The 115343-nt window shown below is 66.4% G+C and carries 95 protein-coding genes and 2 pseudogenes (1 of these 97 cut by a window edge); 41 read left to right on the forward strand and 56 right to left on the reverse strand.

All coding sequences use genetic code 11. The annotated features are described in order from the left end of the window. The 4 genes from pstB to CHRYSEO8AT_RS01670 form a co-directional block, all read right to left on the reverse strand. Positions 1-898 carry the 5' portion of a phosphate ABC transporter ATP-binding protein PstB gene (gene pstB, locus CHRYSEO8AT_RS01655; protein ID WP_159845325.1) on the reverse strand. The gene continues 53 nt to the left of window position 1, outside the view, so the window shows 898 of its 951 coding nt (coding positions 1-898); its start codon is at positions 896-898; the stop codon falls past the left edge of the window. A 4-nt stretch (positions 899-902) separates the two neighbouring features. After that, positions 903-2207, reverse strand: coding sequence for a phosphate ABC transporter permease PstA (gene pstA / locus CHRYSEO8AT_RS01660; protein WP_159845328.1), 1305 nt, complete (start codon positions 2205-2207; stop codon positions 903-905). Continuing rightward, complete coding sequence (gene pstC, locus CHRYSEO8AT_RS01665) at positions 2200-3630, reverse strand: phosphate ABC transporter permease subunit PstC (RefSeq protein WP_159845331.1); 1431 nt, start codon at positions 3628-3630, stop codon at positions 2200-2202. The genes pstA and pstC overlap by 8 nt, the downstream gene beginning before the upstream one ends. A gap of 140 nt (positions 3631-3770) precedes the next feature. Continuing rightward, positions 3771-5168 (reverse strand): ATP-binding protein, encoded by a 1398-nt coding sequence (locus CHRYSEO8AT_RS01670; protein WP_159845334.1) that lies wholly within the window; start codon positions 5166-5168, stop codon positions 3771-3773. A gap of 146 nt (positions 5169-5314) precedes the next feature. Here CHRYSEO8AT_RS01670 and CHRYSEO8AT_RS01675 point away from each other — a divergent pair, with 146 nt between their 5' ends. The 4 genes from CHRYSEO8AT_RS01675 (at position 5315) to CHRYSEO8AT_RS01690 (ending at position 9547) form a co-directional block, all read left to right on the forward strand. After that, positions 5315-7603 carry an ATP-binding protein gene (locus CHRYSEO8AT_RS01675; RefSeq protein WP_159845337.1) on the forward strand — a complete coding sequence of 763 codons (2289 nt, stop codon included), beginning with the start codon at positions 5315-5317 and terminating at the stop codon, positions 7601-7603. A 134-nt stretch (positions 7604-7737) separates the two neighbouring features. Further along, the gene (locus CHRYSEO8AT_RS01680; RefSeq protein ID WP_159845339.1) at positions 7738-8379 is read left to right on the forward strand and encodes a 50S ribosomal protein L25/general stress protein Ctc; all 642 of its coding nucleotides are present in this window, start codon (positions 7738-7740) and stop codon (positions 8377-8379) included. A gap of 87 nt (positions 8380-8466) precedes the next feature. Next, positions 8467-9087, forward strand: coding sequence for an aminoacyl-tRNA hydrolase (pth, locus tag CHRYSEO8AT_RS01685; RefSeq protein ID WP_159845342.1), 621 nt, complete (start codon positions 8467-8469; stop codon positions 9085-9087). Between the two features lie 49 nt (positions 9088-9136). Next, positions 9137-9547, forward strand: coding sequence for a hypothetical protein (locus tag CHRYSEO8AT_RS01690; protein ID WP_236547381.1), 411 nt, complete (start codon positions 9137-9139; stop codon positions 9545-9547). Between the two features lie 187 nt (positions 9548-9734). Here CHRYSEO8AT_RS01690 and CHRYSEO8AT_RS01695 read toward each other — a convergent pair whose 3' ends face one another. Then, positions 9735-10160, reverse strand: coding sequence for a CBS domain-containing protein (locus CHRYSEO8AT_RS01695; protein ID WP_159845345.1), 426 nt, complete (start codon positions 10158-10160; stop codon positions 9735-9737). Positions 10161-10266: 106 nt separating this feature from the next. Next, positions 10267-10941 (reverse strand): rhomboid family intramembrane serine protease, encoded by a 675-nt coding sequence (locus CHRYSEO8AT_RS01700; protein WP_159845348.1) that lies wholly within the window; start codon positions 10939-10941, stop codon positions 10267-10269. 119 nt (positions 10942-11060) lie between these two features. Here CHRYSEO8AT_RS01700 and hfaA point away from each other — a divergent pair, with 119 nt between their 5' ends. Genes hfaA through hfaD form a run of 3 tightly spaced genes read left to right on the forward strand, consistent with a single transcriptional unit; the run spans position 11061 to position 13703 of the window. Beyond that, on the forward strand, positions 11061-11501 hold the full coding sequence (gene hfaA / locus CHRYSEO8AT_RS01705; protein ID WP_159845350.1) for a holdfast anchoring protein HfaA: 441 nt from the start codon (positions 11061-11063) through the stop codon (positions 11499-11501). Beyond that, the gene (gene hfaB, locus CHRYSEO8AT_RS01710; RefSeq protein ID WP_159845353.1) at positions 11498-12514 is read left to right on the forward strand and encodes a holdfast anchoring protein HfaB; all 1017 of its coding nucleotides are present in this window, start codon (positions 11498-11500) and stop codon (positions 12512-12514) included. The genes hfaA and hfaB overlap by 4 nt, the downstream gene beginning before the upstream one ends. After that, entirely contained in the window at positions 12441-13703 is a 1263-nt protein-coding gene (gene hfaD / locus CHRYSEO8AT_RS01715; RefSeq protein WP_236547382.1) for a holdfast anchor protein HfaD, read from the forward strand. Before hfaB ends, hfaD begins: the two co-directional genes overlap by 74 nt. 21 nt (positions 13704-13724) lie before the next feature. On the opposite strand, the gene CHRYSEO8AT_RS01720 is transcribed toward hfaD, so the two are convergent. Beyond that, entirely contained in the window at positions 13725-14585 is an 861-nt protein-coding gene (locus CHRYSEO8AT_RS01720; RefSeq protein WP_159845357.1) for a retropepsin-like aspartic protease, read from the reverse strand. Between the two features lie 54 nt (positions 14586-14639). On the opposite strand from CHRYSEO8AT_RS01720, the gene CHRYSEO8AT_RS01725 reads away from it, so the two are divergent. Beyond that, positions 14640-15173 (forward strand): PadR family transcriptional regulator, encoded by a 534-nt coding sequence (locus CHRYSEO8AT_RS01725; protein ID WP_159845360.1) that lies wholly within the window; start codon positions 14640-14642, stop codon positions 15171-15173. A 99-nt stretch (positions 15174-15272) separates the two neighbouring features. Then, on the forward strand, positions 15273-18158 hold the full coding sequence (locus tag CHRYSEO8AT_RS01730; protein ID WP_159845362.1) for a pitrilysin family protein: 2886 nt from the start codon (positions 15273-15275) through the stop codon (positions 18156-18158). Positions 18159-18287: 129 nt separating this feature from the next. Here the strand turns inward: CHRYSEO8AT_RS01730 and CHRYSEO8AT_RS01735 are convergent, their stop codons facing one another. Beyond that, positions 18288-19184 (reverse strand): hypothetical protein, encoded by an 897-nt coding sequence (locus tag CHRYSEO8AT_RS01735; RefSeq protein ID WP_236547383.1) that lies wholly within the window; start codon positions 19182-19184, stop codon positions 18288-18290. Positions 19185-19503: 319 nt separating this feature from the next. Between CHRYSEO8AT_RS01735 and ileS the strand changes: the two genes are divergently transcribed. The 5 genes from ileS (at position 19504) to CHRYSEO8AT_RS01760 (ending at position 26066) form a co-directional block, all read left to right on the forward strand. Next, entirely contained in the window at positions 19504-22413 is a 2910-nt protein-coding gene (gene ileS, locus CHRYSEO8AT_RS01740) for an isoleucine--tRNA ligase (RefSeq protein ID WP_159845365.1), read from the forward strand. 731 nt (positions 22414-23144) lie between these two features. Further along, positions 23145-24398 carry a cation:proton antiporter gene (locus CHRYSEO8AT_RS01745; protein ID WP_159845368.1) on the forward strand — a complete coding sequence of 418 codons (1254 nt, stop codon included), beginning with the start codon at positions 23145-23147 and terminating at the stop codon, positions 24396-24398. A gap of 40 nt (positions 24399-24438) precedes the next feature. Next, positions 24439-24639: a DUF2093 domain-containing protein gene (locus CHRYSEO8AT_RS01750; RefSeq protein ID WP_159845371.1), complete on the forward strand. Its 201-nt coding sequence runs from the start codon at positions 24439-24441 to the stop codon at positions 24637-24639. Then, positions 24636-25493 carry a M23 family metallopeptidase gene (locus tag CHRYSEO8AT_RS01755; RefSeq protein ID WP_159845373.1) on the forward strand — a complete coding sequence of 286 codons (858 nt, stop codon included), beginning with the start codon at positions 24636-24638 and terminating at the stop codon, positions 25491-25493. Before CHRYSEO8AT_RS01750 ends, CHRYSEO8AT_RS01755 begins: the two co-directional genes overlap by 4 nt. A gap of 66 nt (positions 25494-25559) precedes the next feature. Beyond that, on the forward strand, positions 25560-26066 hold the full coding sequence (locus CHRYSEO8AT_RS01760) for a response regulator (RefSeq protein ID WP_159845376.1): 507 nt from the start codon (positions 25560-25562) through the stop codon (positions 26064-26066). Here the strand turns inward: CHRYSEO8AT_RS01760 and CHRYSEO8AT_RS01765 are convergent. Further along, positions 26012-26938: a lysophospholipid acyltransferase family protein gene (locus CHRYSEO8AT_RS01765; RefSeq protein WP_159845379.1), complete on the reverse strand. Its 927-nt coding sequence runs from the start codon at positions 26936-26938 to the stop codon at positions 26012-26014. The two genes, CHRYSEO8AT_RS01760 and CHRYSEO8AT_RS01765, sit on opposite strands and share 55 nt — an antisense overlap. Positions 26939-26981: 43 nt before the next feature. Then, positions 26982-27752 (reverse strand): SDR family NAD(P)-dependent oxidoreductase, encoded by a 771-nt coding sequence (locus tag CHRYSEO8AT_RS01770; RefSeq protein WP_135193322.1) that lies wholly within the window; start codon positions 27750-27752, stop codon positions 26982-26984. Positions 27753-27861: 109 nt separating this feature from the next. On the opposite strand from CHRYSEO8AT_RS01770, the gene CHRYSEO8AT_RS01775 reads away from it, so the two are divergent. From CHRYSEO8AT_RS01775 to CHRYSEO8AT_RS01790, 4 genes are all read left to right on the forward strand, one after another. Beyond that, positions 27862-29133, forward strand: a complete 1272-nt coding sequence (locus CHRYSEO8AT_RS01775; protein WP_159845384.1) for an EAL domain-containing protein — start codon at positions 27862-27864, stop codon at positions 29131-29133. Between the two features lie 193 nt (positions 29134-29326). Continuing rightward, positions 29327-30196, forward strand: a complete 870-nt coding sequence (locus tag CHRYSEO8AT_RS01780; RefSeq protein WP_159845386.1) for a TIGR01459 family HAD-type hydrolase — start codon at positions 29327-29329, stop codon at positions 30194-30196. 39 nt (positions 30197-30235) lie between these two features. Further along, the gene (locus tag CHRYSEO8AT_RS01785; protein WP_159845388.1) at positions 30236-30697 is read left to right on the forward strand and encodes a MaoC family dehydratase; all 462 of its coding nucleotides are present in this window, start codon (positions 30236-30238) and stop codon (positions 30695-30697) included. Then, the gene (locus tag CHRYSEO8AT_RS01790) at positions 30697-31629 is read left to right on the forward strand and encodes a bifunctional riboflavin kinase/FAD synthetase (protein ID WP_159845390.1); all 933 of its coding nucleotides are present in this window, start codon (positions 30697-30699) and stop codon (positions 31627-31629) included. Before CHRYSEO8AT_RS01785 ends, CHRYSEO8AT_RS01790 begins: the two co-directional genes overlap by 1 nt. Here CHRYSEO8AT_RS01790 and CHRYSEO8AT_RS01795 read toward each other — a convergent pair. Next, complete coding sequence (locus CHRYSEO8AT_RS01795; RefSeq protein WP_159845391.1) at positions 31624-32151, reverse strand: gamma carbonic anhydrase family protein; 528 nt, start codon at positions 32149-32151, stop codon at positions 31624-31626. The two genes, CHRYSEO8AT_RS01790 and CHRYSEO8AT_RS01795, sit on opposite strands and share 6 nt — an antisense overlap. Before the next feature lie 308 nt (positions 32152-32459). Here CHRYSEO8AT_RS01795 and CHRYSEO8AT_RS01800 point away from each other — a divergent pair, with 308 nt between their 5' ends. The 5 genes from CHRYSEO8AT_RS01800 to CHRYSEO8AT_RS01820 all read left to right on the forward strand — a co-directional run bounded on the left by CHRYSEO8AT_RS01800 (position 32460) and on the right by CHRYSEO8AT_RS01820 (position 39261). Beyond that, on the forward strand, positions 32460-33251 hold the full coding sequence (locus CHRYSEO8AT_RS01800) for a PhoH family protein (RefSeq protein WP_159851569.1): 792 nt from the start codon (positions 32460-32462) through the stop codon (positions 33249-33251). Positions 33252-33378: 127 nt separating this feature from the next. After that, positions 33379-34701: a UDP-glucose/GDP-mannose dehydrogenase family protein gene (locus CHRYSEO8AT_RS01805; RefSeq protein ID WP_159845403.1), complete on the forward strand. Its 1323-nt coding sequence runs from the start codon at positions 33379-33381 to the stop codon at positions 34699-34701. Continuing rightward, a complete protein-coding gene (locus CHRYSEO8AT_RS01810) occupies positions 34701-35675 on the forward strand; it encodes an SDR family NAD(P)-dependent oxidoreductase (protein WP_370514215.1) in 975 nt (324 codons plus the stop codon). Before CHRYSEO8AT_RS01805 ends, CHRYSEO8AT_RS01810 begins: the two co-directional genes overlap by 1 nt. 18 nt (positions 35676-35693) lie before the next feature. Then, positions 35694-36977: an outer membrane beta-barrel protein gene (locus tag CHRYSEO8AT_RS01815; RefSeq protein ID WP_159845406.1), complete on the forward strand. Its 1284-nt coding sequence runs from the start codon at positions 35694-35696 to the stop codon at positions 36975-36977. An 82-nt stretch (positions 36978-37059) separates the two neighbouring features. Further along, complete coding sequence (locus tag CHRYSEO8AT_RS01820; protein ID WP_159845409.1) at positions 37060-39261, forward strand: polysaccharide biosynthesis tyrosine autokinase; 2202 nt, start codon at positions 37060-37062, stop codon at positions 39259-39261. A gap of 141 nt (positions 39262-39402) precedes the next feature. On the opposite strand, the gene CHRYSEO8AT_RS01825 is transcribed toward CHRYSEO8AT_RS01820, so the two are convergent. After that, positions 39403-39606 (reverse strand): hypothetical protein, encoded by a 204-nt coding sequence (locus CHRYSEO8AT_RS01825; protein WP_159845412.1) that lies wholly within the window; start codon positions 39604-39606, stop codon positions 39403-39405. Positions 39607-39788: 182 nt separating this feature from the next. On the opposite strand from CHRYSEO8AT_RS01825, the gene CHRYSEO8AT_RS16075 reads away from it, so the two are divergent. Next, the gene (locus CHRYSEO8AT_RS16075; RefSeq protein WP_236547384.1) at positions 39789-40061 is read left to right on the forward strand and encodes a DDE-type integrase/transposase/recombinase; all 273 of its coding nucleotides are present in this window, start codon (positions 39789-39791) and stop codon (positions 40059-40061) included. 183 nt (positions 40062-40244) lie between these two features. Here CHRYSEO8AT_RS16075 and CHRYSEO8AT_RS01835 read toward each other — a convergent pair whose 3' ends face one another. From CHRYSEO8AT_RS01835 to CHRYSEO8AT_RS01940, 23 genes and pseudogenes are all read right to left on the reverse strand, one after another. After that, positions 40245-40733, reverse strand: coding sequence for a hypothetical protein (locus CHRYSEO8AT_RS01835; protein WP_159845415.1), 489 nt, complete (start codon positions 40731-40733; stop codon positions 40245-40247). Then, positions 40733-40993, reverse strand: a complete 261-nt coding sequence (locus CHRYSEO8AT_RS01840) for a hypothetical protein (protein WP_159845418.1) — start codon at positions 40991-40993, stop codon at positions 40733-40735. The genes CHRYSEO8AT_RS01835 and CHRYSEO8AT_RS01840 overlap by 1 nt, the downstream gene beginning before the upstream one ends. A 36-nt stretch (positions 40994-41029) precedes the next feature. After that, positions 41030-41632, reverse strand: a complete 603-nt coding sequence (locus tag CHRYSEO8AT_RS01845; RefSeq protein WP_159845420.1) for an OmpH family outer membrane protein — start codon at positions 41630-41632, stop codon at positions 41030-41032. A gap of 2 nt (positions 41633-41634) precedes the next feature. Then, positions 41635-42459: a SapC family protein gene (locus CHRYSEO8AT_RS01850; protein WP_159845423.1), complete on the reverse strand. Its 825-nt coding sequence runs from the start codon at positions 42457-42459 to the stop codon at positions 41635-41637. 63 nt (positions 42460-42522) lie between these two features. Beyond that, positions 42523-55809 (reverse strand): filamentous haemagglutinin family protein, encoded by a 13287-nt coding sequence (locus tag CHRYSEO8AT_RS01855; RefSeq protein ID WP_159845426.1) that lies wholly within the window; start codon positions 55807-55809, stop codon positions 42523-42525. A gap of 112 nt (positions 55810-55921) precedes the next feature. Continuing rightward, a complete protein-coding gene (locus tag CHRYSEO8AT_RS01860) occupies positions 55922-56245 on the reverse strand; it encodes a hypothetical protein (RefSeq protein ID WP_159845428.1) in 324 nt (107 codons plus the stop codon). A gap of 238 nt (positions 56246-56483) precedes the next feature. Then, positions 56484-58172: a putative porin gene (locus CHRYSEO8AT_RS01865; RefSeq protein ID WP_201304325.1), complete on the reverse strand. Its 1689-nt coding sequence runs from the start codon at positions 58170-58172 to the stop codon at positions 56484-56486. Positions 58173-58219: 47 nt separating this feature from the next. Continuing rightward, positions 58220-58912 carry a TonB C-terminal domain-containing protein gene (locus CHRYSEO8AT_RS01870; protein WP_159845434.1) on the reverse strand — a complete coding sequence of 231 codons (693 nt, stop codon included), beginning with the start codon at positions 58910-58912 and terminating at the stop codon, positions 58220-58222. Between the two features lie 3 nt (positions 58913-58915). After that, positions 58916-59323, reverse strand: coding sequence for a biopolymer transporter ExbD (locus tag CHRYSEO8AT_RS01875; RefSeq protein WP_159845436.1), 408 nt, complete (start codon positions 59321-59323; stop codon positions 58916-58918). 14 nt (positions 59324-59337) lie between these two features. Next, the gene (locus CHRYSEO8AT_RS01880) at positions 59338-61071 is read right to left on the reverse strand and encodes a DUF2341 domain-containing protein (RefSeq protein WP_159845439.1); all 1734 of its coding nucleotides are present in this window, start codon (positions 61069-61071) and stop codon (positions 59338-59340) included. Further along, positions 61071-62594 (reverse strand): ShlB/FhaC/HecB family hemolysin secretion/activation protein, encoded by a 1524-nt coding sequence (locus tag CHRYSEO8AT_RS01885; protein ID WP_236547385.1) that lies wholly within the window; start codon positions 62592-62594, stop codon positions 61071-61073. The genes CHRYSEO8AT_RS01880 and CHRYSEO8AT_RS01885 overlap by 1 nt, the downstream gene beginning before the upstream one ends. A 181-nt stretch (positions 62595-62775) precedes the next feature. Continuing rightward, the gene (locus tag CHRYSEO8AT_RS01890) at positions 62776-63720 is read right to left on the reverse strand and encodes a FecR domain-containing protein (RefSeq protein ID WP_159845451.1); all 945 of its coding nucleotides are present in this window, start codon (positions 63718-63720) and stop codon (positions 62776-62778) included. A 44-nt stretch (positions 63721-63764) separates the two neighbouring features. Further along, positions 63765-64310, reverse strand: a complete 546-nt coding sequence (locus tag CHRYSEO8AT_RS01895) for an RNA polymerase sigma factor (RefSeq protein ID WP_159845454.1) — start codon at positions 64308-64310, stop codon at positions 63765-63767. A gap of 8 nt (positions 64311-64318) precedes the next feature. Then, positions 64319-64936: an energy transducer TonB gene (locus tag CHRYSEO8AT_RS01900; protein ID WP_159845457.1), complete on the reverse strand. Its 618-nt coding sequence runs from the start codon at positions 64934-64936 to the stop codon at positions 64319-64321. Between the two features lie 81 nt (positions 64937-65017). After that, positions 65018-65647: a secretin and TonB N-terminal domain-containing protein gene (locus CHRYSEO8AT_RS01905; protein WP_159845460.1), complete on the reverse strand. Its 630-nt coding sequence runs from the start codon at positions 65645-65647 to the stop codon at positions 65018-65020. 366 nt (positions 65648-66013) lie between these two features. After that, positions 66014-66342, reverse strand: a pseudogene (locus CHRYSEO8AT_RS16270) (IS3 family transposase); the annotation flags it as partial. Next, a complete protein-coding gene (locus CHRYSEO8AT_RS16275; RefSeq protein WP_370514216.1) occupies positions 66306-66635 on the reverse strand; it encodes a transposase in 330 nt (109 codons plus the stop codon). The pseudogene CHRYSEO8AT_RS16270 and the gene CHRYSEO8AT_RS16275, both read right to left, overlap by 37 nt. 194 nt (positions 66636-66829) lie before the next feature. Then, positions 66830-70900 carry an autotransporter outer membrane beta-barrel domain-containing protein gene (locus tag CHRYSEO8AT_RS01915; protein WP_159845462.1) on the reverse strand — a complete coding sequence of 1357 codons (4071 nt, stop codon included), beginning with the start codon at positions 70898-70900 and terminating at the stop codon, positions 66830-66832. 1090 nt (positions 70901-71990) lie between these two features. Then, entirely contained in the window at positions 71991-72566 is a 576-nt protein-coding gene (locus CHRYSEO8AT_RS01920) for a LuxR C-terminal-related transcriptional regulator (protein WP_159845464.1), read from the reverse strand. Positions 72567-72854: 288 nt separating this feature from the next. Continuing rightward, a complete protein-coding gene (locus CHRYSEO8AT_RS01925; RefSeq protein ID WP_159845467.1) occupies positions 72855-73829 on the reverse strand; it encodes a hypothetical protein in 975 nt (324 codons plus the stop codon). Beyond that, the gene (locus tag CHRYSEO8AT_RS01930) at positions 73792-76401 is read right to left on the reverse strand and encodes a fimbria/pilus outer membrane usher protein (protein ID WP_159845476.1); all 2610 of its coding nucleotides are present in this window, start codon (positions 76399-76401) and stop codon (positions 73792-73794) included. Before CHRYSEO8AT_RS01930 ends, CHRYSEO8AT_RS01925 begins: the two co-directional genes overlap by 38 nt. A gap of 9 nt (positions 76402-76410) precedes the next feature. Further along, positions 76411-77160, reverse strand: coding sequence for a fimbria/pilus periplasmic chaperone (locus CHRYSEO8AT_RS01935; protein ID WP_159845479.1), 750 nt, complete (start codon positions 77158-77160; stop codon positions 76411-76413). Positions 77161-77189: 29 nt separating this feature from the next. Continuing rightward, complete coding sequence (locus CHRYSEO8AT_RS01940) at positions 77190-77831, reverse strand: hypothetical protein (RefSeq protein ID WP_159845482.1); 642 nt, start codon at positions 77829-77831, stop codon at positions 77190-77192. Positions 77832-78228: 397 nt separating this feature from the next. Between CHRYSEO8AT_RS01940 and CHRYSEO8AT_RS01945 the strand changes: the two genes are divergently transcribed. Together CHRYSEO8AT_RS01945 and CHRYSEO8AT_RS01950 are read left to right on the forward strand one after the other, a co-directional pair. Continuing rightward, a complete protein-coding gene (locus CHRYSEO8AT_RS01945) occupies positions 78229-78885 on the forward strand; it encodes a response regulator transcription factor (protein ID WP_159845484.1) in 657 nt (218 codons plus the stop codon). 857 nt (positions 78886-79742) lie between these two features. Then, on the forward strand, positions 79743-80435 hold the full coding sequence (locus CHRYSEO8AT_RS01950) for an IS6 family transposase (protein WP_159845489.1): 693 nt from the start codon (positions 79743-79745) through the stop codon (positions 80433-80435). A 78-nt stretch (positions 80436-80513) separates the two neighbouring features. Here the strand turns inward: CHRYSEO8AT_RS01950 and CHRYSEO8AT_RS01955 are convergent, their stop codons facing one another. Further along, positions 80514-81011, reverse strand: a complete 498-nt coding sequence (locus CHRYSEO8AT_RS01955; protein WP_201304326.1) for a VOC family protein — start codon at positions 81009-81011, stop codon at positions 80514-80516. Between the two features lie 147 nt (positions 81012-81158). Here CHRYSEO8AT_RS01955 and CHRYSEO8AT_RS16280 point away from each other — a divergent pair, with 147 nt between their 5' ends. Further along, a complete protein-coding gene (locus CHRYSEO8AT_RS16280) occupies positions 81159-81449 on the forward strand; it encodes a hypothetical protein (protein ID WP_370514217.1) in 291 nt (96 codons plus the stop codon). Positions 81450-81882: 433 nt separating this feature from the next. Here CHRYSEO8AT_RS16280 and CHRYSEO8AT_RS01970 read toward each other — a convergent pair whose 3' ends face one another. The 3 genes from CHRYSEO8AT_RS01970 to CHRYSEO8AT_RS01980 all read right to left on the reverse strand — a co-directional run bounded on the left by CHRYSEO8AT_RS01970 (position 81883) and on the right by CHRYSEO8AT_RS01980 (position 83958). Next, a complete protein-coding gene (locus CHRYSEO8AT_RS01970; protein WP_159845492.1) occupies positions 81883-82836 on the reverse strand; it encodes a toprim domain-containing protein in 954 nt (317 codons plus the stop codon). Between the two features lie 7 nt (positions 82837-82843). After that, positions 82844-83536 carry a DNA repair protein RadC gene (radC, locus tag CHRYSEO8AT_RS01975; RefSeq protein ID WP_159845495.1) on the reverse strand — a complete coding sequence of 231 codons (693 nt, stop codon included), beginning with the start codon at positions 83534-83536 and terminating at the stop codon, positions 82844-82846. Positions 83537-83694: 158 nt separating this feature from the next. Further along, positions 83695-83958 (reverse strand): DksA/TraR family C4-type zinc finger protein, encoded by a 264-nt coding sequence (locus CHRYSEO8AT_RS01980; protein WP_159845498.1) that lies wholly within the window; start codon positions 83956-83958, stop codon positions 83695-83697. A gap of 516 nt (positions 83959-84474) precedes the next feature. Here CHRYSEO8AT_RS01980 and CHRYSEO8AT_RS01985 point away from each other — a divergent pair. The 4 genes from CHRYSEO8AT_RS01985 to CHRYSEO8AT_RS02000 all read left to right on the forward strand — a co-directional run bounded on the left by CHRYSEO8AT_RS01985 (position 84475) and on the right by CHRYSEO8AT_RS02000 (position 89114). Continuing rightward, positions 84475-84921, forward strand: coding sequence for a hypothetical protein (locus CHRYSEO8AT_RS01985; protein ID WP_159845501.1), 447 nt, complete (start codon positions 84475-84477; stop codon positions 84919-84921). Between the two features lie 473 nt (positions 84922-85394). After that, on the forward strand, positions 85395-86384 hold the full coding sequence (locus CHRYSEO8AT_RS01990) for an SDR family oxidoreductase (RefSeq protein WP_159845504.1): 990 nt from the start codon (positions 85395-85397) through the stop codon (positions 86382-86384). Beyond that, positions 86381-88228 (forward strand): glycoside hydrolase family 15 protein, encoded by a 1848-nt coding sequence (locus CHRYSEO8AT_RS01995; RefSeq protein ID WP_159845507.1) that lies wholly within the window; start codon positions 86381-86383, stop codon positions 88226-88228. The genes CHRYSEO8AT_RS01990 and CHRYSEO8AT_RS01995 overlap by 4 nt, the downstream gene beginning before the upstream one ends. Next, positions 88221-89114 (forward strand): SDR family oxidoreductase, encoded by an 894-nt coding sequence (locus tag CHRYSEO8AT_RS02000; RefSeq protein WP_159845510.1) that lies wholly within the window; start codon positions 88221-88223, stop codon positions 89112-89114. Before CHRYSEO8AT_RS01995 ends, CHRYSEO8AT_RS02000 begins: the two co-directional genes overlap by 8 nt. Positions 89115-89169: 55 nt before the next feature. Here CHRYSEO8AT_RS02000 and CHRYSEO8AT_RS02005 read toward each other — a convergent pair whose 3' ends face one another. Both CHRYSEO8AT_RS02005 and CHRYSEO8AT_RS02010 read right to left on the reverse strand, forming a co-directional pair. After that, positions 89170-89973 (reverse strand): SDR family NAD(P)-dependent oxidoreductase, encoded by an 804-nt coding sequence (locus tag CHRYSEO8AT_RS02005; RefSeq protein WP_159845513.1) that lies wholly within the window; start codon positions 89971-89973, stop codon positions 89170-89172. A gap of 200 nt (positions 89974-90173) precedes the next feature. Beyond that, the gene (locus tag CHRYSEO8AT_RS02010) at positions 90174-91250 is read right to left on the reverse strand and encodes an NADH oxidase (RefSeq protein ID WP_236547386.1); all 1077 of its coding nucleotides are present in this window, start codon (positions 91248-91250) and stop codon (positions 90174-90176) included. Between the two features lie 374 nt (positions 91251-91624). On the opposite strand from CHRYSEO8AT_RS02010, the gene CHRYSEO8AT_RS02015 reads away from it, so the two are divergent. The 4 genes from CHRYSEO8AT_RS02015 (at position 91625) to CHRYSEO8AT_RS02030 (ending at position 96026) form a co-directional block, all read left to right on the forward strand. Further along, positions 91625-91888, forward strand: coding sequence for a DUF2171 domain-containing protein (locus CHRYSEO8AT_RS02015; RefSeq protein WP_159845519.1), 264 nt, complete (start codon positions 91625-91627; stop codon positions 91886-91888). Positions 91889-91894: 6 nt separating this feature from the next. Further along, a complete protein-coding gene (locus CHRYSEO8AT_RS02020) occupies positions 91895-92104 on the forward strand; it encodes a hypothetical protein (protein ID WP_159845522.1) in 210 nt (69 codons plus the stop codon). Then, positions 92101-92292 (forward strand): helix-hairpin-helix domain-containing protein, encoded by a 192-nt coding sequence (locus CHRYSEO8AT_RS02025; RefSeq protein ID WP_159845525.1) that lies wholly within the window; start codon positions 92101-92103, stop codon positions 92290-92292. Before CHRYSEO8AT_RS02020 ends, CHRYSEO8AT_RS02025 begins: the two co-directional genes overlap by 4 nt. Before the next feature lie 416 nt (positions 92293-92708). Then, positions 92709-96026, forward strand: a complete 3318-nt coding sequence (locus CHRYSEO8AT_RS02030; protein ID WP_159845528.1) for a DEAD/DEAH box helicase — start codon at positions 92709-92711, stop codon at positions 96024-96026. A gap of 54 nt (positions 96027-96080) precedes the next feature. On the opposite strand, the gene CHRYSEO8AT_RS02035 is transcribed toward CHRYSEO8AT_RS02030, so the two are convergent. The 7 genes from CHRYSEO8AT_RS02035 to CHRYSEO8AT_RS02065 are packed head-to-tail and all read right to left on the reverse strand — an operon-like array spanning position 96081 to position 102378. Then, on the reverse strand, positions 96081-96929 hold the full coding sequence (locus CHRYSEO8AT_RS02035) for a glycosyltransferase family 2 protein (RefSeq protein ID WP_159845531.1): 849 nt from the start codon (positions 96927-96929) through the stop codon (positions 96081-96083). Beyond that, positions 96926-97507, reverse strand: coding sequence for a class I SAM-dependent methyltransferase (locus tag CHRYSEO8AT_RS02040; protein ID WP_159845534.1), 582 nt, complete (start codon positions 97505-97507; stop codon positions 96926-96928). Before CHRYSEO8AT_RS02040 ends, CHRYSEO8AT_RS02035 begins: the two co-directional genes overlap by 4 nt. Beyond that, a complete protein-coding gene (locus CHRYSEO8AT_RS02045; protein WP_201304327.1) occupies positions 97500-98207 on the reverse strand; it encodes a PIG-L deacetylase family protein in 708 nt (235 codons plus the stop codon). The genes CHRYSEO8AT_RS02040 and CHRYSEO8AT_RS02045 overlap by 8 nt, the downstream gene beginning before the upstream one ends. Continuing rightward, entirely contained in the window at positions 98204-99304 is a 1101-nt protein-coding gene (locus CHRYSEO8AT_RS02050) for an acyl-CoA dehydrogenase family protein (RefSeq protein ID WP_201304328.1), read from the reverse strand. The genes CHRYSEO8AT_RS02045 and CHRYSEO8AT_RS02050 overlap by 4 nt, the downstream gene beginning before the upstream one ends. Continuing rightward, the gene (locus tag CHRYSEO8AT_RS02055; protein ID WP_159845540.1) at positions 99297-100340 is read right to left on the reverse strand and encodes a glycosyltransferase; all 1044 of its coding nucleotides are present in this window, start codon (positions 100338-100340) and stop codon (positions 99297-99299) included. The genes CHRYSEO8AT_RS02050 and CHRYSEO8AT_RS02055 overlap by 8 nt, the downstream gene beginning before the upstream one ends. Then, positions 100337-101284, reverse strand: a complete 948-nt coding sequence (locus tag CHRYSEO8AT_RS02060) for a glycosyltransferase family 2 protein (protein WP_201304329.1) — start codon at positions 101282-101284, stop codon at positions 100337-100339. The genes CHRYSEO8AT_RS02055 and CHRYSEO8AT_RS02060 overlap by 4 nt, the downstream gene beginning before the upstream one ends. Beyond that, positions 101281-102378, reverse strand: coding sequence for a glycosyltransferase family 4 protein (locus CHRYSEO8AT_RS02065; RefSeq protein WP_159845543.1), 1098 nt, complete (start codon positions 102376-102378; stop codon positions 101281-101283). The genes CHRYSEO8AT_RS02060 and CHRYSEO8AT_RS02065 overlap by 4 nt, the downstream gene beginning before the upstream one ends. 279 nt (positions 102379-102657) lie before the next feature. On the opposite strand from CHRYSEO8AT_RS02065, the gene CHRYSEO8AT_RS02070 reads away from it, so the two are divergent. The 4 genes from CHRYSEO8AT_RS02070 to CHRYSEO8AT_RS02085 all read left to right on the forward strand — a co-directional run bounded on the left by CHRYSEO8AT_RS02070 (position 102658) and on the right by CHRYSEO8AT_RS02085 (position 105299). Continuing rightward, a complete protein-coding gene (locus tag CHRYSEO8AT_RS02070) occupies positions 102658-102954 on the forward strand; it encodes a hypothetical protein (protein ID WP_159845546.1) in 297 nt (98 codons plus the stop codon). A 159-nt stretch (positions 102955-103113) separates the two neighbouring features. After that, on the forward strand, positions 103114-103680 hold the full coding sequence (locus CHRYSEO8AT_RS02075) for an SRPBCC family protein (protein WP_159845549.1): 567 nt from the start codon (positions 103114-103116) through the stop codon (positions 103678-103680). A gap of 17 nt (positions 103681-103697) precedes the next feature. Continuing rightward, positions 103698-104873: a zinc-dependent alcohol dehydrogenase gene (locus CHRYSEO8AT_RS02080; RefSeq protein ID WP_159845552.1), complete on the forward strand. Its 1176-nt coding sequence runs from the start codon at positions 103698-103700 to the stop codon at positions 104871-104873. 168 nt (positions 104874-105041) lie between these two features. After that, positions 105042-105299 (forward strand): hypothetical protein, encoded by a 258-nt coding sequence (locus CHRYSEO8AT_RS02085; protein WP_159845555.1) that lies wholly within the window; start codon positions 105042-105044, stop codon positions 105297-105299. 28 nt (positions 105300-105327) lie between these two features. Here the strand turns inward: CHRYSEO8AT_RS02085 and CHRYSEO8AT_RS02090 are convergent, their stop codons facing one another. The 6 genes and pseudogenes from CHRYSEO8AT_RS02090 to CHRYSEO8AT_RS02115 all read right to left on the reverse strand — a co-directional run bounded on the left by CHRYSEO8AT_RS02090 (position 105328) and on the right by CHRYSEO8AT_RS02115 (position 109934). After that, positions 105328-105612, reverse strand: coding sequence for a hypothetical protein (locus CHRYSEO8AT_RS02090; RefSeq protein WP_159845558.1), 285 nt, complete (start codon positions 105610-105612; stop codon positions 105328-105330). Positions 105613-105678: 66 nt separating this feature from the next. Continuing rightward, positions 105679-107763, reverse strand: a complete 2085-nt coding sequence (locus tag CHRYSEO8AT_RS02095) for a glycoside hydrolase family 65 protein (RefSeq protein ID WP_159845561.1) — start codon at positions 107761-107763, stop codon at positions 105679-105681. Beyond that, positions 107750-108349, reverse strand: a complete 600-nt coding sequence (locus tag CHRYSEO8AT_RS02100) for a cysteine hydrolase family protein (protein ID WP_236547387.1) — start codon at positions 108347-108349, stop codon at positions 107750-107752. Before CHRYSEO8AT_RS02100 ends, CHRYSEO8AT_RS02095 begins: the two co-directional genes overlap by 14 nt. A gap of 371 nt (positions 108350-108720) precedes the next feature. After that, a pseudogene (locus tag CHRYSEO8AT_RS02105) lies at positions 108721-108990 on the reverse strand (SemiSWEET family sugar transporter); the annotation flags it as partial. Positions 108991-109158: 168 nt separating this feature from the next. After that, a complete protein-coding gene (locus CHRYSEO8AT_RS02110; RefSeq protein WP_159845564.1) occupies positions 109159-109599 on the reverse strand; it encodes a DUF1810 domain-containing protein in 441 nt (146 codons plus the stop codon). Then, on the reverse strand, positions 109596-109934 hold the full coding sequence (locus CHRYSEO8AT_RS02115; protein ID WP_159845567.1) for a hypothetical protein: 339 nt from the start codon (positions 109932-109934) through the stop codon (positions 109596-109598). Before CHRYSEO8AT_RS02115 ends, CHRYSEO8AT_RS02110 begins: the two co-directional genes overlap by 4 nt. A 137-nt stretch (positions 109935-110071) precedes the next feature. Here CHRYSEO8AT_RS02115 and CHRYSEO8AT_RS02120 point away from each other — a divergent pair, with 137 nt between their 5' ends. Beyond that, the gene (locus tag CHRYSEO8AT_RS02120) at positions 110072-110827 is read left to right on the forward strand and encodes an ImuA family protein (RefSeq protein WP_159845570.1); all 756 of its coding nucleotides are present in this window, start codon (positions 110072-110074) and stop codon (positions 110825-110827) included. After that, a complete protein-coding gene (locus CHRYSEO8AT_RS02125; protein ID WP_159845573.1) occupies positions 110742-112259 on the forward strand; it encodes a DNA polymerase Y family protein in 1518 nt (505 codons plus the stop codon). Before CHRYSEO8AT_RS02120 ends, CHRYSEO8AT_RS02125 begins: the two co-directional genes overlap by 86 nt. 13 nt (positions 112260-112272) lie before the next feature. Here the strand turns inward: CHRYSEO8AT_RS02125 and CHRYSEO8AT_RS02130 are convergent, their stop codons facing one another. Both CHRYSEO8AT_RS02130 and CHRYSEO8AT_RS02135 read right to left on the reverse strand, forming a co-directional pair. After that, entirely contained in the window at positions 112273-113205 is a 933-nt protein-coding gene (locus tag CHRYSEO8AT_RS02130; protein ID WP_159845576.1) for a HEPN domain-containing protein, read from the reverse strand. Between the two features lie 344 nt (positions 113206-113549). Continuing rightward, the gene (locus CHRYSEO8AT_RS02135) at positions 113550-115211 is read right to left on the reverse strand and encodes a response regulator (RefSeq protein WP_201304330.1); all 1662 of its coding nucleotides are present in this window, start codon (positions 115209-115211) and stop codon (positions 113550-113552) included. Positions 115212-115343: the final 132 nt, after the last annotated feature.

Raw genomic sequence — 115343 nt, forward strand, 5'->3', positions numbered from 1 at the left:
GGAAGATGTCTTCCGTGTCCCCGGTCTCGACCAGGCGGCCCATGTGGAAGAAGGCGGTGCGTTGCGACACCCGCGCGGCCTGGGCCATCGAGTGGGTGACGATGACGATGCAGAACCGCTCGCGCAGTTCGTCGATCAGTTCCTCGATCCGCGCCGTGGCGATGGGGTCCAGGGCCGAGCAGGGCTCGTCCATCAGGATCACTTCGGGGTTCACGGCGATGGCGCGGGCGATGACCAGACGCTGCTGCTGACCGCCAGACAGGCCCATGGCCGACGATTGCAGGCGGTCGGCGACCTCTTCCCACAGACCGGCGCGCTTCAGGGCGCGTTCGACCACATCGTCCATCTCGGCCTTGGACGAGACCAGGCCGTGGATCTTGGGTCCATAGGCGACGTTTTCGTAGATCGACTTGGGGAAGGGGTTCGGACGCTGGAACACCATACCGACGCGGGCGCGCAGCAGCACCGGGTCGATGGAGCGGTCGTTGATGTCCTCGTCGTCCATCGCGATCCGGCCGGTGACCTTGGCCCCGGCGATGGTGTCGTTCATGCGGTTCATCGTCCGCAGGAAGGTCGACTTGCCGCAACCCGATGGGCCGATCAGGGCCGTGACGGTCTTGTCCGGGATGTCCAGCGAGACGTCGTAAAGCGCCTGCTTGCCTTCATAGAAGACGGACACGTCACGCGCGGCGATCTTGATCGGGCCGACAGGCGGGCTGTCGACGACGGTGGCGTTCGACGCAGGCGTTGCGTCTTCCAGGCGCGGCTTGGCGGCGGCGCCGGCTTTGGACGGCGTCACTTCAGGCAGAATCTGGCCGCCCATGCGCGGGGTCTCGGTCGGATCGACCGGACCAGCGCCCGTCTGGTCTTCGGCGGAGCGGAAAATACGGAATTTCATTCTCTTACCACCGACGCTCGAAGCGCCGCCTCAAGATGATGGCCGCTGCGTTCATGATGATCATGAAGACCAGCAGGACGATGATCGCCGCGGCGGTGCGTTCGTGGAACGCCCGCTCCGAGGCGTTCTCCCAGATGTAGATCAGCGAAGGCAGCGCCCCGACCGGCTGGTCGATGGCCGCCGGCACGCCGGGCACGAAGCTGACCATGCCGATCAGCAGCAGAGGCGCGGTCTCGCCCAAGGCGTGGGCCATGGAGATGATGGCGCCGGTCATGACGCCGGGCATGGCCAACGGCAGGACATGGCTGAACACGGTCTGCGTCTTGGACGCGCCCATGGCCAAGGCGGCTTCGCGGATCGACGGGGGCACGGCCTTCAGGGCCGAGCGCGTGGCGATGACCAGGGTCGGAAGCGCCATCAGGGCCAGGACCAGCCCGCCCACGATCGGACTGGCGCGCGGCAGGTGCATCCAGTTGATAAACAGGGCCAGGCCCAGCAGGCCGTAGACGATCGACGGCACGGCCGCGAGGTTGTTGATGTTGACCTCGATGATGTCCGTCAGCCTGTTCTTGGGCGCAAACTCTTCCAGCCAGATGGCGGCGCCGACGCCCAGCGGAATGGCGATCAGGGCCGTGACCATCAGCATCAGCGCCGAGCCGACCACGGCGCCCAGCACGCCCGCCAGTTCCGGCTGCGTCGAGTCGCCGTTGGTGAACAGGGCGGTGTTGAAGTGCGAGCCGATCACGCCCTCGGTCTGCATCCGGTCCAGCCAGGCGATCTGCTGGTCGGTCAGGCGGCGTTGATCCTCGGGCGTATCCCTGGAGATTTCACCCTTGAGATACAGGTCAGCGTCGTCGGACAGGGGGACGGCCAGAGGCACGGTCTCGCCGATGACTTCGCTGCGCTTGGCGACCAGGTCGGCGGCGACGAACTTCAGTTCCGACGAGAACAGCCGCTTCATCTGCGCGGCCTTGGTTCCGGCCGCGTCGTCCTGAACGCCCATGCGGGCCAGTTGCTGCTCGGCCGCCAGTTGCTCGAAGTTGGAGCCCTGCGGATAGGCGCGATCGACGCGCGCCGGGTCCATATAGACCGGCACCGTCACCGTGTGGGTGTAGAAGGCGGTGTGGCCCTGTTCGACGATGCGGACCAAGAGGACCGCAAGAAACAGCATGGCGGCGGCGATGGCCAGGCGGCCATACCACTTGAAGCGGGCTTCCTTGGCGTGCCGACGCTTCAGGCCCGCGCGCAGACGATCCAGCCGCCCCTTGGCGGCCACGCCGTCGGTCCGATCGGGGGTCGCGTCAGTCATATTGTTCCCGATAGGTCTGGACGATCCGGTGGGCGATGATGTTCAGCACCAGGGTCACCAGGAACAGGGTGAGGCCCAGGCCGAAGGCCGACAGGGTCTTGGCGCTGTTGAACTCCTGGTCGCCGGTCAGCAGGGTCACGATCTGCACGGTGACGGTCGTCACTGTGTCCAGCGGATTGAAGGTCAGGTTGGCCGCTAGGCCCGCAGCCATGGTCACGATCATGGTCTCGCCGATGGCCCGCGACACGGCCAGCAACAGCGCGCCGGCGACGCCCGGAAGCGCGGCGGGCATCAGGACCCGTTTCACCGTTTCGGACTTGGTGGCGCCCATGGCGAACGAGCCGTCACGCAGCGACTGCGGCACGGCGTTGAGGATGTCGTCGGACAGGGACGAAACGAACGGGATCAGCATGATGCCCATCACCGCGCCGGCCGTCAGGGCCATCTGGTTCTGAACCAGCGACAGATACTGGCCTAGTCCGTCCAGAGGTCCGCCGATCAGGAACAGGCCGATCTCGTTGAAGAAGACCCGCAACAGCGGCCCCACCGTCAGGGCGGCGAAGAAGCCGTAGACGACGGTTGGCACGCCAGCCAGAATCTCCAGCAGCGGCTTGATCACAGCGCGGGTCGTGCGTCCGGCGTATTCCGAAAGATAGATGGCCGACAGCAGGCCGATGGGCGCGGCCACGCACATGGCGATGACCATGATCAACAGGGTGCCGGCGAACAGGGGCACGGCCCCGAAGGCGCCCGACGACCCGACCTGATCGGCGCGGATGGCGATCTGGGGGCTCCATTGCGTGCCGAACAGGAAGTCGAGGATCGGCACCTTCTGGAAGAAGCGGAAGCTGTCGAAGGCCAGAGAGGCGATGATGCCCAAGGTCGTCAGGACGGCGATGGCCGAGCAGACGAACAGGGCGCCGTAGATCCAGCCCTCGACCCGGTTGCGGGCGCGCGTGTTGGGCTTGATCTGGGTCAGGGCGAACAGGCCGCCGAGGATGGCGGCCAGGATGGCGGCGATTCCGCCGCCCCAGGACAGGGTGCGCTCGATGCGGACCATGCGGCGCGCCTCGACCGGCAGATTCTCGGCCAGGGGGCGTTCCCAGATTTGCAGAGCGGGCTCGCCACGACCGACGCGGTGGGCGTCGGCGAAGAAGGCGTCGCGGCGGAAGTGGTCCAGGGAGGCGACAGCGTCAGGCGTGCCGACAGCCGTCAACTGACGCTGAAGCGGCGCGGCGAAGACCGAGGCCAGGATCAGCACCAGCAGGGCGGGCGCAGCAACCCAGATCAGCGCATAGGCACCGTGCTGACCGGGCCGGGAATGGGGTTTGGCGCCGACCGCGCGACGACGCGCGAGCTCGCGTCCGCCGACGAAGGCGGCCGCGCTCAGCGCGATAAGGATCAGCAGGTAAATCCAGATCATTCAGAAGTCCGAAGCGCCGTGCGCGAATCGGCGACGGTCCTGAACATCGGGACCAACGCGGCGCGACTACTGCCTGTGAATGGTCAGCGGATTACGACGAGTCGATGACAGTTGGGTGACAGCGACGGTCCGTCGCGGCTCTAGCGCCGTTCGGCCGGCTGGGGAAACCAGGCGGTGAAGGCCGCGCCCATGCCGGGTGCGCTTTCGACGACCAGGCCGCCCTGATGCCGATTGATGATGTGCTTGACGATGGCGAGCCCCAGGCCAGTCCCCTGCCGCTCGCCGCTCTTCTGGCCCTCGACCCGATAGAAGCGCTCGGTCAGCCGTGGCAGGTGTTCGCGCGCCATGCCGGGTCCATGATCCCGCACCGTCACCGCAGCGTAGGAGATGCCGGACGCGCGGTCAGGGGTGACCAGCGGCAACCGGGTCGCGCCGGGCACGCGAGACGCCCAGGCTTCGTCGAACGACAGGTCCGACCGGACCGAAATCTCGACCGTCCCGCTCCGTGACGAATATTTGACGGCGTTGTCGAGCAGGTTCTGCACGACCTGCAGGATCTCGTCGCGATCCCCACTGATCGACGCCCTCGCCTCCCCCTGATCCAAGGCGATGACGATCTCTTTTTCACGCGTCAGCACGCTGATGGCGTCCACCACATCGGAGGCGGCGCGGTCCAGATCGACGCGGCCCGAGGGCGGAATATGCTCGTTCAGTTCGATGCGGCTGAGCGACAGCAGGTCCGCCACCAGACGCCCCATCCGGTCCGCCTGGGCCGACATGATGTCGAGGAATCGGTCGCGCGCAGCGACGTCGTCGCGGGCGTGACCTTTCAGCGTCTCGATGAAGCCGCTCAGCGAGGCCAGCGGCGTGCGTAACTCGTGGCTGGCGTTGGCCAGGAAGTCGACACGCATCATTTCGGTGCGCCGGGCGTCGGTCTCGTCGCGCAGGATCAGCAGGGCCAGTTCCGCCCCGGGCAGCGTTCCAGCCTCAACGGACAAAGGCCGCGTCCAGGCCCGCCAGCGCCGATCCCTCTGCCCGCCCGTCGCATAGTCCGTGGTGCGGGCCGTGCCCCCGAACAGGGCCTCGTCCACCGCCTCCAGCACGCCGGGTTCGCGAATGACCTGAACCAGCAAGGCGCCCTGACGCTGTATCCGCAGAAGGTCGCGCGCGGCGCCATTGGCCATGACGATGCGTCGGCCGGCGATGTCGTCCGGCTCGCCCCCGCTGACGACCAGCACCGGATCGTCCAGCGCCTCGAACACCCGATCCAGTAGGTCCCCTGTCACGATATCCGTCGAAGACTCCGCCTGCCCGCCGTCACTTGCGGCGGGAGCGGTCTCCGCCGTTTCCGACATATTCAGAAGCCAGGCCGAAGCCGCCACGACCAAGGCCCCGCCGACCAGCCAGTTCGCCAGCTCGGGATGCAGAATCGCCAGGATCAGAAGGATCACGATGGCGATGCCGATGCTGGCGCCCACCGTCCATAGTCGCGAGGTGGAAACCGGCGCGACGGGCGATGGCGAGACTTCGTAAGGCATGGAGGGAGAGCGACCTCGTTGTGGAACGCGTTTTGCGATCCTTGCACGGATTCTGTGACGGCGCTCCGACAGCCTTTAGATTGATGAAGCTTCGCCGCACGGTTTATTTAGGATTTTCTGCGACTGTGTCTGCAAGGGGAGGCCTCGTGGACCGCATCATCTTTTGCATCACGCGCGATCACGACTGGCGGATCACTGTGTTTGCGGCCCTGATCTGCCTGGTCGGTCTAGGCGTTTCGACCCGCTTTATGCAGCGGATGAGCGTCCGCGACCCTCTGCGTCGCAGACGTGCGGTCTTCATGGCGACCGTGATCGGCGCCCTGTCGATCTGGGCGACCCATTTCGTAGCCATGCAGGGTTTCATCGCCGGGGTGCCGGTGCGCTACGATCTGTTTCTGACACTGGCTTCGCTCGGCGTGGCCCTTGCGATGATCGGCCTGACGATCGGCTCCACCATGATGGGCAAGGGCAGAATCTGGCGCGTCCTGGCCGCTGTTATCGCTGTCGCAGGCGTCGGCGCCATGCATTATCTCGGCATGGCCGCCATAAAGGGCCCGGCGCATATCAGCTGGGATCCCGGCATGGTGGCGGCCTCTATCATCGGGGCCATGACCATCGGATGCACGACCGCCTTCTTCTATCATCGCGGCGGGGCCTTACGCCTGCTGGTCACGGCCACTGGCCTGTCGATGACCGTGATCGTGCTTCATTTCGTGGGCATGGCGGCGATCAGCATCACGCCCGACCCCACCGTTTCAACCGATCTGGGCATTTCGACCGAAGCCATGCGCGTGCTGCTGGGCGCCATCCTGCTGCTGATCTGCGGTGTCGCCGGCGCTCTTGGCGTCATGGCCTATATGTCGCGCACGATCGCGCTGCGCCGCATCCGCGAGGCGGTCGACGCCATGCCCGACGGGCTGGGTTTTTATGATTCGAAGGACCGGCTGGTGCTGTGGAACGCTCGCTATACCGAGGTGAACCCCGAGCTTGAACCCCACCTCATCGTCGGTCTGTCCTTCCGCGAAGCCTTGCGGATCGGCATCGACGAAGGCCGCTATGCCGAGGCGCTGGGGCGCGAGGAGGAATGGCTGAACGAGCGGATGGAGGCACGGCGTCATCTGTCGTCCAACAGCGAGCAGCAGGTCGCCGGAGGGCGCTGGCTGCGCATCCAGGATCGTCGCACCTCGGAAGGCGGCACGGTCACGGTCTGCAACGACATCACCGACCTGAAGCGCGACGCCCAGGCCCTGGCCGAGGCCCGCGACGCTGCCGAGGCCGCCAATGTCGCCAAGAGCCAATTCCTGGCCAATATGAGCCACGAAATCCGCACGCCCCTGAATGGCGTGATCGGTCTATCTCAGGCCCTGTCCAAGACCGAACTGACGCCAGACCAGCGCGAGATGCTGGATCTGATGCAGGCTTCGGGAAAGACTCTGCAGACCCTGCTCAGCGACATCCTGGATCTGGCGCGCGTCGAATCGGGCAAGCTGGAGCTGACCGAGGACGCTTTCGAACTGGCGACCGTCGTGCGCGAGGCGGCTCAGTTGTATGCCGAGAACGCCCGCGAGAAGCACCTGGACTTCCACGTCGACATCGATCTTGAGGACGATGTGTGGGTGCTGGGCGACGCCGTGCGCCTGAAACAGGTGCTGACCAATCTGATTTCCAATGCGGTGAAGTTCACCAGCCAGGGCTTCGTCGGGCTAATCGTTCAGCGCGGCCAGGATCAGGACCGGCGACCGGTGCTGCGTTTCACCGTCGAGGACAGCGGCATCGGCTTCGACGCCGCGACCCGCAGCCGGCTGTTCAGCCGATTTGAACAGGCCGACGGCGGCATCACACGCAAGTTCGGCGGCTCGGGCCTGGGTCTGTCCATCTGCCGTCAGTTGGCGGAAATGATGGGCGGCGACCTGGGATGCGAAAGCGAGCCGGGCGGCGGAGCCGCCTTCATCCTGACCTTGCCGCTGAGGCAATGCAAAGCCCCTAAGAGCCAGGAGCCTCTGGCTGTAGAGACCTATGCCGACGACGATCAGCGCGCGGTGCGGGTGCTGGTGGCGGACGACCATCCGACCAACCGCCGCGTCATAGAACTGATTCTCGCCCAGACCTCGGCCCAAATCGTGATCGCGGAGAACGGCGCCCAGGCGCTGGAAGCCTTCCGCGCCGATGCGTTCGACCTGGTGTTGATGGACATGCAGATGCCGATCATGGACGGGCTGACGGCGACGCAGGAGATTCGCCTGCACGAGACGACGATGGGGCTAGGCCGCACGCCCATCGTCATGCTGACCGCCAACGCGATGCCGGAGCACGTCGCCGCCGGACGCGCGGCGGGGGCCGACCACCATCTGGCCAAGCCGTTCAACGCCGCCGAACTGCTGGGCATCGTCGCAGCGCCCGCTTCGCTGCTGAAGGACCGGGCGCAAGCGGCTTAAGCGGAACCTTTGACGGTTGCGCCCTGGGCTTGATGCGTGTAATAGCCCGCGCTCTTGAATTCGAGGGTTCATCACCCCCGCCGCGAGAGCCTACGAGTTGGCGCGGCGTTTCCGTTGTTGTTGAGGCGAGCCACATGGCCGAGATCATTCTGAACGTGGACGTCCGCGATGGCGTCGGCACCGGCGGCGCTCGCGCTGCGCGTCGCGCTGGTTTCGTGCCGGGCGTCCTGTACGGCGGCGAGCAAGCCCCCGTCGCCATTTCGGTGAACGAGAAGGACTTCCGCAAGTCCCTCTACACCGGCAAGCTGCTGGGCCACCTGGTGACCCTGAAGTATGGCGACGAGACCCAGCCGGTCATCGCCAAGGACGTGCAGTTCGACCCCGTGTCGGACCGTCCCCTGCACTTCGACCTGATGCGCGTCGACGCCAAGGCCCCGGTCAAGATCGAAGTGGCGGTCCACTTCGCGAACGCCGACGAAGCCCCGTTCTCGCGTCAGGGCGGTTCGCTGGAAGTCGTGCGTCACGCCGTCGAGATCCTGGTCCGCGCCGACCAGATCCCGGAAGAACTGGTTGTCGACCTGGCCAAGGCCGAGATCGGCGACACCATCCGCATGTCGGACATCAACCTGCCCAAGGGTGCGGAAGCCACCATCACCGACCGCGACTTCGTGATCGCCACGATCAAGGTCTCGTCGGCCGCCCTGTCGGCTGCCGCCGATGAAGCCGCTGACGCCGCCGAAGCCGAAGTCGCTCCGGTCGAGAAGACCGAAGACTGATCCTTCGTCTCTCCGAGAAGATTGCGCCCCGCCCGGTTCGCCGCGGCGGGGCTTTTCTTTGCCTGACGCACACGGCATGAGGACGCCATGATCATCATCGCCGGGCTCGGCAATCCGGGCGCCAAATACGAGAAGAACCGCCACAACATCGGCTTCATGGCCGCCGACGAGATTTCGCGTCGTTGGCGGTTCGGCCCCGAACGGGCCAAGTTCCAGTCAATCGTCAGCGAGGGCCAGGTCGAGACGGCGGACGGCCCGGTCAAGGTGCTGTTGATGAAGCCCCAGACCTATATGAACGAGAGCGGCCGGGCCGTCGGCGAGGCGGCGCGCTTCTACAAGATCAAACCCAGTGAGATCATCGTCTTCCACGACGAGATCGATCTGGCCCCCGGCCGGTTCCGCATGAAGACCGGCGGCGGGGCGGCCGGCCAGAACGGCGTCCGTTCGCTGATCAGCCACCTGGGCCCCGACTTCCGCCGCGCGCGCATGGGTGTCGGCCATCCGGGCGAAAAGGAACTGGTCATGCCCCACGTCCTGGGCGACTTCCACAAGGCCGAACAGCCGTGGCTGGATGCGATGCTCCAGGCCTGCGCTGACGCCCTGCCCTTCGCCGCCGGCGGCGACGACGAACGCTATCAGGGCGAAGTCATGCGCCTGGCTCCCGCGCCCAAGTTCAGCCCGCGCCAGGCCGCGCGCGGCGAACTCTAGGACAAACCGCCGCCTATCCCGCCGCCGCGAAACGCCGTAGAGGCGAGACGTGACCCGCTCCCAGGCCGATAATTGGTCGACCTCGAAATCGCTCGCCTTCCTGGCGGCGGTGTTCGCGCTGATGCTTGGGACCCTGCTGCCCTTTGCGGCGCTGGCGGCGGTTCAGCCCGGTCATCCGCTGATCATCTGTTCGGCCGAAGGGCCGCAGACGATCCAGTCTGGCGGGATGGACGGCCCGGTCAACAAGCATGTCGGGGCCAAGTGCGCCGCATGCGTCATGCCCCTGGCCGCCGCCCTGCCCTGCCCGCCCGCGCCACAGCCGACGCCGGGCGTTCGCACCGTCGAACGCGTCGTCTATGCCCCCGCCCCGCAAGAAACCACCGGAGGAAAGCGAGGCTTACCTCTTAAAACCCGTCGGCGATTCGATTGGAGCGCGGAACCTAGTGAAACCAACCGATGAAAGCAAGAAGTTTTTCAACTCCTCCTTCCGTGGGACCTTGGAGATTTGAACCCCCGCGGCCCCGTCGGCCAGCCCGTTTCCGAGCGAGGCGGCTCTATACGTAGACCGCGTTTTGTCCGCAACCAGATTCTGACATCCAGGGGGAAGTTTCTCAAAGAGCACGAGTCAACGAGAAGCCAGCGCCTCGTCAGCCCGCGATGTAAGTGCGCAAACTCGCCGCCTCCTCGGCATGCTCGGCGATCTGGCATTTCACCACGTCGCCTATGGAAATGACGCCGACCAGTCGTTTGGCCTGCATCACCGGCAGATGTCGGATGCGCCGATCGGTCATGCGGGTCATCAGGGCCGACATCTCCTCGCCCGGTTCGGCGAAGATCACCTTGGCCGTCATATAGTCGGAGACCGGGCGATCCAGCGCCCCGGCGCCATCGGCGGCCAGGGCCTTGACCACGTCCCGTTCGGAGAAGACCCCGACGACATGGTCGCCGTCACAGACAACCAGCGCCCCGACCCGTTTCTGCTCCAGTTCTGCGCACGCCTGCGTCACCGTCAGGTCGGGCGCGATGGAGAAGACGGCGTTTCCCTTGGTCTTGAGGATTTCGGCGACGAACATCGCGGCTCCTTCTCTCTATAAGAGACGACCGCAGGGCCGGGATGGCGACAGGGCCGCTCGGGAACCGATGATCGCTCAGCCGGCGTCAGGAAGCAAACGCCCCTGATCATTCGCCGACAACGACGCCCTTGCCGAACAGACGCGCCAGCGGCCCGATGGCCAGCAGCCCGACCACGAAGCCGACGGCATGCGCTTCCCAGGCGATGCGCGCGCCCTCGGCGCCAGGCGCATAACCGATCAGGCCAGTCACCGCATTGACGGCCATCCAGGCGATGGCCGCGCCGATCACGTGACGGTCGGTCAGGGCCAGCACCCTGCCCTGCCCCCCCATCAACCGCGTCGCCGCCCCGATCAGCCCGAACACGGCGCCCGACGCCCCGACCATCGGCTCTGTGGAACCCCAATGGATCAGCCCATAGGCCAGTGCCGCCAGCACCCCGCACGCCACATAGAAGAGCAGGAAGACCGTCGGCCCCATCCTGCCGCCGAACAGCCGCGCGACCGGCGAGCCGAAAGCGACCGCCGCGACGGCGTTCATGATGGCGTGGGTCCAGCCGCCGTGCAGCAGCATGGCCGTCAGCAGTCCGCCCCAGCGTCCCTGCTCCAGATCGGCAGGCGCAAAGGCCATGCTCATCCCCATGTCGGGCAACTGCCGCTGGAAGTAGAACAGCACCGGCATCGACAGCGCGATCAGCAGCACGACCAGCGGGACGTTGAACGCCTTCTCTCTGGGCGGCTTGCCGTTGGAAGGCCCGTCGAATCGACCGTGTGCGTCTGACATGGCGCACAAATGCGCAAGGCCTCCTGCGACATCAAGCGCTTCTTAATAACCTTAATGCAGGTTGGGCTGCGGATCGCGTTCGGGGTCCGGCGTTCGTTTGCGCGCAAGGAACCATCGTAATGCCCGCCAAGAGGCTGTTTCTATCCACCGCCGTCGTGGCCGTCGTGGCCGCAGCGAGCCTGCCGGCCGCCGCGCAATCGACGGGTTCGGGCGGCGCATCGCGCTTCCAGCAGGGTTACGGCGGCGCGCGCACGGCCGCCAACACCGCGACCACCGGCTATACCCGAGACGCCAACGGCAACCGCCTGATCGTCAACGGCATCATCCAGTCCGGCGCCTCATCCTATTCCAGCCAGTCGGGCGGCGTCGCCTCGGCCTATGCGGGCGCAGGCTCGTCCAGCAACGGCGGCACGACCATCGGCGGCTCCACCGCCATCGGCAACCAGTTGAACGTGGTGGTCCAGGGCAACCGCAACACCGTCATCGTCAACTCGACCCAGACCAACACCGGCGCGATCAACGCCGGCACGGCCCTGAACGGGAACATCAACCTGCCATGAGCCGCCGCCATCTCATCAAAGGGGGAGCCGCTGTCTCGGCCGTCGCCCTTCTGCTCGCCGGCTGCGTCAGCCCGGTCGCGGGTCCGTCGGGTCAATATGCGACCCCGATCGGCAATGCGCCGGTGACCGCCAACCCGACCCCCTATTCCGCCGCGCTCTATTGCCTGGCCGACTACGCCCGTCGCTACAACCTGCCCTCGCCGCGCATGGCCGTGGGCCGGATCAGCGACTACACCGGCACGGTCTCTTCGGATGGCGGACGCCAGATCACCGGCGGCGCCTCCCTGATGGCCAACTCGGCCCTGGCCAAGGCCGGCGCGCGGATCGTCGAACGCTACGACACCTCGGTGTCCGAGCTGGAACTGCGCTACGCCAACAACAAGCTGATCGGCGACCAGGCCCCCGACGCCCAGGGCCCCGAGGACACCCAGTACCGCCGCATCCTGGCCGGCCAGGTGCCCGGCTCCGACTTCTATGTCGTCGGCGGCATCACCGAGGTGAACTACAATATCCGCTCGGGCGGTTTCGACATCGGCCAGGGCGAGATCAACTCCGCTCGCCCCGGTTCGACCATGCTGAACCACCGCGTTTATGTGATGAACATCGCCATGGACCTGCGCCTGGTCCAGACGACCACGCTCGAGGTCGTCGATGTCGTCTCCTATCAGAAGCAGATCATCGGCCGCGAAATCTCGGCCGGCGTGTTCGACTTCCTGAACGGCAATGTGTTCGACATCTCGGCCGGCACGGGCGGGATGGAGCCGACGCAGTTGGCCGTCCGCGCCCTGGTCGAAAGGGCCACAGTCGAGTTCATGGCCAATCTCTATGGGGCTCCCGGCCCCGAAATCTGCCTCAACGCCGCAAACGATCCGCTCGGCGATTCCACCGTCGGTCCGACCGGCGGTTATTATCCGGCCTATCCCACTCAGGACACGAACAATGGCCAGACCCGCGCCGATCCGTCTCGCTGGAATGATAGCCGCGACGGCGACGTTCGCCGTTCTCGCTACTGAAGCGAGCGCGCAAGCGACACCGGCCTGCGATCCGCAAGCCGGCGAAGCCTGTTCCAGCACCCAGATTCAGACCGGCGACGTCACCGGTCTGGTGGACATCGACATGTCCGTCGATCAGGTGACTGTCAGCACCAGCGCCCAGGGCAATGCGCTCGCGGGCGGGGTGACGGCTGCGTCCGCCGGCCTTGTCTCGCGCCAGACCATGACCGGGGCGACCGTGGCCCGCAGCAACGTCGTCGTGAACGGCGAGGCCGACGGCCAGCTCAGCGTCCAGACCACCGCGCGCGGCAACTATCTGGGCGTAACCACCAACGGCGCGACCTTCGCCGTCGATGCGACCCAGTCCGCGACCGGCGACCGCGTCCAGGCCGGAACCTATGTCCAGGCGCCGGGCGGCCGAGTGCTCCAGGGCGGCTTTGCGACCAGCGCCGCCGTCGCCAACACCGTCGCCATGGGCGGCCCTTCCTCCTCGCTGACCGGCGTGATCGACCAGACGGCCCAGACCACCGTCTTCGCCGAGACCGTCGCCGACGTTCAGTACATCCCCGCCCCCGCCACCTTCTCGTCCCAGGCCGTCGCCAACTCGGTCCAGACCAATACGACCGGCGCCTCGCATCAGGACCTGGCCATCCGTCAGTCCAACGCCGCCTCGACGACCGAGGCCCGCACCGACGTCTACGTCGATAATGCCTGGGATCTGACGGTTGGCGCCAACGCCGGCGCCAACCAGGCGATCACGGCCAACGCCGGCGGCTCGATGCTGATCGAGACGGACCAGACCAACGCCGGCCGCGTCCGCGCCGACGCCCGCGTCCAGACCAATCTCCAGGGCCAGACAGTGCTGGCCGCCCGCAGCGTCGCCAACGAGACCGTCGCCGGCAATAACGACATCTATCTGAAGCTGGACAACACCCAGCTGAACTCCGGCGGGGTCGAGGCCAACGCCACCTATGTCGGCGTCAACGGCTATGACGCCTATGTCGGCGCCGACGCGGTCGGCAATGCGGTGACCGGCTACGCCTGTACCCAGTGCGGCGGCGGCGACGTCAACATCACCAACAACCAGACCAACAGCGGCAATGTCACCGCGACCACCAGCGCCACGGTCGGCTCCGGCCGCACCGCCGTCGTCGGCGCCAACGCCGTCGGCAACACCGCCACCTTCTACGTCAGCCGCCCCGGCGGCTGACGCCTTGGAAGTCTGCCGCAACTAGTTGGCGGCAGGACTACCGACGATCCAGGTCTTTCGCTGGACCGGATCGAACATCAGCTTCAACTGCCGCAACACCGGCATGCCGATGTTGGGACGGCCACCCTCGATAAATCGGACCTTCGGTCGATGGATGACCAAACCGCCGACCGTGATGTCTTCCGTCAGTCGCGCCTCATACACATCCTGAACCCCGGCGGCCGAGGTGGCGTGACCGATGACGACCAGTTCCCCCTCTAGCGGCAGATCCTTCGCCAGGCTGAGCGGCAGCAAGAAATCGCTGTTGTTTCCCGTGTCGAGTATGGCCGCGATCGAACGCCCTTCCAGCTCGATGTTGAGCGAAGGCAGGGCCGCGCCGCCCTCTCCAAGATAGGCAGTCCCCTCCCCCGCCTCAGGCTCCCGTTCGGGTTCATAGATGACCAGCCGGCTCCGCCCGAGATCCATCAGGACGTACTGCCCCGGAAAGCTGTTGGGGCCGATGATGGCGACTTCATTCGGGTGATCGAACGCCATGGCGGTGGCGCGGGCGTCCTGAATCGGGGCGCCGCCCAGGCTGGCGTTCGCGATGAAGGTCTCGAACCCCGGCACAGGCTTGCCGGTGCTCCCATCGATGGATCGTGAGCCACCCTTGTTTTCCAGGCCGAACCGCTCGGCGACGCCGATGTCGATCACATTGCCATTTGTCCCCGTGTCGAAGACCGCCGGGATCGGCGGGTTGTCGCCAATCGTCAGCATGACCAAAACCCGGTCGTTGGATTGGAAAAGATTGATGATGGTCGGCGGCTCCGCCTGCGCCCAGACGCATAACGGGCTAAACAAGATGCCGGCGACGAGAGCCGAGCCTGAAAGCAGATGACGCATGAACACCTTCCAAATAATTGGTACGATTAGGACCAATTACCGGCGAAGCGTCAAATGAAAACGCCTTCATCTTCTCTGACCGAGTTGGAAGGGGCGGTGCTGTCCGAAATCCACCATCGCGGACACGACACGGCGTTTCAGGTGCGTCGCGCCTTCCAGACATCGCCCTCGGTCGAATGGAGCGGCAGCGCCGGTGCGGTCTATCCCGCCATCCGGCGCTTGGCCGACGCCGCATTGATCGAGACCAAGCCGATCACTACGGGTCGCAAGGGCACGCGCCTGTCGCTATCGCCGCAAGGCATCGCGGCGTTGGAAGCTTGGATTTGCGACCCGGTGCGGGCGACGAGTGTCGGCGTCGATCCGTTCAGACTGCGCTCCGGCCTGTGGGCCACCCTCGATCCGACGGTCCGCGCCGAAGCTTTACGACGCCTTCAGCACGCGGTGGACGAGGAGCTGGAACGGTTGATCACCTCTCTTGATACACTCGATGAGGTGGAACGCGCTCGCACCGAATGGTCGATCGATCTTCAGAAGATGCGGAGCCGGTGGCTTATGCAACAGCCGCCCCACCGGCTGAGCCAAACATGACAAGTCGGTAAGGTTCGTCGGCCCAGCTTGCCGGGAAGGCAAGCTCACTTTACACATCCGGGATCGCGCCATCGGGGGTTGCGGTTTCGGAGTGATACAATGCGTTCTGCGCGTCATCTGCTGCTCGTCGCCGTCTCGGGACTGGCCCTGACTACAGGGGCGTTCGCCGCTCCTGCTCTCGCCCAGACTGCCCCAGCCCCCGCCGCCTCGGCCGGCCAGGTCGCGCCGTCCGCCCCCTGGGCCCAGGCCGCCAGCGACATTCCCGCCGACCCCGCCGTCCGTTACGGCCTGCTGCCCAACGGCATGCGATACGCCCTGCTGCACAATGCGACGCCTCCGGGCCAGGCGTCCTTCCGCCTGCGCATCGACGCCGGCTCGCTGATGGAGCGCGACGACCAAAAGGGTCTGGCCCACTTCATGGAGCACATGGCCTTCAACGGCACCAAGGACGTGCCGGAAAACGAGATGCTGCGCATCCTGGAGCGCCTGGGCCTGGCCTTCGGCGCTGACACCAACGCCTTCACCAGCTTCGATCAGACCGCCTATATGCTGGAGTTGCCGAACACCAAGGACGAGACGGTCGACCCCAGCCTGCACATCCTGCGTGAGATGATGTCGGCGGCCCTGATGGAGACGACCGCCATCGATTCCGAGCGCGGCGTCATCGTCGGCGAGGAACGCACCCGTGACACGCCGCAACTGCGCGTGCTGAAGACCCAGCTGGGTCTGCTGGCGCCCGGCCAGCGCCTGTCCGAACGCCTGCCGATCGGCGACCTCGACATCATCCGCACCGCGCCGCGCCAACGGTTCGTCGATTTCTATGACGCCTATTATCGTCCCTCGCGCGCCACCTTCATCGCCGTGGGCGACTTCGACGTGGACGCGATGGAGGCCAAGGTCCGCAACGCCTTCGTCGATTGGAAGCCCACCGCCGCCGACGGTCCGGAACCCGATCTGGGAACCGTCGCCCCCCGTGAGCCTCAGACCAGCATTCTGGTCGAGCCGGGCATCCAGTCCTCGATCCAGCTGAACTGGATCAAGAACCCTGACCTGGAACCCGACACGGTGGCCGAACGCGCCGCCGACGTCCGTCGCGGCCTGGGTTTGGCCGTTCTGAACCGTCGCCTGGGCGAGATCGCCCGCGCCGACAACCCGCCCTTCATCGGCGCCGGCGCCGGCTATCAGTCGCTGTTCGACAGCCTGGACGCGGGGACCCTGTCAGTCGCCTTCAACCCCGGCGGCTGGCAGCGCGCGCTGGACAGCGTGGAACAGGAAAGCCGTCGTCTGGCCGAATACGGCGTGACCGACGCCGAGCTTCAGCGCGAGATCGTCAACACCCGCACCGCGCTTCAGAACGCCGTGGCCTCGGCTGCGACCCGTTCGACCCCCGCCCTGGCCACCGGCCTGCTGGGCGCCGTCAATGACGATCAGGTCTTCAGCGCGCCCCAGACCAATCTTGATCTGTTCAACGCCGCCGTTCAGGGCCTGACCGCCAATCAGGTCAATCAGGCGACCAAAGCCGTGTTCGAGGGTCAGGGTCCGCTGCTCCTCTTCAGCTCGCCCGTTCCTGTCGAGGGCGGCGAGGCCGCCGTCACCGCCGCCCTGGAGGCGTCGCGCAACATTCCGGTTCAGGCTCGCGCCGCCGAAGCCGAACTGAAATGGCCTTATGACAGCTTCGGCGCCGCCGCCGTCCCGGCCGCCCGCACCGAGGTCGCCGACCTGGGCGCCACCCTGGTCCGCTTCCCCAACGGCACGCTGCTGAACATCAAGAAGACCGACTTCCGCGCCGAACAGATCCTGGTCAGCGCCCGCACCGGCATCGGCGAACTGGGAATGCCGGCCGACGCCGTGTCGCCCCTGTCGATGGCCAGCACGGTTCTGGCGCCCGGCGGGCTCGGCAAGCTGAGCCTGGACGAGATCAACCGCGTCCTCAGCGGCCGGACCTACAGCGCTGCGGTCAATCAGGCGCCCGACGCCTACATCTTCGCCGGCGCGACCAAGCCCGCTGATCTCCAACTGGAGCTTCAGGTCCTGGCCGCCTATTTGACCGACCCCGGTCTGCGCGGCGCCACATTCGAACAGACCAAGGCCATGTTCCCGCAGATCCTGGCCCAACTGGGCGCGACGCCGCGCGGGGTGTTCCAACGTGACGCCTCGGGCCTGCTGGCCGGCGGCGATGCGCGTGAGATGACCCCGACCGCCGAACAGATCGCGGCCATCCAGATCGACGACATCCGCACCGACGTCCGCTCGGCCCTGGCCCAGGGGCCGGTCGAGATCACCGTCGTCGGCGACGTGGACATCGACGCCGTCATCGACGCCGTCGGCTCGACCTTCGGCGCCCTGCCTGCGCGCGGCGCCAAGCCGACCCCGCCCGCCGGTTCGGCCGAACGCAAGTTCCCCGCCCCGGTGGCGACTCCCGTTCAACTGCACCACACCGGCTCGGCCGAACAGGCGCTGGGCTTCGTCGCCTGGCCGACGACCGATCAGATCGCGGACCGCAAGACCGCGCGTCAGCTGTCGATCCTGTCTGACGTGCTGCAACTGCGCCTGAACGACGAGATCCGCGAGAAACAGGGCCTGGCCTATTCGCCCAGCGCCGGTTCCAGCGCCTCGGACGTCTTCCCCGGCTACGGCTTCATCTCGGTGACGGCGGAGACGCCGCCTTCGGCCCTGCCGAAACTGTTCGAGACGGTGGACGCCATCGCGGCCGACCTGCGTGACAACCCGGTCAGCGACGACGAGCTGAACCGCGCCCGTCGCCCGGCGGTCGAGCGTATCCGCCGCAGTATGGCCGACAACGGCTATTGGCTGACCCAGTTGTCCCAGGCCCAGACTGACCCGGCGACCCTGGATCAGACCCGCAGCCAGGTCGCCACCCTGGAAGCCGTCACCGCCGCCGACCTTCAGGCCCTGGCCCGCCAGTATCTGAAGTCCGACGCCGCCTGGCGCGCCACCGTCACGGCACAAGCCGCGGCTCAATAAGCGCCCAAGAAAAAGGCCCCGGTTCTTGCGAACCGGGGCCAGTCATCAGGATCGTCGACGGAGAGCCGACGGTCTTGCTATCTCACTTCCCGCCTGATCGGCGGCTGAACGGACGTGTTTGGCTCCCGTTCAGAACACCCGGCCGCCGACGCCGCCGTCCAGGGTGATGACCCCGGTCAGCACGGTCGCGCTCTCGACCTGTTCCTCGCGGTATTCGGTGTATTCCTCTTCGCGATACATCGTCAGGATCTTCACCCCGGCGCCGTAGCGACGCAGCAGCGACCGCTCGTTGCAATCGCGCTCGGGCTTTTCGGGACGGCATTCCAGCCTGCCCTCCGGCCCGTACCACAGCGCCTCGTGCTTGCGGCAGGTCAGGGTCGTGCCGTGATCGAAGCTGATGTCGCCGTTATAGTCCGCTATGGTCGCCTGCAGCCATGTGCCCGACAGGCAGCGATAAAGCTCGCCGTCGAACCCATCCGCGATCTCGCGATCCGGCCGCACCTGCGAGGCGGGGTGCGGCACCTGGCGGTCGTCAATGCAGACGGCCTGGATGACGACGCGCTTCATCATGCTGCGGAAGGCGCTGTAGGGCGTGCGGATGGTCTGGGCGACCATGCCCTCGACGGCCAGGCCCTGGATCGTGGTCGGATAGGGCTGATCGACGCTGACATAAGCCGCGCCGCCTCCCCCGCCATAGCTGCCCGAGAACCCGCCCGCCCGTGCGTTCAGATACGACCGCGCGCCCGAGTTGGCGTTCGCGCCCGCGTTTGCATTGGCGTTCGCGCCAAGGTTCACGTTCACATTGACGTTGGTGTTGATGTTGCCGTTCCAGTTTCCGCCGCCACCGGGACCGCAGTTTTCACCGCCGTTGCAGGGTGGCTGAGGCGGAGGCGGCGGCGGCTCGCACGAGGTGCAGGGCGGCGGCTCGCAGCCTCCATTGCACTGCGCCAAAGCCGCCCCGGCGCCCGCCGAGACGACGAGGCCGGCCGCCAGGCCCAGCATCCATTTCGTGATCCGCAGCCGCATCGGCGGGAACTCCCAAACGTAGATTTCGTGTCGACTGGGCAAGACGCCAGCCGATCCTGCATTCACCAAAACGACAAAAGCCTTTCGTTTCCGTTGATGCGCCGCATCCTTCGGGATGGCGCAATGCCGCATCCGTCTGCTAGACCGCCCGCATAATGACCGTCCGCGTCTCCATTCGCCTGATTTCGATTAGCCGCCCGGCGTAGCGCCTCTGGGCCTCATGGCCCCGTGCACGCCGGGATCGACAGCCCTCAAGCAGCGCGAAGCGCGATAGGGCGAAGAACAGCGAACGTAACTCTAAAAGACTCCGAGACGACCCATGGCCGACGCCCCTGAATCCACCGCCCGCGACTATCGCGACACCGTCTTCCTGCCCGAGACGCCCTTCCCCATGCGCGGCGGCCTGCCCCAGAAGGAGCCGGTCATCCTGGAACAGTGGGGCGACCTCTACGGAACGCTGCGCGCCCAGCGGCAGAAGCAGAACGCACCCCTCTACGTCCTGCACGACGGCCCGCCCTACGCCAACGGCGACATCCACATCGGCCATGCGCTGAACAAGACGCTGAAGGACTTCGTGGTCCGCAGCCGTTTCCTGCTGGGCTATGACGTCGACTACGTCCCCGGCTGGGACTGCCACGGCCTGCCGATCGAGTGGAAGATCGAGGAACAGTTCCGCGCCAAGGGCCGCCGCAAGGACGAGGTCTCCAAGGACGAGTTCCGCGCCGCCTGCCGTGAATACGCCGGCAAATACATCGACCTTCAGCGCGACCAGTTCAAACGCCTGGGCATCACCGGCGACTTCGCCAACCGCTACGCCACCATGGACTTCACGTCCGAGGCGGCCATCGTCGCGGAGTTCCACAAGTTCAAGAACTCGGGCCAGCTCTATCGCGGCTCCAAGCCCGTCATGTGGTCGCCGGTCGAGCGCACCGCGCTTGCCGACGCCGAGATCGAATACCACGACCATGTGTCGCCCACGATCTGGGTCAAGTTTCCGGTCACGGCCATGTCCGACGACCATCCCGACGACCTGCTGGCCTTCCGCTCCAGCACCCCGTCCATCGTCATCTGGACCACAACGCCCTGGACCATCCCAGCCAACCGCGCCATCAGCTACGGCCCCGAGATCGCCTATGGCCTGTACGAGGTCACGGCCATGGAAGAGGGGCTTGAGTTCGCCCCCTGGGCCAAGCCGGGCGACCGCCTGATCCTGGCCGACAAACTGGCCGAGGACGTGTTCAAGGCCGCCAAGATCGCCGCCTGGACCCGCGTCTACGACATCAATCCCTCGGGCCTGGAAACCGCCCACCCGCTGGCGGCGCTCGACAGCGGCTATGGCTTCTCCGTGCCCCTGCTGGCCGGCGACCACGTCACCGACGACGCGGGCACGGGCTTCGTCCACACCGCGCCGGGCCACGGCGCCGACGACTTCGAGGTCTGGAAGGCCCATGGTCATCATGAGGTGCCGGACACGGTCGATCCCGACGGCGCCTATTATCCTGGCGTTCCCTTGTTCGCGGGCCTCAAGGTGCTGGAGACCGAAGGCAAGAAGACCGGCAAATTCGGCCCCGCCAACGGCGCGGTGATGGAAAAGCTGATCGAGGCCGGAAACCTTCTGGCGCGCGGCCGGATGGAACACTCCTATCCGCACTCGTGGCGCTCCAAGGCCCCGATCATCTTCCGCAACACGCCCCAGTGGTTCATCCGCATGGACGAGCCTTTGAAGTCGGGCGACACCCTGCGCGAGACAGGGTTGAAGGCCATCGACGACACGGCCTTCCACCCCGCCGCCGGCAAGAACCGCATCCGCTCGATGGTCGAGGGCCGTCCCGACTGGCTGGTCAGCCGCCAGCGCGCCTGGGGCACGCCGCTCGCCATGTTCATCGACAAACAGACCGGCCACCCCCTGCATGACCCCGAGGTCGACGCCCGGATCGTCACGGCCGTCGCCGAACACGGCGCCGACATCTGGTTCACCGCACCCGACGCCGATTTCCTGGGCGCCCACGACCCGGCCCGCTACGAAAAGGTCGAGGACATCCTCGACGTCTGGTTCGACTCCGGCTCGACCCACGCCTTCACCCTGGACCCGCGCCTGCCGGAAAACGGTTATACCGGCGACCGCCCGGCCCACTGGCCGGCCGACCTCTACCTGGAAGGCTCCGACCAGCACCGCGGCTGGTTCCAGTCGTCGCTGCTGGAAGGTTGCGGCACCCGTGGCCGCGCCCCCTTCAAGGCGGTCCTGACCCACGGCTTCACCCTCGACGAGAAGGGGGAGAAGATGTCCAAGTCCAAGGGCAACACCACCGATCCTCTGACCATCATCAAGGAGAGCGGCGCCGACATCCTGCGTCTGTGGGTGGCTCTGGTCGACTATTCCGAGGACCAGCGGATCGGCAAACAGATCCTCCAGACCACGGTCGACGCCTATCGCAAGCTTCGCAACACCGTCCGCTATCTGCTGGGCGCCCTGGCCGATTTCGACCAAGCCGAACGCCTGCCGCTGGACCAGATGCCGCCGCTGGAGCGGTTCATCCTGCACCGCCTGCACGAACTCGACGCCCAGGTCCGCACCGCCTACACTGAATACCGCTTCCAGGACGTCGTCCGTCCGGTGCTGGAGTTCTGCTCCAACGACCTGTCGGCCCTCTATTTCGACATCCGCAAGGACGCCCTCTACTGCGACCGCCCCGACAGCCTGCGCCGTCGCGCCGCCCGCACCGTGATGGACGAGGTCTTCCTGCGCCTCACCGCCTGGCTGGCCCCGCTGACGCCCTTCACGATGGAAGAAGCTTGGACGACGCGCTTCCCGGATGCGGGGACGAACTGCGCCCGGGTGATCCCGGAGACACCAGCGGAATGGAACAACCCGGCCGAGGCCGCGCGTTGGGCCGCGATCAACACGGTCCTGGAAGTCGTCAATGAATCGCTGGAAGCCGCCCGTCGTGAGAAGCTGATCGGCGGCGCCCTCGACGCCTGGCCCACGGTCACCGCCCCGGCCTCGGCCTTCGCCCCGTTCGACGGCCTCGACGCCGCCGAGATTTTCCGCACCTCGGGCGCCGACCTGGTCGAAGGCGAGACCATCTCCGTCACGGTCGCCACCGCCGACCACCCCAAATGCGCCCGCTCCTGGCGCCGCGTCCCCGACGTCGGCTCCGACCCCGCCTATCCCGACCTATCGGCCCGCGACGCCGATGCGGTTCGGTATTGGGACCAGACGCACGGCTGACCACAACAACGTCTCCTCCCCACTTGTGGGGAGGAGGACCGCGAAGCGGTGGAGGGGCTCTCGAAGTCCCACAGGCGGCTGCGATGCGGTGAAGAACCCCTCCGTCACGGCGCTGAAGAAGCGCCGCGCCACCTCCCCACAAAAGGGGGAGGAGACGATGCTCAGCCATCACAATGACGCTGGTCCATTCGCAGCGAATCCAATCGCTTGCCGAATTATGTCCCCCTTCTCCTGCCCACGGTGTCAAACCGCCGCATAATACACCCGTCCCGTCGCATGGAGGGCTCGCTTGGCCTGCGACCTTGCGGCGGCGGGAGCGGATGGAACGGGAGCGGGTCTGAAACGGCTCGCGCTGACATCGACTCATGGAGCGGTGTCGAAGGGTCGAGGGGGATACTCGATCGCACTCGGGACGGGGTTTCGCAGACCCCGCCGACCCGTCGCAGGCTTATGGGGTTAGGCGATAAGACCGCCACCGCTCGACGCCCCGAGCTTGCAGGCCAACCAACCGCGCGGAGCGTCATACCCTTCGTCGAAACGGTACTTACAAACTCACACTCCGGGCGAAGGCCCGGCGCTCCGCCCAGCCCTCCATAAACTTCGCAGCGAAAGCGCGAAGACGAAGCCGTTTTCCGTCCCGCGCGACACTGCGTCATCTTGTCAAACGCACCCCAGCGCCCCAACTGCAAAGCCTAGCCAAAATCACACCTTCGCTCGCGACAGGAGCCCTGATGCCGCATGCCGACAGCCTGATCCTCACCCTGGTCGGGGGCTTCGTCCTCGCCTTCGTGTTCGGCATGCTGGCGCATCGGCTGAAACTGTCGCCCCTGGTCGGCTATCTGGTCGCCGGGGTCGTCGTCGGCCCCTATACGGGCGGCTTCGTCGCCGACACCGAACTGGCGCCGCAGTTGGCCGAGATTGGCGTCATCCTGCTGATGTTCGGCGTCGGCCTGCACTTCTCGCCCAAGGATCTGATGCAGGTCCGCAAGGTCGCCATCCCCGGCGCCCTGGTTCAGATCGCCGTCGCCACCGTGCTGGGCTGGGGTCTGGGCCGGTTCGTGCTGGGCCAGGGCGATGTCGAGGCCCTGCTGATGGGCTTCGCCCTGTCCGTCGCCTCCACCGTCGTCCTGCTGCGGGCGCTGGAGGAGCGCAAACAGGTCAAGGGCGAGATCGGCCGCATCGCCGTCGGCTGGCTGATCGTCGAGGATCTGGTCATCGTCATCGCCCTGGTCATGCTGCCCATGATCCTGGTCCCGCCCGGAACCCAGACGGACTTCGCAGCCCTGGGGACCGACGTCGGTCTGACCCTGCTCAAGGTCGTGCTGTTCGTGGTCGGCATGCTGGTCGTCGGCGGCAAGGTCATTCCCTGGCTGCTGATCCGCATCGCCCACACCAAGTCGCGCGAGCTCTTCACCCTGGGCGTTCTGGCCATCGCCCTGGGCATCGCCTGGCTGGCCTATTTCCTGTTCCACTCGTTCGCCCTCGGCGCCTTCCTGGCCGGCCTGGTGATGAACGCCTCGCCCCTGGGTCACAATGCGGCCGAGCGGTCCCTGCCGCTGCGCGACGCCTTCGCCGTGCTGTTCTTCGTCTCGGTCGGCATGCTGTTCGACCCGATGATCGTGGTGCGCCAGCCCTGGGCCGTCCTGGGCGTGCTGGGCATCGTCATCGTCGGCAAGTCGGTCGCCGCCCTGGTCATCACCAAGACCTTCAAACTGGACCGCCCCACCGGCTTCACCGTCGCGGCGTCCCTGGCCCAGATCGGCGAGTTCTCCTTCATTCTGGCCGCGCTCGGCGTGTCCCTGGGCGCCATGAGCCGCGAGACCCACGACCTGATCCTGGCCGCCGCCCTGCTGTCGATCTCGTTGAACCCGTTCGTCTTCCTGTTCACCGACCGGATGGGCGGAAAGCCCAAGCCGCCCCCGGCCAGCGCGACCCGCCCGCCTGCCGCCGACGGTCCGATCACGGATGCGGTAGCCACGACCTGAACCCCTTTTCGCACCGCGCGACGCCCGCTATCGTCCGATCATGGACATGACCGCAGCAGACCAGGCCGTTCTTCACTATGGCGACGGCGAGTTCGCGGTGCTGAAGCCCGGCCGCTTCGTGCGCTGCGCCGTGACGGACAAGCCGATCCCGCTGGAGATCCTCCGCTACTGGAGCCCGACGCGCCAGCAGCCCTATTTCGGACCCGCCGAATTCATCGCGGCCCAGAAAGCCGCGACATGACCCCGTCGCGCCGCGCCCTGCTGACCGGCGCGGGCGCCAGCCTGATCGCCGCACCGCTGGCGGCCCAAGATCGAAACGCTCTTCCGCTGGCCCTGAACGGGGCTTGGCGCCAGGGCGGCTACGCCCTGGGTCGCACCACGCCGCGCGCCCTGATCTTCGTCGATGGCGAGGCGCTGACCACCGCCTCGGCCGCCGGCCTGTTCGTCATCGGCTTCGACCGCGACGCCGCCTCCAGCGTCCAGATCGAGGCCCGCGCCGACGATCGCTCGGCTCGCCGTACCCTCGACATCGCCCCCTACGCCTTCCCCTCGACCAGCGTGAACGGCCTGCCGCCCTCGACCGTCGAGCCCAGCGACCCCGCCCTGCTGGCCCGCATCCAGCGCGAGATCGCCCTCAAGACCGAGGGCTTCGCCAGCCGCATCGACGCCGACGACTTCAAGTCCGGCTTCATCTGGCCGCTGGAGAGCTACCGCGTCTCCAGCGCCTGGGGCGCCCAGCGCATCCTGAACGGCACGCCCGCCCGCCCTCACTACGGCATCGATCTCGCCGCCCCCCAGGGCAGCGTGATCCGCGCCCCCGCCGACGGCCGCATCGCCTTCGTGCGACCGAACATGCATTTCGAAGGCGGCCTGACCCTGATCGACCACGGCCAGGGCCTGATCACCTGCTATCTGCACCAGTCCCGCCTGGACGTGGAACAGGGCCAGCGCGTGCGACGCGGCGATCCGCTGGGCCGCGTCGGCATGACCGGCCGCGCCACCGGCCCGCACCTGTGCTGGCGCATGAAGTGGCGCGACCGCAATCTGGACCCGTCGCTGATGGTCGGCGCCTTCGCGCCGCAAACGCTGGCTTGATCAATGGCTACGCTTGCGGGACTAGGTATAGCCCCTTAGCGTCCGGTCGCCATTCGTCGGGGACCGATGTCTTCTCTCAGATCGCTGAACGTCCTGCTCGTGGACGACAATCAGAACATGCGCGCCATCGCCGCCGCCGTGCTGCACTCGGCCGATATCCGCAACGTCCATGAGGCGGCCGAGGGCGCGACCGCCTTCGACCTGCTGCGACGCTGCCCCATCGACCTGGCCATCGTCGATTTCAACATGTTCCCGCTGGACGGGGTCGAGTTCACCCGCCTGGTCCGCACCAGCCCCGACAGCCCCAATATCTTCCTGCCGATCATCATGATGACCGGCCATTCCGAGCGCAGCCGCGTCTATGAGGCCCGCGACGCCGGGGTGACCGAGTTCATCGTCAAACCCCTCACCGCCAAGGCCGTGCTGGACCGGATCAACGCCGTCATCATGCGGCCCCGCGCCTTCATCAAGACCGACGACTACGTGGGCCCCTGTCGCCGGCGCCGCGAGACGCCGGACTATTCCGGCCCGTTCCGCCGCGCGTCGGACGCCTCGCGCTCCAACGCCGCATAGACCTTGTCGGGCCAGCGCTTGTGGACCCAGAACCAGTCCACGGGATGCTCCCTCACGCGGTCCTCGACGAAACGGTTGGCGGCTTGAATCCCTGCCAGGGTATCGGCCGCCTTGTCCTGGCTCTGGCTGACCACGATCGGTTCGTGCGCCGTCACCCGGAACCGCACGCCCGGCAGCCGCACCACCGACAGCGGCAGCATGACCGTATCGAACTTCAGCGCCAGCCGCGCCGCCCCCGGCGAGGCGTTCACCGGCTGACCGAAGAACTCGACCTCCGGCCCCTGATTGTATTTCTGATCGACAAGCAGGGCGATGGAATCGCCGCGCTTCATCCCCGCCATCAGCTCGCGAGTTCCGTCGCCCTTGGGCGCAAACAGGCGGATGCCGTACCGCTCGCGGCTCTGGCGGATCAGAGCGTCCACATAAGGATTGTTGGCGGCGCGATAGGTCACCTGGCACGGCACGCCCGAGGCCATGATCACCGCCGCCATCACCTCGAAGTTGGCCAGATGGCCGGAGATCAGCACCGCCGGCCGGCCGCTGTCGCGCAAGGCGTGCAGCCGCTCCATCCCGACCACCTCGACACGTCCGCCCTCGGGCGTCAGCCGATCCATCACGGCCAGCTCGGCGAACGTCCGCCCCGTCTGATCCCACTGGGCCAGCGCCAGCGCCTCGCGCTCAGTGGCGCCCATGTCGGGAAACGCGATCCGCAGATTGCGCATCACCGTCTTCTGCGTGCCGGTCAGCGGCCCCAGCGAGCGCAGCAGCCAGCCACCCAGCCCTGACGCCCGTTCGACGCCCAGCAGGCGCAGGAAGCCGAACAACGCCTGGAAGCCCAAGGCCTCCAGACGCCAGATCAAATCTTGCCGCACATCTTTTGCGCTACCGCCCTTCGGGCGGCTTGAGCGCGTGTCTTCACCAGGCAATCGTCAACCCACCGTCCACCACAAGCGTCTGCCCGGTCACATAGGCCGACGCAGGGCTGCACAGATAGACCGCCGTGCCCGCGATTTCATCGGGCTGGCCGATCCTTTTCAGCGGCGCGGGCTCGGTGACCGTCTTCAGCAGCTCGGGATTCTCCCACAGATATTTGGCGAAGTCGGTCTGGACCAGGCCCGGCGCGATGCAGTTGACCCGCACGTTCGACGGTCCCCATTCCACCGCCAGGTTCCGCACCAGCTGCATGTCCGCCGCCTTGGAGATATTGTAGGCGCCGATCAGGGCGTTGCCGCGCAAGCCCCCGATGGACGAGATCACCAGGATCGCCCCGTCCTTGCGCTCCACCATCTGCGGCGCGACCATCTGGATCAGCCAATGGTTCGAGATGACGTTATTCTGAAGGATCTTCTCGAACTGATCGTCGGCGATTCCCGCCATCGGCCCGGCATAGGGATTGGTCGCGGCATTGCAGACCAGGATGTCGATCTGACCGAAGGCGGCGTTGGTCTCGTCCACCAGCCGCTGCAAATCCTCTTTGGAGGCGATGTTGGCCGGAACCGCGATGGCGCGTCCCTCGCCATACTTGCCGTTGATCTCGGCGGCGACCTCGTCGCACGGCCCGGCCTTGCGCGACGAGATGACGACCTTTGCGCCGTGTTCGGCCAGCCGTTCGGCGATCGCCTTGCCGATTCCGCGCGACGATCCGGTGATGATTGCGACCTTGCCGGTCAGATCGAACAGTTCCATTGCGTTTCCCGTGGTTCTGGCGGGGATATTTATCGTCCCGCTCTAGCCGAATGACATTGATAGCCTGATACTCGGGCGATTCCATCCGGGAGTGGCCGACCGCCAGCCGATGCGCAACGTAACAACGGGCTTTCTCTACTTCGCCTACCTGTTCCTCGGCATGACCGTGGGCGCCTTTCTATGGCGCGCCGGTCTGGGGATCGGCGCAGGCGTGGCCGGAACGCTCGGCGCGCTGGGTCTGCTGGGCGCCTTTCACGGCATCGTCACCGGCATCGCCGAGCGTCGCGTCCTGAAGAAGGAAATCGGCCAGGTCCGCGAGGCCCACCGCCTGCTGGCCGACGCGATGGAGTCGACGCAAGGCGCCCTGACCGAACTGGCCCACGCCATCGAGAGCGGCGTCCTGTCGGACACCGACGCCCTGACCGGCGAAGTCCGCATGCTGGAAACTCTGGTCCAGCAGATGAGCGAGAGCATCGACGAACGCCTGTCGGCCGCGCCCCACATCGGCGTCGAGACCTTCGAGGGCCGCCGCATGGCCCAGTCCAACGTCTTGCTGCGCACCATCCACGAGGCGCTCAGTGAGGGCCGCGTCGATCTGTATCTCCAGCCGGTCGTCTCCCTGCCCCAGCGCCGGACGATCTTCTACGAGAGCTTCACCCGCCTGCGGGACTCGACCGACCGCGTCATGATGCCGGCGGAATACCTGTCCATGGCCGAGGGCGAGGGCCTGGTGCCGGCCATCGACAATCTGCTGCTGTTCCGCTGCGCCCAGATCGTGCGCCGCCTGGCGCGCCAGGACCGCAAGGTCGGCGTCTTCTGCAACGTGGCCCTGACCTCGCTAGGCGACGACACCTTCTTCCCGCAGTTTCTGGATTTCCTGTCCGAGAACCGCGACCTGAACCAGGCCCTGATCTTCGAACTTGGTCAGGCCACCTTCGACGCTCGCGGCGCCATCGAGGCCCGCAACATGGCCAAGCTGGCCGACCTCGGCTTCCGCTTCTCGCTGGACAAGGTCCAGACGCTGGATCTCGATTTCGCGGACCTCCAGCGTTCGGACGTCAAGTTCATCAAGGTCTCTGCCGACCTGATGATCGAACAACTGCTGGACCTGGACGGCGGCGCGCCCTTGCGCTCCATGCCCGACATCCAGGCCGCCGACTTCGCCGCCCTGACCCGTCGCTACGGCGTCGAGGTCATCGCCGAAAAGGTCGAGAACGAACGCCAGGTCGTCGATATCCTGGAGCTTGATGTCGCAATGGGCCAGGGTCACCTGTTCGGCGAACCCCGCGCCATCAAGGAACAGGTCCTGGCCGAAACCGACCCCCCGGCCGAGTTCCTCCGCTCGACGCTGCGCAGCGCCGAACAGCGCCGGCGGTCCTAAGCCTTCGCACTGTCTCCTCCCTGCTTCGCGGGGAGGTGGCGCGGCGCGGCTTCGCGCCGTGACGGGGGGGGGTCTGCGACGCATCACCGACGCCGTCGCAGCTTCAAGAACCCCTCCACCGCTTCGCGGTCCCCCTCCCCATTTCATTGGGAGGAGACTTTCGCCGCTGCGTCCTAGCGGCTACCAACACCCCATGACCCTCCCCCACGCCCTGCCTCACCTCGGCGCCGTCGCCGGCGACTACGACATCCTGCTCTGCGACGTGTGGGGCGTGATCCATAACGGCCGCGAAAGCTGGGCCGCGCCGTGCGAGGCTCTGACGCGGTTCAACCGCGAGGGAGGGCATGTCGTGCTGATCTCCAATTCGCCCCGCCCCGCGTCCGACGTGATCGCCCAGCTCGACGGCCTGGGCGTGCCGCGCGAGGCGTGGAAAGCCTTCGTCACCTCCGGCGACGCCACCCGCGCCGAACTGGCCAAGCGCGCGCCCGGCCCGGCCTGGATCGTCGGCCCCGAACGCGACGCCCCCCTATACGCCGGCCTGGACCTGACCCGTGCCGACAGCGCCAAGGACGCCGCCTTCATCTCCGTTACGGGCCCGGTGGACGACACGGTCGAGACGCCTGAAGACTATCGCGAGCGGTTCGCCTTCGGCGCCGAACGTGACCTGGAACTGATCTGCGCTAATCCTGACCGTATCGTTCAGCGTGGCGACCAGATCATCTATTGTGGCGGCGCCCTGGCAGACCTCTACGAATCCATGGGCGGCCGCGTCGTCATGGCGGGCAAGCCTTTCGCCCCGATCTACGACCTGGCGATCCACGAGGCGGAAGGCCTGCTGGGCCGCCCCGTCGATCGCTCGCGCGTCCTGTGCATCGGCGACGGCGTCGTCACCGACGTGATGGGCGCAAACGCACAGGCGCTGGACTGCCTGTTCATCGCGCAAGGCATCCACGGCGACCAGGCCAAGGGCGAGGACGGAACCCTGGATTCCGCACGCGCCGGCGCCCTGCTGAAGGCGGAAACGACCTATGCGCGATACGCCGCGCTCGAACTCGCCTGGTAAGGCTCGCCATTTTGTCGCACCGCCGCTAAAGCCTCATCCATGGTCGAATTGGTTCAACAGCATCCGTCCGGTGGTTACATCCTGGACGAACTTCACGTCGGCATGGCCGCCGAGAAAATCGTGGTCGCGACGGAGGACCGCATCCGGCTGTTCGCCGAGGCGTCCGACGACTTCAATCCCGTCCACCTGGACGAGGCCTTTGCGTCCAAGACCGCCTATCGCGGCCGGATCGCCCACGGCCTGCTCAGCGCCTCGTTCGGATCGGCCGTGGTCGGCACCATGCTGCCGGGCGCGGGGTCGATCTACATCTCCCAGACCCTGGCCTTCCATCAGCCGGTGCGCATCGACGACGTCGTACGCATCGTGATCACCGTGATCGAGGTCGAGCCCGAGAGCGCGCGGGTCAAGCTAAGCTGCGAAGGCTTCGTCGGCGAGACCATGATCATGGACGGCGTCGCGGTCGTCCGCGTTCCCCGCCGGCGCAAACCCTCCCAGCGTTGATGCAGATCGTCCGCGACTGGCGCGGTCTGTCCGAGGCCTTTAAGGGCGCGGCGGTCGCCGTCGGCGCCTTCGACGGCGTGCACCGCGGCCACCAGGCCGTCATCGCCGGCGCACGTGACGCCGCCGAACGGCTGGGCGCGCCGCTCGGCGTCGTCAGCTTCGATCCCCATCCGCGCCGCTGGTTCCAGCCCGAGGCCGCCCCCTTCCGCCTGATGACCGCCGACCAGATGGCCGACGCCCTGGCGCCGCTGGGCGTGGACATCCTGTATCTGCTGCCCTTCGACGCCGAGATGGCCAGCATGACCGACGCCGATTTCGCCCAGCAGGTGCTGTCGGAAGGCCTAGGCATCCGCCACGCCGCCGTTGGTTTCGACTTCACCTTCGGCAAGGGCCGGTCGGGCTCGCCCGAGGGTTTGCGCGCCTATGGCGAGCGGCTGGGCTTCACCGTTTCGGTCACCGAACGCCTGGACGACGCCGACGGCTTGAAACTGTCCTCCAGCGCCGTGCGCGAGGCCTTGAAGGCCGGCGACATGGCCCGCGCCGCCGCCATCCTGGGCCGCCCCTTCGCCATACGAGGCGAAGTGATCCACGGCGACAAGCGCGGCCGCACCATCGGCGTGCCGACGGCCAACGTCGCTCTCGGCGACTATATGCGCCCGGCCTACGGCGTCTATGCGACCCGCAGCCGACTGGCGGACGGGCGCATCGTCGACGGCGTCGCCAGCCTGGGCGTGCGCCCCATGTATGCTCTGGAGACCCCGCTCTTGGAGGTCTGGCTGTTCGACTTCGACGGCGACCTCTACGGCCAGACGCTGGACACCCAACTGGTCGCCTGGCTGCGCGGCGAGGAAACCTTCGACGGCCTCTACGCGCTAAAGGCCCAGATCGACGCCGACGCAGCGGCGGCGCGGGCGGTTCTCAGCGGATCATAGGGGCCGAAGCTCCGCCGCAAACCGCTTCCAGTTCTGCACATAGTGCTCGGCCGACATCCGCAACACGGCGATATGTGACGGATCACGTTCGCGCACCACCTTGCCGGGTTGGCCCACGACCAGGCTGTTGTCGGGAATAATCTTACCCTCGGTGATCAGGGCGTTGGCCCCGATGATGCAGTTCTTGCCAATTTTCACCCCATTCAGCACTACCGCCCCGATGCCGATCAGGCTGTAGTCGCCGACCTCGCAGCCGTGCAGCATGGCCTTGTGCCCCACCGTGACCCCGCGGCCCAGCGTCAGAGGCGATCCCATGTCGGTATGCAGCACGCTGCCGTCCTGAATGTTGCTGTCGGGACCCACTGTGATGGGATCGTTGTCCCCGCGCAGCACCGCGCCGAACCAGACGCTGGCGTTGGCGTGCAGAATCACATTCCCTATCACCGACGCACTTGGAGCCACCCAGTATTCGCCCTCAGGCGGAAGCTGAGGTTTGCTGTCGCCCAATGCGTAAATGGTCATCAGTACACCACCTAATCTTTGAAAAATGAGGGCTTTAACGGATCGCTAACCACGATAGCATCATTGTGTTGATGCGATTCGTGGGTCGCCATTTCGGCCCCGGATCCGAAACCGGATCAAGCCCGATCCGGTCATTGTCGGGGCTTTCGCGTGGCGCGTTGGGATCCTGGTTCGGTCGTTCGTCGGCGGGTTCATCCCGTTGCTGACGGCCCTGCTGTCGATCCGGGCCGTTGCTCTGCAGGCCTCGACCCTTTCCTCCCCAAGACCATCCAAGGCGGCGCCCGTTCGGGTCCGCCTTTTTTCATGCCCTGGAGGCGTCCATGACCAAGCGTGCTGCAACCAAGCGTCAAACGCGTGAACACGGAATCCTGGATTCGCGCGACTTCATGGAGGAGTCGAAAGTTCGCCGGCTCCATGCCCCGCACAATGAACGGTCGGGCTGGTCGCCCAGCCCGTCCAACGATGATCGGGAACAGGGCTACCTCAAGACCCTGAAGCCGAAGTCGGAGGGCCAGATCGAAATGATGGAGGCCATCGACCACCACAACCTCGTCATGGCGCTCGGCCCCGCAGGCACCGGCAAGACCTATCTCGCCGTCGCCAAGGCCGTCGAGGCGCTGGAGGCTGGCAAGGTCGGCCGCATCGTCCTCAGCCGCCCGGCGGTCGAGGCCGGCGAATCGATCGGCTTCCTGCCCGGCGACATGGAGGACAAGCTGGCCCCCTATCTACGCCCGCTCTACGACGCCCTGTCGGATCGGCTGTCGATGAAGCGGGTCAAGGCCCTGATGGCCGAGGGCCTGATCGAGATCGCTCCCATCGGCTATATGCGCGGCCGCACGCTGAACAACGCCTTCATCGTCGTGGATGAGGCGCAGAACTGCACCTACGTCCAGCTGAAGATGCTGCTGACCCGCCTGGGCTGGCACTCGACGATGGTGGTCACGGGCGATCCGCAACAGTCCGACCTGCTGCCCGGCATTTCGGGTCTGTCCGACGTGTCCGCCCGACTGGAACCCGTTCCAGACATCGCCGTGGTCCGCCTGGCCGAACGCGACATCGTTCGTCACCCGCTGGTCGCCTCGATGATCGGCGTCCTCTGAGTTCCTCTGCCTGCAGCTGGCGCACGAGGCGTCGGCTGCAGGCTTCGTTGCAGCCGGAAACCAAAAGCCATTGTCCCCAAGTGCACCGCCCCGCTAAAGGTCGCGTCGCCGCTGATGAGGGATTTCGATGCGCGTAGCGATGATTGGGACGGGTTATGTGGGCCTGGTGTCCGGCGCCTGTTTCGCCGACTTCGGGCACGTCGTCACGTGCATCGACAAGGACCCGTCAAAGATCGAACGGCTGGAGCGGGGCGAGATCCCGATCTTCGAGCCGGGGCTGGACGATCTGGTCGCCGCCAATGTGCGCGAAGGCCGGCTGTTCTTCACCCTGGACGGCGCCGAGGCCATCCGTAACGCCGACGCCGTCTTCATCGCCGTGGGCACGCCGACGCGTCGCGGCGACGGCCACGCCGACCTCTCCTACGTCCACGCCGCCGCCGAGGAGATCGCCGGCCTGATCGAGGGCTTCACGGTCATCGTCACCAAGTCCACCGTCCCGGTCGGCACGGGCGACGAGGTCGAGGCCATCATCAGGAAGACCAATCCGAGCGCCGACTTCGCCGTCGTCTCCAACCCCGAGTTCCTGCGTGAGGGCGCCGCCATCGGCGACTTCAAACGACCCGACCGCGTCGTCATCGGCATCGACGATATCGCCGGCGACATCGGCCTGCGCGCCCAGAAGGTGATGAGCGAACTCTATCGTCCGCTTAATCTGAACGAGAGCCCGCTGCTGTTCGTCGGCCGCCGCACGTCCGAGCTGATCAAATACGCCGCCAACGCCTTCCTGGCGATGAAGATCACCTTCATCAACGAGATGGCCGACCTGTGCGAGGCCGTCGGCGCCGACGTGCAGCAGGTCGCACGCGGCATCGGCCTGGACAAGCGGATCGGCTCGAAATTCCTGCACGCCGGCCCCGGCTACGGCGGCTCGTGCTTCCCCAAGGACACCATCGCCCTGGTCCGCACCGCCCAGCAGTATGGCGCCCCGACCCGGCTGATCGAAGCCACGGTCGAGGTCAACGAAGCGCGCAAGAAGGCCATGGCCGACCGTGTCGCCACGACTTTGGGAACCAGCGTCCAAGGCAAGACCGTCGCCCTCTTGGGCCTGACGTTCAAGCCCAACACCGACGACATGCGCGACGCGCCCAGCCTGGACATCGCCCCCGCCCTGATCGCCGCCGGCGCCAAGGTTCAGGCCTTTGACCCCGAAGGCATGCACGAGGCCGCCAAACTGCTGCCCGACATCGAGATGAAGGACAGCGCCTATGACGCCGTCGTCGGCGCCGACGCTGTGGTGCTCGTCACCGAATGGGACCAGTTCCGCGCCCTGGATCTGGACCGTATCAAGCTTCTGATGAAGCAGCCGGTCCTGGTCGATCTGCGCAACATCTATCGGCCCGAGGACATGAAGAGCCGCGGCTTCCGTTATATGGGCATCGGGCGCGGCTGATGGGGTCGCCGATCCTCGTCACCGGTGCGGCCGGCTTCATCGGCATGCACGTCGCCGAACGCCTGCTGGACCGGGGCGAACAGGTGATCGGCGTCGATGTCTTCAACGACTATTATGATCCGCGCCTGAAGGCGGCCCGCGCCGCCCGGCTGGAAGGCCGCAACGGCTTTCGCATGGTGCGCGCCGACATCGCCGACCACGAGCAGATGCGCGCCCTGGTCGCGGACGCAGGCGTCAAGCGGATCGTCCATCTCGCGGCCCAGGCGGGGGTTCGGTATTCGCTGGAGAACCCCTTCGCCTACGAGCGCTCGAACCTGGCCGGCCATCTGTCGATGCTGGAGACCGCGCGCCACAACGGCGTGACCCATCTGGTCTATGCCTCGTCCAGCTCCGTCTATGGCGACCGGCCGCTGGAAGGCTCGGGCTTCCGCGAAGACGACCCGACGGTCAATCCCGTCTCGCTATACGCCGCGACCAAACGCTCGTGCGAACTGATGAGCCAGAGCTACGCCATGCTCTATGGTTTCCCGCAATCGGGCCTGCGCTTCTTCACCGTCTATGGCCCGTGGGGCCGGCCGGACATGGCCTATTTCAGCTTCACCCAGAAGATCGTGCGCGGCGACGCCATCGAGGTCTATGGCGAAGGGCGGATGGCGCGCGACTTCACCTATATCGATGACATCGTCGATGGCGTGGTCGCCGTGCTGGACCATCCCCCGGCCCAGGGCGTGCATGAGGTGTACAACATCGGCGACAGCCAGCCGGTCGGTCTGATGGACATGATCTCGACGCTGGAAACCGCCTTGGGCGTCGAGGCAAAGAAGGTCATGCGGCCGATGCAGCCGGGCGACGTGACCGCCACCTATGCCGACATTTCCAAGCTGAACGCCCTTTGCGGCTATCAGCCGAAGGTGCCGCTCAAGGCTGGGCTGAAGACGTTCGTCGCCTGGTGGCGGCAGTACGAGAACGGCTGAAGCGAAAGGCTGGGGCCGATGCGACGCGACATCCTTCCAGCCGCCGCCGCACTGGCTCTGTTCGGCGGATCAGAAGCCTCGGCCCAGTCCTTGCGCATGGCCCAGGACCGCACAACCGACCTGTTCGCCCGTGACCGCGCCGTCGCCGTGCGCGACCGTCCGCAACCCGCCTATGACGCCCTAGGCATCCGCACAGGCGGCTTCACGGTGTTTCCCAAACTTCAGTTCGACATCGTCCACGACGACAATGTCTTCGCCAACGACGACGCGCCCGAGGCCGCAACCACGCTCCGCCTGAGGCCCGAGATCGTCGCCACGTCCAACTGGTCCCGCCACGCGCTTCAGGCCCACGCCCGCGTCGCCATCGACCGCAATCTCGACTTCGACAGCGAGAACACCACCGACTGGAGTCTGGGCGCCGCCGGCCGCCTGGACGTGGTTCGTGGCGCGAACTTCGTTGCCGGGGCCGACTACGCCAAGGCGCACGAAGCACGCACCGCCGCCGGCGCCGATCCGATCACCCAGCGGCCTGTCGCCTTCGACCTGACCTCCGCCTCTCTCGGCGCCGAACGGGCCAGGGGGCGTCTGCGCGTCTCGGCCCGGGCCGCCGTTCACCACTACGACTATCGCGACGGCTTCAGCGAAACGGGTGCGGTGATCGAACAGGACGACCGCGACCGCACGGTCCTCACCCTGACCGGCCGCGCCGACTATGCCCTCTCCCCCGCCACGGCGATCTTCCTGCAGGTCATTGGCGACGAACGCGACTACGAGCACGTGGCCGGACGCCCCCTGCGGACTTCATCGGGCTATCAGACCCTGACGGGCGTGGATTTCGAACTGGGCGCCTTGGTCCGGGGCGAGATCGCCGCCGGCTATATCCGTCAGGACTTCGAGGATGCCGCCTTCGGAGACCTGGACGGTTTCGGCGGCCGGGCGAAACTGTCGTGGTTCCCGACCCAACTGACCACCGTCACGGCGGCGGCGTCGCGAACCGTCGAGGATACGGGCGTCATCGGCTCGGCCGGCGCCTTGCGCACTGACTGGTCGCTGAGCATTGACCACGAGTTGCTGCGCAAACTTATTCTGACGGCCCAGACATCCTACACGGACGACGACTACAACGGTCTGACGCGAACCGACACGCGCGTCGCCGCCGGGTTCAGCGCCGCCTACCGCGTCAATCGACGATACGCTCTCACGGCTGGCCTGACCTGGCTCGACCAGTCTTCTTCGGGCGCCGCCAAAGGCCCCAGCTACGACACCACCCGCCTCTCCATCGGGGTCGTCTCCCAATTCTGAGCCAAACGGCCGAGACGCGAAGATTGACAACCTGAAAGCGACGCCGCACCACTGACGCTGACGACCACCGTTCGACGGCGCAATGACACAGACGAACGATAACGCCTTCGCGAGCGCCCGCCAGACGCCGCCCGACGACGACATCGACATCCCTTGTTACGTCGCCGCCTTCCGCCGTCGCGCCGGCCTGTTCATGGCGGTCGCGACGGTCGTCTGCCTGATCGTTCTCGCCCTGATGCTGGGCCAGACGCCGGTCTATACCGCCACCGCCAACCTCCAGATCAACACCCGCAAGGAGCAGGTCGTCGCCGGCCCCGCCGTCCTGTCCGCCCTCAACGCCGAGGCCGCCATCGCTGACACCGAGGTCGAGGTGCTGAAGTCGCCTCAACTCGCCGCCGGGGTCGTGGACGCGCTGAACCTGATCCAGGATCCCGAGTTCAACGCCCGACTGCGCAGGTCCCCCTTCGCCGCCCTCACGGACCGGGTCGGCCGCGCCCCGATCCCCGACCGCGAAATCCAGCGCCAACAGGTCATCGACGCCGTCAGCCGCCGCCTGACCGTGGGACGCGTCGGCCTGACCTATTCGATGGCGGTCGGCTTCACCTCCGACAGCCCGTCCAAGGCGGCCCGCATCGCCAACGCCTTCGCCGAACGCTACCTTCAGTCCCAGCTGACGGCCAAGTTCGACGCCAACAGCCAGGCCAACGCCTTCCTCGGCGCCCGGCTGGAGGACTTGCGCCGCCAGGTCGAGACCGCCGACGCCGCCGTCTCCACCTACCGGATCGACAACGGCCTGCTCAGCGCCCAGGGCGCGACCCTAACCGAGCAGGAAATCTCGGTCTATAATCAGCAACTGGCGTCCGCCCGCGCCCAACAGGCCGAGCATGACGCCCGTCTGCGCACCGCCCGGTCCCAGATGGCGGCCGGGTCCAACGGCGACGATGTCGGCGAGGCCCTGACCTCGCCCGTGGTCCAGAACCTGCGCGCCCAACGCGCGGCGATCAGCACCCGCGTCGCCGACCTGTCCGTCCGCTACGGCCCGCTGCACCCCGACATGATCCGCGCCCGCCAGGAACTGGTCGACATCGACGCCCAGATCCAGGCCGAGATCCGCCGCGTCGTCTCCAACCTGGACGCCCAGGCCCAGGTCGCCCGACAGCGGACGGCTTCGGTCGAGACAAGCCTAAGTGCAGCTCGGGGGACACTGGCCGACAACAACGCCGCCTCGGTGCGGCTGCGCGAACTGGAGGGCGAGGCCGAGGCCGCCCGCGCCATCTACCGCGCCTTCCTGGATCGCTATCGCGAGACCAGCGCCCAGACGGGCGTCGAACAGGCCGACGCCCGCATCGTCTCGCGCGCCACGCCTCCGACCTCGCAGAGTGCGCCGAACCTGATGCTCAGCCTCGCGCTGGGTCTGGCGCTGGGCGTCGGCGCAGGCGTGTTCGCCGTCATCGTCGCCAACACCATGCAGACCGGCCTAGGTGGGCCCGAAGACATCGAACGCAAGCTGGGCCTGGCGCCCATCGGCGCGATCCCGCTGGCCTCGTCGGTCGCCGCCTTGGAAGACCGCGACCTGCATCCCATCGACCTGGTGCTGCAACGGCCGCTGTCGGTCTTCACCGAGGCGTTTCGCGCCCTGCGCACCTCGATCACTCCCATCGTCAGCGTCGTGGGCGTGCCAGCCGGCCGCATCGTCGCCGTCACCTCCGCCCTGCCCGGCGAGGGCAAGACCACCGCCGCCGTCTGCCTGGCCCGCGTCGCGGCTCGGTCGGGCGGCCGCGTCCTGCTGATCGACGGCGACCCGCGCCGGCGCGGCGTCACGCGGATGCTGGGCCTTGATCCCGACGCGGGCCTGGCCGAGGTGCTGCACGGCGCGGCGTCCTGGCGAAACCTCCTGGTTCTGGACCCTGCATCCGGCGCGCAGATTCTACCCTTGTCAGGCTCTGGGCTGTCGGCAGACGACCTCTTCAGCGCCCCGCCCATGGACGCCCTGTTGGCGGAGCTGCGCCAAGCATTCGACCTGATCGTCATCGACACCGCGCCCGTGCTGGTCCTGGCCGACGCCCGCGTCCTGGCGGCCAAAGCTGACAGCGTCCTTCTGCTGGCCCGCTGGCGCAGAACCCCCGCCCGCGCCGTGGCCGCCGCGATCCGCATACTGAACCAATCCGACGCCCACACCTTGGGCGTTACCCTAACCCAGGTAGATGTGAGAGCCCAGACGAAACAGGACTATGACCACGCCGGATACAATTATCGAGCTTATCGCAAATACTACGCTGCCTAAGGCCCATCACCAACAAACCTAGTCAGATCAATCTGATCTGCGCTGATTCGTCCCTTCTAAGCTGCAGTTCCCCTCCCCTGTAAGTCACCAAGCCAATTTATCAGCGCCCTGTGTCACCGCCTGCAGACAATCCAAAGGGGCTCAGGGTCTTGTTCTGATCGCAAAGGATCGAACCGCGGCGTTGAACCGCGCGAGATTATCCTCCCCGTCATAGACGCCGTGCGGCCCAGCGAAATGGGCGGCGGTCAGTTGGTCCGCCGGCACGCCCACCTGATCCAGAATATAGCGACCCGCATAGGCTGGCGTGGTCAGGTCATAATAGCCTGCCATCCAGAACAACCGCATGTTCGGCGGTGCTGTCAGTCTAACGCTAGTTTGTCTCCATTTCAGGGACGCCTGGACGATCAAGTTTAGGCCTCAGATCGCACGACGGCTGAAGAAGCTTCGTCCCCTCTCCCTCTCCCTCTCCCTCTCCCTCTCCCCGCTGGTATCTTGACGAAGTCGTTTGCTCAATCGGTGGGAAGCGCATGTTTCTGTGGCGCGCGGTGGACGATGAAGGCGAGGTGCTAGATGTTGTCGTTCAGCGAGGAAGGGATACCGACACCGCCTTGAAGCTGCTCTGGGGTCTGCTGAGAAACCAGCCGATCGAAGCTGAGAAGATCGTGACGGATGGGCTCGCGTCATACCAGGCGGCTTTGAGCCCGCTTGGCCTGCGGCACTTACATTCTCTAGGCCGGCTTCGAGAAAACAATCGGGCGGAAAACTCTCACCTGCCGATACGCCGACGAGAGCAACAGTAGCAGCTTTTCAAATCCCAGGCGTCAGCCCAACGCGTTCTCACCACCCACGCCGCGATCTAAAACACCTTCTACGCCCAGAGGCATCTCGTCAGCCGACCCGGCCTCCGTCCGCCGGGGCTGAGGCGGCTGGGATGGCGGCTGCCTGAGATTTCGTCTGGCTGGGCAAGGATCGGCCGATGCCGTTTAATCTGACAGCACCCACAGCGACGCTTCAGCCTCATTCTCAGTTTCAGCCGTGATCTCAATGGCGATCCTCAATGGTAGCAGCATCTCAGGCGGAGGCGCGGCTATACGACGGCCCACAACGACGGCGCGCAGGTCGGCGTTGGCCTCTTCGTGGGCAAAGGGCGTGAACTCCAGGCGTTCGACGACGCCTTGTCGGTCGATCCACACCTTGAGGAGCAACGGCGGCGTGGGCTGGTCTTCGGCGGGGCGGGTGGCTTGCAGATAGGCCCGCAATCGTGTCGCCGCTTCGCCATCCTCGCCCAGCCAGTCAGACAGCGTCGTGGTGACGGCTTCAGCGTAGGCCACCCAGGCGGCCGGCGCCTCGGATGCCGTCATGCTTTGGGGCGTCGCCTCCCGGGCAGCGCCGACACCCGGTATCAGGGCGACCATAGCCGCCAGGATCCCGGGCAAACGGGTCGTCACGCCTTTCGAACCCAGCCAGCGCATCAGTACCTCCAATCGAAATCGACCGAGCTGGATCGAGGCCAGGACGGCGAAAGGGCTGGGCGTTGCGGCAACGCGCCGTAATCTGTGGCGGACGGGGGCTGAGGCGATGGCGCCGCCTTTGGTAAGGGCGATATCCGATCGTTCACGTCGGTCTCCTCTTCGTCCTTCATCACCATGAAGTACAGGCCGACGCCCAGCACCACGGTGACGGCGACGCCGCCGACGAAACCGGTCATCAGAATGAGCAAGGCGCTGAGCATGGCTGTCTCTCGAGTCTTAGGATGTTGGCGCGATCGTCACTGGGACAGGCGTTCGCGCTCGAAGGCGATTGTCTGGATGCGAGCATCCAGGCCGGCGACGACCTCCGCGGTCAGGTCGTTGGCGAAGTTGCCGCCCATGGCGGTGTTGCGATCGAACAACAGGCCGCAGATCTTGGAGGCATAGACCTGGGCGATCACAGGTTGGGTTTCGGTCGCGATCCTTTGCATGGCGGCGGCGCGCGTGGCCTCGATCTCGCGGCCGACCTGGGCGGCCTGGGTCTGAAGCGCCTGCCAGCGTGTGGCCAGTTGTTCGCGCCGCTGACGGTTCTCGGCGCTGTCGATCTGACCTTCCAGCGATCGAGCGTCTGCTTCCAGCGGTGTGCGCTGAGCGTCGATCTCGGCCTGGGCGGCCTGGGTCAGTTCGGCCAGACGTGCGCTGGCCGCCTTGCCCACGGCGGCGTTGGCGAAGACGGCCTCGCGCGACAGCAGGCAAACACCGGGAACGACAGGGCCGCCCAAGGTCTGAGCTTGAGGTTGGGATGCTGGTTGGGCCGAAGGTGTCCCGCCGATGGTCTGGGCCGACGCGGCGGCGGGGATGGCGACGATGATTGCAGCGGACAGGAGAAGGCGGGAAATCATGATCAGGCTTTCGCGGACTTGGTTTTCGGAGAAGGCGAGTGAGACTGAGCTGGCGCTGCGGCCGTATCGTTCGATGGTGCGGCAGCGACATTTGCCGAAGGCGCGCTCATGCGATCCAGCAGGTTCCGGAACCGGTCCAGCGATGCGAGATGAAAATGCACCATCGCCAGCCAGCCCTTGCGATGCCAGTCCACCACCACATCGTCAGGCAGGGCGTTGAATCGCTCGACATCGACGATCTGGAATCCATCCAGGCCCAGCTTGCGACCGTCCTTCAACGTGGCGTCCGCGCGGCGGTCGATCAGCAAGTCTTGAGCTTTCAGCGCTTGTCCAAAGGCCAAGGTCGCAGACGCCTCGCCTTGGAAGGCGTCGCAGAATGACAGCGCCTGGCGCGTCAGTTCGCTAGGCTTTCCATCCTCAAACAGGGGCGCGCCTTCTTCGCCTGCTCGCACGATACGGTAGGATCCCGCATCGATGGCCAAGGCGAAGCCCTCAGGGTTGACCGTGGCGATGAAGCCGAACGGATAACGGCGCACATAGGCCGGAACATAGGCCGAGACATCCCAACGCCCATCGACCACGAACAGGTTGGCCTGCTCCAGGCCCAAGACCACGATGGGCTGGGCCGTTTCGCCGGAGAAGAGCACGGGATAGGCGGCGCTTGCGGCCGCCAGTTCACCGACGACGATGGGCGCGTATGCGGTATCGGCGGCAAAGCCGACGTCGCCGTCGCGTAAGCGCCACTCGGAATGAGCGGCGGACGAGAGAGGCTGGGGATCGCGGTAGAAGAGCGGAAGCGCGGAGGCGTCCGAGGTCGGGTCTGTCATTTCACTACTTCTGAAAAATCGAGAACAGCGCGCGTCCCAACGCGCGCTGTTCGTCAGTGTCGATCAGCCCTCGCCGAAACCGAGGAAACGGCTGGTGATGATCGCGGGCAGGTCTCGGACGATCGGACGAGCGCGTTCAGCCAGGCGGCTAGCCTCGGCTGCGACCGAACTGGTGGCGCTTGAGGCCGCCGTCAGCGCGCTGGTGTTGACCGCAGCGACCACGGGAATGCCGACTGCGCTGCCCTTGACCTCGATATTGGCCGCATTGAGCACCTGCAACGCCGCAAGATTGACGTCGCCCGATACCCGGATGCCGGCCTCGCCCGCATCGATCGTGCCCAAGGGTGCGATGAGGTCGATGTCGCCCGCCGGAATCTCCGGGATGGGCGCGAGGGTGGCTATGCCGGCCCCGGTGTTCTGTGTCGGGGGCGACAGGGTGACGTTGCCGTAGTTGTCATAGATGCGGCGGGGCGGCTGATAGACGGCGGTCGATGTCGAACCGCGCCCGGCGTTGATATCTCCCGTCGCGGACCACATGAACAGGTCGCCGCCGAATGTCGTGAAGACCCGGCTCTGTCCCAGCAACACCGATCCCTGAGCATAGACGTCGATATCGCCCGAACCCATGGACAGCACGCCCGCCGTGGACGGCGGCGCCAACCCGCCGACGCCGACGATGGCCTGACCGCCTGCCACCAGCACTTCGATATTGCCGCCGAACAGGGTGCGAATGGCCGAGCCGCCCACCATGGTCAGGTCGCCGGCGTAGGAAATGTCTCGCCCCTGTTCGTCCTTCTCGGGGAACAGGACCGAGATGGCTTTGCGGCCGCGCAGGTAGGAGGCGAAGCGGCTGCTGTCGGGATTGTTGTATTCACGGCCGCCCGCCTTCAGCTCGTCGAAATAGACCAGCCGGGCGAAGACGGCGCGCTGGTTGTCGTCCAGCTTGCCGAAATAGGTCAGTGCGTCCTTGGTGTCGGCGGCCTTGTAGCCAAAGCGGTCCGACAACCATTTCGTCAGTTCAGCCTCGTAGGTCTTGACGACCTTGCCCGGCTGATCAGCCAAGGGACGCCCGACCTCGGCGAGATTGGCCGGGTTCAGGTACAGATCGACGAAGGCGTCGTAGTTTGGACCGCCCGCCCCCACGCCAGTCATGACGCTGATGCCTGCACCGCCGTTGCGGGTGGATGGCGACAGGTCGAACAGAGGCCCGACCGAGGTGAACCGTCCCTTGTCCGACTGATAGATGTTGCGTCCTGCTTCGACGACCAGATTGCCTGGACCGGCGACGGTCATGTTGCCGTAGATGATGTCGCGGCCGGCCGAGACCAGGGTGATGTCGGACGGGTCGTTGTGCACCACGACACCGCCCGCGCCGTAAGCACCGGGGATCGAGATGATGGATCGACAGTCGGCAGGGCCTCCGATCGCACAGCCGACGGCTGGAGCCGTCCCCAGATTGACGATGTCGCGTGAGGCGCGGATCTTCGCAGAACCCGAGTTCACATACCGCGTGCTTTGATCCACATAGCTCAGGAAACCGAAGCTGAGGTTGTTGATGTCTCCGCCTGCCGCATAGAACAGTGCGGGTGGCTGAGCGCCTTGGAGCAGCTTTCCAGTGGCGGTATCGTCTTGGAAGCTGAGCATCGAACCAATGGTTCCGGAGACATTGTTTCCGCTGTAGGGCAGCGGCGTGTTGACACTCACGTCGGGCGTCATCGCGAACGTCGTCAGCCAGGTGGGTCGGAACGGGTTGGGCACCAGGTCCAAGGCGTCGGACATACCCGACAGGGCGATCGGCAAGCCGGCCGCATACGGCCCCGCGTTGTCTGACGTTATATAGCCGCCGCCCCGGATAGATCCGGAGGCCAGAAACTCGACCTGGCCCTCAGGCGACGGCGCCAGTTCCAGCGGTCTGAGACTGCAGGTGTAATCATCGCAACGCCCCCCATCCCAGAAGATGTCGCCGCCAGCCGCCGTGACCTTCAGGATCGGAGGATACCAATAGCGACCGTCGCGCGGCGCGGCGTTGCCCCCGGCCAGGGTCAGCGGCGTGATGTCGCCGCCGGCGCTGAATAGGCTGACGCTGGTGTCATCGCGCCACAGCGAGAAGCTGGACTGCATCATCAGGCCGTCGGGCCGCAAGAACTGTCCCATGTCGTCGAGATAGCCCAGGCTGGCGCCGGCGGCGGACAGGGCCGTGGAGCCCGGATCGCCCACTCCGGCCAGGATCAGATCGCCCCGCGCATCCAACCGCGCATCGCCGTCGCCAACCACCAGGGTGATCCCGCCGTACGAGGTCTGGAAGGCCGGGTTGAGCAGGTCTTGCTTGCGCGGATCGGTGATGTCCCGGGTCGTGGTGTAAAGCGCATGGCCGACGCCGCCAGCCACCAGGTTGATGTCGCCGCGCAGGTTCACGATCGAGCCGCTGAGATCGGGGCCCGTCAAACCCGCGCCGCCGTTCAGTTCACCGCCGATCAGAATGGTGATGTCGCCGCCGCCGGTCTGAACCAGCGTCCCGTCCGTGACCACGCCCGAGGTGCGGATGACAGAGGTGACCCGACCCGTGCCGCCGACGGCGAAGTTCAACCCCGTACTGGCGACCGCAGCCCGGTTGCTGTCGACGAAGTCTGAGCTATCGCGCGACCAGTCGCGGACGATCCCGGCGTCGCCACCGGCCCGCACGGTCAGATTGCCGCCACCCAGGGCGCCGATGCCCATGAAACCTTCCAGCATCGGAGCGTTGTAGTTGCCGAAGGTCGAAGTGTTGGAGCTGTTGTTCGGCACATAGCCGCCGAAGTTGATCCACCAGGCGGTGGGGACATCCTCGCCCATCTCGGGCGTGCGGCCGTCGCTCAACCCATAGCCGCCTTGGCGCCACAGCCAGTTTCCGACGCTGCCGCTGCCCACGCGCAGACTGGTCAAGTTGCGGCCGGTCGCATAGCCGATCATCCGGTCCTGGACCGACAGCAGCACATCGCCGCCGCTTTCGGGATACCAGGCCTGATAGTCCTGGATCGAGGCGGCATAACCGTCGAAGTTCTCGCCGATCCACGGATTGGCCAGGGCTGCGGATCCGGCCAAGGTGGCGCGCGGCTGGTTATAGACGTTGTAGCCATCCAGCGTCGTGCCGCCGATCTCGGCCGAAGGCATGCCGGCTGTGTAAACGCCGTACAGCGACAACTGCTCGTAGGAGCCGCCCGCCAGCAGATCCAGTGAACCGATGCCCGTTCGGATGACGCTGAAGTTCTGCATCCGCTTCAGCGCCGCCACCCATGCAGAGGTCAGACTGGATGTTTCGGCCACCTCGGGATTGGAGAAGTGACGGTCGGACAGTGTCAGATCACCTGTCTGACGAGCGTCTGCCAGTTCGCTGGCGGCGCGCAGCGCGCGACCGTCGGCCGAACCGAGATCGGCGCCGGCGACAAACCGCATGGACCACGACTGTGACCCTCGCTCAAGCATGGGCGCCACGGCCCATATCCGTCCTTGAGTTCCATCCGCCTGGATCGGCCGAGTGTTCTCCTTGATGCCGCCCAGCGGCTGCAGATTGACGCCGATGGGAATGAGGGCGCCGGCAGGCGCGACGGCGTTCTCGTTCAGGAAGACGTTGGCGGTATTGAACAGATTGAAAGGCGTGCCGGCCGGAACGACCGTCGCGCGGATCGACAGGTTCCCAGCCGTACCGGCGCTTTGCCGCGGCAGGGTTGTGCCCGCGCCGAACCAGACGCCCGAAGCCAGAGAGCTGGTCACTCTCTGACCCGCCTGCCAGGTCGGCGCCGCGCCGGCGAGGAAGGCCGCTTTCGTGGCCCAGATCGGCGCGGTGGCAACCCAGCCGCCCGTGGGGCTCGACATGCTGGAGTTGGATTCGAACCCGAACGGAATGACGCCGCTGTCACGACGCAGGGCCGTGCCTTGGCGGACGGTCACGGCGAACGACAGCACAGCGGTCGAGTTGGCCCCGCCGGGAATGGTGCTGGCGGTTGCGAGCGTGGGATGCCCGACTAGCGTGTATGGCGACGTCAGAACGGTCGGCGCCTGCACCACTCCGAACGGCCCGTCGATCTGGATCGTGCTCTCGCGCGGCAGGACATCGCCCGCCTGCAGTTGAACCGAAGTGGACAGGGTCAATGACGACGGCAACGGCTGGCCCTTGGGCCATGTCGTCGGCTTCAGCGCGACCTGCATCGGGAACACTGCTCCGGCGTCAACCTGGGCGTCTGCCGGCAGAACCGTGCCGGAAAGAATGATCGATCCCTTGGCGATGACGCTGCCGTCCGGCAGGCGGATCGTCGATGTCGCCACCCAATCCTGCGTCAGGGTGTAGTCCTGCGACAGCTCGACATCGGCGCCGATCACGGTGTTGGGCTTGACCGAGAAGGCCTGGACCGGCGCCTCGAAGGTCAGGCTGACACCGAGCGGGAACCGCGCTCCGGCCGCCAGCTTGATCGGTGAGGCCAGTTGGTGATCCGCGAACCATTCGCCGTTGAGGTTCTGCGTGCCGGGATAGATGACCCAGCCGTTGTCGTCCGGTGTGCGGGCGGGTTCGGCGAAGCCGTCGGTGATGCTGCCGTAGATATCCAGGTCATCGGCCGCACGGACCAGCAGCACGCCTGCCTCGCCTGAACCATAGGTCGAGGTCATCTGGCTGTCGGCGTTCAGACTGGCATAGCGATAGCCGGCCAGGTTCAGGTCGCCCGAAACCCGCAGGTCCCCGCCGGCCGTGCTGCGCAGTTCGATGCCGGGACGCAGGTGGAAGGCGTCCGCATAGGTCGCCAATCCGGCAATCCGACCCCGCATGTCGGCGTTGCCGATCGCCGCATTGATGAAGGCGGTGCTGTCCAGATGGATGTCGTCCATCAACGCTTGGTCGATCACGCCGCCGGCCGGCTCATAGGCGCGGAAGGCGTTGACCGACAGACTGTCGGCGCCCTTGATCGTCAACGGTCCGCGCGCGTCGATGGCGATGTCGCCGGCGCCCAGACGGCGGGCGTTCAGCTCGACCCGGCCGCGCGCGACCTTATCGGCCGCCGACAAATCCATGGTCGCGCCCGAAGCGAGCATCAGCGCGCCCGACACCGAGGTCAGCTCGACATTGGCGCGGTTGGACGCCTCGATCGCCGCGCCATAACCGTCGACCACCAGGGTGTCGCCGCTCGCGTCGAGCACTGCGGTCGAGGCCAGGGTCAGGTCGTCGCGCGCTGACAGCCGGATCGAACCGGGGCGATAGCCGCTGGCGTTGATCGTTCCGTTGACCGTCAGATCACCGCCGTCCGCCGAGATGGAGACGTGACGGGCCACCACCTCGTTGCCGATCGTCAGGTCGCCGGTCTTGATGATGAAGCTGCGCGATTCCGTCACGCCGGCCTGAGTCAGGCGGGTGTTGAGCGCCGCGAAATCACCGAGCGACCCGGCTCGGATGTCGATGGAGCCATTGCGCAGACTTGGATCGACGGGCTTGCCGTCGCCGCTGCGGGCATGGCCCTCAATGACGCCGGCCAGCTCGACCGCGCCCTGCAGCGCCGTGACCTTGAGCAAGCCGGCATGGTTATAGTCGGCGCTGATATCGATGGTCGAACCCGCGGCCTGAACCACCGAACCGTGGGTGCTTTCCAGCTCGACATCGCCGCCCCAGCCGTATCGTGTTTCGTCGAAGAACACGGTGTCTCGACCTGCCAGGTCCAGGCGCGCGCCGTTCTGCAGCACGATGTCGCCCTGCGTCGCCGTCATCACCAACTTGCCGCTGGGCAAGGCGATTGTGGTGTCGGCCAGGATATTGGCGGCCGTCAGCCGGATTTCGGCGCCCAGCGCGGTTTCCACCTTGCCCGTCGATGCCGCCACGCCGGCCGGACGAACGACGTTGATCGCGTCGCCGGCCTTGTAATGAAGCTTGGATCCTGCCTGGCCCGTCAGCAGCGGCGTGGTCAGGTTCAGCACGCCGCCCTGCCCGGCCTGTCCATAGGTCGCCTGGGATTGATAGACGGCCAGTTGGCCGCGGTGATTGGCTTCGATCCGGTCCGACGCCGTCAGGTTGACGGTCGAGAAACCCAAAGCCAGGCGATTGAGGTCCAGGTCGGCGCTGATCGCCACCCCGTCCTGATATCCCAGGACGATACGATCGGCGACGATGTCCAGCGTCCCAAGGCCGTTGCCGGGACCGCCAGCGATCGGCGCGCCCGGAAGCGCGACAATCGGCTTGGGATCGAACGGCGTGCCGCGGTTGCCGACCAGGCCGTTCCACACCAGGGTTCCGGTCGTGATCCGCGCGACGTCACCGACGTCTCCATGTCCGTATAGTGCGGGCGTGTTCAGCACCAGTTGAAGGCTGGACTTGCCGGTCGTTGCGTCGCGGGTGTCCAGGCTGATCGAGCCGTAGAAGTTGACCGACTGGTTGGCGGTCAGCATCAAGCGCTCAAGCTTAGGCGCACCCGAGGCGGCGTCGCCGCGCATCAGCCGATCCAGAACTGTCTGGTTCAGGGCGATGCCCGCCGGTAGGACGCCTTGCGCGGCGGCGTCGGCCAGAGCCTGCGTCGTGCCCAGGTTCACCGAACCCGTCGAGAAGCCCAGATAACGCGCGCCATAGTTGACGTTCTCGCCCAGGCGAACCGCACCGGGGCTGACGAAGCTGAGTGTGCCGTCGGTGAAGATGGAGGCGCCATCCTGAACGGTGATCGCCCCCGAGCCCGAGCTTGCGGCGGTCGAGCTATATTCCAGCAGACCGTTCGACACCGACAGCAGGTTGATATTGTTTGCCCTGAGCGTGAAGCCCATCGTCGAGGCGAAGGCCGGATCGCCCTTGCCCAGGGTCGTGATCCGCGCGCCGTCCTCGACCAGGATGTTCGAGTCTTCCTTAGCGATCAAAAGCACCTGCGGCGCGATCAGCTCGGCGCCGCCACGCACCGTCACGCCGGCGAAGCCGAGATTGAAGGGGGTCGCGTTGATCGTCCCGCCGCCGGCCCGGACGACGATCTCGTCGGACTGTATGCCGAGCGAACGCTGGGCGACTCCGCCCAAGGTCATCACCTTGGCTCCGACCGCATTCAGGTCCGCCGCATACAGCGACAGGGCGCCCGGCGTGGCGACGCCGTTCGCGCCCAGGATTTCCAGCGTGAGGTCGTCCATCCCGTAATAGGCGCCGCCGACCACCGCCAGGGAGCCTCCGACGCCGCCCTTGGCCGCATCGAACAGGCCCTTGCCCTTGAACGAGAAGACCGGACGGTCGCTGTCGGCGCTTGGCGGCGCCAAGGCCAGAATGAAGGCCTTGCCGTCCTGCGGCATCAACGGCAGCGGATTGTCGAACTGAACCTTGGCCGGCGCGGCGGCCAGGAAGTCGCCGTAGCTGGTCTCGTTGTATTGGGAATAGGTCCGCACCGTTTTCGACGAAGTCAGGATGGCCTCGACCGGCAGACCGTTGCGCGTGGTCGTATTGGCGATGGCGGTTCCCACGCCAAGGTGGACCGAACCATCAGCGAGTAGGTTCAAGCCGCCGGAGCCGGCGCGCATCGTCCCGCCCAGCTCGACGCGGAAGGCGCCGTCCATCAACGCATATTCGGCCGGCAACAGCATATATGTCCCGGCCGCCAGGCCCGGAACACCCTCCGGAATGACGACCTGCTGGCCCACGCCCGGCTGGGCATGGCCTGTCAGCGCGGTCGGCGCCGACGACCCGGCATAGCCCGGCACGATCGCATAGACCTTGTTGTCGGCGTGGCTCAGACCCTGGAAGGCAGGGCTGACATTGGCCAGAGCCGTGGTCAGGATATCGACAGAGCCGCCCCGCCCATTGATGAAGGCGCCGCCGGCTGGAAGACCGCCGCCCGACAGGTCCAGCACCGAACCTTCGTCCGCACGCAGCGAACCCAGAACGGTGACGCCCTGCGTCTCAAGGGTCGTGGTCTGCGAGGTTGCGTTGAGCAGCCAGGTCAGGCCATCGGTCGTGCCGCCGAACGGCACCACCAGGTCGCGGGCGCTGACCGAGGTCAGACTGCCGTTCAGAAGATTGACCTGCGATGTCGTGAGCGACACCTGCTCCCAATAGGTCTGCCCAGGCTGCAGGGCTTCGGGCCCCGGCTTGTACTGGTCGCCGCCGACGCCCAGCCGGATCGAGCCGAGAGGCGCGCGCAATACGCCGCCTTGATTAATGATGTCAGCGCCGACGATCAGCGAGCCATAGATCGACAGGGGGGCGTTCGGCGTTGCGCCATCCAGCTTGTGGAAGCTGACTGTGCCGCCTTCCATGAGGGTGTTGTAGATGACGGTGTTGCCGGGAATGCGGTACGAGAACCGGCCCGCGTAAATACCAGCGACCGCATTGGTCACCGGATAGATCTGGGCCGCAGTGAGCGAGATGTTGCTCATCGCGTTGACGTCGCCGCCCAGAAGACGAATGTCGCCGCGGCTGACGATGTTGATCTGTTCCGGCGCGGCGTACTCGTACTCTCGCTCCAGCCCGCCGGTCAGGCCGATCGAGCCGTTGACGCCGAATTGGGCGCTGGCCATGTCCACCAGCCCGCCCGTGATCGTCAGCGTGCCATTGCCGATCTCGGGCTTGCGCGGAAGCGCCGTCGCGCCGAGCTGACCCTTCACCAGCTGGTTGCCCAACATACCGCCGCCGCCCGCGAACTTCACATAGGCGGCGCTCAGTCTGGCGTCAGCGTCGAGGTCCAGGTTGGCCAGGGTTCCGGTCAGGATCAGGTCGCGACCGAGGTTCAGGTCGACCGCGCCGTTCAACAGGATGACGTCGTTCGTGCTCAGGCTCAGGCTGTCGAAGCCCCCCGCCTTGACCTGATCGACGCCCAGCCGCGCCTGGCCCACGAAGTTGTCCACGCCCTCGTTGCTGAGTTCCGCCTCGGCGATCGTCTGACCCGGCGTCCAGCATCCAGTGATGCAGTCGCCGAACCGGATGTCGGCGCGCAGGTCGGACGTGTGCGTCTCGTCCACATAGATGGAGCGAAGCTGACGCATGAAGTCAGGCAGGTCCTGGGGCCCGTTCCTGTTCACCAGAAGCGGCGTCGTCAGCATCACCGACAACAAACCGCCCGACGCGCCCTGGCCACCTGCCTGGGCGCGCATCGCGCCATCCAGGAAGATCCCGTACTGCGAGCGGAAGGCGATCAAACCGCCATCCGTCGCCAGGCTCAGGGTATTGGTCGTCGTCGGCACGGTGGACGACAGGTAGTCGATATCCGCCGTCGCGCCCGAGGCGTCCAGCAGCGCGCCCGGCCGCACCACGACATAGGCGGCCGTCTCGCCGCCCACCGTGATGGCGCCGCCCTTGGAGACATCGGCGTAGCGCAGGCCGCGCGCGTCCGTCGCCGTATGGGCCCGGCCCGATACGTCGATGACGCTGTTCTCACCCAGCCACACGGCGCGCGAGGCGTCGTAGAAGATGACCGGGTCGGGGTAGTCACGATTGATGTTCTCTCGGGGCCCAGCCACCAGACTGACCGAGCCGCCGTGGGCTTCGATCCGACCCTCCAGTTGGATGTTGTCGGCCGACGTAATCTTGACCGCTTGACCGTCATCGACGCGGATGACCGCGGTCTTGTCGATCACCACGCTGCCGCTGTTGATGGGGTCGGGTATCGGCGCTCCGCCATAAGGATTTGTCCTGTTGCGGTCGCCCACGGCGTTGGCGGTCAGGTTCAGGCTGACGCCCTGGCGCTGAATGAAGCGCCCATTGACGGCGTCCTCACGGAACATCTCCGGCAGCCACAGCTCCATGGCGTCCTCGGGAGATGCGCCACTGGCCATATTCGCGCTTGCGGCTGTGTAGCGGCGCACCGGAGCCTTGACGTCCACCACACCGTTCACCAGCAGGTCGCCACCCGCGCGGATGTCGTAGTTGGAGAATCCCTTCTGGAAGAAGTCGGCGTCCAGATGCAGCGGTTTGGCGATCTTGGCGTCAACCGGAAGGACAGTTCCGGCCGCCAGCGTCTTTCCAGCCGAAAGGGTCAGGGCCTCGGCCAGGATGGTGCCTTTGGGCAAGGTTGTGGTGATCGGGGCGATATCGAACCCGTTCGGGAAGATATCGACCGGCGCGATGTCACCCTTCAGGAAGGTGCCGAAGCCGAAGGTGATCAGCGTACCGGCCGGCAAAACCTCGCCTTCGTAGTGATCAAGATAGTTTTCGTCGTAAAAGACGAACCCCACGGGGATCTCGAAATCGGCGTTCAGGGTCATCTCCCCGATATCCACCGGCACATCGGCGGGGAACGGCTGACCCGGCTCGACCCGGTTGATGGTGGAGCTGTAGTCGACCGGCAGCATGGAACCTGCCGGCAGGATCAGGTCCTCGGTGATCTGCAGGTCGATCGGCAGGGGCTGGCCGGCGGCCAACACGGCGCCGCCGCCGAGCAAGGGATCGCCGATGGTGATCGGACGGCCGGCAGCCGACAACGTCAGCCGCCCGCCTCGACCGTCGCCCGAGCCATAGGACTGGATATCACCGCCCAACACCATTTCGTTGGCGTTGGGGCGGTTCAGGAAGCCGACCCCAAGGCCGACATCGCCGCCGTTCGCGCCTGTAAACCCACCATCCTCGCCGATCGCACCGCCCGCCGAGGCGTCTATCAGGCTGCCCTTGCCCAGGCTCAGATTACCTTGTCGGCTTTCCAGCATGACGGCGCCGCCATCCAGATGCGCCATGTCCGCCCGGTCGCCGCCCGTCGTCAGATTGACCCATAGGCCGCGGGTGTCCAGACGTACGCCATCACCGACGCTGAGGTCCGTCACCGTCGCGCAACCGCTCGTGCAGGGTTGGACCGCCGCCAGCGAGATCGAACCGCTGCGAGCGGTGATGTCGGCGTCGACCGCGATCTCGGTAGCCGTGAACGCCAGTTGCCCGCCATTGGCCAGCGTCAGGTCGTTTTCGACCGCGATCTTGCCACCGACGATCCGCAATGCGCCGAGGCCTGCCTCATTCAACGTGTCAGCCGACACGAGGACGTGGTTCAGCTTGACGCCATCCGCCACTGTCGCCTCGTCGCCGATCACCACCGTGTTTTCGAACGGCAGAATGGTCTGGGTCGCGGGGGCGTAGTTCTGAGCCAAGCCGTTGCCGATGTAGAGACCGCCCGCCAGCGGAGAGACGTTCTGGGGCAGGCCATACCCATCAAGGCGATTGGGCATGGCGTTGGTTATGCCGTCGCCGCTCAAGGTGGGCGACGTCTGCGGACGGGCGTTGGTCTGGCGTTCACCAACGATGACGTCGGCCATGATCTGGCCCTGCATCAACACGGTGGGTGCAGACAGTGAAATCACGCCTGCGTCGCGCCCGACGGTATAGCCGTCTTCCCAACGCGCACTGCGACCGCCGCTGAACAGCGGGCGGCCATAGACTTCGGAATAGGCCTCGCCCCAGCGATCATGGTTGCGCACAAAGGCGTCGCCGATGGACAGCATCTTAACGCCGGCAGGCGCCTGGCCGATGTCGTACATCCGACCGTCCGACCCCATCATCCGGGTGGACTGCATATAGCCGCCCGCATAGCGCATGGATCCGCCCGAGATATCGAGCGTGGCCCCGTCCTTGATGACGATCTCGTTCGAGCGGACATTGATCGTGCCGCCGACCGAGGCCCATTCGCCGATGGTGTGGGCGGTGTTTCCAAGATGACCGGAAACCTCAAGCAGGCCGCCTGGCGTGTAGTAGCGATCACCGACATGGCCACCGGTGCCGTTGGGCAACAGGATCAGATCCCGCGCGTCGATCCAGACGTCGTTGCTGCGGATTCCGTCGCCTTCGCGATTCAGTGCTGAATCACGCATGTCGAACGGACGCACATTGATCTTCAGGTTGTTGGAAGCCATGTCCATGACCACGTCCTGAACGCCTGAAACGTTCAGTTCGGCCCCGGTGTCGATCGTCGTGCGCGTCAGCGCCACCACCGAAATCTGGCCGCCCTGGGCGATGGTCTGGGATCCGCCCTCGAAGACCGCGGCGCCGCCGGTCGTGACCTCGACCCGCGACATGTCCTTGCGATCGGGCTGCATATAGTTGAGGCGGCCGATGCCCTGATTGTTCAGCAAGGAGGGGCGGCCCGTAGCGCTGATCGACTCGGCGATCAGCGCATCGCGCTGAGCGTTGGTCGCCGTCGTCTTGCTGTCCAGCTCCGGCAGGATCAGCGTCAGGCTGTCGCCGGTCAGGGTGACGCTGCTGGTCGCATCGTTCAGATCGGTCAGCAGGTGAATGGTGCCGCGCGTGTTCACCGAGGTCGTGGACACCGCCACACCGTCCTGCACGACCGTATGGCCGGCCAGAGTGATGTCGCCCTCACGGGCCTCGATCACACCGCTGTTCACCACACGCCCGCTGGTGCTGCCTGCATCCAGGGTGACGGCGATCTCTTGCCCGCGCACCGTCGAGGCCTGGTTGGCCAGAGTGCCGTAGCCGGCGCGAACCAAGAAGTTGTCGCCTGCCGACAGGATGGTCTGACCACGATCCGTTACGATGGTCCCGCGGTTCTCGACCGTCTTGCCCATCAGCATCACATAGCCGCCGCCCTCGACCACCGTCGCGGGCGCGATCGTCTGGATACGGGCGCCGGCTTCGACCGTCACATCGCCGCCGGCGTTGGTGAAGGCGGGCAAGGTGATCGGCGGCAGATAGAACTCTGGCGGGAGCACCACATTGGAGTGTATCCCGCGCTCCATAAACTGGATGTTCGAGATATCCGCCGTCGAGGCGACCAGATTGCGGACGTTGACCTGCGACGAACCGCCAAAGATCACGCCGTTGCGGTTGATGATGAAGACCGAGCCATTGGCCTTGATGTTGCCCAGGATACGGGTCGGATCCGCCGACACGTCGTTCACCCGGTTGAGCACGACCCAGTTCGATGCGTCCTGATCGAAGACCAGATCCGTCTCGCGCCCGACGTTGAAGCTGTCCCACGTCAGGATGGCCTTCTCACGCGTCTGATCGACGGTGACCAGGGTTCGCCCGTCGGCGCCTACGGTCTGCTTGGGACCGTTCGCGCCGACCCAAAGGCTAGGGTCCAGCGTAACGCCGGAGCCGACCTGAAGACCGCCCTGGCCCAAGCCGTTCGGCACATTGCTTTGCGCGGCGAAGGCGGCGGCGCGAGCCGCCGTCTGTGCATTCGTCATGGCCTGGCGCGTCGCCGCGGCGCGCGTGAAACTTTCCAGAGCGCGCCGCGTGGCGGCGGTGGCGTCGCCTTGTCGCACGGCCTGGGTCTGAGCAGCGCGCGCGGCGGCCGCTCCCGGATCCACGCCGGCGCTACGACCACCGGAAATTCGACCGCTCTGCGCCTCGGCGACGCCGGCAAGCAGCATGGAGCCGAGCGATGCGCCGATCAGCAGGCGATTACGCAGCGAATGAGCTTGGAAGATCATCGGACAGACTCCAGGTGCGCTTGGGCCGTGATCACGGCCGCGCGGTCGGGATTGAAAGAGACGCCCAGCGCCGTGCGGCGGGCGTGGAATATCGAAATGAAAGATGAGACGATCATCGGCGTGGCTGCGTCGAAAGGCGGTCGGGACGCCAGGCCTGGGCCGACACGCCCAGATTTGGCCCCAACCTCAGGCTCGCGCCCGACTGGCTGGCGACCCCGACCTGTACGTCCGGCGCACCGGCGGTCGGGATGTCGATCCCCGCACGGGCTTGCGCCTGACTCTGACGAACGGCGGCCTGCAAGCGTTGCGCGGCGCAGTCCAGGTGCCCGGCGCGGTAGCCCCCGACATCCACCTGAACGCAAGGACCGCCCGCCGCCGGCAGCACGCCCGCAGCAGGCGGCTGGATCGACGTCGGCGGATTCGGGACGGCGCTCACGGCTTGAGCCGAAACGCTTGCCGGTGCGGCCATCACGACGCCGATCAGCGCAACGCAAAAGAACGCCCGTCCGGCCCACCGCAGGCCGGACGGGAAAGACGGCGACGCGGGTCGCAGGAACTGGCGAGGACCCAGGACGCCTCGCGCCGTCTGGGCTGTGGCGATGCGACGAACGGCCCTGCGGGGAAACAAGACCTTCGCCGTTCTGGTAAGGAACATCATCGCCACAGCCGGTCTCTTAGAACCGAGTGGCCAGGTCGATGATCAGGCGATCGACCGAGAAGGGCGCGTCAGCGATTTCCTCGGCCGAGATCCAGCGGAAGCCGGTCGAGGTGTTGCGGCCGAGGCCATAGTTCCCACCGACCATCCAGCCGCGGTTGTTGGTGCCGCCGATGTGGAAATCACTGTCGGTGAACGCGTCCAGGACCGCATCGGATTCAAGGTACCGATAGCCGAACGTCAGGTTCCAGTCGCCGCGCTGGGCGATCTCCATCTGCCCGACGCTCAGGCGCGCCGACCAGCCCGTATCGCCACCATCCCAAGTCCCAAACGCGGTGGAACTGGTCATCGGACCCAGGTTGTTGACGGCGCGCGCCGCCACGAGAGCGTTGTCCAGTCCCAGGTTCTGGACGAAGTCGCCTTCGAAACGAACCGTGGTGCGCTGCGTCAGCGCATAGTCGACCTGGGCGCGAAGGTTCAGCACCTCATAGGCGGCGGCCAGACCGAAATACTGCACTTCGGGGCTGCCGACCGGATCGTTCGGATCGGCGATCACGCTGCGGATCGGGAACAGGGTGTTGCCGAACTGCTGGAAGGCCGGGCGCGTGGCGTCGGTGTCGCAGGTCTGCTCGTACCAATAGCAGGGGCTGGAGACCTCGCCTTCGACGCCGTCGAAGTAGAAGTAGCCCGCCGCCGCCTTCACCTGCAGCCGATCCATCGGGTGATAGTCGAACCCGAGTTGGACGGCGCCCATGTACTTGTCCTGGCTCTTGAACGAACGTCCCTGCCCCACCGCCGCATTGCGCGTGCCGTAGTTCAGGCTGGTGTTGAAGATCGGGAAGGCGCCGGCCGTGCCGAACACCTTCAGGGTCTCGCCGAACCCGTGGCTGGCCGAGACCGCAACACCGTCGAAGTTCAGGTCTTCATCGAACAGAAGTTCCGACGTCCAGAAGGGATTGGCGAACCGGCCGAAGCTCAGCGAGACATCCTCGACAGGCGTGAGGTGGATGGCGGCGCGGTCCAGCCAGAGGGCGTATTTGCCGAACTCGCCGTTGCCGCCCAGGGTCTGGTTGGTTGAGACAGGCGAGCTGTCATTACCCGTGGCGATACGCAGTTCCGCCGAGATCCAGTCGTCGATCTGAACATTCACGCCAAGCCGGGCGCGGATACGGGCGCGCTGACGATCTTCGAGCGTGTTGAGATAGGGCGGAGCAATATAGCCCGGCGTGCGATCGTTGATGTTCTGACCGCCGCCAGCGTTGATCGCGCCGAAGTCCTCGAAGATGTCGCTGTTGGCCTTGTCCATGAACAGGCCCTCGCCGCGAACGCGCACGTCTCCGCTCAGGGTGATGCGGCGCGTCCAGTCCGGCGTCTGTCCCGGCGCCGACCAGCCTTCGGCCTGGGCCTGGGCGCCCAGTTCGGTGCGCAGCTCCTGCTTCAACTGATCGCGGACGACCTGGGGAATGTAGGGGATGGTCTGGACGCCGTCGGCGACGCCGCCTGCGGGAACGGGCGGCAGGGCTGCGGGACGCGAAGACGCTTCCGCGATCAGGCCGTCGGCCTCCTCTCGCGTCACAAGTCCCTTGGCGACCATCAGTTCGAGCAGACGGGTGGAGTCCACGTCCCCGGCCAGGACGGGATTCGCCGCCATCAACGACAGCCCCGCGCAGCAGGCCAGAAGGGCGGGTTTCAGGCGAAACAGGTTCATGAGCGTTCCCTTGGGCATTTCATGTGCGGCGGGCTGTTGGGTCATGGTCAGCCGGCGGCGCGAGCGTTGAGTTCGATCCGCATCACCGGCAGGCCGGGGGGCGGACGTTGAGAGAGCTGGACCCCGGTCAGGACCTGGATCAGACGGGCGTCGCGCCGGGCGTCGCCGGTGGAGCTCACCAGGCGCACATTGACGATCCGGCCATCCGGTCCGACCGTGACCGCCAGCCTTGCCGTGAAGCGGGCGCGCGACAGTTCGCGGTCGGCCTGGGCCGCCTGGCGGACACCGGCCAGGGCGACGTTCGCATAGGCGCCGAAGCCGCCATCCCCACCGCCGGGTCGCCCGCCGATGCGAGTGCCCGATCCATCGCCTGACGCCAGGCCGTAGTTCGACGGGCCGGCGCCTTCGCGCGCGGTCAGGGCGCTGTCCCCGACAGTCGGCTGGGCCGGCGCATCGGGCGGCGGCGGGGCCTGATCGACGGGCTGGTCCATCGGCGTCGGCTTGGGCTCGGGCGGTTGCTCGACCGGCTTGACCTCGGGCGGCGGAGGCGGAGGCGGCGGAGGTGGAAGGACCACCCGCACCGTCTTGTCGTCACGCTGTCTTTCGCTGACCGTGGAGGGGCGAAGGAAGGTGACCGCCAGGATCACCGCCAGCACGCCTGCCACGGCGACGACCGGCCAGCTGACTTTCGAGCGACGACGAGGCGGCGGCGGATCGTCTGCCATGAAGGCGTAGGTCATGGATCAGGCTCCGCCGGGCGGGCGGGTGGAGGCCATGCCCAGGCTGGCGACGCCGACCTTGGAACACAGGTCCAGCACCTGCATGATCTGATCGTACTGAACCGCCCGGTCGCCACGCAGGATCACCGCAGTGTCCGGCGCCGAGGTGATCGAGGTGCGCAGCTCCTGCTCCAACTCGACCATCGAGACAGGAACCGCGTCGATCGACACCGTCCCGTCGTTGGCCACGGCGATGACCCGCGACTTGGGCTCGTTCAGCGTCTGGGACGCCGAAGCCGTCGGCAGATCGACCTTGATACCCTGGACCGCCGCCGTGGTCAGCAGGATGAAGATGATCAGCAGCACGAAGGTCAGGTCGACCAGCGGGGTGATGTTGATCTCGTTATAGGGTTTCTTGCCCTGGACCTGCATGGTTCAGCGCTCCCCTATTCGGCCGCGAGCGGGGCGACGGGGGCGTCCTGCCAGGTCTCGGCGATGCGCTTTTCCAGCTCGTCGACGAAGATCTGATTGTCGGCCGAGATGTCTTCGACCTTGGACAGCAGGTAGTTGTAGCCGAACAGGGCCGGGATCGCGACGGCCAGGCCCGCGACCGTCGCCAGCAGGGCCGCGGCGATGCCGGGGGCGATGGCGTTGATGTTGACCTCGCCCGCCGCCGCCACCGAGGCGAAGGTGATCATGACGCCCAGCACCGTGCCCAGCAGGCCGATGAAGGGGCCGCCCGAGATGGCGATGGTCAGCAGCACCATCGAACTGTTCAGCTTCTGGCTCTCGCGCACCTGACCGGCGTCCAGAGCCGAACGGATGGCCGCGATGGACTGGGGCCGAATGGCGAAACGGCTGCCGGCCGCACGGCCTTCCTGCAGACGCAGGGCCAACTCGCGTTGTCCGATGCGGTACAGGCGCGCAAGGGTCGAACCCTCGGCGAGCGCTGCAGGCATGTCGCCCAGACCGTCATGGCCGTTGGAGTTGCGGTTCGCCTGACGATAGGCGTCCAGGAAATCCTCGTTGGCGCGGCCGGTGCGACCCAGCAGCAGTCCCTTGGAGATCATCACCCAGATGGCGATGGCCAGCATGACGGCCAGCACGCCGATGACGACCCAGGCGTCCAGCGTCAGCGCCTTGAACAGGATGCCGAAATAGTTGTGTCCGCCGCTTTCGGTCTGTTCGGCCGTGTCGAAGCTCAGCAGGCGCGCGCCCTGGCCTTCCGAGGCCGACGCCAGTTGGAAAGCCGCTTGCGGCAAGGCGACGCCCGCCACGCGGAACTCGTCCACCTCGCCGGCGAAACCCTGGCCCAGGATCGCGGCCCCGGCGCCGACGGTTCCGGCGACTTCACCGGCCGGTTGGCCGTTCACATAGAGTGTGGACTTGGCGCCGTCATTGACCACAGCGACGTGCGCCCAGGTCCCGGCGGCGAGCGCGGCGCCCGCGCTGCGTTGTCCGCCTGCCTCCAGGAACAGGGTCGAGCCTTCCGACACCAGGTTGAGGCCCGGCGCGGCCAGCAGTTGGCCGTCCGAAGCGGGCTTGACCCAGAAGCTGACCGAGACCGGGCCGCCGGTGAAGGCCTGCGCCGGGACCGAGACGCCCGATGCGCCGTCCAACGTCAGGCTCTGACCGATCAGACCGCCGGCGTTACGGCCCTCGCCCCCCGCACCGTTGAAGCCGTTTGCGGTCGCATCACGCGGCGCACCCGCCGCATCGAAATGCCAGACCAGCCGATAATCCGGGCCGAAGGTCCCAGCCACGTTCTGACCGGCCTCGGCCTTCTCGTTGCCGTAGTAGGCGTAGATCGTTTGGGCCGCGCCGGGCTTCAGCCCCGAGACGTCGACCCAGACCAGCGCCTGCTGCTCGGCCGGCGCCCATTTCTCGATGTGGAAGGCCAGCGGCGTGCGGTCGTCGCCCGCCACGAACCGCAGGTCCGAACCGTCCTTCTTCACGTCGGCGAAGTCGAAGTTGCCCGTGTGCAGCCGCACCAGAACCGGCGCCCGCGCCACTTCGCCCGACACACCCGCGCCCTGGACGTTCAGATTGATCTTGGTCCGATAGGCGTAGTCGCCTTCCCACCAGCCGGCCGCCATCACGGGGGTGGCGGCTGCGCCGAACACCATGGCTGCGAGCGCGCCGGCCGCGACGCCCTTCTTGAAACGTGCAGTCAGAAACATCAGAATTCCCCAAAGATGCGGAAGCGCAAGAAGATGTTCCCCGACACGCTGTTCGTGCCGGAGATCAGAGGCGCGCCGACATCCAGCGCGCCATTGATGTGTTCGAAGAGACGGATGCGGCCGCCCAGGCCTGCACTCATCAGAAGATCGGCGCCCTGCCCGGGCAGCGGGTCATGCAGGCCGACGTAACCGGCGTCCCAGAAGGCGTGCACCCGGAACTCGCTCAGACCCGGCAGGCCGTTGAACAGGCTCGGACTGCGTAGTTCGTTCTGGATCGCGACGCCGTAGTCACCCAGCGCTTCGGACTCGAAATAGCCGCGTACCGTGGACGAACCGCCGAGCGAGAAGCCTTCGTTGGAAATCAACGGCGCAGGCGACCACTGGCTGGTCAGGCGCGTGTTCAACTGCAGTCCGTGAACCAGGTCTTCCGTATGCTGAGCATCCAGCTTCACGGCGAAGAAGCTCTGGCGCGCATTGTAGCGTTTGGCGTCGAACGCTTCCCAGCCATCGCCCAGTCCGCGCAGACCAAAGGTGGTCGAAAGCGTCAGATCGCTGCTTCGCGCTTCACCGGTCCAGTCGCCCCGCCATGACGCCATCAGCGGGAAATACTCAATCGGCGCCGACGCCCGGTCGGCGCCGAGGATCACGTCCTCGGAGAAGTCTTTCCAGTCGATGCCGAATGTCGCCGAGTGGTAGAAACCGTCGCTGGATCCCAGCGCGCGGATGTAGCGCGCGCCCAGCATCGTTCCCTTGCCGATCACGCTGGTGCCGCCGACCACCGCGATGTCGCTGTCGGACGAGACGCCGTAGAACAGCAGTTGAGCGCCGGCTCCGAGCCGGTGCAGATAGTTGGCCGAAAAGACCTTGCCGTCGTCGGTCCGTTCAGGGGCGACCTGAGCCGAGACCGAAAGGCTGTCGCCCCGTCCGAACAGGTTGTCATGGCGCAGGCTTGCCGAGACCCGGTAGGGCGTGGTCGCTGCGGAGCGGAAGTTGTTGGCCTCGATGGAGGCGCCATACGGCGCGCTTTCCTCGACCGTCAGCACGACATCCAGGGTGCCCGGCGCCTCGCCGGCGCGCAGTTCCGGCGTCACGCGACGGCTGGCCACCTGGTTCAGCGCCATCACATCACGCTGGAAGTCTGGCAAGTTTGGCGTGCGCCCAGGCGTAAGCGACGGCGCCATGGCGCGCACGGCGTCCGGCCTGCGCGCGCCCTCGACCAGGACCTGGCCGATGGCCTGTTCAGCAACTTCCAGCTGGAGGATGCCGCCCTCGACCGACTGCTCGGGCGTATAGACCGAAACGGCGATATAGCCCGCGTCCTCGAACGCCGACTGCAGGGCCGCACGGGCCGCCTCGACATCGTCAGCCGTCCGCCCTGGACCCATGAACGGATAGACCGCGCGTTCGACCGCCTCGGGAGCAAGGACCGTGTTGCCCTTCACCTGGAAGGCGCGAATATCGAAAGTGGGACCAGAGTCCTGCGCCGTTGCGGACACGGCCGCCGACATAGCGGCAAGCGCCACTGACGCCGCAAGGACGTGGTGTCTGGTCGATCGAAACATCTATCCCCCGGTGAGACGCACCCATCGCAAGGACAGGGCGTCTCGTTACTGGTCGTCAGGGGAGAGACACAGCGGGCAGCGACCCGCGCAAAGATTTAAGGTGAAGTTTTCGCGACATCACGCGGCCTCGCGACAGGCCCTTTTAGGACACCACCACGATATTACCGGGCATACGGACGATCCGCACGCCGTAGGCCAGGCGGAGTTGCTCGACCACCTGATCAAGCTGGTTGATGTAGAAAGCGCCGCTTATCCGACGCGCCGCGATCGCGGGATTGGCCACGACGATCCGCCCTTCGCGATAGCGGTTCAGTTCGCCGATCACATCGCCCAACCGTTCATTGTCGAACACGAGAACGCCACGCCACCATTCGCTGGCCGCAGATTGAGCCCGTTGCGTCACGGCGCCGAGTTCACCGGCGCTCCAGGCCACGGTCTGTCCTGCCTCCAACAAGGCTTCACGCCCGCCCAACAACACGGTCGCCTGACCCTCCAGGCAAGCGGCGGAAAGGTCGCCAGACAGATTGCGAAGGCCCAACCGCGCGCCCCTAGCAACGATCCTGGCCGCGCCCGCCGCCATCTGGACCGATCCCGCCGAAGGGTCGATCGACACCAACGCCTCACCGCGCAACAACTCGAAGCCTCCGTGACCCAGGTCCTCGCGCAAGACCACGCGCGACAGAGTGTTCAGCTCGATACTGACCCCCCGCCCCGCATTCACCGTGCGACGCTCGCCCTTGGCCGTTTCAATCGCACCAACAGGACTTGTGACGAAGGTCTCGGGTCGAACGGCTACAAAGACGGCTAGGCCAGCAGCGACCGACAACCCTCCGCCAATCAGGATACGGCGATCAATCCCTGAGCGTACGGGAGACGGCCGGGTCGGATCGGCGCCCTCGCTTCGCAATACGCCGATGGCCTCGCGTGTGATCTGATGCGCGCGCGCGGCTTGCAGGAAGGCACGCTCATGCGCCGGCGACGTCATCCGCCAGCCTGCCAGCAGACGCGCATCACCCTGCGTCGCCCCGCCCGACAGCAGCAGCGTCACCCAGGCGCGCGCTTCATCTGCGAGGCCGTCTTCGATCATTCTCGCGCCTGCATCCTGCGGGTCTGTTTCATGTCTCCCCTCAGTCATGACACGTCAGATCCAGATTGACGCAAGGCGACGACCTTTGGCCTCGCCAAAGCCCGCTGGATTTCCATCGACGCCTGACGCAGTTCGTGCTGGACCGTCCTCAGCGACATCCTTCGCCTCTGGGCGATATCCTGTGTCGATTCTCCATCCAGCCATGCCTCCGAGCAGATCTGGAACCGCCGAGGCGACATCGCCGCCATGACCTGTTTGACGATCCGTATGTCAGAGCGCGCCTCCATCACGCGCAACGGATCGGCCGCTTCGTCCGGTACGTCCAGAAGACTGGACACCTCGTCGAACCCCAGCAGACGACTATCCTTGCGACGGGCGTTGGCGGCGATATTCAGCGCCATGCGAAACAGATAGGTGGTGGGATGTCGAACGTCTTCCAGCACCGCGTCGCCCGACAGCTTCACGAACGCATCCTGCAAGGCGTCACGTGCTCGCTCCCTGGATCCCAGTCGCGCGGACACCCGCGACAACAGCGTGTCGTAGTGAGCCACGAGATGCCCACGAAGTCGCGTCTGGCTGGAATCCGTCATCACAAACTCTATGACGCGGCTCGAAGACCGGCGTCGAAGTTCAGCGGGACGATAAGATCTATAGAGCCCGGTAGATTTCCGGGCAGGGACGGTAGAGGCTCCGAGCGCCTTACGGTCTGGAGCGCCGCCTCATCTAGGTCGCGCGACCCTGAACTGGTCTCGATCCAGGCGTCCAGCACGCGACCGTCGCGGTTCACGATCAGTCCTACGCGCGCCATGCCCTGAGGCCGCCGTCCATTCAAAGAGGGATAGGTATGAAACCGCGCCAGATGGGTTTCCAACCGGCGATAATAGTCCGAAAGCGCGGCCGGACTGGGCGACGCCGCGACCGGCGCACCGCCTGACAAGGAAGGACCGCCGCCTATCGCAGCCGAGGGTTTGGCCGAAGCCGTGTCGCTCGGCTCGACCGGATCGATCGTTCCCGATGCGGCAGGTGTTAGATCCTCAATCGCAGGCGCCCCGCCCGAAGCCATGTCGCCAGGGCGAAAGATATCCACGAGGATAGCCGGTTGGGGCTCTGTCCGCGCGCCTGACATCACCGGCGGCGCGGCCGCGAGAATTGCAGCCGCCATGCCGCCGTGCAGGGCGGCGGAAATCAAAACGCCTATCAGCCAGTGTTTCGCCATCGAGCGGGGTCGGTCTCGCCTTGCTTGGACCGGACGGCCCTGTAGCGCGGCGACAGCGACAGAACGATGACATGCAAGCGGTCAGCCTCTCGGGCGTACGGAAAACTCGATCCTCAAAGGCTGGGGCAGGTGCGCCGGCGGGACCGGCAAGGCCGTCGTCATCGCCCGTTCGAGGAAACGGTCATCGCGTTCAGGATCGCCCGAACTGCTCAGGATTTCCGCCCGATTCGGCGTCCCATCGGCCGACACCCAGACACGGATGCTCACGCGATACCCCACATCGGTCAGTTCGTCCCTCGTGCGGACGTGGTCCACAATCCTTCGCCGCACAGCATCCGCATAGGCGACAAAGACCGGGTCGGAGCGATCGCGCCCAATCACAGGCGCGGCGACCGCCGTCAAAGGATTTAGCGTGACCGTCGAGGCTGTCGATGCATAGATCACGACCGCCCCGGCGCTCGTGAAACGCGCCGACAGCCCTGTCCCCTGAAGCAGCAGAGCCAACCCCGAACGCGGGCTCATCATCCCCGAAACCGCCGAAGACTGACGCCCCGCGGCGAGCGGAGCGTCGTAAAGCATCTGCAACCCGGTTTGACTGGCGAAGTCGGAAAGCGCCTGGGCCAGCGGCCGGCTCGGAATCTCAAGCATCCTTTCAGTGCGTTGCGCTGTCGCCGGAGCAGGCGCCATGCCGATAAAGGCAAAGATAGCCACCAGACAAAGAAGGGGCCGCGAACGACACATCCTCGTCCTTCGCCGATTTCGTCTTCCGACGCAATCGCAGCGGCCTCAAACTGATAGCCGGAGACCTTGCACGCTCGACGAGTTGTAGAAGCAAGGCAGGCCTCTGCTCCCAGTCGGGCTTCAGCGAATGGCGCTTAGACGCAAAGCGCCCTGCCCTCTTAGGTCCGCAATGCGTGCGCTCGAAAGTAGGCATTCCGTAAGTCTGTTCCATTACCGAAGCTGTGTAAAACGTGCTGAGCTACGGCGGGGGTGGAGGTGGCAACGAGGCGCAGGTTGCCTCGTCTCAGGCCGCGATAATCTCCATCAACTGATCTTCCCCCGCAAAAGTGGACGGGGTTAAGCCGCTCTGCGTTCGGCCTCGGCGGGGCTGATGTAGCCCAGTGACGAGTGCAGGCGACGGGGATTGAGAAGCCCTCTATGTATCCGAACAAGTCGCGACGGGCCTGGTCGCGGGTGGCGTAGACGCGGTGATGGACGCACTCGGTTTTGAGGGTGTGGAAGAAGCTTTGCATCGGAGCATTGTCCCAGCAGTCGCCCTTGCGGCTCATCGACGGGGTGATGCCGGATCGGGCCAGACCTGATCGATAGGCTTCGGCGGCGTATTGGATCCCGCGATCCGAATGATGGATCAGGCCGGGCGCGGGGCGCTGGCGTTCGACCGACATGTCCGACGGCGACGGGGGCGACGCGTCGTCCCCGTCGCCTGCACCCCGAACTGCGTCATCCATCGACGCAGCACCGTCTCGTGCAGCCCCAACTCCCCGGCGACCGCGCCGGCGGTCAGCCCACTGTTGGCGACGCGATCGACCGCCTCGCGCTTGAAAGAACCCGGGAAGTTCCGGCGTCGAACACTCATCAGACACTCCTCTCCAGCCCCGAAAGCTAGCATGGGTGTCCACCAAAGCGAGGGAGGATCAGGGCGGCGCGTAAATGTTGCGAAAGCTCGGATGAGGCACATTGCAGACCGACGGCCAGCGCAAACACCGACTTGATCCCAACGTTGAGTTCTCCTCGCTCAATCCCGCCAATATATTTCCGACGCAGGCCAACTGGTGCTGTCAGTCTAACGCTAACTTGTCCCCACTGAAGGTCGGCATAAACGACCCGCGGCGCATAGCGCAGCGGGTCGTGGCGTTCGGCGGAACTGGAGTTTTAGAAGCTCCAGCGGGCTCCGACGCGGATCGAACCACCGGTGGCGTCACCGGCGAAGGCGGCATCGCCCCGCACGAATAGGTTCACACCGTCCTGGTCGAGAAGATTGAGGCCCAGGCTGACCTTGCCATAGGTATCTGGCTCGATCTCCTCGTTGCCGAACACCGTGGTTCCGCTAGTGAAGGTCGTCAGGCCATTGCCCTCGAACTCCTTGACCGCGAAGACGCCGATGAAGGGCTGGTAGCGCATGCCGCCGGCCGAGCCGAACGTCCCGCCCATCCGGACGCCCGCCTCGCCGCGCAGGCTTTTCAGGTCGTCGAAAGTGAAGACGCCGCCCGGCACCGTCAGGTCGTCGATGTCCGCATCTGAATAGGCCAGCGTCGCCACCGGCTCGACGAAGAAGCTTCCCGCATCGAAATGATAGCCGACCTCGCCTTTCGCGCCATAGCTGGTTCCATCGACCTCGTCGCGGAAGGCGGCGGTCAGGGCGTTGACCGTGACCGAGAACCGGTCCGCCTTGACCAGGCCGTTGGCGAAGAACCCACCCACATTGACCGCCGCGTAGGCGCCGAGGTTGCCGCCTTGCAGATCGATATGGTTGCCGCTGGCCAGTTCCATATCGGATTGACCGACGCCGCCGGTCAGGCCGAACAGCACGGTCGCCGACCCCATTGTCCGCTGTATGTCGCCACCGAACTGGAAGCCGAAGAAGTCCTGATCATAGGACAGGTCGTTGCTGGTCGTTACGCCTCCCAGGGTGAAGCCGCGAACCTGGTCCTGACCCTCTGTGCCGCCATATCCTTGCGCCCACATCTCGAAACCGTCCGAGCGTGGCTGGGCGCCTGACCCCGCGACATCCCGCAGTTCGGTCATCCGCGCCGACCAGGCGTCCGCGCTCTGATTCCAGGCGTTGGAAACCGCGACGCCGACCCGCCCGATCTCGAACGTTTCCGTATCCGGCGTCGTGACCAGCAGGAAGTTGGCTGTCGGGGCATCGAACACCAGATTCAGCCGGTTGAAGCCGAAGTCGGTCTGACCGCCCAGCACGAAATTCCCCGCGGTAGCCGAAGCCGCGTCGACCAGTAGGATGCCGGTCAGGTTCAGATTGGGCGCCGCCCCTGGCGCCGCATCGGCCAGCAACAGCGAGGTCACGCCAGACGCTGCGCCTATGACCAGCCGGTCCGCCGTTCCTGTCGCCAGATTGACGTCAAGGCCGACCTGGCTGCCCGCGCCGCCATTGAAGGCCGTTCCGGTCAGTGTCAGCACGTCTCCGGCGGCCCCGTCCCGAAGGTCGATCAGTCCGGTGTTGGAGAAGGTCTCCAGACCGTTGAACGTGGCCGACGAGAACGCCGTCAGGACGCCGGCGTTGGTGAAGCTGTCGGCCCCGGCGCCGAAGTCGCTGGTTCCGGAGGCGTTGAAGACGCCGCCTGCATTATTGGCGAACGTATCGGCGTTGTTGGTCAGGTGCAGTCTGCCATTGACCACGCCGGTGTTCCTGATGGTCGCTGCGCCGCCGATGGCGTTAATGGCGAAGCCGCCCGTGGAACCGATCGTTCCGGCGTTGACGATCGTGGCGCCGCCTATTGCGGTGCTGTCGATCCCGGCGATGGAGCCGTTGACGCTGGAGCCTGCGGCGACATTGACCTGGGCCGTGCCGCCGCTGTTCAGCAGGATGGCCGTGCCCTGGGCCGACGATATGACGCCCGAGGTATTGATGGTGATCGGCCCTGCGCCGGTTGTGGAGGCCTGGATGGCGCCCGTACCCACGCCTGCCGCCGTGACGCGACCAGCATTGATCAACACTGCGCCGGTGTCGGATGCGGTCAGGATGCCGACCGAGGTTCCACCAAACAGGCTGTCGCCCAAGGTCGATACGGTGTTGGCATTGACCGTCACGTCGCCGGAAGTCGAAGACGCGACGATGCCCGCCGCCGAGCCCGTGCCGGTCGTGGTGACCGTATCGACGTCCACCAAAACATTGCCCGGACCATCGGTCGAGGCGTCGATGCCGGTGACAACCGCAGAGTTGGTCGTCAAGGCGCCGCCGATTACGGTGACGTCGCCGGTGTTCGAGAAGGCCTGGACGCCAGTTGCGAACAGATTGTTGGTGGTGACGCTGTCGAAAGCGACGTTGACGTCGCCGAAAGCCGACGCCTCGATCCCGCGCGCGGCGAAACCAGAGGTCGTGACCGTTCCTGCGTCCACATTCACTGTCCCGCCTGCCGTGGTCGAGGCAAGGATGCCTACCGAGTTGTCGCCGGTCGTCGACACCGTATCGGCCGCCACGACGATATCGCCGCCGCCGCCCGCGATGCCCAAGGGGTTGATAAGGGCGGTTACGCCGTTGGCTCCAGCGCCTGTGGTCGAGGCCATGCCTACGTCGACGGCGATATTTCCGGACTGGGATTGCGCATCGACGCCCTCGGCCGAAGCGCCCTGGGTCGAGACGCTGTCCGCCGTGACGACGATGTCGCCCGACGCCGTCGCGGCCCGGATGGCGGAACCGTCCGGCAAGAAGAAGAAGCTGGGGCCGCTAAGCCCATTGGTGGTCACCGAGCCTGCAGCGATGGAGACATCGCCTGTTCCTGTCGCTTCGGCATCGATGCCGCGCGAAAGTTCGCCGTTGGTCGTCACTGTGTCAGCTGTGATGTCGATGGAACCGTCACCGGCGGCGCGGGCGATCACGGCGGGCGCGTTGTCGCCGTCGGTGGTCACCTCAACGACATTGATCGTGGTCTCGGCGCCGAAATCGGCGGTCGTCGTCACCCCGGCGCTGTTGTCGCCGCTGGTCCGCACGCTGGCGGCGGTGACGTCGATGGGGCCGCCAACGGATCCGGGAATGCCGAAGAAGGGATTGCCGGCAGATCCCGTCGCGGCTCGCACGCCCACAGCGCCGACCCCGCTGGTGGTCAGGCTGCCGGCGTTGACGCTCACGCCGCCGGCTTGGCTGGCGATGTCGATGACCGCCGAGTTGTCGCCGGCGGTGAAGGCGTTGCCGGTGCTGACCGAGGCGTCCCCGTTGATCGCGCGCACCTCGATGGCGTTGGCGTTGGCGCCGCCGGTGCCGACGAAGAAGCCGCTGTTGGTGACCGTCACGCTGTCGCCCGAGGCGGCGATGGCGCGCGAACCGTCGCCGTCAGCGGTGGCTGCGGCGACGTCGACAAACACAGCGCCGCTGGTCGAGGTCACGTCGATGGCGTCGGAGTTGGCGCCGGTCGTCTGGGCCTGGAACACATCCACGCGGATATCGCCGATGGCGGTCGTGGCGTGAATGCCGTCCGATCCTGCACCCGAGGTGATGACCGCATCGCCGCCGTTGCCGATGGTGACGTCGCCGAAGGTGGTGTCGGCTGAAACCCCCGTGGCGTTGTCGCCTTCGGTGATGACGGTCGAAGAGGTGATGGCGATGTCGCCGCTGTCGCTCTGGGCCGTCACGCCAGCGGCGTTGTCGCCAGCCGTCACGACCGTGAACGTATTGATGTCGATGTCGCCGAGGTCGGTCGAGGCATCGACGCCGTTGGCGCCATCGCCGCTGGTGCTGATCGTGCCCGCGTCGATGGTGACAGCGCCTTCGGAAGACGAGCCGACCACGCCGATGGCGTTTTCACCCGTGGTCGTCACCGACCCAATGTTCAGGTTGATGTCGCCGACGTTGGTGGCGGACAGGATGCCGAACCCGCCATCCGAATCCGTTGTGATGCTTGCGCCCGCCCCGTTCAGGGTAAAGGCTGCATTGCCGAAGTCGAACAGCAGGACGCCGATATTCAGGGTCCCTGAGGTGTCGATGGCGACGCCGTCATCCAGGTTCACCGTCAGGGGATCGGGCGTGAAATAGCTAATGCCATTGGGATAGGGATTGCCTGCGGCGGTGCAGGTCACCTCACCGCCACCCGCAGGCGCAGCGCCGCATTCGTCCTGGGCCAGGACCGGCGTCGCCACGAATGCCGTCAGCCCAGCCAACGCGAGCACGCCGCCGCCAAGAATACTGCCGAGCTTGAGCCTGGCACGGCTGGAAGCGGGCGTCCAGGCAGGCGAAAAGACAGCGACGGGGCGGCGCAGTTGGGTGATCATTTCGGCGTTTCCTGACCGACGCTCTCGGTTTCCCCTACGAAAACCCGCGCCTGTTGGAGTAGCTACGTCTCCCGCCGCCAAAGAGATGTCTGCAAATGGAAATATTCCTGCCTTTATTCAAATGGGAAAGCTTGACCTTATCAGGACCCCTGCCGGTAATTCTATTTATGCCACGCCCAAATTGATCGTTTGCAAGATTTTCTACTGCAAGCTTCACCGATAGACATACGAGAGGCAAGGAAGTCGACGAAACGGGCGGTCTGACGCGGAAATCATGAGCCCCGGCCCTGATACAATGGGAGCGATGAGAGATACCTCCGACAAGCTGCTAAAAAAAAGCTGCGTCCATCTTGGGTTCTGCAGCTCCGTTGCGGATGGTCAACCGCTGCACGTCGATCAGTTCCTTCGTGAGTTCGGCGTTCTGACCCACGATGAGATCGCCGACGCCATATTCAACGTAGAGGGCTGAGACCCAGATGGCTCAGAGGCGAACTTTTCGGTCCAGCATGCGTGGTGCATTCATTCGGCACATAGGCGGGGCCGAAGTGGTCCAGGAGGAGACTCACCAAAGTTCGGCTAAGGCTCGGTTTGCGACGAATGTCCCGGTCCACCAGCGGATACTCAGGCGGGGCGACCATCCAGCCCGAAAGCGGACTCTCGGATTGGCCGAAATGAGCCACGAGCGACATAGCTGCCGATCTGAGATCGATGTCTGTTGCTGACTCAAGGCGCTCATGGCGACGTCCGCTTTTGGGCAAGGCGTTGATGAGCGGCCGAATACGCGAGTCGGATGTCGGCGACTTCACCAACTACGTTGTCTAGAGCGTCACGACGCGTTGTGGCAGGCGAGGGCAAGCGTTGCGCCTAAGCGCCATTCAGAGAAACTAGACTGCCGCACGAGTCCGAATTGCTCCCTACGCCGACTTAGCCGGACCCTAACACTGATGGCCATTATCACCACCTTGAATGGCGTCGCCTGTCTTGAGAAGAGGCTATGGCGTGAAGGCCAGCGTCCGAGGCGAATTGGCACAGGTCAACGTGGCGGATGCGGCGCCGCCTGCGCGTCTACAGCCGAGCCAGCCCCTGAGGTTCAGTTTGTCAGCTGAAAACTCAGTCTCAGGGCGCCGGTGATGCCCTTGACGCCCATGCGCATGCAGATGGCGCGTAGGTGGGCGCGGACGGTGTGGATCGACATGTCCATCTTGCGCCCGATATCCTTGGGCGCCTCCCCCTGGGTCAGGTGGGCCAAGACCGAAATCTCGGCGCGGGTCAGGCCGAAGATGGCGCGCAACGGCTCCATGCCCTCGGCGCCCATACAGTGTGCGGGTCGCGCCGTTGCGAAGATGCGGCCCGCCGCATCCGGCGTCATCGCCAGATCAAGCAGACACCAGGCGTCGTCGCCCGCGCGAAGCAGCAACCGGCCCTGAGGTTGCCGACCTTCGATCAGGCGCGTCACCAGGACGTCGAACTCGGCGCGATTGCGGTGTGTGGCGCAAATGAAGGTCCCGCCTGAACCCAGCACGCCCGCGGCGATCGTGGCTCTGGCCTTGGCGTTGGCGCGAAGAACGCAGCCCTGAGGGTCCAGAACGAAGCGGGCGATGGCGTCATGTTCGAACCAGGCGGTGCAGTCCGCATGGGTCAGGGATGTCGGGTTTCGGGTCGGCATGAACGGCGTCAGACGTCGCGTTAGCGCCTCCTCCACGACCGGCAAGCTGGCAATACCATTTCTGCGCGGCGTCGCCGCCGTCTTCTCCTCATACATTCGCGCCACCCAGTGTTCGAAGGCCGAAATCAACCTTGGTTGTGGCTGTTGGCCTCACGCTTGATCTGTTGCAGTCAGAGGGTCGATGTCCTTCAAGTCTTAGCTCGGCCCAATGTGTTAAATACTGTTATCAGTTTGATGCTTAGGCCGTAATCGCCGCTATGGGCTAACTATAATGGGGTATGCCCGTCGTCAGTGAGGTGAAATGTCGATGGCGATCACGTCCTGATATCGACCGGCCATCTGATCCTTGACCTCGCCCAGGGTGAACAGCATTGGCAGAGACATGCCTGCGAGGGTGCGCGGGGGATCGACGTCCTTGGTCCACGGCGCCGTCAAATCCACGGCGGCGCCGTCCAGTTCGACTGCGTAGGCGACGTTGGACTCCGTCTCCACATCGCCCTGGCGCCGCATTACGCCGCCATGCTCGGACTTGATCGAGATGACGGACGGCGCATTGGCGCGGACCTGGACGAAGATGCGCCGCGTCAGGCCGGTGGAGGCGTCGCCGAAATCCACCACCTCCACGCTGGAGCCGGACCCGAAAGCGCCGGCGGCGCCGGCCAGGTTCAGTTGCGCTCTGGGCGTGGAGACCAGCTGCATGCGCACCGGGATGGGGGCGAGCAAGGCCGTCCCATCGGCATCCTTGACCAACAGCTTGAGGTCGCTGGCGTAGGTTCCGGCGTCGGGCACGGCGTCCACGACGATGGTGGCGTCTAGCTGCGCCTGACCCGTCGCCTTGCCGGCGAGGGTGTAGCGGAAGACTCCAGGCTCTACGTCGGAGGTCTGAAGCCCGGACGCTTCTCGCGCGCGGAACTGCACACCCACCCCGCCCAGGGCCAGGCTGGAGACGGCCGCTCCGCCGTCGTCCACGAAGGACAGCCGCAACTCGCAGGCCTCGTCGTCCTGGTTCTTCAGGCCCAGGTCGATGGCGCCGCTGGACGGGCCGATAGCGAAGGGGTTGTAGTTGATGACCACCGTGCTGGGGCTCTGGCTCATGGCTAGGTCGCAGGCTCTCGCGTCCGATGCCGCCAGGGCCAGGACCGCCGCCAGGGCTAGTGACACAGCGAGCGTAAAAGTGTCGGACCAAGTCAGGGCTGGCGTCTTGTGGTTCTCTGGCTCCTTGCGGCTACGGCGGCGGCTGAGACGTGCGGATTTCGCCGACATCGACTGTTCCTTCCACTTTCTCGGGAATGGTGAATTCGCCCACCACTGCGTCCTGGATCAGCAGGCGATAGCGACCGGGGGCCAGGCCGTCGGCGACGAATCGCCCCGAGCGGTTGGTAAAGAAGGGCTTGCCCTCCGCATCGTCCGGGGCGCCGACCGCCTGGATGACGCCGCCGGCCAGGGCGACCGGCCCGCTGGCGGACATCAGGACGCCGCGCGCGGTGCGCGACGCCTCGCTGCCGACGACGAAGCGATAGCCGTTGCCGAAGCCGGGGAAGATGTTGATGACGCCGCTGCCCAGATCATAGCCTTGGGGCAGGGGATCGGCCTCGATCTCGTAGCGATTGACGCCGTAGCCGCGATCCAGGCCGACCAGCGCGGGACCCAGCCACCCGCTATGCGCGACCGTATAGCCGCTGGAATCCGTCAGGTTGATGCGGGAGCGGGACAGGGTCGGGTGGGGCGTGGCGATGACGAAGCCTTCGCGGGCCGAACGCCCCACGCCGAACGCCCCGTCGGCATAGCCGATCATCGTCGACAGCCGCCACAGCGATTCCTGGCGGGTGACGCCGCCCGGTTCGGACGACACCAGCCGGTTGGACACAAGCTCAGCGTCGAACCGATTGTTGATGTAGCGCAGGTCGGCCGTGACCGCCTGGTTGGTGCGATCCTGCGACAGCCGCACGTCGCCACTCAGGTCGTTGAGACGACCGGATGAGGCGCGCGATACGCCCACCTCGCGAAAATCCTTGTCGGTGTCGTAACGTGCTGTGCTGCTCCAGCGACCGCCGAAGCGCGACGTTAAGGTCAGGCCGAAGCGATCCTCGTCGCGACCGTCGTCCGTTGACCCTCTCTGCCAGACCAGATTGACCGCGAACCGGCGGAAAGTACGACCCAGCGCCAAGCTGTAATCGGTGCGGTTCTTGCGTTCGCGGCCCTTTACGAAGGCGGCCCCGCCGCTGATCGAATAGTCGCGAAAACGCACCAGCAGCCGCGCGGCGGCGCGCCATTTTTCGCTGTTGAAAGCGGACGGGTCGAAGGCGCTCTGAAAATAGCGGCTGGTCGCCTGGGCCGACGCCACCAGGCGCGCATCGGCGTTCTTGCCCAGCGTGCTTTCGAGAAGATAATCGACCGAGGCGACATACCCGTTCGTTCCTGTGTCGCCATTATGGCTGGCGGCGCCGCTGAGCTGGACCAGGCCCAGCTTGGATCCCCATGTCGCCATCGCGCCGGCCTGGCCCTTGCGGTCGGCGATCTGGGCGTTGGCGCCGACCGTCACAACATCGGACAGGCCCTTGCGGACAAAGCCGCTGGCGGCCAGCGTCGAGCCGTACTGAAGATTTCCGCCTTCTTCCAGCACCCCGGCCGAGACCCCGAAGTCCACCACGCCGCAGTCCAGAAGGCCGGCGCCGCCGAACAGGTCGAACACGGCGATCTCGCGCTGGCCGTTGTCGTCCTCGACCAGCAGGCGAACCGTATTGGCTCCCTGTGCGAAGGGAAAATCGCCGATGGAATAGGGGCCGGCATCCAGGCGGATCCGCTCCACCACCACGCCGTTGACCTCGACGACGACCAGGGCCGGGCGGTCAAGGATGAACTGGCGGCGACCTGCGGGGCGCACGTTCTGGAAGGGACGGATCGTGGAATAGGCTCGTGCGGCCGACAGCCCCAGGAACCGCTGCGACCCCTGAAAACTGTCGATGGGGGGCGCGAACTCGCCGGCGGTCAGACGCACGGCGGATTTGAAGATGTCCTTGGTCAGGCGGATTTCGCGGCGCTGCCAGCGGCCTTGGTTGTTGCTGCCGTCATAGTCGACTCCTGTGGTCAGGGTGACTCCGTCGAAGCCGCCGAGGTTGGCGAACATGTCGATCCCGCCCTGAAGCGGCGAAAACCGGCTTTCGGTATGGGAATAGAGCTGGGCCAGGGCGATGTTCGCGCCGGCCGAGAAGTTCGCCGGCTGATCGAAGGCGGCGGGGTCGATCACCGGGTTCTGGGAGAAACCGACATCGCGCCGCGCCCGACTTTCTGGTGTGGAGGTGGCTACGAAGGTCAGGGAGAGGGGATCGAAGGTCAGGGAGAAGCCGTCGCTGGCCAGGTCCGCCATATCGACCTTCGTCTGAGTCGCGATCCGGCCTGACAGGGTGGTGAGGAGGTCAGGCCCGACCTGAGGCCGCAACAGGTCAAGCAGGGCTCTCGCGTCCACCAGCCCCTGGCCCTGATTGTCGACCGCGCCGCTGATGTCGCCCAGATATTTGCCGTCCAAGGTCAGCGGCCCCTGGATCGGCGTGAAGACCGAGGAGGGCCTGACCGAAGGAGACTGGTCCTGAGCGGGGGGCGTTGCGGATGGGGGCGGAGCCGGGGTGTCCGCAGCACCACCGGAGCCTTCGTTTCGCTCGATCGCGACGATGGCGGAATAGTCATGGGGCGCCGTACGCATGACCTCGTCGGTCAACTGGATCGGCCCGGCGTGCGCCACGGTGGCCAGGCCACCGCCCATGCAGGCGACGGCGCCGATGCGGCGGAATGCGGTTCGCGCGCCGGACCGCCCGCCCTTAAAGGACTTGCGGGCCATCGCCCGCCCTTAAAGCAGCACGATGGAAGCGGTGAGGTCGCCGGATGCCGAGGCGGCGAGGGCCGCCGGTATCTTCACCTGACGCGTGGCGCCGCCGGCGATCACACTGACCTGACCGACATCGACGTCTGCGGCCGGTACTTCGTGCGACTGTCCGTCTGCGGTCTTCAGAATGATCTTGGACTCCCGGACATAGGCGAAGCCCGTGCCCGAGTTGTGGGCGGTCAGGATAACGTCGCCGTTCGCCGCGCGCGATACCGCGGTGACTTCCAACTCGGCGCGCGCGCGGGGCGGGGCCACGAAGACATAGGTGTTGATTGTGAAGGCGACCTGGACATCGGCCCCGGCTCCGCCTTCGGTGGGGGTCGTCTGCATGTTGATCGGCAGCTGAGCCGCTCGGACGAGATACATTCGTCCTTCCTCCGCAGCGTCGCCGGTATAGCGGACCTGGATCACCTGTTCGCGATTGGGCGGGATGACGGACTGGACGGGAAAGACCGCGATATCCTTGTCCTCTTCGACCAGGGAACGGGCGCCGGTTTCGTCCACCTGCATACGATAGGTTTCGATCTCGACAGTGGCTGGTGTCGCGCTGGTGTTCCTGACGGTCATACGATAGCTGGATCCGCCGCCGGACGGTGTGATCTTGGACACCATGGGCGAGACGTCCATGGCCTTGGCTGGCGTCGTCGTTCCTGTCATCAGAACTGTCGTCAGGGCCGTTGCGGCCATCAGCGTAGCGAATGCACGACGTGTCATTGGTTGCCCCCGTATCCTGTCAGAATTCCTCAATAAAGAAGCAGGGGACCGACCGAAGTCGGCCCCCTTTTTCGCTGCAATCCGGCAGGATCGAGCGAGAAGGTGAAGATTTCCGTATAGGTGCCAGCCGGAGCCGAGGCGGCGCCTGGACCCGAGGGAGAGGCGGCGCAACCCGAGGAGCCGGGGTTGGTCGGATCGCCCTGCGTTCCACCCAGACCGCTGCCACCGGGTACGTTGTAGCAGAGGTTCAGGAACAGATCGCCGTAGATGCCGTCAGCCAGTTTCTGGCTGTAGCCGCCCGAGTTGGTGACCATAGCCGGCTTGCCAGGATAGGTGTCGGTCGCGGCGAAGCCCAGGCTTGGGATTTCTGGCACGGACAGATCCCAGTCGTAGTTGATCAGCTTGCCGGCCGCCGACTTGAAGTCGCCGTTGGCGGCGCTCGAAGTCAGCTTGGCGCCGGTCGCCGCATTGCACGACATCCGCAATGTGGTGACCTTTTGACGTGCGCCGTTGGCGACTGCGACGTTCCCGCCTGCAACATTGGCCAGGCCGATGCCGCAGAAGTTGGTCACGCTGGTCGAGACGGTCACGTTGGTCTGAGCGCTCGACACGGCCGGCATCACCAGCAAGGCCGCGGCGGCAGTCGCCGCCGCAATAAGATAGGTCCGCATAATAAATCCTCCAGCTTTTCAATAATGTGCCCACCCAAGGAGATCGGAAGGGGCCACAATGTCGTGGCGTCACCATCTATTCACCGCTGGAGGCGGCGCTACATCGTCAAAGAAACTATCGATTATTGTCTAGTTAATTTTCGCATCGTTATTGCGAGAGGGAATGCAAAAACGAAGCTGTTCCATGATCTCGGCGTAAAAAGACGGGCGCCAGCCTTCTAGAACGGAGCAGATTGCGCCGTATTCGCAGGCGTCAATCTCTCCCCAAACTCGGGTATGTCAATTGTCCGTGGGGTTGGATACGACAATGGGGTGAACTGTGCCCGTTGAATGCTCGACCGCCGAAATGGCTGTTTACAGTTCGAGCGCAGAGGTCCGGTCATAAGGGAGGGCTGCGATGATCGTGGGCGTAACGGGTTTTCTCGCCGTGGGAAGCGACGTCGGTGATTTCGACGCCCACCAGGGCGACCTCAACTTTTACGACGATGACGAGATTATCCCGCCCTGGTCTCGCGCCATCGCGGCTTGGGTGAACATCGATCCCCGCGCAAGGATGCTCTTGTCGCGTTCAGGCCGCATCGGCTGGGCCAACGACGCCGCCTTTCGCATGCTGCGAGACGCCGGCGTGTTCAGGGTGGTGGACGATCACCTTGTATCCGACAGCAGCGTGACGGCGGCGGCGCTCGCGCGTCTTCTGCAGGACGCCGTTCTGGACGCGGCGATCTATGCCGTAACTGCCATGGACGCTGACCGACAATGGCTTCTGCGTTGTCAGCAACTGATCGCGGGCGACGACGACAGTATCGGTTTCGCAGCACACAGAATGGCGGATCGTGTCTCCTATGAGGCGATGCTTCAGATCCATCATCTGACGCCCAGTGAAAAGCACATCGTGACGATGATGCTGGCGGGGATGGAAACTGGGCGCATCGCTCAAAAGCAGGACATCTCCATCGAGACGCTGCGCACCCATATCAAACACGCCTATCGCAAGCTGGATGTCACCAGTCGCGGCGAACTGTTCGCCAAGGCCGTGGATTTCGCAGGCCTTTAGGTTCGAGGGGGCGTATTTCGATGCGCGACCCATTCCCGGTCTGGGCTCCATAAGGCGTCAAGCCGCCGGGGCCTCGTAAGACTTGGCGCGCCTAGCGGCCGAACGCATCGTCTTGGCCGATCAGAAATCGGCGGGGCGCGCTGGCTATATGGCCCAGAGCGCCGAGTTGCCTGACGGGGCAAGAAACTAGGTGCTGATGGATCTGATCGAGGCTATGCGCCGATCCAGTGCAACATTGCGGCCTTCGGCGAGGCTTTCGAAAAAATGTGACCATCGGAGCCGCGCTGGCCAGCCGCAAAACGCCGGGATGGGGGATGTCGCCTTCTTGACCTCAAGGCCGAGTCCGCTCTTGGCGCAGAAGCGATAGTTAGTGCGTTGTCACGTTACCGCCTTAATAGGTCGCTGATGGAATGTTCAATTACAGCCGCATCAGCCTCGTTGAGGGCTTCACCCGCTACATGTCCCCAGCCCGTTTCGAGGACGCGAAGCTCAGCTCCGGGAATGCGTTTTGCTTCCTCCGCGGCGTCTGAGATCAGGAAGTAAAGATCGCTCGAGGCGGCATGATAATGGCGTAACTCTCAATCTAGCCGAGCGCACGATCAAGCTCTCCCTGGTAAATCTCGTTCGCACTGATGTCGGCGTGTTGGCCTGTCCAGATCTGCGCGAGCAGGTTGTTGGCGTCGCGTCTGAGGAACCAGCGCTTCCTTACCACTCACGCCGCGATCTACAACACCTTTTACGCCCAACGACATCTCATCAGCCGCAGGAACCTCCGACGCTTTCGCGGGCGCTGTCAGTCTAACACTAACTAGTCTCCACTTCAGACCGCCTAATGGCATGATCGGAGATCGCATTTCTTGAAGCCACTATCGTTCAAGCGCCATCGCTTCCCCGCGGCGATCATCCGCCAGGCCGTGTGGCTCTACTTCCGCTTCAGCCTAAGCCGTCGCGACGTTGAAGAGCTAATGGCCGCGCGCGGGATCGACGTCAGCTACGAGACGATCCGCTGCTGGACGATCAAGTTTGGCCCCCAGATCGCACGACGACTGAAGAAGCTTCGCCCCTCCCCTTCTCCACGCTGGCACCTCGACGAGGTCGTTTGCTCGATCGGTGGAAAGCGGATGTTCCTATGGCGCGCCGTAGATGACGAGGGCGTGGTGCTGCACGTCGTCGTCCAGCGACGGCGAGACACCGACGCGGCCTTGAAGCTGCTCCGGCGTTTGCTGCAAAATCAGCCAGTTGAACCTGAGAAGATCGTCACCGATGGGCTCGGATCATACCAGGCGGCTTTAGGCCAGATCGGCCTGCGTCACCTGCATTCCCCTGGCCGGCTGCGAGAAAACAATCGAGCGGAGAACTCCCACCTGCCGATACGCCGGCGGGAGCGACAGCAGCAGCTGTTCAAATCTCAGGTTTCAGCCCAGCGCTTTCTCACCACTCACGCCGCGATCTACAACACCTTCTACACGCAACGACATCTCATCAGCCGACCGAACCTCCGCCGTTTCCGCGCCAGGGCGAATGCGGCATGGGCCGTCGCTGTCGCCTGAGATTTCGTCGGGCTGGGCAAGTTGCAGTGCTCCTCGATTAACCTGACAGCACTGAGGCGGGAACCTGCCGCCGGTCTACTAACGCTCCGGCGGCTGCATAAACTCTATCGTGATGTGATCGGGGCCTGAAACGTAGGCCACTAAAGTTCCTTGCCGCGAGCCACCCGGGATCGGCATCGGACTACCTTTCGCTTTCCATCCTGCTGCCTCGACGCGGGCAATGGCGGCATGAATATCCCTCACGACCAAAGCTAGGTGGGCTGCTCCGATCGATCCCGCGCTGTTGGGCACCGTCCCGTTTTGGGCACCATTTGAATATTGCAACAGTTCGACCACGTACCCGTCGGGTGCCTTGACGATCGCCGTTTTCACTCTCGGATCATGGACACCTGTCACCTGATGCAGGAAGTCGCCCCCCATCTCCGATCGCCGCTCAAGTGTGAAGCCGAGCGTTCCCGTCCAGAACCGAACGGCGTCGTCTAAAGACGATACAGTGAAGCCTGTGTGGTCGACGGCGACTACGCTTGCAGCGTCGATCGTTACTGCACTCTCACTGGGCTGCGCTTGCGTTGTCACGGCTGCGCCTCGGCTGCAACCGACACCAGCTCCACGGTGGACATGATCTCCATGGTGACGCCTTAACGCTTAGATCGGCTCTGTCAATCTAACGCTAACTTGTCTCCAGCTCACGGCGCCTAGGAATCTGATCGGAGATCGCATTTCGTGCAACTGCTATCCTTTAATCGTCATCGCTTTCCAGCAACAGACATCCGCCAAGCGGTGTGGCTCTACTTTCGCTTCAGCATTCGCGACGTTGAAGAGTTGATGGCCGCGCGCGTGGTCGACGTGAGCTACGCGGCCTCCCACAAGACCAGCCGGTCGAACCTGAGAAGATCGTGGCCGATGGACTCGCGTCATACTAGGCGGCAGCTTTGGGCCAGCCTGGTCGGCGTGACCTACATTTCCCCAGGCCGACTGCGAAAAAACAATCGCGCAAACGCCGATAAGGCGTAGGCGGTCTCCTCGGCTAGAGATTTTGATGAACCGGGCAAGTCGTGGACGGCAGCGCTTAACCTGACAGCGCGCTCTTCGCCTACCCTGCATGCGCCTTCTGGGCCTTGGTCAGTTCGATCATGCCCTGGGCGGCGCCCATCTCCGGCACGATCTCGCCGGTGCGGTCCGAGATGACGTCGAAGCGGGCGGCGACCTGTTCGGGCGCATCCTCGCCGGTGACGAACGCTCCTTGCGTCAAGGTGACATAGGCGCGCTCGAACCCGCCGGCGCCGGCGGCCAGGATGGCGCGGCTGGGGGCGTCCCGGCTGACCAGATACAGAAGACCCGGCGTCACCAGGGCAGGTGACAAGGCCTCCAGCGGCAAGGCCGCGCCCAGGTCCTCGGTCATGCGGGTGTGGGCGNGTCGCGGGGCTGGGGGCGGGAGCGAGGTCGGTCATGAAGCGTCTCCTGCCGGGCTGCGGGGCCCATCCCCGCCGCTCCGGCGCCCTTCAGCGCCCTCCCTCCCGCCTTTCGAGCGGTCGAGGGCCACCGCGTTCCAGTCGTCGAACGGCGCCTCAGGCCGCAGGATGCGGGTTTCCACGGCTTGGGACCGCAGCCGGGCGCCCAGCCGGGCGGCTGCTAACTCGCCGACCGCGCCCCGGTCCGCGGCGATCAGCACCCGGCGCACCTCCGGCGGGGGCGTCCAGGCCGCGAGATTGTTCGCCGACATCAGGGCCCAGCCCGGCAGCCGAAACCGGTCGATGGCCGACAGGGTCGTGAAGACCCCCTCGCCCACCACCATTTCGGCGGCGGCCGGGGACAGCCGCACGGCCGCGCCGGGCGGCACGAGGCCGACCGTCTTGCGCGTCAGGGCGAGGCCGGCGGCAGGCTGGCCGTTGGGCTCCAGATAGGTCAGCTCCACGGCGGACAAACGGCCGTCCGCATCCCGTATACCCGACACCAGGGCGGGACGGGTCCGGCGTCCCGCCCGATAGACGGAAACGGGCGCTCCGGGATGAAAGCGCAGGTCGCCGGTGTGTCGCCCGGTGACCGCGCGACGCCGCAGATAGAGCGAGGCCGGATCCCCCGGCTGCAGGGCCAAGGTTCCGTCCCAGAGCCGGAGCGCCGTCTCCAGCCTCAGCCGCCGGTCCGGCCGCGGCGTCGACGGGGCTGGCGCTCCGCCGCCCGTCAGTCGGCCTTCGGCGTCGATGAAGCCGGCGTCGCATAGGTGGTCTCGGATGCTTCGCCAGTCAGCGGCGCCGAACCCATGGATGATGACCCGCCCCTCGGCGAGCAGCAGCGACACCGAGCGGTCCGCCGCGCTATGGCCCGGGGCCGGAATGTTGGCGCGACAGCCGCCTTGGTAGAGGTCGCCGCCAAAGGCGGCGACAATGGCGTGCAGGGTCATGGCCGCCTCAGATCAGGCCGAGGGCGCGGAAACTGGCGGTTTCCTCTCGTCCGACGACGATGTGGTCGTGGACGTCCAGGCCGAACAGCCGCGCGCCGTCGACGACCTGACGGGTGACGGCGATATCGGCCTGAGAGGGCGTCGGATCGCCGGAAGGATGGTTGTGGACGAGGATCAGAGCCGAGGCCGAAAGCTCCAGGGCGCGACGGACGACCTCGCGAGGGTAGACGGGCGCGTGATCGACCGTGCCTTCGGCGATCCACTCATCCCGAAGCAGAAGGTTCCGGCGATCGAGATAAAGGACCCGGAACTGCTCCCTCGGCAGATGCGCCATGGCCGCCCGCGCATAGGCCTGGAGCGCGCTCCAGGAGGTGATGGCCGGGCGACGGCAGGCCTCGGCCCGGACAAGCCGCACGGCCAGTTCGCGCAGAACCTTCAGGTCGGACAAGGCGGCGGGCCCCATCTGGAACCGCCGCGTCAGTTCCGACGGGTCCGCCGCCGCCACGGCGGCCAGGCTGCCGAAACGCGCGAGGAGGTCGCCTGCCAGCTGATCCGGATCACCGTGGGACCGGCCCAAAATCAGCGCGAGGAGACCGTGGTCGTCCAGAGTTTGGCAGTCGGGAATCGAGAGCGAGAGGGCCTTGCCCGCGACGTCGTCGCGACGACGACGAGCGGATGCCGGATCGAGCGTGAGGGTCATGGCGGTGTCCTTTGCCGCTCCACCACGGAGCGCCCGCCGCCAGCCTTCCTTTCTCCTTCACCTGGTTCGACGCGCCTCCCTTTGGCGGTCCGCTGGCCGATCGCGATCGGTGCGGATCACCCGCCGGTCGAAACCTCCTCCAGGCCAGGGCGTCCGATCTATCGCAACTGGCTGTCCTTGCTCCCCCGGCGATTGATCGCCGAGTGCGCGATGCGGCCATCGCGACCGGATTGACAGTGCACGCAGGTTGTCACGCCGGGCATCGCCTTGCGCCGGGCCTCGGGAATTTCTTCCCCGCATTCGACGCAGTCCGGCGTGCCTTCGCCGATCGGGATGCGGGCCCGCGCATTGAGAACGCCGTCGAGCACCGTGTCCTCGATCTGATCGAGAACCGCTCCATCCCGCGTCCAACCGCCAGCCATGGCGCTCTCCCAGTTCCATCAGGTCTTAGCTTGCTTCAAAAAACCACCGGGCCGACGTGGAGGTTCCACCCGGTGGGCCTGGCTGGCCTTGGAGATCGGGCTTACCCACGCCGCGAGATCATCGGCCTGCCTAGGCCCCGATCCTGAAAAATGAACGCCCCCGTCTCCGGAGGCGGCCGTCTGGGTCGCGCGACACGAGAGGGTCGTTCGAACCGGTCCCGACTCCACAATCGCATAACGCCGTGTCAGGCTCTGGTTCGGGAGGACTGGACCATGGGAATACGCAAGACCCTCGTCAAATCGCGCGCCGGCGTGAAGCTGCTGCGCGCGTCGAACACCTGGCCGGCCGGCAGAAAGGACTCCAGTCGTCGTGGCGCCTCCTCACCCTGCGAACGAACGCGCCGCGCGCCTTCGCCGACGAGATGGAGGCCGAGGACGCCTTCGACATGGAGGTGATCGCGTCCCTGACCGACCCCACGATCATCGCCATGCAACGGCGGGGCCTCATCGACTGAGATGGCGCCGAAACTGAAGGTCTTCACCTGGTCGGACGGCTTTCATGCCTTCACCGTGGCCGCCAGTTCACGGCCCAAGGCGCTGGACGCCTGGGGCTCGAAACAGGATCTCTTCGCCACGGGTCTGGCCAGCCAGCTTAGCGACGGACCGGACTATGAGGCGGCCCTCGCCTCGCCCGGCGACGTCATCACCCGCGGCCTCGCCATCGACGTGGGCAAGATCGGCAAGGCGCGGCCGAAAAAGGCCGTGGGTGTCTCCGAGACCAAGCGCGCCAAAATCGAAACCCTGCAGGCGGCGCTCGCCGAGCTGGATGAAACCCATCAGTCTGCGCTCGCCGACCTCGACGCGCGCCAGGCGGCCCTGGAGACCGAAAGGCGACGTGTTGAGACCGATCACGAGCGGAGCCGAACGGCCCTTGCCGCAGAGCTGAAGAAGGCCCGGGCCTGACGGGCGAACGCCGTCGCCCGCGTTGCGTTCTTCAAGGTTAGGGCCAGGCTGAAAGCCATGCGCTCGACAGCGGACGACCCGCCTTGTCCATTTGAGCCTGTCTCGCCGTTCTGAGATCCGCGGCTCGCAAAACCCGCTTTCGGCGTCCAGCCGGGTGCTCGCCAGTCGCGTCGACCCGATGATCGTCAGGCGAAAGTCTCACCAAAATCGTCATCTGCGGCGCACCCGCTGAGCACTCAGCGCGGCCTGCTGCCGTCGCAAGAGAACTTGGCGTCCCTCTGGCTTCTCGGGGAGGAAGACAAGGTCAGTTCGCCGTCTGTGGCCATCGTAAGCGCGACCCCGACGCGCCCCGATTACCGGATCGGTTTCGCCTCTCGCCGCAACCTTCCCAACAGCCCTCCGTTGTCCCAGCCCTCCCTGATCGTGGCGCGCGCCGCAATCACTGTTCCAAACGCAAAGTCCTTAGGATCGCCATGTCCGTCATCGTCATTACGGGTGCTAGCGCCGGCGTCGGATTGGCGGTCGCGGAGCGCTTCGCCAAGGCGGACTGGCAAGTCGTGGTCGTCGCCAGACAGGCCGAGCGTCTCGCCAGCGCCGTGAGTCTGCTGACACGTTCCGGCGGCCGCGCCATGGGCCTGGCGGGCGACGTCTCGGATCCTGAGTTCGTCGCGCGCGTGGGCCACGAGGTAACCCAAGCGTTCGGTGGAATCGACGTCTGGGTGAACAATGCGATGTCGACGGTGATCGGCCGTGACGAGGACCTGACCGACGCCGACTATCGTCGTGTCACCGAAAACACCTACCTGTCGCAAGTCTACGGCACGCGGGCGGCGCTCAGCGCCATGCGCCCGGTGGATCGGGGCGCGATCATCCAGATTTCTTCGGGCCTCGCGCTCCGACCGGCGCCCTTGCAGGCCGCCTACTGCGGCGCCAAGGCGGCCGTTGACGGCGTCACCGAAGCGCTTCGCGCCGAACTCATCGCCGCCGCTTCAAAGATCACTCTGACGACCGTCTACCTTCCTGCGGTCAACACGCCCCAGCCCCTGTGGGCGCGCAATCGCACCGATCGGGCGCAGGTCATCCCTGACCCCTTGTTCGATCCCCGTCTCTGCGCGGAAGCCGTGTGGTCGGCCGTCCGGAGGCCCAGCCGCAAAATCTTCGTCGGACGGTCCACCTGGCTGATGGGTCTGGCCCAGACCCTGACGCCGGCGTTGGCCGACCGAAAGGCGGCAGGCATGATCGCGGCGCAACAGGGCGACGCTCAACTCCCCCGCCTGGGCAATCTCGACCACCCGGAGGAAGGACCAGCCGCGATTGACGGGCCGGACACGGCGCGGGTGGTGAAACCCTGGATCGGCTTCGTCTCCAGTCGCCAGGTCGCCGCCCTCAAGTGGGCGGTTTGCGGCACGCTGGCGAGCCTCGCCGTGGCGACAGGCTTCGCGATCGGATCCTCCAAACGATGATCACGACGGCCTTTACGCCCCACCCCGGCCGTTCTTCGGAAGCGCTCCGCCCCGATGGATACGCCGCGCTCGAAGACTATGGGGTTCTGGGCGAAGGCCGAACGGTGGCCCTATCCGCGCTGGACGGGAGCATCGACTGGTGGTGCGTGCCGGCGATCGACGCGCCGCCGCTTTTCGACCGCCTCCTTGACCCCGACGGCGGGCGGTTCTCGATCTCGCCGATTGGGCCGTTCACGGCCACGCGCCGCTACCGCCCCGACAGCAATGTGCTCGAAACCGAATTCACCACAGCCACGGGTCGCGCCCGCCTGACCGAGAGTCTCAACAGCGGAACCGCCGGGCGACTGCCCTGGTGCGAACTCGCCCGCCGGATCGAGGGCCTCGAGGGCCAAACGACCTTCGCTTTGGAGATGCGTCCGGGGCGCCGGGGCGACACCGCCAACCCCTATCATTCCAGGATCGGCGACCACACCGTCTTCCATGTCGAGCGCGTCCTTGGCCTGTTCATCCATGATCCCCGCATCGCGTGCGAATGGTCCGATGAAGGCATCGTCGGAACGATCGCGGTCAGCGCGGGGGAGCGGCGCACGGTGGCCATCGTCGCGGGCCGCGATGAACCGCTGGTCGCGCCGTCCATCGCGGAGATCGACGCCCGGATCGATCTGTCGGATCAGGAATGGCGGGACTGGGCGGCGCGACTGAACTGTCCCGGCCTCTATCGCGACGACTTCATCCGCAGCGCCCTGGCCTTGAAGCTTCTGCTCTACTCTCCGTCCGGCGCCATCGCCGCCGCCGCCACCACCTCCCTGCCCGAGCGTCTGGGAGGCGAAAAGAACTGGGACTACCGCTACGCCTGGCTGCGCGATGCCGGCTATACGATCGAGGCCTTCCTGGCGGCCGGAGCCCAGGCGGAGGCCAAAGCCGCCTTCAGCTGGCTGTTGATGCAGTTGAAGCGTCACGGCGCCAAGGTCTGCTACAGTCTGGACGGCGAGATCGTGCCGCCAGAAACCCATTGGGACATGCCGGGCTACCAAGGCTCGCGTCCCGTCGTCACCGGCAACCGGGCTGCGGATCAGGCCCAGCATGGCGTGTTCGGCGACATCTTCGAAACGGCGTCGCGTTTCGTCGGCTGCGGCAACATCCTCGACAGCGCCAGCGCCCAGCAGCTTTCCGAACTGGCGGACCGGTGCGCGGACGCCTGGCGTCAGCCCGACGCCGGCATGTGGGAGCTGGAGGACGAGCAGCACTACACCATGTCCAAGATCAGCTGCTGGCAGGCTCTGGCTCGCGCGGTCGAGCTGGCCGACGCTGGACAGCTGCCGACGACCTGCCGGGACCGCTGGTCCCGGGAGCGGGACCGGATCTTCGCTTGGGTCGAGGACAACTGCTGGTCAGAACCCCTCCAGGCCTTCGTCATGTATCCGGGCAGCGACAAGCTGGACGCCGCCCTGGCCCTGGCCGTCCGGTTCAGGTTCGACGGGGCGGACCGGCTGCGGTCCACCCTGGAGGCGCTCGACCAGCGACTGGGCGCCGGCGTCTTCCACTATCGCTACACCGGCATGGAGGCCGAGGAAGGTTGTTTCATCGCCTGCTCCTTCTGGATCGCCGAGGCCTGGGCGACGCTGGGCGAGCCGGACAAGGCGCGCGCCCGCATCGACGGCCTGCGCGAAGCCTTGGGCGGCCGTTGGGGCATGCTGACGGAAATGATCGACCCGAAAACCGGGGGCTACCTTGGCAATATGCCGCAGGGCCTCAGCCACCTCGCCCACCTGACCGCGCTGACCGCGGTCGGCAAGGCGCAAACCCCCTCCCCCACCCCCGAAACGGAGACCTTCCATGACTGACCGCCTGACGCTGCAGGATCCGCGCGACCAGTATCCGAAGCCGCCCTTCCCCCGCCAACCCCAACCGGTTCCGGGCGAGGCCCGCGCCATGGACCCCAAACCGGATCATGGCGAGGAGAGCTATCAGGGCGCTGGAAAGCTCAAGGGCCGCAAGGCCCTGATCACCGGCGCCGATAGCGGCATCGGCCGTGCGGCCGCGATCGCCTATGCGCGTGAAGGCGCCGATGTGGCCCTGTCCTATCTGCCGTCCGAGCGCCGGGACGCCGCCGAAGTCATCGCCCTGATCGAGGTCGAGGGCCGCAAGGCCATCGACCTGCCGGGCGACATCACCGACGAAAGCTGGTGCCGACAGATGGTCGAACAGGCCGTGTCGGAACTCGGCGGACTGGACATTCTGGTGATCAACGCCGGGCGCCAACAGTACCGCGAGGACATCTCCCAGGTCACGTCCGAGGACTTCGACAAGACGTTGAAGACCAATCTGTACGCCATGCACTGGATCGCCCAGGCGGCGGTTCCGCACCTTCCGGCGGGCGCCTCCGTGATCACCACGGCCTCAATCCAGGCCTATGAACCGTCCGCCATTCTGCTGGACTACGCCACCACCAAGGCCGGGATCGTCGCCTACACCAAGGCCCTGGCCAAGCAGCTGATCGAGAAGGGCATCCGCGCCAACGTCGTGGCGCCGGGTCCATTCTGGACGCCGCTGCAGTCGTCGGGCGGCCAGCCGCAGGAGGCTGTGATGAAGTTCGGCGAACAGGTGCCGTTGGGCCGCCCTGGCCAGCCGGTCGAGATCGCCCCGGTCTATGTCCTGCTGGCGTCCCAGGAAGGCAGCTACATCACCGGCGAAGTCTTCGGCGTCACCGGCGGCATGGGCGTCGCCTGATCAAGACATCGGCGGCGGGAAAATCCCGCCGCCGATCTGTTTCTTCTTCGCCTGATCAGCCGGCGGTGGTGGCGACCGAACCTGAGTCGACCCGAAGACCCGCGCCATTGATGAAGCTGGCGCGCTCGGAACACAGAAAGGCGACGGCGGCCGCAACCTCTTCAGCCTTGCCTCGGCGATCCAGGGTCATGCCGGGGCGCTCTTCCTTCAAGAAGCTCTTGATCGCCGCCTCGAAGGTTTCGCCCCGTTCTTCCGCGCGCTTCTTCATCATGGCGTCGGTCATCGGCGTGGCGATGAAGGCGGGCGACACGGTGTTCACCAGGACATTGTCGCCGCCGTAGGCCTTGGACAGACCCTTGGCGAGGCTCAGGATGCCGGCCTTGGAGGCGCAATAGGCCAGTTCGTCGACATAGGGCTGCACCGCGTCTTCGGAGGCGAACAGGACGATGCGCCCCCACCCTGCGCGGCGCATCGCCGGGATGGCCTGCCGGCACATCCGCACGGCGCCCATCAGGTTGATATCGAGCGTCTCCAGCCAACCGGCGTCGTCCACTTCGAGAAAGTCTCCCGTCGCCCCTGTCACACCCGCGGCGTTGACGTAGATATCGGGATCGCCGAGGCGGTCCCGGACCTCCGCCCAGAGGCGCAAGACCTCTTCGGCCTTGGTGACATCGCCGGTCACGCCGATGCATTCTCCCAGGGGAGAGAGCTCCATGATGGCCTCGTCCAATGTGCCATCCGGCTTGTCGGTCAGCGCGACCCGAACGCCGGCCTCCAGCAGAAGACGAGCGGTCTCCTTGCCCATGCCGGAATCGGCGCCGGAAATGAGGGCGATCCGCCCCTTGATCCCAAGGTCCATCTGAAATCTCCTGTTCGTGCGCGGTCAAGGAAATGGTCGGCCGTCCCCATCGTCACCACAATGAGGGTCAGGGGCCGCATTGGCCGAAAAGGCGCTCGGAAAACCAGGCGCCGAAGCGATCGGCGCCCGGTTCGGCGCCTTGGCGGAGAAATGCCCGAGAGGCCTGATGTGCTTCTGGAGCGCGCCGTCGGAAATGCATCCTAGTTCAAGGTCGGATTGATCAGGAACTTCTCGCCGGTCGCCTTGCGCTCATAGGCCTGGAGAACCTCAGGCTTGAGCGCCTCCGCCAGACCAATCGTGCGGGTGTAGCGCGTGGCGAAGGTGGTCGTCAGCTCATCGAAGACGCGCTTGCGCAGCCGTGCCGTCGTCTCGGCTCCGGCCTTTTGCAGGAAGGGTGTGAGGAGCCAGCCGGAGACGCTCCACTGGAAGCCGAAGGCGAGCCGGTCCAGGATCATAGGCGACGGATCGAGCGCACCGTACACATAGAGCTGTTTGAACTGCGCCGAGCCGTATCGACTGTACTCCGTCATCCGGTTGACCGCCCCCTTCTCCATCGCCCGCATGATGTCGCCGCCAAGCCCACCGCCGCCGATGGCGTCGAAGGCAATCGTCGCCCCGGTTTCGGTAACGGCGTCGACCAGCTGCGTTCGGAAATCCTCGTCCCGGCTGTTCAGGACATGGGTCGCTCCCATGTCCCTGAGCAGTCGAACCTGATCATCGGAGCGCACAATGTTGACGAGCGGAATGCCGTCGCGCGCGCAGATTCGCTGGAGCATCTGGCCGAGACTGGACGCCGCGGCCGTATGGACGATGGCGGAATGCCCCTCGGCGCGAGCGGTTTCGACGAAGCCGAGCGCCGTCATGGGATTGACGGTCAGAGCGGCGCCCTGGGCGGCCGTCACGCCTTCGGGGATCGGCAGCGCGTCCCGCGTCCTGATCTTTGTCAGATCGGCGTACATGCCGCCGCCGATCATGCCGACCCGACGCCCGATCCAATCCTTCGCCTGGTCACCGGCGGCGACGACCGTACCCGCCCCTTCGTTCCCCACGGCGAGCGACTGGCCGATCCGGCCCGCGACCCCGCCGCGACGCGCGTCAGGGATTTCAAAACGAAGGCGAGGCTGACCTTCGGAACCTTCTGCACGGACCGACGCCGCATCCGCCGGGCCGAGCAGCAAACCAAGGTCGCTGGGATTGATCGGCGCCGCTTCGATCCGGACAACGATCTCGTCGGGGGCGGGATCGTCCAGGACGACGTCCTCGAGCGTCAGCGTCAAGCCGCCATCCTCATCGACTGTCGATCGCAATTCCCGTGCGGTGAGCGTCATGGCGAAGGTTCCTTGTCGAGGCCAAAAATGAAGGGCTCTGACGGCGTTCCCGTCTGTCGCGCCTTCGGCGAACCACCATGATCTGGGCGCCTACGCGCCCGATGCAACACCGCGAGCGCCATTCGCTGGAACGGACCCTGGATCAGCTCGACATCTCGCAATGCCCGCACGACATCGCCCACGGTCGTGGCGAAGCGTTCCCATGCGACGCTCGCCTGCTGACCGTGACATTGCACGGCCTGGTCAGAGCCCCCGGACTTCCAACACACTGGAACGTCGCGGGCCGGTCTCCGTTAGCTGTCGCAGTCACAAGGAGATCCGCCATGACCGACCTCTCACAGATCAAAGCCCATATGGAAGTCATCGGCGCAGACGGCGTCCACCTCGGCACGGTCGACAAGGTCGAAGGCGACCGCATCAAGCTCACCAAGGCCGACAGCGGATCACACAGCGATCACCACCATTATCTCTCCGGCGGTCTGGTCGCCGAAATCGAAGGCAACCAAGTCCGGCTGTCCGCCAACGCTGCTAACGCCGCCCTGCTGGAAGAGGAAGAGGCCGGCGAGGCGATCGCCGACCTGAAATAGCACCCCATGAGCACTGACAACGCGGCAGTCGCCGCCCGACTTCACGCGATCCGCGAGGACCTCCAGACCCAGGTCTGGCCGACGGCGGTCGAGGCGGCGAATTCGGGCGATCACGAACGCATTCGCGACCTGGTCAAGCTGAAGGTCGACATTGAAGCTATCGATTTCGCCCTCGGACATCGACCCACAGGATCCGCTGAGGAGGGCGACACATGATCGACCTCAACACGGCGACCGCCGACGAGTTTGACGGCGTCGAGGGGTTGCGCGGTCATGGCTTCGAGATCGTTCGCTATCGTGAGGAGCGGGGTCGCTTCACGAGCCTTCGCCAACTCGACGAGGTGCCCGGCCTGGCCGGTAAGACCGACGGGGTCGGCGCCCAGGTTTCGGTCGAACCGGGCTGATACAGCTTGCGCCGCAGCGACGATCGCTGCGGCGGATGCCGCCTCTCGGTCTGGACCTGAAGACGCGTCTTCAATCCATCCTGATCCGTCATCCGGCATCGTCTGCGCGATGACCCCTCGTCAAAGGGCGATAGGTGCATGTCCGCCGCGAATAATGATGGGCCTGATGCCGTGATATCCCCAAGGGCGCTTTCACGCTCAGGACAGAGCTTAAAACCTTCGATGCCCTCGCTCCGTCCTCGAACGGCCGGGAGCGCTTAGACGCGGCTTGCCCCCATCGTCGCGACCGGTGCGGTACGGATCGAAACGGAGGCTTCGCTTGATCAGCGACGGGGCATCATTCGTCCCGTGTGTCTGTAACCGCGCAGAACCCACGGCCTTTTTCGGAGTTGGTGCACGGCAGTTCCGGACCTTCCATGACCCACGCCTCGCCCCCCATCGCCGGCCCCCTTCCCCTCGTCGACGGTCCGGCGCCGGCACCCGACGAGAGGGCGCCCGCGCGCAAGACCCCGCCGGCCGCCGTGGCGGCGAGGCTCATGGCGGCCTGGAGCCAGGAGGCCGGCGCAGATCTGATCTTCGTCGCCGCAAGCGAGCGGCGCGCCGACGAAATCGCCCGCGCACTGGAGGCCATGGCGGCGCCCGAGGGTCCGGTCGTCCTCGTCTTCCCGCCGTGGGATTGCCTGCCCTATGATCGGGCCGCGCCGTCGCGCGAAAGCATGGGGCGGCGGATGGCGGTCCTGCATCATGCGACCGTTCCCGGCACGGCGGGACGGCTGCTGATCAGCTCGCCCGAGGCCATACTGCAGCGAACGCCGCCCCAAGGCGTCGCGGCGGTCCGCTTTTCCGTCGCGACGGGCGATCCGCTGGATCGCGAGGCGCTCGAAGCCTTCGTCCGACGGACCGGCTACATGGCTGACGAGCGCGTCGACGAGCCCGGCGAAATCGCCATCCTGGCCGAGGTCATCGACGTCTACCCGCCGTCGGCGCTGACGCCCTATCGGCTCGTCCTCGATCCGGATGGGACGGTGGCCGACATCAGGGCGTTCGATCCCGTGACCCAGCGCTCCCTCGACAGCGTCGCCAGCCTGACCCTGACAGCGGCGTCCGAGCTCGTCGTCGCCGAGGCCGACGACGGCGACCGGGCGGACGAAGACCCCCATGCCCTTTCGCGCTTCTATGACGCGCCCCTCGGCACGCTGTTCGACGCCTTCCCTGAGGCCGGCCTCCTCCGCGACGACGATGTGGAGGCTCGCCTTACACGCGTCTGGGACCAGATCGTCGAGGCCTATGAATCCCGTCGCGAGTTCACCGAGACCGACGGCGCGGCGGCGCCGGTTCCGGAGCGCCTCTATCTCTCGCCAGCGGAGGTGACGACCGCGCTCCGGGACGCGATCGCGTTGGATCTAGAGGGCGTCAGTTCAACACCTGGCTTCGCGACGGCGCGGAGCCCCGGCGCGGCGCTCAAACACTATATTCAGGATCAGCAATCCCAAGGGCGATCGGTCGTCCTTGCTGGATTGGCGCATGAGCATCGCGTCATGGCCCGGCTCCTGAAGCGGAACGGTCTCGCTCCGCCGGCGCCTGCCCCATCATGGAACCCGCTCGCCGGAAACGACTCCGGCGGGTTGACGGCGGTGCTCGCGGACCTTGACGGCGGCTATGAGGATGCCCGCTTTGGCCTGACCGTCCTGACCCCGACCGACATCACCGGCGGTCGGATCGCACGGGCGTCCGGCGCCCCGAATCCGGGCCTTGGCGAGACGGACATCCGTCCGGGCGATGTCGTCATTCATGAGGACCACGGTCTTGGCGTGCTGACGGCGATCGAGGAATTCGAAGCCGACGGCGTGGTGCGCGACGTCGTGCGGCTGGAATATCATAACGGCGCAACCCTCCTGGCGCCGGTCGAAGAGTTCAACCGCATCTGGCGCTACAGCTCGGAGCCCGCCAGCGTCAGCCTGGATCGGTTGAACACCCAGGGCTGGGCCAAGCGCCGCGCGGAGGTCAGCGCCCAGATCGATGCGACCGCCTACCGGATGGTCGAACTCGCCCGCGCCCGGGAGGCGCGGCAAACGCCTGCCGTCGTCCCGCCCCGAACCGCCTATGCGCGATTCACGGCCCGGTTTCCGTTTCCAGAGTCCGTCGATCAGTTGTCCGCCATCGACGCCGTCCTGGCCGATCTCGCCTCCGGTCGGCCGATGAACCGGTTGGTGTGCGGCGACGTCGGGTTCGGCAAGACGGAGGTCGCCCTGCGCGCCGCCGCCGCCGTCGCCCTGTCGGGCCGGCAGGTCATCATCGCCGCCCCGACCACGGTGCTGGCCCGCCAGCATTACGAGACCTTCCGCCGCCGGTTCGAGGGCTCGGACGTGACCGTCGCGGCGCTCTCCCGACTCGTCGATTCCGCCGAGGCGCGGCGCGTCCGCGACGGCCTGGCCGATGGGACGATCGGTATCGTCGTCGGCACCCAGGCCCTGGCGCAGGAGACGCTCGCCTTCGCCGATCTGGCCCTCGTCGTCATCGACGAGGAACACCGGTTCGGCGCGACTTTGAAAAAGGATCTGGCGGCGCGCGGGGACCATCTCCTGATGATGTCGGCCACGCCGATCCCGCGCACCCTCCAGAGCGCCATGGTCGGCGTTCAGGACGTCAGCGTCATCGCCAGTCCGCCCGCCCGACGCCGGCCGATCCGCACCTTCCTGACCGCGTTCGACGAAGCGTCCGTCCGCACCGTCCTGTTGCGCGAGAAGGGCCGTGGCGGCCAGAGTTTCGTCGTCGTGCCGCGGATCGAGGATCTTGAGCCGCTCTCGGAGCGACTGGCCCGGCTCGTTCCCGAGCTCTCCGTCGCCGTCGCGCATGGCAAGCTGTCGGCCGAAGCCCTTGAAGCGGTCATGACCGATTTCGCCGAGGGACGGGGCGACGTTCTTCTGACCACCAACATCATCGAGAACGGCCTGGACGTGCCGCGCGCCAACACCCTTCTGGTCTGGCGTCCCGATCGCTTTGGGCTGGCGCAGTTGCACCAGTTGCGCGGCCGGGTCGGACGCGGACGGCGTCAGGGCTTCGCCTATCTCCTCAGCGACCCGGAGGCGCCTCTGGCCGAAACGACGCGAACGCGGCTCCAGACCCTTGAAGCCCTGGATCGGCTCGGCGCGGGGTTCGCCATCAGCGCGCGCGACCTCGACCTGCGCGGCGGCGGCGATCTCGTCGGCGACGAACAGGCCGGGCACATCCATCTGATCGGCGCCAGCCTCTATCAAAGCGTGCTCGCGCGGGCGCTGCGGGCCGCCCGGGGCGAGGCGGCGGCCGACCCCCGCCCTCCCGTCGTGAACTTTGGGACCACGGGGCGGATCCCACCAGACTATGTGCCGGACGCCGCTGTGAGACTCTCGCTGTATGCGCGGCTCTTGCAAATGACCGCCGTCGAGGCGATCGACGCCTTTCAAGAGGAGATCGAGGATCGGTTCGGGCCGCTTCCCGAGGCGGCCGAAACCCTGTTGAGCACGCACAGGCTGACCGCGCTCGCCGCGTCGGCCGGCGTCACGGAGATCAGCTGCGGTCCCAAGGCCACGGCCTTGCGCTTCGGCGCCGAGCGGGCGAAGGGCCTTTCGTCCACTTTGTCTTCCTCGCCAGATCGTCGTTGGTCGCAAGAGCGGCTGATCGTCGACACGGCCGCTGAGGCGCCTCACGCCCCCGCCGATCTTGAAGCCTTGCTGGAAACCTTGGCGGCGGCCTGATCGGCGGTCTTTCGTCACCAGGGCGAGAAGGCCCGTTCGCGCCCGGCGCTGCGGCTAGAAGACCGCGCTCGAAGGCCGCTTGGCGGCGGCGAGCTCCTCGGCCGTGGGCGGCCTCAAGACCCGCAGGTCGTCCGATGTCCAGTCGATCAGGCCCATCGCCCGCATATCGGCGAGCCAGCCGTCCATCGGCCAGACCCCCCAGCGGTGATGGAAGGTGCGGGCGTTGGCCACCAGGGCGGCGAAGTGCTGAAGCGGCGGGTCATAGGCGTCGTGATGCTGGTGATAGACCGCGCCGTCGCCCGTGAAGATCATGGGCACGCCCGCCTTGGCGACCCTGAATCCCAGATCCGTGTCTTCCGCCCCATAGCCGACAAAGGCTTCGTCGAAGCCGCCGACGGCGAAGAAGGTCGAGCGACGCATGCCGAAGGCCAGGGACCAGAGCAGGCCGGGATTGGTTTCGATCCGTGCGCCCTGCGCGGGAAACCGTCGCACCGGATGCGCGACGCCCGCCTGATCGAGATCCGTTTCCGTCCAGGCCGCATGCGCCGCGCCGGACGGCAGGTAAAGGACCTTGGGACAGGCCACGACGTCCTCGGCCTCCAGCAGACCGGCGACAACGCCGCAGGTCCCGCCCGCCGCGATACAGTCGACGTCGAGGAACAGCAGTTGGTCGCCTTGGGCCAAGGCGGCGCTCCTGTTGCGCGCCGCCGCCAGAGGCAGCCTCTCCCCCGCAAGGCGCTCGATGCGGATCGGAAAGCCCGCCGTCGGCGTCGAAATGGCCCGATCGCTCATGTCGATGATGATCAGCTCGGCCGGCGTCACGACGCTGCGATCAAGACCCGCAATCAGCTGGTCGAGGTGGGCCTGGCGATTGCGGACCAGGGTCAGGACGCTCAGGCTCATGGTCGCCTCCACAGATCGAGCCGATAGGCGGGCTGACGCTCATCGAGAGACACGGTGAGACTGTCTTCAAGGTCGCGCCACAGCTTGGTGACCGCGCCGTCTCCCGTCTGGGGATAGTCGGTCTCTCCCGTCCAGTGCACCAGAAGGACCAGTCCGCCGGACACGAGATGGGCGCGGACGAACTCCGCCGCTGCGGCCAGGTCCTCGTCGCTCCAATAGTAGGCGACTTCGGACAGGACGATCAGGTCGAAGGGGCCGGCGAGGTCCATGCCGTGCGGAAAGGCGGCTTGGCGAAACACGAGCTGGGGACGATGTCCCAGTCGACGCCGGGCCCGATCCAGGGCGGTCCGGCTGATGTCGAGCGCCACCAGCGCCTCGCATCGGTCCGCCAGCCGCGCCGTCAGGGCGCCGCCGGCGCATCCGACCTCAAGGCCGCGCCGGAACCTTCGGTCGCCCAGGCTCGCGACCGTTCGGGCGTGTTTCTCGGCTTCGTAGGGGCGGCTGTCCAACCCCCAGGGGTCGGGATCGCCCGCGAAGACTTCCTCAAAATAGTCCGCGCCGAGGGAGGGATCAGCCATGGGGCGCCTTTCGCAGATAAAGTCGGTCGCAAGCGGCCGAGAGCCGATCCGGCGTCTCCAAACGGAATCCCGGGCCCATCATCGACGTGCGTTGGCTCCGATGCGCGGCAAGCGCCAGGGCTCTTCGGCCGGCCGCCAAAGGCCGGGTCGCCAACTGAAGATCGCCCTGCGCCGCCGGCCGCGCCCAGACGCCATATTCGAACAGGGCGACCGGCCGCCGGGCCAGACTGACCACCCGACGCGCCAACCGTCCTGCGGCTTCGTGATCGCAATGGGGTTCGGACACCGCCGTGACGGCGACCGCGTCGATGCGGAGGCGGCGACAGAGCCAGGCGAGACGGCGCGCGCTCGCCTCGAACCGGGCGTCGCCCACGACCGGCGGCGCAGCGTCCGGCCAATCAAGGAAGATCGGCTGCGCGGTCGCGCGCCCTGTCAGCCGGTGGATCGCTCGGCGCGCCTCCACTCTGCGGATCGCGACCAGGCGGCGGCGCGCGCGATCGTCGGCATGGGGATGGGAGGCGCCGCCGTCCGTCACGATGACCACGCCGCCGAGACGTCCCTCTCCCGCCGCCTGCTGGATCAGGGCGCCGGCGCCAAGCGTCTCGTCATCGGCATGCGGGGCCAGGACGAGCCATCGCGCCCGGGCCCAGCGCGACCGGGCCAGCGGCGCGGCGCCGACCGGCCCAAGCTTGGCGCTCACCACAGGGCGTCTCCCGCGCCCCAAAGATCGTGATCCAGCCAGGTCTTGGCCGCCTCGTCGCGCGCATGGTCCGGTCCGGCCTGGCGAAGATAGAGGCTGAGATCGCGGATGATCTTGTCCAGCCGTTCGCCGTCGAAGGCGCTGCGGGTTCCCGTCGCCCGGGCCGCGAGCTCCATCACATCCAGCGCGCTTCGCTCGACGACGCCGCGGGTCGCCCGCGCAAAATCCGCCGCGTCGGTGGCTTCCGTCGCGGCCCGCTCGGCAGCTTCGCGAACCCACAGATAGGCGGTGCGGGCGGCGACGACCGCCTCGGCGAATTTGGCGCGCTGCAACGGATCGCGACGCGCCGGTTCGGACAGGGCCGCGCGCATCGCCAGGACGAGCTCCTCGACGCCGCCGAGCTGGACCGCCGTGAAGCGCCAGGCGCCGGCGGTGAAGCGGGGTTCGCGGTCGTAGTCGCCCGGCTCCCCCAAAAGGTTCAGGTCCGTCACCGGCAGATCGGTGACGTCATATCGACCGCTCAGGGTCGCCCGCATGCCGCGGACGCGCCATCCCGTGAGATCGGCCCGCTCGCCGCAATCCGCCGGCACGACGGCCAGACGACGCGGTCCCTCGCCGGGCTGAACGGTGACGACGGCATAGGCGAGCCCGCCCGCCCCAGTGGCGAACATCTTGGCGCCCGACAGCCGGCCCTCCCGAAGCTGGACGCCCGGCTGGGGTTCCGTGGCCCAGACCCCGAACCAGCCGCCGGCGGCGAGTACATCCGCCAGCCAGAGCTTCTGCTCGGGGTCTCCATACCAGTCGAACAGGGCCAGCGCATTGACATGGCCCTCGAAGAGACGGCCCACGCTCAGGTCCGCGCGCCCCACCCGGCGCAGATCGTCCAGGAGGGCCAAGGCTTTCAGGGCCGGCGTGGCGAAGGCTTCGCCGCCGCTGGCTGCCGGGGCGTAGCGCCGGTGCAGGCCGAGCGTCCGGAGCAGCGCCAGGCTGTCGACCGGAAAGCGCGGCGAGGCGTCGTAGCGCTCGCCGAGCGCCGCCAGGGCGTCGTGAACGTCGCCCGCCGACACGTCCGGGACGGCTGCAGGCGCGTCAGGCATCATTATCCTCTCGTCTTCGATCCGCCAGTTCGACCAGCCAACGGCCGGCGGCCTCGACGCCCTCCCCGCGCAGATCGTGTCGGGCCTGCGGGTCAAGGCTCCGCGCCGAAGCAATAATCCCCGGCCAAGCCTTAGGTTCGGGCCATGCGGCCAAGACGACGGCCGCGCCGGCCTGGGCAAGCCCTGCAGCCTTGGCCGCCTGCTCCTCATAGGGTCGAGGTTCCGGCAGGCAGACGAACGGACGATCCGCTCCGAGAACGGCGTCGACAAGGCCGTCGCCCGCCGCTCCGACAACGACGCCGGCCTTCTGGATTTCCGAGTTCACATCCTCAATCCAGCCCTTCAACACCAAATTTGGCGGCGCGTGACACGGCGGCGTCACAGGCCCGATCACCGTCCATTGCAGGTTCGGCGTCGCGGAGGCGGCTGCGGCCAGTCGGTCCCCGTCGATCGGCGCGCCGCCTCGCCCGTGAACGACCAGGACCGCGTCGTGATCGCCCGAACCGACCTCTGCGCGTCGCGACGGCGCAAAGTAACGGGTCCGCGCACGCACCCAGTCTGGCGTATCGGGATGCTCCAGCCTTGGGTGCCAGGGCGCGAGCAGAGCCTCTGCACCCCGGAAGGCCTCCAGATGGGCTGTATCCGTTCGCGCGCCGGACAGCCGCACATAGACGACCGGCGTCGACGCCAGCCTGGCCAGGAGCGCCACCTCGACCGACACATCCACCACGACGAGGGCCGGGGCGGCCGTCGCGATCCATGTCGACAGGTCGCCGACCCGCTGGCGCAATCCCGCGACGCCATAGGGCGCATAATGAAGCGCCTTGGGCAGATTCGGTCCGCCGTCCGCGCCGAACCCCGTGGCGGCGTCCACTCGGTCGTCGGGTAGATCAAGCACGGCGACCTCGCCGCCACGACCCGCGAGCCCGGTCCCCAGAAGGACGAACCGCGTCGGCGCGGCGGCCGCGACCTGAAGGGCGCGTTGACGATGCCCCTCCCCCTGATGGTGGACATAGTAGCCGATCGGACGGGTCATGGCGCGATGCCGTCGGGTTGAGGCCTGCCATTCAGCTCCAGCGCATAGTCCAGCGGCATGGGCGGCAGATGCGGCTCTGCCTCCGCGATCCGCTGCGCGCCGTCGGGCAGACGGCGAAGGTCGCGGCGCCACAAGGCGCGGGCCCGCCAATGGGGAAAGGCGGGCGCCCTCATGGGCTCCTGTCCCGCCGTCTGGCGCGCCAGGCGGGCCATGGCCTGGGCCATGCCGTCCTGCGCCCGGCCGTGCGCGCGCGCGGAGACGCGGGTCCATACGCTGAGTGGATGAACCAGTCTGGCGCCGGCGCGCTGGGCCGCCAGCACCAGGGCGCGATCCTCGCCGGTGGGCAAAAGCGGCGTCCCGCCTGCCGCCCTGTAGGCCGCAGCGGTGATGGCGAGACTGGCGCCGGTGTGGTCGCCGTGGCGGGGAGCCGGATCCCAGGGGACCGGGTCCAGGGCGTCCTCGATCGCCCTCACCTCCCGCCAGTAATCGCGCCAGACGGCCCAACCGCTTTGGAGCGCCTGGCTCTCCGGTTCGTCCTCGTCCAGCGACAGGGCGCCCCCGACGAGATCGGCTCCCCCAGAGACGGCGGCGAGATTGGCTGAAACCCAGTCCGTCGGCGGCCGGGCGTCGGCGTCGGTCGAAAGAAGGACCCCCTCCCCGTCCAGGAGCTCCAGGCCCAGGTCCATGGCCGCCGCCCGGGCGCTGCCCGCATGGGCGTGCTCCGGCGGAAACGTGTGTTCGACCACGGACAGCGTCAGTGTGGCGCGATGGGCGGCGGCGACCCCCTCGGCATGCCGCCGGCTCCCGTCGGTCGTATTGTTGATGCAGAGCGCCACGCGCACCCGGCCCACGCCGGTCTGGCGCGCGAGCGCATCGAGCAGGCGCGGAAGGCGGTCAGCCTCGTTCCGCGCGGGCACGCAGACACAGAAGGGGACGACGCTCACGCGGTGAGCCGGTCGGCAGGGCTGTCATTGGCGACGGCCAGCCGTTCCGCCGTCAGATCGCGATAGAGCGCCTCGTATCGCCGCACCATCTCACCGGCGTCGCAGGCCTGCTCGGCCCGCGCCCGGCAGGCGCGGCGCGACAGTCCGACGGCAACGCGGGCGGCGCGGGCGAGGTCGGCGGGATCGTCCGGCGACGCCAGCACGCCGCAGGCCGGCGTGAGGATTTCCGGTATGGCGCCCCGCGCAAAGGCCGCAACGGGCGTGCCGCTCGCCAGAGCCTCGGCGACGACGAGGCCGTAGGGCTCGTCCCAGCACGGCGTGCACAGAGCAGCGGCGGCATGGCCGATCTCTCGCGCCAGAGCGCGGTGGTCGAGGTGACCGAGATACAGGGTGTCGGACGACAGCCGCGGCAGGATTTCGCGGCGATGATAGTCCGGGTCGGCGATCGGCCCGGCGACCCGGAGCGGCAGCCCGGCCAGGCGAGCGGCGTCCAAGGCGTGGTGCAGCCCCTTTTCCGGAACGATCCGTCCGTACCAGATCAGATGCGGCGGTCCGGACGTCTCGGCGTGAAACGGGAAGCTTTCGAGGTCGATCCCGTTCAGGATGACATGATCCAGCGGCACGACGTCCTGCCAGCTCGCCCTGATGGATTTCGAGACGCCGACATAACGGATGTTTCCGCCTCTGCTTTCGCGCACCCCGCTTTCCAGCCAACAGAAAGGCGGGGTGTGAAGCGTGGTCACCACGGGCATGGGCAGGGTGTCGGCCATCGACACCGGCAGATAGTGCAGGCTGTTGTTGTGGATCACGTCGAAGCGGCTTCGACGCAGCCGCGTCATCAGGGACAGATAGGCATGATGCTCGCGGAAAAAGGCGACGTCGCCCGCTTCAGCGGTCCCGACCTTCGCCATCTCCGTCTGTTCGCAGATCGCCTCAAGGCCAAGCGCAGGATCGGATCGCGTCGCCGCGAAGAGGGTGACGTCATGGCCGTGCCGCCGCAGCAGACGACAGAGCAGATGGGTGTGCATCTCCAGCCCGCCGGCGAACGGCTCGGCGATGGGATATTTAAGATGTGCGATGACGCCGATGCGCATCAAATTCCGGCCCTGCCCCAAACCGAGCCCTATTGGGCCCGTCCAACGTATCTCGCGTGGTGAGGTAAGACCAACCGTGGCCGATCGGTTCCTGTGTGCGGTTTCGCTCTCCACCATGTCACGTTTGATGGGCGGGTTGGCAGTAGGGCGCAGTCGATATCCTGGCGAAGGACCGACGAATACACACGCCTTCTTGTCGCGCGGCGAAGACTTTCAACTTTCTTGGACCCTGAGACGCGAACGCGCGTTCCCGGCTTTGAGCAACCCGAGAGGAAACCTATGACCGCACCGATCACATCAACCTTCGCAACGCGTCGAGACGCCGAGATGGTGGTCGAACGCCTTGTTCAGACCCATGGGGTCGCCCGGGACGCCATCCGGGTCGCTCCCGATGGGCAAGAGAATACGGTGGGCGACAGGGCGTCCGGCGGCGATCTGGAAGCTGCAGATCCCAGTGTCGAGGCGAGATCGGACGCGCCGGTGGAAGGGCGGATCGCGGTCTCGGTCACGCCAAGCTCGGCGGACGACGCCGAAACCCTTCGGGCCGCGTTCCGAGAGTTCAACGGCGAGGCCTGAGCCGAATGCTACCGCGTCTGTCTAGACCCGCAACGACGCTTTCACGCGCCGCATCCGCCGACAGAGGCAGGAGCGAGCGCCCGTCTCGCCCGCCATGCCGACGCGTTCCTGTCCCAGGCGGCTGAGCCCGACCGTTCAACGAAAAGGAGGCCCTCGACCATGTCCGAACCCCTCTCAACCGACGCCGACGTTCAGTCGCCGGCCTTCAACGACAAGGATGATGTGGAGGGCGCCTATGACGCCACCAGCATCCGCGCCGTCATGATCAACCGGCCGCGTCAGGCGCTGTATGACTATTGGCGCGATTTCCGGAACCTGCCCAGCTTCATGGAGAATGTGAAGTCGGTCGATGTGCTGGACGACGCCCGGTCCAGTTGGACCGTCGCCGGTCCGGCGGGCGCGGAAATCGAACTGGTGAGCGAGATCACCGACGACCGTCCCGGCGAATACATCGCCTGGCGCTCCACCGAGGACAGCGACGTCGATCACGAGGGCTGGATCGCGTTTCGCGACAACGCCTTCGGCCGAGGCACCGAGGTCCGCGTTCTGATCAGCTACGACCCGCCTGCGGGCGCCGTCGGCAAACTGGTCGCGAAGGTCATGCAGCGAGAGCCCCGGGTTCAGGCCCGGCGCGAACTGCGGCGCTTCAAGCAACTGATGGAAACGGGCGAGGTCCCGACGTCCAAGGCCCCCGACGCGGCGCCGCGCGCCGATCGTCATTTCTGATCCCGGAAGGAAGTCCCATGCGCGCCCTGACCTGGCACGGCAAACACAATGTTCAGGTGGATACGGTCCCCGATCCTCAGATCATCAACCCCCGCGATGCGATCATCAAGATCACGGCCACGGCCATCTGCGGCTCGGACCTGCACCTCTACGACAGCGTCATCCCCGGCATGTCCAATGGCGACATCCTCGGCCACGAGTTCATGGGCGAGGTCGTCGAGATCGGCCGGGGCGACACCAGCCTTCAAGTCGGTCAGAAGGTGGTCGTGCCCTTCGTGATCGCCTGCGGCTCCTGCTTCCATTGCGGCAAAGAGCAGTTTTCGGCCTGCGACAACTCCAATCCGGCCGACAAGTCCGATGCGTCCGAGATCGCCTACGGCTATCCGGCCGCCGGCCTGTTCGGCTATTCCCACCTGACCGGCGGCTATGCCGGCGGCCAGGCGGAATATGTTCGCGTCCCCTATTCCGACATCGGCCCGATCGTCGTGCCCGACGGGATCGAGGACGAGCGGGTGCTGTTCCTGTCCGACATCTTCCCCACCGGCTGGATGGCGGCCGAGAACGCCGGGATCGAGCCGGGCGACACGGTGGCGATCTGGGGCTGCGGTCCGGTCGGCCTGTTCGCGATCAAGAGCGCGAAACTGATGGGCGCCGGACGCATCATCGCCATCGACCATCACCCGCGCCGGCTTGAGCTCGCCAAAGCCAACGGGGCGGAGGTCCTCAACTATCACGAGGTCAAGATCCGCGAAGCCCTGATGGAGATGACCGCCGGCATCGGTCCGGACGCCTGTATCGACGCCGTCGGCATGGAGGCGCACGGCTTTTCACCCGACAACGTCATCGACGCCGTCAAGCAGGAGACCAGGCTTGGCACCGACCGTCCGCATGTGCTGCGGGAAACCCTCATGGCCTGCCGGAAGGGCGGTCGGATCTCCATACCGGGCGTCTATGGCGGACTCGGCGACAAGCTGCCGATCGGCGCGCTCATGCAAAAGGGCCTGACCATCAAGACCGGCCAGACGCATGTGCAGAAATATCTGCCCCAACTGCTGGACCTTGTCCTGGACGGCAAGATCGACACCACTGACCTCATCAGCCACCGCCTGCCGCTGGAGCAGGCCCCCGAGGCCTACAAAAACTTCCACGACAATCCGAACGAGTGGACGAAGGTCGTGCTCAAACCCCACTGATCGCGCCCGGCAGGCGGCCCCACAGGCCGAGGGGCGGCCTGCCGACAACGCCCTCCGGGCGTCCGTCCCCGGTTCGGCGCGACCCGGCGCCCGGAACAACCGCCCCGACCGGGAGGTTTCAACCCCGAGGGTCCGTCAGAGGGCGGGCGTCACAGCAAGGACCATTTCATGACCGAGCGTCTCTACACCTTGAGAATTGGACAGACCGACGGCCGCGAGCGCAGCGTCCAGGTCCGGTCGGAAACGGATGTTCAGGCGGCCGACGCCGCCGCCCCTCTGCTCTCGGAGGGCGAGACCATCCTGTCGATTTCGGAGATCCCGGACGACGGCGCGGTGGTCGCCGACGCGCCCGCGCCCAAGTCGCAGGCCGCCGAGCTCGCCCCCGTGACGCCGGGGGTCGCGGCCGCGCCACAAGACATCCGCTAGCCGGGAGCCGCCGACGAGGGCGTGGATGTCACGTCCGACCGGGACCCTGCGGCTGCGAAAAAATATAGACGCCCGCCGCGACGAGGCGATCGCGCAGGCCCGGATCGATCCCGTCAAAATCCTCGGTCGGCGGCGGCTCACATTCGACGACCAGACGACCGTCGCGCCAGACCCCGACCGGCGCCTTCAGCGCAAACGCCCGGCGTCGGGCCTGGCGAAGGGCGTCCGCGACATCGCTGGCGATGAGGGTCTCCGGCTCGCCCCCCTGACGGAAGCGCAACTGATAGCCCAGCACGGGCGTCCTCGGTCTCATGACGCCCCCTCCCTGCCGGACCGAGCCGCACCCTGCGAAGTCACGTCGCGGCTGATCATCGCCGCCTCACGGACGCGACAGGACGGCGCGCTCAGCGCCGTGCTCCGCGCGCAGACGAACAGGTCGGCCTTCCAGCCAAAGGCGCTCCACCGTTATCGCCCTCCATCCCTCAGGAAGGACCACGGGCCGGGCGGGCCAGTCGGCGGGCGCGCCGCGCGCTTCCAGTCCGGTCAGGCCGTAGACAAGGCCGAGCAGCAGCCCCCCGAGGTTGGCGAAGAAGGGTCCCGCCGCGGTCGCGCTGTCCGGGTGGTCGGCCCGATACTCCAGACACTGGTGGAACCGTCCGGCGTCGTAGGCTGCGTATCCCTCTTCGAACAGCGTCAGCGCCAGGGCGCAATCGCCGGCGAGCGCCGCCCAGGCGGCATACAGCGCTGGAAACATCGGCGAACCCACATAGGCCTTCCAGTGCGCCAGATAGACGTCGAGCGTGGCCTTCGCCACATCGGGTCCGGCCGGATATCCGCCCGGAAACAGGCCGGCCAGGGGTGATGACGTGGCCCCCTTGGGCTCGTCGATCCGGAAGCCGTCATGGGCGGCGATCACCCCATCCGCCCTGATGGGGAGGTAGAGCTGGTCGCAGACCTGACGCCAGGCCTCCGGCGAAGGCCTGCCCAGGGCCTCTGCGGCGGCCGTGGCGCGCCTCAAAACATCCTGGGCGAACATCAGGGTGAAGGCGTCGTTGTCCGGCGGAACCGGCACCTCGGCCGGACCGGTGGCCCGTTTCAACTCAAAGCCGCGAGCGGTTCGGACCATCCGGCTGACGATCCAGTCCGCGACCCCGCTCAGAACCGGCCAGGCCTCCTCGCGCAGGAAGGCCGCGTCGCCCGTCGCATCGGCATAGAGACTGAAGGCGCGTGCGACATGCAGCGATCCGTGGTCCTCGTGCGCCGCGCCCGATCCGCCGCCGGGCGTCGCCTCCTGCCCGGTCGAGGGCGCCGCCTCCCAGGGGAACTGCAGCCCCTGACGTCCCGACAGGCGGGCGTTGGCGCCCGCAGCGGCCAGGCCGCGACTGCGGAAGTCCAGCAGGGCGCGCGCGGCGTCGGGTTGGCTGAGGATCAGGGGTGGGACGCAGAAGGCGTCGATGTCCCACATCACATGGCCGTAGTAGTAGGAATAGTCATGCCAGGTCGCCAGGCCGAAGATCGAGGTCGCGGCCGGCGAGGCGGCGTGGACGGAACTGTTGAGATAGAAGAAGGCCGCGTCGATCAGGGCCTGATGCTCGGGCCGGGCGCCCTCGACCACGATCCGGCCCCGCCATAGGGCGCGCCAGGCCTCGCGGTTTCGGGTGCGCAAGGTCTCGAATCCGGTCTCGGCCGCACGCGCGACGCGGCGCACCGCCTCCTCGTCCGGCCGGGCGTGCACCAGCGAGGGGACCAGGGCCGCCATCTGTCGCAGGCGGGCGCCCCGTTTGCCGACGCGCCCGAAGTCGTAGGCCGTCTGGAGCGGCCCGGACGCATCCCAGGCGGAGACGCTCCGCGCCGCTTCCGGACGGGGCTCGGTCCAAAGGGCGAGCCCGCAGGTCGAGAGGTCGCCCTCGGTGGTCCAGAGCAGCGATCCGTCGCAGGCGGGCTCGGCTTCGCCCGGCGTATCGGTGCGGCGTCGCGTCACCCGCCCCCGCAGACCGGCGGTCGCAACGACCGCGCGAATCTGGAGCGCGCACGCCCTGTCGGGTCGCACAAAGACCTCTTGCAGCACCACGGTCGGGGCCGTGCGGCTTGCAAAGGTGACCACCTCGAACTGCGCCGTCACCTCCCCGAGGCAGGCGGTCCAGCGACTGGTCAATTCCCCGGTGGCGAAGTCGTAGTCCTGAACCAGGTCGGTGACGGACCAGGGCTGGTCCGACAGCCAGACGCCTTCGATGCAGACGTCGGCCGCCAAAGGATAGGGCACCGGCGCAGCCGCCTCGATCCGTCGCTCCGGATGTTCGCCGGCGACGCCGTTGACGAGGGTCATGCCGGGGGCGAGCGCCATCTCGCGGACGCGCAGACCGATCAGGCCGTTGGACACATAGGCCGGCAGGGCGCCGTTGCGGGGGCCATGCGCCTGCGGCGGGCTGATCGGGCGCCAGGCGTTTCCCTCACCGCCAGCCATCGAGCACCTCGGCGCATTCGGCGGTTTCGACCTGCTGGGCGAACCGATCATGATAAAGGGCCAGCAGATGGTCGTGAGGGTCATCGGCGGAACTGCAGACCGCGTCGGTGACGACCACGACCCGGTATCCCAGATCGATGGCGCCCAGAACCGCCGCCAGAACGCAGACGTCGGTTTCGGCGCCGGTGACCACCAGGGTGTCTATGCCGTGGGCGCGCAGTTCAGCGTCCAGCCCCGTGCCCAGCCACGGCGAATAGACCCTCTTGTCGATCAAGCGGCCGGGCGGCGTGAACCTCTGCAGCGGACCGGCGAGATCGATCATTGAAGGGCCCATCGCCTCCAGGGTCATCGAGGCCCAGCGGCGCCAGTAGTCGCGCCAGGTGCCCTGCCCTTCCCCTACGCACGCCGCCGGGATGAAACGGGTGAAGATCGTCCGGTCGGCCTTGGCCTCGCAGAGCTTGACGAGGACGGGCATGACCCGCTCGGCCCACGGCGTGCGCCATTCGGTGTCCTCGACGAACATCCGCTGCATGTCGACGCACAGGTGAATGGTCGTGGTCGGCAGGGGCGCATGCAGACCGGCCACGGTCAGATCTCCCCTGGCTTGCGGGCTTCGAGACGCGCGTGGGTCGCCGTCTCGCCGGTATGATGTTCGATGCGCCCGCCTTCGACCTCCGCCCGGGAAAAGACTTCCTCCTGGCCCGAGTCCAACAGTTCGGTCCCGGCTCCGCCCAGGCCGCCCTGGGCCAGGCCGGAGCGGGCGTCAGCGGCCTGTTTCCGGTTCGGCGACCGCCGAGGATCATCCTCTTCCGCACCCACGGTCATCGTGCTCTCCCTGTCCCTATCAATCGCATAGGCCGGGGCGTTCGTTCCCTCCCGCGGGACCACACACGCCCTGTGTCCACGATCGGGCCCGGCCGCGATGGGTTCGCCCCCGGCGACCTTGGCGTCCGACTTCGGATCGCCGTCGCGAAAGCGCCACTTCATGACCAGCACCCCTGAGGCCATGATCAAAGCGCAGCTGTTCGCGACGGTAACGGGCCAGGCCTGGGTCAGGACGCCATAGACCACCCAGAGGATGAAGCAGGACACCGTGAGCGAATAGGTCTTGAGACTGACGGCGGAGGCGTCCCGCTCCTTCCAGATCTTGATCCCCTGGGGCGCGAAACTGGTCACGGAGCAGATGGCTGCGGCCGATCCCACGAGATTGGCGATGGTCTCATTCATAAGCCCGCAACGTGGGCCTGCGCCCCTCTGTTCCTATGCGCGAAAGCGCTCAGTCGCCTGCCGGGCCGCCCTGACCTGACACGGACGTCCAGCGATCCCGGAGCGGCTCGGCTCGGCTTGGCCGCAGCCGCAAGCCGTCTTCGTCCGGGCCGCGCCCGTCCTGATCCTTCACAGCACATCCGGCCCCTTCCGGGCCTTTTCCACCAGGTCCGCCGTCAGGCGGTCGGGACCGAGAGCCCATCGGGCGAGCGCAGCGCCAAAGACGGCGGGCTCCGGCGAGGCCTCGGCGAACAGGGTCATGGAGGACCGGAACTTCAGATCGTCCGGCGATCCGAACAGTCGATGCAGCGAGTCCGCCGGCGCCGTCGTGGCGGCCTCCGCAGCGCGGGCCAGCCGGTCGCCCAGGATCGGATGCGCCAGATAGGCCCGGGCCTCGGCCAGGGACGCGATCCCGTAGAAGAGGGCCGTGGGCGACCGGCCCAGCGATCGGGCCTGGGGAAAGACGAACCACATCCAGTGGCTCGTTTTGCGGCCAGCGGCGAGCTCGGCCATCGCCGTGTCGAACACCCCGTCCTGAGCCTTCAGGAACCTTTCCAGGTCGGCGGTCATGCCTCTCCTCCGTCCAGCGCAGCGAACCAGTCCGCATACACCGTATTGCGCGCCATGCGGCGGTTGAGGTCCGGCGCCCCGTCGTCCCACCAGACCGGACCGCGCTCGCCCAGGGCGATCTTGGCCTTGTCGACGGCGCGGCGTGCGGCGGCCAGGACGTCGTCATCCGCTGCGGCTAGGGCCGAACGGACGGATCGACGCGCCGCCATCAGGTCCTGGACGCGCCGCTGGCGTGTGTCTGCGGCGAGCGTCGGATCGGCGCAACGCCACAGGCGGCCGCGCACCACGAAATAACGGCCGTCGGGCGTGGTCGGATGAGGCGAAGGCGCAGGCATGGAGGCACAACGCCCGACCGGCGAGATGGCGCCGCCCACAGACCGCTCCACAGACGCCTGCCTTCGCGCCTTGACTCTCGCAGCGTTCAATAAGAACAAATGCGGAACATTGAGCAGCTCATCCAGTTCAGGAGATCATGTCCGTCGCCCCGTCCCCGTTTCAGGCCCTGCGTTCCGAGATCGCCCGCATCGAGGCGTCCCGACGCACGCCGCGCGGCGTCCTGCCGTTCGGCCTGGACGCCCTCGACCGTCGGCTGCCCGCCGGCGGCCTGGCGCTGGGCGCGCTGCATGAGGTGGCCGGCGGCGGAGACGGCGCCGTGGACGGGGCGGTCGCCGCCCTCTTCGCTGCGGGCGTCGCCGCCCGCACCCAGGGTCCGGTGCTTTGGTGCGTGACCCGGCCGGATCTGTTCGCCCCGGCCCTGGAACAGGCCGGCCTCTCGTCCAACCGGGTGATCTATGTGGAGGCCGGCGACGAGGCCGGCGTGCTGGCCGCCTTCGAGGACGGCCTGCGCCACGGCGGCTTCGGCGCGGTCGTCGGCGAGGTGGCCCGCCTGTCCATGACCGCGTCCCGGCGGCTGCAACTGGTCGCCGAGGACAGCGGATCCCTCGGCCTGGCGGTGCGACGATGGCGTCGCCAGGCCGAGGCGGCGGACTTCGGCCAGCCCACGGCCGCCGCCACGAGGTGGCGGGTCACCGCCCTGCCCTCCGCCCCCCTGCCCGTCGCCGGCGTCGGACGCCCGCGCTGGTTCGTCGAACTGATCCGCTGCCGCGCCGGAGCCTGCGCGGATTTCGAACTGGAAGCCTGTGATGAGACGGGTCGTCTCGCTCTACCTGCCCACCTGGCCGACCGACCGATTGCGGCGCCGGCTTGGACCGGACGCGCCGTCGCCTGAGACGCCCCTGGTCCTGGTTGGCCGTCAGGGGCGCAAACGTCTAGTCCTGGCCGCCGACCCCGCCGCCCTCGCCCATCGCCTGCATCCCGGCATGGCCGCGACCCAGGCCCGCGCGCTCGTGGGCGATCTGGTGGTCCACCCCTTCGATCCCGCAGCAGACGCTGCGGCTCTGGATCAACTCGCCCTGTGGGCGCTGCGCCGCTACGCCCCCATCGTCGCCGCCGACCCGCCGGACGGACTGGTGCTCGACGTCACCGGCGCCGGCCACCGGTACGGCGGCGACCAGGGCCTGCTCGACGATCTGATCGCCCAGACCGCCAGCGTGGGCCTTCACGCCCGGGCTGCCCTCGCCGACACCTGGGGCGCCGCCCACGCCCTCGCCCGCCAGGTCGCCCGGCCCACCACGGCGGTCGAACGCGGCGGCCCTGCGATCCGCCCTCTTTCGGTGCACGCCCTGCGCCTTCCCGCCGACATGGTCGAAGGCCTGGAGCGTCTGGGCATCGACACCATCGGCGAGCTGGAGGCCAAGCCCCGCGCGCCCCTGGCCCTGCGCTTCGGCCCCGAACTGACGCGGCGGCTGGACCAGGCCTATGGACGCGCCCCGGAGCCGATCACCCCCATCGACGCCCCGGAGCTGATCCAGGTCCGACGCCTGTTCGCCGAACCGATCGGCGCCCCCGAGACCCTGGCCCGCTATACGCTCAAACTGGTCGAGGCCCTCAGCGCTGCGCTGGAAAGCCAGGGCCTTGGCGCGACACGGCTGGATCTGCGCTTCGAACGGATCGACAACCGGACCGAGGCCATCCGCGTCGGCCTGGCCCGCCCCGTCCGCGATATCCAACGGCTCGCACGCCTGCTCTGCGACCGGATCGAAACCGTCGATCCCGGCCTGGGCGTCGAAGCCATGGTCCTCGCCGCCCCCGTCGTCCTGCCGCTGGATTGGTCGCCGACCTCCGGCGACCTGACCGGTCCGGCCACGCCCGACATCGGCGACCTCGTCGATCTCCTGGCCAATCGTCTCGGACCGCAAAACCTGTATCGCCTCGCCCCCGCCCAGAGCGACGTGCCCGAACGCGCCGTGCGCCGGCTGGCCCCCACCGCGCCGCCGGTGACGGAGACCTGGACCCGGCGCTGGCCGCGCCCCTCGCGGCTTCTCGCCCGCCCAGAGGCGATCGAGGCCGTCGCCCTCCTGCCGGATCAGCCGCCGGTCGCCTTCCGCTGGCGGGGCATTCGCCACCGGGTCAAAAGGGCTGACGGCCCTGAGCGGATTTTCGGCGAATGGTGGCGGCGCGACGGCGAACGCGACGCCGTGAGGGATTATTTCCAGCTGGAGGACGAGGCCGGAGCCCGCTTCTGGGTCTATCGGCGGGGCGACGGCGAACAGGCCCAGACAGGCGACCTCAGCTGGTGGCTCCACGGCCTGTTCGGCTGACGCCTGCCCATCCTCAACCGAGGTCGGCCTTGGCCTTCAGCGCCGCGATGCGCAGCCCGCACAGGTCAGCGACCAAATCACGAAGCCGGCGGGCGCGCGCCATCAGCCACTCCAGATCTTCAACCGAAGCGTCGTACTGATCGCTGTAGCGCGCCTCCACATAGGCCCGTTTCAGCAGTTCAAACCGACGCCGGTCAAAGCGGTTTTCACGCGGCCAGGCCTCGACCAGACCGGTGTCCACATCCTCCGCCAGAGAGCGCAGAAACTTGATGTTGTGAGAACGCGGAAAATAGAAGGTATGAACCAAGAGGAAGCAGGCGTAGGCGCGCTCCACCGCTTGATGAAGGGAAAAGGCCACATCCTTACGCCAACCGAGTTGCTCCAAGCCCTCAGCCGCCTGAAGGTCGGCAGTGCGCAGAGCACGATCAATTGCCGGTAGCGTCTCTGCGAAGTGCCGCTCCGCCATCACGAACGCATCTTGAGCGGTGATCGGTTTCGGTGAAGCGAACGGGTGTCCGGGGATTTCGTAGAGGGCAATGCCGTCACGGACGATATCGGACCAGAAATACTCGCCGCGTCGCAGGGCGTCGTTCACGTCCTGCATGTCGTGGACGATCAGATTGACCATTCTTCCGACGCCGGGGTCACGAAGGATTTGATCCTCTGAGGTCCACCAGTAGTCGGCGATGTTGGTCAGCTTCTCGTGGTTGACCACGATCAGCAGATCGAAATCTGAGAGATAGCCGTTCTCAGGCTCATCGACCCAATCCGTACGCGCGTACGATCCGAAGAGGATGATCTTGAGAACCTGACCGCCACGGCGCCAGCCGGAGTTGGCGCCCCCGCCGCTGTGCTTGGCCGCTTCGAAACCCGCAAGCAGGATGTCGCGAACCCGCTCGAGTTCACGCTGCTGACGTTCAGGAAGGTGGTCGGGGTGAGACCGCATCAGACGATTCTAACCGAAAACGAAACGAACGCACCTCCGAACGGTAGAGCTAAGTAAAATATACGTTCGATAATCCCGATCTAGGCGGATGCCGCCGCAACTCAGCGCCCGCTATGCGCCATTCTGCGACATTGGCGCCGCTCGCTGTTCGGCGGCCCGTCTCAAGCCCCTCAATTGTGATCCGGTCTGAAATCTACAGCGCGCCGCCCGCACTTGCGCGGAGCCGCCACCTGGCCTGCAATGATATCGGCCCATGTGACGGTCGCGTCCGGGCAATCGGTGCTGCCGCCATATCAGATGTTGCCGCCCATCAAAGCGCGTCCCTCCAGGACGCCTAGCGACCTTCAGGACTCGGCGTGACCGAAGTCGGACCGCTGTCGGCCGGGCCCCGTCCTCGCCCCATTGCGAAGCGCCGTCTGGATGCGATCGATCAGCTCGGCCGGCTTGTAGGGCTTGCCGAGCACGTCCATCGCTTCGGCCTGAGGGCCTTCCAGCGCCATCTGATCGTTGTAGCCGGTCGTCATCAGAATGGGCGTGGCGGGGCTGAGCCGGCGGATTTCCTGCGCCAGGGCCACGCCGTTCATCTCGCCGGGCATGACGACGTCGGAAAACACCAGATCAAATCCGCCCGTTTCCAGAGCGGCCTTGAAGATCCCCAGCGCGCGGTCGGCGTTGTGGGCCACGGTCACCCGATAGCCGAGATCGCCGAGAATCTCCGAAGACATGGCCGCGATCTGCTCCTCATCTTCCACCAGAAGCACCCGAGGCGGCGTCGTCAAACTGACCGGGCGTGCGTGGAAGTTGGAAGGTTCGGCCTCAAGACCGTCTCGGGGGTCGAGCGCGGGCAGGAGCAGGCGGACCGTCGTGCCCTGGCCCTCATCGCTGTCGATCTCAAGCAAGCCGCCGGATTGAGACGCGAACCCGTGCGCCATGGCCAGACCCAAGCCGGTCCCCTTGCCGGTGGGCTTGGTCGTGAAGAAGGGTTCGACCGCCCGGTCCCTGACATGCGCAGGCATGCCGGGACCCTGATCACTCACCTCGATCGATACATAGTCGCCGGGGGCAAGGCCGCCACGACCACCGTCGGCAAGGTTCAGCTTCCGGGCCGCGACCGTGATCTCCCCCTCCCCGCCCAAGGCGTCGCGCGCATTGATCACAAGGTTCAGGAGCGCCGTCTCCAGCACCACCGGATCGACCTTGACCGAGGGAAGCCGGCGCTGAAGGTTCAGTTGCAGGGTGCAGCCCGTGCCCGTCGTGCTGTCGAGCAGCTCCGCAAACCCGTTGATCAGGGCGGCCACCTCCACCGCCTTCGGCTCAAGCCGGCTGCGCCGCGCGAAGGCCAGAAGCTGTCGCGTCAGGGACGCGCCGCGCTGGGCCGCCGTTCGCGCGGCATTGAGGAAGCGGTCGAGGACAGCGGGTTGGTCGCGCCGGGAATCGATCCGCTCCAGGCTGCCGTCGATGATCTGCAGGATATTGTTGAAGTCGTGAGCCAGGCCGGCGGTCAGCTGGCCGATCGCCTCCATCTTCTGGGATTGGGCCGTCTGCTGCTGCGCTTCGCGTCGGGCCGTCACATCCAGCTGGCTGGCGAAGAAATAGAGCAGTTCCTGGTCCTGACCGTAGACCGGGCCGATGAAGACCGCATTCCAGAACGCCGAGCCGTCGCGTCGGTAGTTCAGGATCTCGATGGCGATCGCCTCGCGGTCGGCCACCGCGCGTCGCAGCGCCGAGACCGTCTCGTCGTCGGTCTCGGCGCCCTGGAGAAAGCGGCAGTTGCGGCCGAGGATTTCCCCCAGCTCATAGCCGGTCAGATCCAGAAAGGCGTTGTTGGCGAACACGACCGGATTGTCGTCCTGGCGGGGGTCCGTCAGGATCATCGGCATTCGCGTCATCTCCAAGGCCGCAAAGAAGACCCCGCCCCGGTCGTCGAGGCCGTCATGGTCGATGACGCTCTGCTTCCAGTGCCTCTTGCCGACGCGCCCCATCAGGCTTTCGTTCGGGCTTTCCATTTCGCCATCCGCAGGCTGGCCTGACGCCCGTTCATCCTGCATGGCTTTCGTATTCCGTCGTCCGATCTCAGAGCCGCATGGAAAGCATGTGAATCTCCAGTCGTCCAGCGGGCAAACGCGCGCAGATGCGGC

The sequence above is a fragment of the Brevundimonas sp. G8 genome (assembly GCF_902506205.1).
In the GTDB taxonomy this organism is placed as follows: domain Bacteria; phylum Pseudomonadota; class Alphaproteobacteria; order Caulobacterales; family Caulobacteraceae; genus Brevundimonas.

Excerpts from the sequence above, each read along its gene's own strand:
- CHRYSEO8AT_RS01985 (WP_159845501.1), top strand. The coding sequence starts at position 84,475 with ATGGCGCCGAAACTGAAGGTCTTCACCTGGTCGGACGGCTTTCATGCC.
- CHRYSEO8AT_RS02125 (WP_159845573.1), top strand. The coding sequence starts at position 110,742 with ATGAGACGGGTCGTCTCGCTCTACCTGCCCACCTGGCCGACCGACCGA.
- CHRYSEO8AT_RS01935 (WP_159845479.1), bottom strand. The coding sequence starts at position 77,160 with ATGACACGTCGTGCATTCGCTACGCTGATGGCCGCAACGGCCCTGACG.
- CHRYSEO8AT_RS01775 (WP_159845384.1), top strand. The coding sequence starts at position 27,862 with ATGCGCAACGTAACAACGGGCTTTCTCTACTTCGCCTACCTGTTCCTC.
- CHRYSEO8AT_RS01730 (WP_159845362.1), top strand. The coding sequence starts at position 15,273 with ATGCGTTCTGCGCGTCATCTGCTGCTCGTCGCCGTCTCGGGACTGGCC.
- radC (WP_159845495.1), bottom strand. The coding sequence starts at position 83,536 with ATGACCCTCACGCTCGATCCGGCATCCGCTCGTCGTCGTCGCGACGAC.
- CHRYSEO8AT_RS01790 (WP_159845390.1), top strand. The coding sequence starts at position 30,697 with ATGCAGATCGTCCGCGACTGGCGCGGTCTGTCCGAGGCCTTTAAGGGC.
- CHRYSEO8AT_RS01835 (WP_159845415.1), bottom strand. The coding sequence starts at position 40,733 with ATGCGCTGGCTGGGTTCGAAAGGCGTGACGACCCGTTTGCCCGGGATC.
- CHRYSEO8AT_RS02055 (WP_159845540.1), bottom strand. The coding sequence starts at position 100,340 with ATGACCCGTCCGATCGGCTACTATGTCCACCATCAGGGGGAGGGGCAT.
- CHRYSEO8AT_RS01670 (WP_159845334.1), bottom strand. The coding sequence starts at position 5,168 with ATGCCTTACGAAGTCTCGCCATCGCCCGTCGCGCCGGTTTCCACCTCG.
- ileS (WP_159845365.1), top strand. The coding sequence starts at position 19,504 with ATGGCCGACGCCCCTGAATCCACCGCCCGCGACTATCGCGACACCGTC.
- hfaB (WP_159845353.1), top strand. The coding sequence starts at position 11,498 with ATGAGCCGCCGCCATCTCATCAAAGGGGGAGCCGCTGTCTCGGCCGTC.
- CHRYSEO8AT_RS02070 (WP_159845546.1), top strand. The coding sequence starts at position 102,658 with ATGACCGCACCGATCACATCAACCTTCGCAACGCGTCGAGACGCCGAG.
- CHRYSEO8AT_RS02090 (WP_159845558.1), bottom strand. The coding sequence starts at position 105,612 with ATGAGACCGAGGACGCCCGTGCTGGGCTATCAGTTGCGCTTCCGTCAG.
- CHRYSEO8AT_RS02040 (WP_159845534.1), bottom strand. The coding sequence starts at position 97,507 with ATGGCTGATCCCTCCCTCGGCGCGGACTATTTTGAGGAAGTCTTCGCG.
- CHRYSEO8AT_RS02095 (WP_159845561.1), bottom strand. The coding sequence starts at position 107,763 with ATGGCTGGCGGTGAGGGAAACGCCTGGCGCCCGATCAGCCCGCCGCAG.
- CHRYSEO8AT_RS02035 (WP_159845531.1), bottom strand. The coding sequence starts at position 96,929 with ATGAGCCTGAGCGTCCTGACCCTGGTCCGCAATCGCCAGGCCCACCTC.
- CHRYSEO8AT_RS01850 (WP_159845423.1), bottom strand. The coding sequence starts at position 42,459 with ATGACAGACCCGACCTCGGACGCCTCCGCGCTTCCGCTCTTCTACCGC.
- CHRYSEO8AT_RS01930 (WP_159845476.1), bottom strand. The coding sequence starts at position 76,401 with ATGGCCCGCAAGTCCTTTAAGGGCGGGCGGTCCGGCGCGCGAACCGCA.
- CHRYSEO8AT_RS01810 (WP_370514215.1), top strand. The coding sequence starts at position 34,701 with ATGGGGTCGCCGATCCTCGTCACCGGTGCGGCCGGCTTCATCGGCATG.
- CHRYSEO8AT_RS02000 (WP_159845510.1), top strand. The coding sequence starts at position 88,221 with ATGACTGACCGCCTGACGCTGCAGGATCCGCGCGACCAGTATCCGAAG.
- CHRYSEO8AT_RS01820 (WP_159845409.1), top strand. The coding sequence starts at position 37,060 with ATGACACAGACGAACGATAACGCCTTCGCGAGCGCCCGCCAGACGCCG.
- CHRYSEO8AT_RS01815 (WP_159845406.1), top strand. The coding sequence starts at position 35,694 with ATGCGACGCGACATCCTTCCAGCCGCCGCCGCACTGGCTCTGTTCGGC.
- pstC (WP_159845331.1), bottom strand. The coding sequence starts at position 3,630 with ATGATCTGGATTTACCTGCTGATCCTTATCGCGCTGAGCGCGGCCGCC.
- CHRYSEO8AT_RS02030 (WP_159845528.1), top strand. The coding sequence starts at position 92,709 with ATGACCCACGCCTCGCCCCCCATCGCCGGCCCCCTTCCCCTCGTCGAC.
- CHRYSEO8AT_RS01755 (WP_159845373.1), top strand. The coding sequence starts at position 24,636 with ATGACCCCGTCGCGCCGCGCCCTGCTGACCGGCGCGGGCGCCAGCCTG.
- CHRYSEO8AT_RS02115 (WP_159845567.1), bottom strand. The coding sequence starts at position 109,934 with ATGCCTGCGCCTTCGCCTCATCCGACCACGCCCGACGGCCGTTATTTC.
- CHRYSEO8AT_RS01795 (WP_159845391.1), bottom strand. The coding sequence starts at position 32,151 with ATGACCATTTACGCATTGGGCGACAGCAAACCTCAGCTTCCGCCTGAG.
- CHRYSEO8AT_RS01945 (WP_159845484.1), top strand. The coding sequence starts at position 78,229 with ATGATCGTGGGCGTAACGGGTTTTCTCGCCGTGGGAAGCGACGTCGGT.
- CHRYSEO8AT_RS16275 (WP_370514216.1), bottom strand. The coding sequence starts at position 66,635 with ATGTGCCTCATCCGAGCTTTCGCAACATTTACGCGCCGCCCTGATCCT.
- CHRYSEO8AT_RS01700 (WP_159845348.1), bottom strand. The coding sequence starts at position 10,941 with ATGTCAGACGCACACGGTCGATTCGACGGGCCTTCCAACGGCAAGCCG.
- CHRYSEO8AT_RS02085 (WP_159845555.1), top strand. The coding sequence starts at position 105,042 with ATGACCGAGCGTCTCTACACCTTGAGAATTGGACAGACCGACGGCCGC.
- CHRYSEO8AT_RS01875 (WP_159845436.1), bottom strand. The coding sequence starts at position 59,323 with ATGCAGGTCCAGGGCAAGAAACCCTATAACGAGATCAACATCACCCCG.
- CHRYSEO8AT_RS02020 (WP_159845522.1), top strand. The coding sequence starts at position 91,895 with ATGAGCACTGACAACGCGGCAGTCGCCGCCCGACTTCACGCGATCCGC.
- CHRYSEO8AT_RS02080 (WP_159845552.1), top strand. The coding sequence starts at position 103,698 with ATGCGCGCCCTGACCTGGCACGGCAAACACAATGTTCAGGTGGATACG.
- hfaD (WP_236547382.1), top strand. The coding sequence starts at position 12,441 with ATGGCCAGACCCGCGCCGATCCGTCTCGCTGGAATGATAGCCGCGACG.
- CHRYSEO8AT_RS02005 (WP_159845513.1), bottom strand. The coding sequence starts at position 89,973 with ATGGACCTTGGGATCAAGGGGCGGATCGCCCTCATTTCCGGCGCCGAT.
- CHRYSEO8AT_RS01890 (WP_159845451.1), bottom strand. The coding sequence starts at position 63,720 with ATGATCGAAGACGGCCTCGCAGATGAAGCGCGCGCCTGGGTGACGCTG.
- pth (WP_159845342.1), top strand. The coding sequence starts at position 8,467 with ATGATCATCATCGCCGGGCTCGGCAATCCGGGCGCCAAATACGAGAAG.
- CHRYSEO8AT_RS01865 (WP_201304325.1), bottom strand. The coding sequence starts at position 58,172 with ATGAACCTGTTTCGCCTGAAACCCGCCCTTCTGGCCTGCTGCGCGGGG.
- CHRYSEO8AT_RS01780 (WP_159845386.1), top strand. The coding sequence starts at position 29,327 with ATGACCCTCCCCCACGCCCTGCCTCACCTCGGCGCCGTCGCCGGCGAC.
- CHRYSEO8AT_RS01925 (WP_159845467.1), bottom strand. The coding sequence starts at position 73,829 with ATGTCGGCGAAATCCGCACGTCTCAGCCGCCGCCGTAGCCGCAAGGAG.
- CHRYSEO8AT_RS02120 (WP_159845570.1), top strand. The coding sequence starts at position 110,072 with ATGTCCGTCGCCCCGTCCCCGTTTCAGGCCCTGCGTTCCGAGATCGCC.
- CHRYSEO8AT_RS02135 (WP_201304330.1), bottom strand. The coding sequence starts at position 115,211 with ATGGAAAGCCCGAACGAAAGCCTGATGGGGCGCGTCGGCAAGAGGCAC.
- CHRYSEO8AT_RS01680 (WP_159845339.1), top strand. The coding sequence starts at position 7,738 with ATGGCCGAGATCATTCTGAACGTGGACGTCCGCGATGGCGTCGGCACC.
- CHRYSEO8AT_RS01805 (WP_159845403.1), top strand. The coding sequence starts at position 33,379 with ATGCGCGTAGCGATGATTGGGACGGGTTATGTGGGCCTGGTGTCCGGC.
- CHRYSEO8AT_RS01840 (WP_159845418.1), bottom strand. The coding sequence starts at position 40,993 with ATGCTCAGCGCCTTGCTCATTCTGATGACCGGTTTCGTCGGCGGCGTC.
- CHRYSEO8AT_RS01720 (WP_159845357.1), bottom strand. The coding sequence starts at position 14,585 with ATGCGTCATCTGCTTTCAGGCTCGGCTCTCGTCGCCGGCATCTTGTTT.
- CHRYSEO8AT_RS01750 (WP_159845371.1), top strand. The coding sequence starts at position 24,439 with ATGGACATGACCGCAGCAGACCAGGCCGTTCTTCACTATGGCGACGGC.
- CHRYSEO8AT_RS01785 (WP_159845388.1), top strand. The coding sequence starts at position 30,236 with ATGGTCGAATTGGTTCAACAGCATCCGTCCGGTGGTTACATCCTGGAC.
- CHRYSEO8AT_RS02025 (WP_159845525.1), top strand. The coding sequence starts at position 92,101 with ATGATCGACCTCAACACGGCGACCGCCGACGAGTTTGACGGCGTCGAG.
- CHRYSEO8AT_RS01870 (WP_159845434.1), bottom strand. The coding sequence starts at position 58,912 with ATGACCTACGCCTTCATGGCAGACGATCCGCCGCCGCCTCGTCGTCGC.
- CHRYSEO8AT_RS01880 (WP_159845439.1), bottom strand. The coding sequence starts at position 61,071 with ATGTTTCTGACTGCACGTTTCAAGAAGGGCGTCGCGGCCGGCGCGCTC.
- CHRYSEO8AT_RS01980 (WP_159845498.1), bottom strand. The coding sequence starts at position 83,958 with ATGGCTGGCGGTTGGACGCGGGATGGAGCGGTTCTCGATCAGATCGAG.
- CHRYSEO8AT_RS01760 (WP_159845376.1), top strand. The coding sequence starts at position 25,560 with ATGTCTTCTCTCAGATCGCTGAACGTCCTGCTCGTGGACGACAATCAG.
- CHRYSEO8AT_RS01735 (WP_236547383.1), bottom strand. The coding sequence starts at position 19,184 with ATGCGGCTGCGGATCACGAAATGGATGCTGGGCCTGGCGGCCGGCCTC.
- CHRYSEO8AT_RS01825 (WP_159845412.1), bottom strand. The coding sequence starts at position 39,606 with ATGCGGTTGTTCTGGATGGCAGGCTATTATGACCTGACCACGCCAGCC.
- CHRYSEO8AT_RS02110 (WP_159845564.1), bottom strand. The coding sequence starts at position 109,599 with ATGACCGCCGACCTGGAAAGGTTCCTGAAGGCTCAGGACGGGGTGTTC.
- CHRYSEO8AT_RS01745 (WP_159845368.1), top strand. The coding sequence starts at position 23,145 with ATGCCGCATGCCGACAGCCTGATCCTCACCCTGGTCGGGGGCTTCGTC.
- CHRYSEO8AT_RS01855 (WP_159845426.1), bottom strand. The coding sequence starts at position 55,809 with ATGATCTTCCAAGCTCATTCGCTGCGTAATCGCCTGCTGATCGGCGCA.
- CHRYSEO8AT_RS01895 (WP_159845454.1), bottom strand. The coding sequence starts at position 64,310 with ATGACGGATTCCAGCCAGACGCGACTTCGTGGGCATCTCGTGGCTCAC.
- CHRYSEO8AT_RS02050 (WP_201304328.1), bottom strand. The coding sequence starts at position 99,304 with ATGCCTGACGCGCCTGCAGCCGTCCCGGACGTGTCGGCGGGCGACGTT.
- CHRYSEO8AT_RS01695 (WP_159845345.1), bottom strand. The coding sequence starts at position 10,160 with ATGTTCGTCGCCGAAATCCTCAAGACCAAGGGAAACGCCGTCTTCTCC.
- CHRYSEO8AT_RS02015 (WP_159845519.1), top strand. The coding sequence starts at position 91,625 with ATGACCGACCTCTCACAGATCAAAGCCCATATGGAAGTCATCGGCGCA.
- CHRYSEO8AT_RS01995 (WP_159845507.1), top strand. The coding sequence starts at position 86,381 with ATGATCACGACGGCCTTTACGCCCCACCCCGGCCGTTCTTCGGAAGCG.
- CHRYSEO8AT_RS01915 (WP_159845462.1), bottom strand. The coding sequence starts at position 70,900 with ATGATCACCCAACTGCGCCGCCCCGTCGCTGTCTTTTCGCCTGCCTGG.
- CHRYSEO8AT_RS01770 (WP_135193322.1), bottom strand. The coding sequence starts at position 27,752 with ATGGAACTGTTCGATCTGACCGGCAAGGTCGCAATCATCACCGGATCG.
- CHRYSEO8AT_RS01970 (WP_159845492.1), bottom strand. The coding sequence starts at position 82,836 with ATGACCCTGCACGCCATTGTCGCCGCCTTTGGCGGCGACCTCTACCAA.
- CHRYSEO8AT_RS01845 (WP_159845420.1), bottom strand. The coding sequence starts at position 41,632 with ATGATTTCCCGCCTTCTCCTGTCCGCTGCAATCATCGTCGCCATCCCC.
- hfaA (WP_159845350.1), top strand. The coding sequence starts at position 11,061 with ATGCCCGCCAAGAGGCTGTTTCTATCCACCGCCGTCGTGGCCGTCGTG.
- CHRYSEO8AT_RS16075 (WP_236547384.1), top strand. The coding sequence starts at position 39,789 with ATGTTTCTGTGGCGCGCGGTGGACGATGAAGGCGAGGTGCTAGATGTT.
- pstA (WP_159845328.1), bottom strand. The coding sequence starts at position 2,207 with ATGACTGACGCGACCCCCGATCGGACCGACGGCGTGGCCGCCAAGGGG.
- CHRYSEO8AT_RS01940 (WP_159845482.1), bottom strand. The coding sequence starts at position 77,831 with ATGCGGACCTATCTTATTGCGGCGGCGACTGCCGCCGCGGCCTTGCTG.
- CHRYSEO8AT_RS02065 (WP_159845543.1), bottom strand. The coding sequence starts at position 102,378 with ATGCGCATCGGCGTCATCGCACATCTTAAATATCCCATCGCCGAGCCG.
- CHRYSEO8AT_RS02075 (WP_159845549.1), top strand. The coding sequence starts at position 103,114 with ATGTCCGAACCCCTCTCAACCGACGCCGACGTTCAGTCGCCGGCCTTC.
- CHRYSEO8AT_RS01900 (WP_159845457.1), bottom strand. The coding sequence starts at position 64,936 with ATGGCGAAACACTGGCTGATAGGCGTTTTGATTTCCGCCGCCCTGCAC.
- CHRYSEO8AT_RS02130 (WP_159845576.1), bottom strand. The coding sequence starts at position 113,205 with ATGCGGTCTCACCCCGACCACCTTCCTGAACGTCAGCAGCGTGAACTC.
- CHRYSEO8AT_RS01725 (WP_159845360.1), top strand. The coding sequence starts at position 14,640 with ATGAAAACGCCTTCATCTTCTCTGACCGAGTTGGAAGGGGCGGTGCTG.
- CHRYSEO8AT_RS01920 (WP_159845464.1), bottom strand. The coding sequence starts at position 72,566 with ATGCCGACCCGAAACCCGACATCCCTGACCCATGCGGACTGCACCGCC.
- CHRYSEO8AT_RS01990 (WP_159845504.1), top strand. The coding sequence starts at position 85,395 with ATGTCCGTCATCGTCATTACGGGTGCTAGCGCCGGCGTCGGATTGGCG.